Source organism: Streptomyces sp. NPDC088746, from assembly GCF_044751065.1.
In the GTDB taxonomy this organism is placed as follows: Bacteria; Actinomycetota; Actinomycetes; order Streptomycetales; family Streptomycetaceae; genus Streptomyces.
In genome coordinates this window covers 354,103-467,594 of the sequence record NZ_JBIVLA010000005.1, presented here as the reverse complement: position 1 = coordinate 467,594, position 113,492 = coordinate 354,103, and the positions used below count along the sequence as shown (strand labels likewise).

Here is a 113,492-nt window from a genome sequence, read left to right as displayed (position 1 = left end):
CGTCCGCATGGCGGCCTCGACGCGCTCGACGGCGCAGATCGCGCCGAAGGAGATCGCCGTCCACATGGTGGTCAGCCCCTTCACGGCCAAGACTCACATCAGCCGCGCCATGACGAAGCCCGGCGCCCGTGACCGGGCCCAGCCGGTCGTCTTCGCGTACGAGTCCGGGCCGGTCGAAGCGCGCGGGGCCCCCGGCACCGCGCGCCCCGCCGGACAGGAGTGACCGGTTCCGCCGGAATGGGCGCGGGCCACTGTGGAGAGGGGGCCGGTCACGAGATATCTTGATGTCAAGCAATGTTGCAGACGTGGAGCGGAGCACCCGGTGACTGACTCGACCATCATCTATACGCACACCGACGAGGCCCCTGCCCTGGCGACGTACTCGTTCCTGCCTGTCATCGAGGCGTACGCCTCGACCGCGGGTGTCACGGTGGAGCGCCGCGACATCTCCCTGGCGGGGCGGATCATCGCCGGCTTCCCGGAGCGTCTCAAGGCCGATCAGCGTATCGATGACGCGCTCGCCGAGCTCGGTGAGCTGGCCAGGACTCCCGGCGCGAACATCATCAAGCTGCCCAACATCTCGGCCTCGATCCCGCAGCTGAAGGCCGCGATCGCAGAGCTCCAGGAGCAGGGCTACGCGCTTCCCGACTACCCGGACGACCCGCGGACCGACGAGGACAAGGACGTCCGCGCGCGGTACGACAAGGTCAAGGGCAGTGCGGTGAACCCCGTCCTGCGTGAGGGCAACTCCGACCGCCGCGCCCCCGCGTCGGTCAAGAACTACGCCAAGGCGCACCCGCACCGCATGGGCGCCTGGAGCGCCGACTCGAAGACGAACGTCGCCACCATGGGCGTCGACGACTTCCGCTCGACGGAGAAGTCCGTCGTCATCTCCGAGGCCGGTTCGCTGCGCATCGAGCTCGCGGGCGACGACGGCACCACCACGGTGCTGCGCGAGTCCGTCCCGGTCCTCGCGGGCGAGGTCGTGGACGCGGCCGTCATGCGCGTCGCCGCGCTGCGTGAGTTCTTCACGGCACAGGTCGCGCGCGCCAAGGCCGAGAACGTCCTGTTCTCCGTGCACCTCAAGGCCACGATGATGAAGGTCTCCGACCCGATCATCTTCGGCCACGTGGTCCGCGCCTTCTTCCCGAACACCTTCGCCAAGTACGGCGACGTGCTCGCGGCGGCCGGCCTGACCCCGAACGACGGTCTCGGCGGCATCCTCAAGGGGCTCGACTCCGTGGAGGCCGGCGCCGAGATCAAGGCGTCCTTCGAGGCCGAGCTCGCCGAGGGCCCGGCCCTGGCGATGGTCGACTCCGACAAGGGCATCACCAACCTGCACGTGCCGAGCGACGTCATCGTCGACGCGTCCATGCCCGCCATGATCCGTACGTCCGGCCACATGTGGGGCCCGGACGGCAACGAGGCGGACACCATCGCGGTCCTGCCCGACAGCAGCTACGCGGGCGTCTACCAGGTCGTCATCGACGACTGCCGCGCCAACGGCGCCTTCGACCCGTCGACCATGGGCTCCGTACCCAACGTCGGTCTGATGGCGCAGAAGGCCGAGGAGTACGGCAGCCACGACAAGACCTTCGAGGTCCCCGCCACCGGCACGGTGCGGGTCGTCGACGGCAAGGGCGACGTCCTGCTGGAGCAGGCCGTCGGAGCCGGTGACATCTTCCGGATGTGCCAGACCAAGGACCTCCCGATCCAGGACTGGGTCAAGCTCGCCGTCACCCGCGCCCGCGCGACCGGCAACCCGGCCGTGTTCTGGCTCGACGAGGGCCGCGCGCACGACGCCAACCTCATCGCCAAGGTCAACACCTACCTGGCCGACCACGACACCGACGGCCTGGACATCTCCATCCGGACGCCGGAGGAGGCCACGGCCTTCTCCCTGGAGCGCATCCGCCGCGGCGAGGACACCATCTCGGTCACCGGCAACGTGCTGCGTGACTACCTCACCGACCTGTTCCCCATCCTCGAGCTGGGCACCAGCGCGAAGATGCTCTCCGTCGTCCCGCTCATGAACGGCGGCGGACTGTTCGAGACGGGCGCCGGCGGCTCCGCGCCCAAGCACGTCCAGCAGCTGGTCAAGGAGGACTACCTGCGCTGGGACAGCCTGGGTGAGTTCCTCGCCCTCGCGGTCAGCTTCGAGCACCTCGCCACCACCACGGACAACGCGCGCGCCAAGGTGCTCGCCGACACCCTGGACCGGGCCACGGGCACCTTCCTCAACGAGGACAAGTCCCCGAGCCGCAAGATCGGTGGCATCGACAACCGCGGCAGCCACTTCTACCTGGCGCTCTACTGGGCCCAGGAGCTGGCGAGGCAGACCGACGACGCCGCGCTCGCCGAGGCGTTCGGACCGCTCGCCAAGACGCTGTCCGAGCAGGAGCAGACCATCATCGACGAGCTGGCCGCCGTCCAGGGCAAGCCGGCCGACATCGGTGGCTACTACCAGCCCGACCCCGCGAAGGCGGAGGCCGTCATGCGCCCGTCGGCCACCTTCAACAAGGCCATCGCGACCCTGGGCTGATCCCCCACGCGTCGCGCTGAACGACGGCCGCCCCGGCAGGTGCCCCACCTGCCGGGGCGGCCGCGCGCCTTCAGGGCTCCGTCCGCCCCGCCCGGCGGCCGAGCGCGCCTACGGCACCCGCGCCGTCCACTCCGCGCTGCTGAACTTCGTGGCGGCCAGCTCCTCCGCCCGCGCCAGCTCCTCGCGGGTGACACCGCCATCGGCGAGTCCGTAGCGGTCGCGGAAGGACCGCACCATGCGGTCGATGACCGTTTCCCGGGGCAGACCGGTCTGACGGCGCAGCGGGTCGACCCGCTTCTTCGCCGACCTGGTGCCCTTGTCGGACATCTTCTCCTTGCCGATGCGGAGGACATCGAGCATCTTGTCGGCGTCGATGTCGTAGGACATGGTGACGTGGTGGAGGATCGCGCCCGGGCCGCCGTCGGGCCCGACCATGCGTTTCTGGGCGGCTCCGGCGATCTTGCCGACGTCCGTCGCGATGTCGTTGAGAGGCTGGTACCAGGCCTTGATCCCCATGTCTCCGAGCGCGTCGAGAACCCATTCGTCGAGATAGGCGTAGGAGTCGGCGAACGAGAGTCCTGAGACCAGGGAGGAGGGGACCGAAAGGGAGTACGTGATGGTGTTCCCGGCCTCCACGAACATGGCTCCGCCGCCCGAGACGCGGCGCACGACCGTCACGCCGTGGCGCGCCGCCCCCTCGGGGTCGACCTCGTTACGGAGGGACTGGAAGCTGCCGATGATGACGGCCGGGGCGCCCCACTCCCAGACGCGCAGCGTCGGGGGCCGGCGGCCGGCGGCCACCTCGGCGGTGAGCACCTCGTCGAGGGCCATGTGCAGCGCGGGGGACTGCGGTCCCTCGTGGATGAGCTGCCAGTCGTAGTCGGTCCAGTCGGTGGCCTGCGCGAGTGCGCGCCGGACCGCCACCGCGACACCTTCGGCGGTGATCCCGTACATGACGGTGCCCTCGGGCAGCATCGCCTCGACGCGGGCGGCCAGACCTGCGGCGTCGGTGTCGGCGGGGGCGCCTTCCAGCGCCTCGTCGATCGCGGTGATCGCCTCGTCGGGTTCCAGGAAGAAATCACCCGCGACCCGTACGTCGCGCAGCACGCCGTCCTGATTCGTCAGGTCGACCACCACGAGTTTGCCGCCAGGAACCTTGTATTCGCCGTGCATCGCCGGGCCTCCGATGAGTTGAACCGCTTGTGACGTCAGCGCTCGCGAGGCTCGTTGTCTTCCCCGCGAGTGACCATCCGTAATGAGGCTGGGGGACGAGGACCGGGAAACCACCGCAACGCGCGGTGGCTCCGGTCCGTGGTCATGACGACGCCTGTCGGCGCCGCCGCTCGTGCCGCCGTCGGATCCGGAGCGCAAGGTTCGGGGTTGTCCGTATACGAACCGGAGGCCGCATCCGGGCCGTCGCGGTCCGGGACCCGCAGGTGAGCGGTCGTGCCGGGGCGACCACAGGCGCTCCGTTATCCGATCGTCAGGTAAAACCCGTCCGCTATGTGAGCCGAGGCCTTGCCTTGCGGACTGTATGCGAAATACGGTCGGCGATATTCCTTGATCACCCCTGGCGGGAGGTAGGCCCCCGTGCGCCGAAAAGCGGTTGCCCTGGTGGCGGTTGCGTTGGTGTCCCTCACCTCGGGCTGCGCGTCGTTGCAGTCCTCGGCGACCGAAGTCGGTGGTGTACGCATGACCGATGACCGGTCCGTACGCGACGGCGGGACACTCACCGTCGCTCTCAACTCCGACCCGGACAAACTGGACCCCACCCTCGCGCAGACCCTCGTAGGCCGCACGGTCTTCGCGAGCATGTGCGAGAAGCTGTACGACATCGACGAGGACGGCACCGTCGTGCCGCAGTTGGCCTCGTCGCTCCCCACCACCTCGGCCGACGGCCGTACGGTCACCTTCACGGTGCGTCCGGGGGTGAAATTCAGCGACGGCACCCGGCTGGACGCCGACGCGGTCGTCACCTCGCTGCTGCGCCACCGCGATCTCCCCGGATCCGCGCGCTCCACCGAACTCGCACCGGTCAGCAAGGCCGAGGCCACCGGGCCGCTCACGGTCCGGCTGACGCTCGACCACTCCTACGTCCCGCTCACCGGCGTGCTCGCCGACCGGGCCGGGATGGTGATGTCACCCACCGCACTCGAGAAGTACGGGAAGAACTTCACCAACCACCCCTCCTGCGTCGGCCCCTTCCGCTTCGTCGAGCGCGTCGGCGGCGACCGGATCGTGCTCAAGAAGGACACGAACTACTACGATGCCGACCAGGTGCACCTCGACGGAGTGGTCTACAAGCCGATCCCCGACGGCAACGTCAGGCTCGCCAACCTGCGCTCCGGCGACCTCCAGATCGGCGACCAGATGGCCCCTGTCGACGTACAGAGCGCCCTGACCGAGCCGAAACTCCAGCTGTTCAACTCCCCCTCCCTCGGCTACCAGGGCATCGGACTCAACGTCGGCAACGTGAAGGGCCTCGGGCAGAAGCCCGGGAAGATCGACACCCCGATCGCCCGTGACGTCCGGGTCCGCGAGGCCTTCGAGCTGGCCATCGACCGCGAGCTGCTCAACAAGGTCGTCTTCCAGGGCATGTACGAACCGGCCTGCGGGCCCATCTCCCCGCAGTCCGCCATCGCCCCGGGCGTCGAGCCGGAGGACTGCCCCCGGCGTGACGTCGACCGCGCGAAGGAGCTGCTGAAGGAGGCCGGGGTGAAGACCCCGGTGAAGATCGAGCTGAAGACGTCCACCACCCCTGAGCAGGGGCGGGTCGGGCAGGTGCTCCAGGCCATGGTCAAGGAGGCGGGCTTCGAACTGTCGCTGCGCCCCACCGAGTACGCCACCATGCTCGCGGAGACCGACGCCGGCGACTACGACGTCTTCACCAGCGGCTGGTCCGGCCGGCTCGACCCGGACGGCAACGTCTCCAACTTCCTCAAGACCGCGGGAGCCATGAACGCCTACGGTCTCGGCGACCCGGAGATCGACAAGCTGATCGCGGAGGGCCGCAGCGTCGCGGACCCGGGACGGCGCACCGAGATCTACGACGAGCTCACCCGGCGCGTGCAGGACGCCCACGCCCTGATCTACCTCTACCGGCAGAAGAACTACGTCGTCGCCGGCAAGGACATCGCGGGCATCCACGTCTACGGCGACGGACTGGTCCGGGTCAAGAATGCGGGGTACACCCGATGACGAAGTACCTGCTGACGCGCCTGCGTCAGTCCCTCATCACGCTCTTCCTCGTCAGCGTCGTCGTCTTCGCCGGCATCCGGGCCCTGCCCGGCGACCCGGCGCTCGCCCTGGCCGGTGAGGAACGCAGCCCCGAGGCACTCGCCGCCGTCCGCGAGAGCTACGGCCTGAACGACAACGTCGTCATCCAGTACGGACGGTTCATCGGCCACGCCCTGACCGGCGACCTCGGCACCTCCTCCCGTACCGGCCTCCCCGTCGCCGACGCGATCGGACAGGCCCTGCCCGTCACGCTGGAACTGGCCGCGCTCTCCCTCCTGTTGGCGATCGTGGTCGGCATCGGCGCCGGAGTGGTCGCCGCCGTCCGGCGCGGGAAGCCGGAGGAGTGGATCGCCAACGCCATCGCGCTGATCGGCCTCTCCATCCCGACCTTCTGGCTCGGCATCGTGCTCGTCCTCGGATTCGCCATCGCCGTCCCGGTGTTCGCCGCCTCCGGTTACGTACCCTTCGGCACCGATCCCGTCGACAACCTGCGCCGCATGGTGCTCCCCGCGATCGTGCTCGGCTCCGGCCTCGCCGCCGTCGTGATGCGGCAGACGCGGGCCGCGATGCTCGACTCGCTCTCCGCCGACTACGTCAGGACCGCCCGCGCCAAGGGCCTGTCCAGGGGTTCCGTCGTCGGCGGGCACGCGCTGCGCAACTCGCTCGTCACCGTCGTGACCGTGCTCGGCCTCCAGCTCGGCCACCTGATCTCCGGTGCCGTGGTCACCGAGCAGATCTTCGTGCTCCCCGGCTTCGGCAAGCTCACCATCGACGCCGTCTTCACCCGCGACTACGCCACACTCCAGGCCGTGGTGCTCTGCACCTCCGCCGCGTACATCCTCATCAACCTGCTGGTCGACGTGGTCTATTCGGTCATCGACCCGCGCATCCGGCTCGGAGGTGCCCGGTGACCACCGCGACCACAGTGCTCCCCACCCCGCCCCAGGCGGACAAGCGGAAGCCCGGCGGCGGCAAGCTGCGCGCCCTGCGCAGGAACCGGCTCGCGCTCACCGGCGCGGTCATCGCCGCCGTCTTCATCCTGGCCGCCCTGTTCGCCCCGCTCATCGCCCCGTACGACCCGTCGCAGCCCGACTTCGGGAACGTCCTGGCCGAGCCCGGTGCCTCCCACTGGCTCGGTACGGACGACCTCGGCCGAGACCAGCTCTCCCGCATCGTGCACGGCGCCCGCGCGTCGATGCAGGTGGGCCTCGTCGCCGTCGTGCTGGCCTTCCTCGTCGGCGTACCACTGGGGCTGCTCGCCGGGTACTACGGCCGCTTCGCGGACACCGCCGTGTCCCGCCTCACCGACACCATGCTGGCGTTCCCCTTCCTGGTGCTCGCCGTCGGACTCGCCGCGATCCTCGGCCCGTCGCTCACCAACGCGACCATCGCCATCGGCATCTCGCAGATCCCCGCGGTCATCCGGATCACCCGGGCGGAGACCCTGCGGCTCAAGCACGTCGACTACGTCGCCGCGGCCGTCGCCAACGGGGGCGGCGACGGCACCGTCCTCTTCCGGCACATCCTCCCCAACGCCACCTCCGCACTGATCGTCCAGGCGACCGTGGGCATCCCCGCCGCGATCATCGGCGAGGCGCTGCTGAGCTTCCTCGGCCTCGGCGTCCAGCCGCCGAACCCCTCGCTGGGCGTGATGCTCTCGGGCGCCCAGTCCTTCCTGGCGCCCGCCCCCTGGCTGGCCGTCTTCCCCGGCCTCGCGATCGTCGCGGCGACGCTGGCCTTCAACCTGCTCGGCGACGGGCTGCGTGACGTCCTGGACCCGCGAGGAGCGACCCGATGACCGAGACCGTTCTCGAACCCGCGCGGAAGACGGCGGCCGAACCCGCCCTGAGCGTGCGCGACCTGTCGGTCTCCTTCCACTCCGACACCCGCACCGTGCACGCCGTCGACGGGGTCTCCTACGACCTGGCGCCCGGTGAGGTCCTCGCCGTGGTGGGGGAGTCGGGCTGCGGGAAGTCCGTCACCTCCATGGCTGCCATGGGCCTGCTCCCGCCGACCGCCCGCATCGGCGGCTCGATCAGGCTCGGCGGGCGCGAGCTGGTCGGCGCTCCGGAGAAGGAGTTGCAGAAGGTCCGCGGCAAGGACATCGCGATGATCTTCCAGGAGCCGATGACCTCGCTGAACCCGGTCCTCACCATCGGCCGGCAGATCGGCGAAACGCTCCGCCGGCACCAGGGGCTGAGCCGCAAGGAGGCCAAGGCCCGCGCCGTCGAACTCCTCGAACTCGTCGGGATCCCGGCGCCGGCACGCCGGATCGACGAGTACCCGCACCAGCTCTCCGGCGGCATGCGGCAGCGCGTCATGATCGCGATCGCGGTGGCCTGCGACCCGGCCGTCCTCATCGCCGACGAACCGACGACTGCCCTGGACGTCACCGTGCAGGCCGGCATCCTCGAAGTCCTCCAGTCGCTGCGCGAGCGCCTCGGCACCGCCATCGTCCTGGTCACCCACGACCTCGGGGTCGTCGCCGACTCCGCCGACCGGGTGCTCGTGATGTACGCCGGACGAGCCGTCGAACAGGCCCCGGTCCACGACCTGTTCGCCTCCGGCCGGCACCCGTACACCCGTGGCCTGCTCGGCGCCGTGCTCCGGCCCGGCGGCGAGGGCAAGCGGCGCCTGCCCGAGATCCCCGGCCTGGTCCCGAGCCTGGACAGCCAGCCCGACGCCTGCACCTTCGCGCCCCGCTGCTCCCGCGCCGACGACACCTGCACCGGCAGCCGCCCCGGCTTCCATGCCGTCGACCCCGGGGCCGGAGCGGACGCGCCGCACCGGGCCGCCTGCTGGCACCCGTACGCCGAGAGCGATGCCGAGGCCACCCCCGCAACGCCTACGCGCTCCGAGGACCTCGGACCGCGACCCGACCAGGAGGCCGGAAAGTGACCACCGCACAGACCGTCCCCGCACCCCGCGAGGGCGACGCGGGCATCTCGCACCCCCCGGTGCTGGAGATCAACGGCATGGAACGGCACTTCGGTGCCTCCGGCGGCGGCACGGTCCGGGCCGTCGACGGCGTCTCGATCACCATCGGCCGCGGCGAGGTCGTCGGCCTCGTGGGTGAGTCGGGCAGCGGCAAGTCGACCGTCGGCCGTTGCGCCGTACGTCTCGACGAACCCACCGCGGGCACCGTCCACATCAACGGCACCGACATCAGCCACCTCTCCCGCCGCGCCCTGCGCCCCCTGCGCAAGGACTTCCACCTCGTCTTCCAGGACCCCTCGTCCTCGCTGGACCCCCGGATGACCGTCGGCCAGATCATCGCCGAGCCCATCCGGCTGCACCGCCGCGCCCGCGGAGCCGCCGTACGGGAGCGGGTCGAGCAGCTGCTCGGCCAAGTCGGGCTGCGCCCCGAGCACGCCGACCGGCACCCCCACGAGCTGTCCGGCGGCCAGCGCCAGCGCATCTCGATCGCCCGGGCCCTGTCCTGCGACCCCGACCTGGTCGTCGCCGACGAACCCACCTCGGCGCTCGACGTCTCGGTGCAGGCGTCGGTGCTCAATCTGCTCGCCGACCTCCAGAGGGACCGCGGCTTCGGGTGCCTGTTCATCACCCACGACCTGGCCGCCGTCGAGTTCCTCGCCGACCGGATCGCCGTGATGTACCTCGGGCAGATCGTCGAACAGGCCCCGACCGCCGAGCTGTTCGCCGCCCCCAAGCACCCCTACACCCAGGCACTGCTCTCCGCCGCGCCGGTACCCGACCCCGTCGCCCAGCGCTCCCGCGAGCGCATCGTGCTGCACGGTGAGCTGCCCAGCCCGCTCGACCCACCGCCGGGCTGCCGCTTCCACACCCGCTGCCCGCTCGCCGTCGACCGGTGCCGCACCGAGGTCCCCGCCCTGCGCGAGATCCCCGGCGGACGGCAGGTCTCCTGCCACCTCGTGACCGACGACGGCACCGCCCCGGACGCGGCGGCCTGACGGGCCCCGTCCGCCCTCCGTACGATCCACGAAGCACCACAGAACTCCGCACGTCCGCAGCAAGGAGCCGCACCCGTGTTCACCACCCGCCCCACCCTCCAGGGCACCTTCGGCATGGCGTCCTCGACCCACTGGCTCGCCTCGCAGTCCGCGATGGCCGTCCTGGAGGACGGCGGCAACGCCTACGACGCCGCCGTCGCCGCCGGATTCGTCCTGCACGTCGTCGAGCCGCACCTCAACGGACCGGCAGGCGAGGTCCCGATGATCCTCGCGCCTAAGGACGGCGACGTGCGGGTGCTGTGCGGCCAGGGCCCCGCCCCCGCCGGCGCGTCGGCCGCGCACTACCGCTCGCTCGGCCTCGACCTCGTCCCCGGCACCGGCCCGCTCGCCGCCGCCGTACCCGGCGCCTTCGACGCCTGGATGCTGCTGCTGCGCGACCACGGGACGAAGACCCTCGCCGAGGTCCTGCGCTACGCCATCGGATACGCCGAGGACGGCCACGCCCCCGTCGAGCGCGTCGGCCAGACGGTGGAGACCGTCCGCGAGCTCTTCGAGACCGAGTGGCCGACCTCCGCCGAGGTCTACCTCCCCGGCGGGAAGGCGCCCGAGCCCGGCAAGCTGTTCCGCAACCCCGCCCTCGCCGCCACCTGGCGCCGCCTGATAGCCGAGGCCGAGGAGGAGGGCGGCACGGACCGCGTCGCGCAGATCGACGCCGCCCGCGCCGTCTGGCGGACCGGCTTCATCGCCGAGGCGCTGGTCCGCCAGGCATCCGTCCCCACCATGGACACCAGCGGAACCCGCCACACCGGCACGCTCACCGCCGCGGACCTGGCGGACTGGTCCGCGACGTACGAGGCGCCCGCCACGTACGACTGGAACGGCTGGACGCTGGCCAAGGCGGCGGGCTGGAGCCAGGGCCCCGCCTTCCTCCAGCAGCTCGCCCTCCTCCCGGACGAACTCCCCGCCTACGGATCCGCCGAATACGTCCATCTGCTCATCGAGGGCTGCAAGCTCGCGATGGCCGACCGCGAGGCCTGGTATGGCGACGCGGCCGACGTGCCGCTCGACGCGCTGCTCTCCGAGGCGTACAACGACGAGCGCCGGGCCCTGGTCAAGGACACCGCCTCCCTGGAGCTGCGCCCCGGCAGCCCCGAGGGCCGCGCCCCGGTCCTCAGCGCGCACGCCCACGCCGTGGCCTCCGGCGAGGCCGGCTTCGACGCCATGGGCATCCCGGTGGCCGGAGCGGGCGAGCCCACGGTCGCGAAGGAGGGCGCGGGCGAGCCGACGGCCACCGCGGACCGTGCCGGCGAGCCGGTGGTGACCAAGGACGGCGCGACCCGTGGCGACACCTGCCACCTCGACGTCGTCGACCGCTGGGGGAACATGGTCGCCGCCACGCCCAGCGGCGGCTGGCTCCAGTCCAACCCGGTCGTGCCCGAGCTCGGCTTCCCGCTCGGCACCCGGCTGCAGATGGCCTGGCTCGACGAGGGCCTGCCGAACACGCTGACCCCCGGCCGCCGCCCGCGCACCACCCTGACCCCGTCCCTCGCCCTGCGCGACGGAGTCCCCGTCATGGCGTTCGGCACCCCCGGCGGCGACCAGCAGGACCAGTGGCAGCTGCACTTCTTCCTCGCCGTGGCGCTGCGGGACCGGGTCCGTGGCGGCCTCGACCTCCAGGGCGCCATCGACGCTCCGAACTGGCACAACGACAGCTTCCCGGGCTCCTTCTTCCCGCGCGGGATGCGCCCGGGCAGCGTCACCGTCGAGGAGGGCATGGACCCGGAGGTCGTCGGCGAGCTGCGCCGGCGCGGTCACGACGTCACGGTGGGCGACGCGTGGTCCGAGGGCCGGATGTGTGCCGTCGCCAGGGACCCGGAGACCGGCGTCCTGTCCGCCGCCGCGAACCCCCGCGGGATGCAGGGCTACGCGGTCGGCCGCTGACCACCTGCCCGGGGTGCCCCCGGCGGACCGTGCTTAGCTGGAGTCATGATCGATGACTTTCTGTACGGGAACGCCGGGCACGCCGGGCCGGCGGCCGAGGTGGAGGCGGCGGTCCGGGCGGCGGCCGCCGCCGAGATCATGCCGCGCTACCGGCAGCTGGCCGCACACGAGATCGTCGAGAAGAGCGGCCCCCACGACCTGGTCACCGCCGCCGACCGGCTCGCCGAGGAGCACCTCGCCGCGTCCCTGACCCGGCTGCTGCCCGGCTCGGTCGTCGTCGGCGAGGAGGCCGTCCACGCCGACCCCACCGTCCTGGACGCCCTGGGCGGCGACGCGCCCGTGTGGATCGTCGACCCGGTCGACGGCACCCGCCAGTTCGTCCACGGCGAACCCGGCTTCTGCACCCTGGTGGCGCTCGCCCGGCACGGCGAGGTGTACGCCTCATGGACGTACGCCCCCGTCCTCGACGAGATGGCCGTCGCCGTCCGCGGCCGGGGAGCCACGCTCAACGGCACGGCTCTGCGCAGTGGTTCACCCGCTCCCGGCGCGGTGCTCAAGGTGGCCATGTCCCACCCCGACTACACCTCGGACGCCCAGAAGCGCGCCCTGCTCGGCCTGCGGACCGACGGAATCGACGCCCGCGCGTGCGGATCGGCGGGCCTGGAGTACCTCGCGGTCGCCTGCGGCGCGCAGGACGGGGTCGCGTTCAACTGGGAGTTCGCGTGGGACCACGCGGCAGGGCTGCTCCTGGTCACCGAGGCCGGCGGCGTCCAGTCGACGCTCTCCGGCGCCCCCTACCGGATCACCGGTGGAAACGACCTGCCGTTCACCGCGGCCAGGGACAGGACGACGGCGGACAGGATCCTTCAGGCTCTCCGGGCCGGCGGACAGAACACCTAGGGCCATACGGCTGTGGCCGGCGCGGGAGCCCCGCGCCGGCCACAGCCGGAGTGCCCGTACCGCTAGTTGCCCGCAGCCGCACGCCGCCGGACGGCGTAGAAGATCCCGCCGCCCGCGATCAGCGCCGCCGCTGCCGCGCCCACCATGGGGACGGTGGAGTCGGAGCCGGTCGCCGCCAGGTTGCCGCTCGTCATCGCCTTCGGGTCGGAGCCCCCGGTGGTGGAGCCACCCGCCGTGGAGCCGCCGGAGGTGCCCGTACCGCCGGAGGTGTTCGTACCGCCGGTGGTGTTCGTACCGCCGGTGGTCGAGGAGCCTCCGGTCGAGGAGCCCCCGGTCGTGGAACCATCCGTCGTGGAACCGCCGGTCGTGCTGCCGTTGCCGGCGTCGATCACGATCTCCGCGGTGTCGTTGGCCGCGTTCTTGTCGAAGGGCCTGTCCGCCCCGGTGAAGGAGACCTTCCCGGCCGCACCCTCGACGGCCTTGTCGATCCGGAGGACGAACGGGTACGTCTCGCCACCCGCCTCGTTGACCCACGACTGCGAGGTGCCGCAGGTGTAGTGGGTCCTGGTGACCGGGCTGCAGTAGTCGTGCGCCTTCACGACCGAGGTTCCCGAAGGGATACGGACGTCGACGGTCGCGGCGCCCTGGCCCAGCTCGCGGTAGACCCAGGCCGGGCCCTTGTTGAGGAACTTCACCGACGCGGTGACCTCGTCGCCGACCTTGCCCTCCAGCCGGGCGCCGGTCAGCGCGAAGTCGGCCGTGTTGACCGCGGTGACGTCGGCCGTGGAGGAGCCCTCGCTGTGGCTCGCCCGGTCGGCGTCGGTCGCCGGAGCCTTCTCGACCAGCTTCAGCGGTGCGCCCGTGCCCGGCACGGGGTCCGTCCCGCCGCCGTCGCCCGTTCCGGGATCCGTGGCCTCCACGGTCATGCGGACCTTGTCGTACAGGGCGTTGTCCAGCGCCTTGAGCCCCACCGGCTGCTCCGGCACGTAGACGACGCCCGGCTTCAGCGGCTGCTCGACGGCGCACACCGCGAGGGTCTTCTCCGGCTCCTCGTCGGCCGACGACTGCGTCGAGTAGAGGCAGTTGCCGTAGGAGTCGGCCGTGCCGAGGCCCGACGTGACGGAGTACGTCACCCAGATCTTCCCGATCTCCTCGGTGCCCTTGTTCAGTACCGAGAACGGCACGTCGACGCCGCTGCCTGGCTGTGCGTCCGTGATCGGCGCCAGCGGCGCGATGCCGAGATCGGGCTCCGCGGCGAAGGCGACGGCGGGCAGGGAGGCGAGCCCGGTCAGCGCGGCGGCGGTGAGTACACCGACCACGGTGCGCGACGGACGGCGGCCGGGAAGGGGGTGAGTCATAGAGGTTCCCTCGTCGTGGCGTGCGGTGGAAAAATGCCGTCTCCGGCACAATCACTTACCGCGACAGAAGACGCTTACGGCCGTCGAACGGTTGCATGCGCGCGCCACCGATAGTTCACCCGTCCGAAAGCCCCTGGCCACCATCGACTGCCGGGGAGTTGCCGTCCAGGACAGCACGAACATCCCGTACGACGCCGGCCGCCGCCTCCACCGCCGGGGCGTCCAGGCCGCGCAGAGCGGCGGACACCCGGTCCGCGAAGTCCGCCGGGGTGTCCGGCAGGGCGGCGGCGGACGCGAGCGCCCCCTTCTCGTTCAGACACCAGGAGCGGTGGTGGGCGTGCAGGGCCTGGGTGAGGATGCCGAACGCCTTCGACAGGCAGAGGGCCACATGGAGCGTGTCCCCGGACGGCGCCGACTTGCGGGCGGAGGCCACGGAGAACTCCGCCTCCCACGCCGCATCGGTCAGCGCGCGGCGCAGCGGCTCGGGGTAGGAGAGCGTGGCCTCCTGAAGGGACGTCAGCTCGCCGCCCGGGTCCACCAGCACCCGGCCGAGGGCGACCTCACCCACGTAACACGGGGACCAGAAGCCCAGCGGATGGCCGGGCTGAATCCCCACCTCGAAGCGACCCGACCGGCAGTCCGACCACACCGCTTCCACCCGGTCCAGATCGCGCAGGATCCAGTCGACGGCGACCCCGTCCACGGTCAGCCACGCCCCGCCGTTCACCCAGGGGCCCCACCCGCCGGGTCCCGCCACGTCGGCGGGCGCCCCCTGGACCTCGGACGCCAGTGCGGTGAGGGCGTCCAGATCCGGGACGCCCCGGTAGTAGACGCCCAGATCCCAGTCCGAGTCGGGACGATGGGTGCCACGGGCGCGGCTTCCGCCCAGGGCGACGGCCTCGATTCCGGACACCTGGGCGAGCCGGGACGCCATCGCGGCGACGGCGGGGGAGGGCGGGCATGCGTCAGTCATCGGACGGGAGGCTACCCGGAACCCTGTTGTCGGCGTACATGAATATCCTGGGTGCCCTGGCCATCGGCTGACAAAGGAGTCCGAAGGTGCCATCGATGCTGGATGCCGTCGTCGTGGGGGCGGGCCCGAACGGGCTGACAGCCGCTGTCGAGCTGGCCCGCCGCGGGTTCGCCGTGGAGGTGTTCGAGGCCGGGGAGACCGTCGGGGGCGGCGCCCGCACCGAGGAGCTGACCCTTCCAGGCTTCCGCCACGACCCCTGTTCCGCCGTGCACCCGCTGGGCATCGGTTCCCCCGCCTTCAGGGCGATGCCGCTCGCCCGGCACGGCCTCGAATGGCTCCAGGCGCCGCTCTCGCTCGCCCATCCGTTCCCGGACGGCTCCGCCGCGGTGCTCACCCGGTCCGTCGGGGAGACGGCCATGTCGCTGGGCCCGGAGGACGCGGGCGCCTACCGCAGGCTGGTCGCGCCCTTCACCGGCCACTGGGACACCCTTGCCGCGGACTTCCTGCGCACCCCGTGGGACGGCCTGCCCCGGGATCCGTACCGCTGGGCCCGCTTCGGCCTGGATGCCGTCCAGCCGGCCACGCTGCTCTCCCGGCGTTTCAAGGGGGAGAAGGCGCGCGGCCTGCTCGCGGGCCTCGCGGGGCACGCCATCGCACCCGCGAGCGGCCTCGCGACCGGCGGGATCGCACTGCTCTTCGCGCTCGCGGCGCACGAGAACGGCTGGCCGGTGCCGCGCGGCGGCTCGCAGGCCATCTCGGACGCCCTCGCCGCCTTCCTGCGCGAACAGGGTGGCACCATCCGCACGGGCATCGAGGTCAAACGCCTCGACGAGCTGCCGCCCGCCCGTGCCTACGTGTTCGACACCTCACCGACCGCCCTCGCCCGGATCGCCGGACTCGGCGGCGCCTACGACCACTACCGCTACGGGCCCTCCTGCTTCAAGATCGACTACGCGCTGTCGGGCCCGGTGCCGTGGACGGCCGAGGAGGCCCGGCGCGCGGGCACGGTCCATGTCGGCCCCTCCGCAGCCGAGATCGACGCCGCCCTGCGCGCCGCCGTGGCCGGCCGCGACCCGGACGTCCCCTTCCTGATCACCGCGCAGCCCAGCATCGTCGACCCGACCCGCGCCCCCGAGGGCCGCCATGTCTTCTGGGTGTACGGGCATGTCCCGTCCGGCTGGGAGGGCGACGCCACCGAGGTCATCGAGCGTCAGCTGGAGCGCTTCGCCCCCGGCTTCCGCGACCTGGTCCTCGCCCGCGCCGTCGCCGGACCGCCCCGCCTCGCCGTGCGCAACGCCAACTACGTCGGCGGCGACATCGCCACCGGGGCGTTCGCCGGGCTGCAGACGGTGCTCCGCCCCAAGCTCGCCCGCGTGCCGTACGCCACCGCGCACCCCGCGGTCTTCCTCTGCTCGTCGGCCACCCCGCCCGGCCCCGGTGTGCACGGCATGTCGGGGCACCACGCGGCGAAGGCGGTGTGGCGGCGGCTGCGGGCGAAGTGACAGGGCCGGCGGTGGCTCAGCCCGTGTGCGCCAGCACTGCCGTCCGCCCGCCGAGCAGCCGGGAGAAGGTGTCGGTGACCTCGGCGAGAGCTTCCGCCGCGCCGGGTGCGACGCTCAGGGTGCCGTTCTCGCCGGCGGTGAGGTCCTTGTCGAGCGTGAACCAGCCCGGGACGATGTGCGCCGCGCCCATGGAGCTGAGTACCGGGCGCAGCGCGTAGTCGATCGCCAGGACATGGGCCGTGCTGCCCCCGGTGGCCAGCGGCAGCACGGTCTTGCCGGTCAGCGCGTACTGCGGCAGCAGGTCCAGCAGTGTCTTCAGCAGGCCCGAGTAGGCGGCCTTGTAGACGGGGGTGCCTATGACCACCCCGTCCGCCTCCTCGAAGAGCGCCGTGGCCCCGACGACGGCCGGGTGCCGGAAGTCGGCGCCCAGCAGTGCCTCGGCGGGCAGCGTGCGCACGTCCAGCGGCGTCACGTCGTGGCCCTGGTCCCGGAGCCGGTTGTCCAGGTGGCGCAGGAGCCGTGCCGTGCGCGAGGTGGGTGAGGGACTGCCGGAGACGGACAGGATGGTTGCCATGGGAAGCCTTTCTCTCAGGGTCAGGAACGCCGGTGGCGTCGGTCACGGCCGAGGGCGGCGCTCACCACGCGCTCGAATCGACGGTGACGACCGGCACCAGTTCGTTGCGCAGGGTCTCCAGGAAGGTGACGATCTCCGCGGCCACCGAGCGGTGCTGCATGTCGTTGAGGACATCGTGGTGTGCGTCCCGCACCACCGAAAGACGGGCCCGCGGAAGGGACTTCGCCGTACGCACGAGTGCCTCACGGTCCGCGAGCGGATCGGCGTCGCCGGCCAGGAGCAGTGCGGGAACACCGATGTCACCGGCGTACGCCGCCGCGAGCAGGTCCTCCGGCACCGCTTCGTCGAGCGCCCCGCGCCGGAGCCCGGTGTCCTCGGTGAGCGTGCCCCTGTGTGCGGGGCAGGCGGTACGCACGTCGAGCTCGTCCTCCCACCCTCCGACGGAGGCGGCCCCGCCGGAGGGGATCCCCGCCAGGACGACGGCGTCCGGCCGGGCGGCGGACGGTACGTCCTCCCGACCGAGGAGCGCCGCGACGGCGACGGCTCCGCTGTCCGCTCCCACCAGCACGAGGGGGCGTACGACGCCGTCCTCGCCCGAGTCCCCGGCCGCGGCGGCGAGTCGGGCGCCGAAGCGGGTCAGCGAACCGGCCGGGTCGCCCTCGTCGAGCTCGGGGGCGTCGACCACGCGCACGCGGTAGGCGTCGGCGGCGAGCCGCCTGCCCAGCCGGGTGTAGGTCGCCCGGGTCTCGCCCCGGCCGGGCACCACGAGGAGGGTGCCGCGCGTGCGAAGTCCCTCGGGGGCGTGGTGGTCGGTGTACTCGGTCATCTGGTTCCTCCGTGTGCGTGCCTGTTCAGGGGGTGCGCGGATCGCGTCAGTCGTTCACGAGCTCGCGCTCGGAGGTGTGGCGGTTCGCGGGGACGGGCAGCCCGAGGTTGCCGCGCAGGGTGTCCGCCTCGTACTCGGTCCGGAACAGGCCGCGCTTCTGCAGGAGAGGCACCACGCCGTCGACGAAACGGTCGAGGTCGTCGTTGTTCCGGAACGCCAGGTTGATGCCGTCCAGCGTGCCGGCGTCGGACCACTTCTCGATGGTGTCGGCGACGGTCTCCGGAGCCCCGACGAACGGCGAGCGACGGAACGCGTTGACGGACTCGGCTACTTGACGCAGAGTCAGGTTCTCCGCCTTGGCGCGCTCGATGATGTTCCCGGCGCCCGTCCGGCCGCCCTTCTCCGCGAGATGGGCGACGTCGGGGAACGGCGCGTCCAGGTCGTGCGCGCTGAAGTCGTACGCGCCGAAGGAACGGCCCAGGAGCGCGAGGTTGCTCGCGAAGTCGTTGTCCTCCTCGAAGATCTCCCGTTCCCGGCGCCGGGCCTCCTCGTCGGTCGCGCCGACGATCGGGCCGCCGTGGATGAAGACCTTGATGTGGTCGGGGTCGCGTCCGTAGGCCGCGGTGCGCTTCTTGATGTCGGCGTAGTACTCCTGCGCCGACTCCAGCGTGCCGCCCGGTGCGTAGATGCCCTCGGCGACGCGCGCGGCGAGGTCGCGGCCCTCGGGGGAGACTCCGGCCTGGAAGATGACCGGCTGCCCCTGCGCCGAGCGGGAGATGTTGAGCGGACCGGCGACCTTGAAGTGCTCCCCGGCGTGGTTCAGCGCGTGGAGCCTGGACGGGTCCAGGAAGACGCCGCGCTCCACGTCGGCGGGGAAGGCGTCGTCCTCGTAGGAGTCCCAGAGCCCGCGGGCTACCTGGACGAACTCCAGGGCGCGGCCGTACCGGGTGGCGTAGTCGAGGTGTTCGTCGAGCCCGTAGTTCTTCGACGTACCGGTGTCGAAGCTGGTCACCACGTTCCAGCCGGCGCGTCCGCCGCTGATGTGGTCCAGGGAGGCGAACCGGCGGGCCAGGTTGAACGGGGAGTTGTACGTCGAGCTCGCCGTGCCGACCAGGCCGAGGTGCTTGGTGTGGGTGGCGACGGCGGAGAGCAGGGTGAGCGGTTCCAGCCGGTTCAGGTAGTGCGACGGGTAGGTGGAGTTGATGAACTGGCTGTCGACGACGAACAGCGCGTCGAAGAGGGCGTGTTCGGCCGCCTGGGCCTGCTGGATGTAGTAGTTGATGTCGATGCTGGCGTTCTTCGCGACCAGCGGGTCCTTCCACAGACCGTGCTGGCCGGGGCCCCCGACGCCGTACGGGTGCAGTGCGAGATGGATCCTGCGGGACATGGGTGTTCCTCTCGGTGGTGCGGGGATGTGCGGAGACGCTCTGCGGTCAGCCGCTCAGCTGTGCGCGCAGGGCCTCCCGCTCGGAGCGGTCGGCGGTCCGCGAGTGCAGCGTCGGTGCGGAGCCGACGAGCAGCCGCGTGTACACGTGCCGCGGGTGGTTGATGACGTCACGGGCGGAGCCCACCTCGACGAGCTCCCCCCTGTAGAGCACGGCGATGCGGTCCGCGGTCCCGGCGATGGAACCGAGGTCGTGGGAGATGAAGACGAGGGACGTCCCGGCGGCGCGGAGCTCCTTGAGGATCTCCAGGACCTGCACGCGGTTGGCGGAGTCCAGGGCACTGACCGGCTCGTCGAGGATGACCAGCGCGGGCTCCGTGACCAGCGCGCGGGCCACGGCGACACGCTGGCGCTGGCCGCCGGAGAGCTCGCCGGGCAGCCGCCCGAGCAGTTCCGCGGAGAGGTGGACCCGGTCGAGGAACGCGCGCGCCCGTTCCGCCGCCTCCTTACGCGGCACTCCCTGGATGAGCAGCGGTTCGGTCAGGGAGTCCTCGACGGTGAGGTCCGGGTCGAGGCTCCGCAGCGGGTCCTGGAAGACGTACTGGACGATGCCCCTGCGGCGCAGGGAGCGCCAGCGGCGGTTGCCGTAGCCGGTCACCTCCTCGCCGCCGACCCGGATCGAGCCGGCCGAGGCGCGCACGAGGCCGAGCGCGGCGCGGGCCAGCGTGGACTTCCCGGAGCCCGTCTCGCCGATGACGCCGACGGTCTCCCCGGGGGCGACGCTCAGCGAGACCCCTCGCAGGGCGCTCCGGGCGCGGCGTCCCCGGCCGTAGCGCACGTCGAGGCCCTCGACGGCCAGGACGGGGGAGGGTGCCTCCTCCTCCGGGCCGGCGGTCCTCCCTTCCGCTGACGCGATGGTCATGACGCCTCCTCGGGGTCTTCGGGGCCCTTCGGGGTCCCCGCGGCCTCCGGGTTCCCGGGCTTTTCCGGCTTCCCGGGCTTCTCCGGGTTCTCCAGGTCCTGCGGGTCCTCCAGGTCCTTCGGGGTCAGGAACTTGTCCAGGCCGTACTGCTCGTGCTCGGCCATCAGCAGCCGGGTGTACGCGTGCTGCGGATCGTGCAGCACCGAACGCGTCGGGCCCTGCTCCACCACCTCGCCCTGCCGCATGACGAGGACCTCGTCGCACAACTGGGCGACGACGGCCAGGTCGTGGGAGACGACGACGAGCGCCAGGCCGGTGCGCTCGCGCAGTTCGGCCAGCAGGTCGAGGATCTCGGCCTGGACCGTGACGTCGAGGGCCGTCGTGGCCTCGTCGGCGATGAGGGCCCGCGGCTCGACGGCCACGGCCGCCGCGATCAGGACGCGCTGGAGCATGCCCCCCGACAGCTCGTAGGTGTACTGGCCGTAGACCAGCTCCGGATCCCGCAGGCGTACCGCCCTGAGGAGACCGAGGGCCTGCCGGCGCGCCTCGCGACGCTTCACGCCCTTCTTGACGCGGATGACCTCGGCTATCTGGGCCCCCACGCGGATCGACGGGTTGAGATACGACGCCGGGTCCTGGAAGACGGCACCGATCGTGGTGCCGCGCAGGGCGGTCCACTGCCGGGGTGTCAGGGTCGCGATGTCGGTGCCGCCGATCTCGACCGAACCGCCGGAGACCTCGAAGTGCGGGGGCAGGATCCCGAGGACGGCCCGGCAGGTCAGGGTCTTGCCGCTGCCGGACTCGCCGACGATGCCGACCGCCTTGCCGGGGGTGAGCTCGAAGCCGACGCCGTGGACGATCTCCCGGCCGGTGACCCGGTCGGTGATGTGCACGTCGCGGACCGCGACCACCGGGGGAGCGGCGGGGGCGGCCGGATTCGCGGCCCCGGCGGGCGCCGACTCCTCGGTGCGGTCGGGGGCGGTGTTCCGGTACAGGGTCCTCATCGGGAGCCTCCCACGGGGACGGGCGCGGATGTGCCGGTGCGGGTCCGGGCCTTGCGCCGGTTGACCAGGGCGCGGCCCGCCTCGCCGGACACGTCGCGGATGGCGTCGGCGAGCAGGTTGCACGCCCAGACGGTGACCATGATCAGCAGGGCGGGCGCCACCGGCGCCCAGGGCTGGTGGCTGAGGTAGCCCAGGTCGGAGGCGAGCAGACCGCCCCAGGTGGGAGCCGGAGGCTGTACGCCGATGCCGAGGAAGGTCAGGCTGGAGACGATGACGAAGCCCACGCCGATGGTCTGGGCGAGCGCCACCGCGATCGGCGGGAGCACCTTGACCCATACATGGCGGCGTACGACCCAGCCGACCGAGGCGCCGGAGACGATCGCGGCCTCCACGTACGGCGAGCGGGCCACGGCCAGCGTCGCCGCGCGCGACACCCGGTAGAAGAGCGGTGAGACCAGTGCGCCCGTGACGAGCATGGCCTGCGTGATCCCGTTGCCGAGCAGCGCGATCACGGCGATGGCGAACAGCATGAACGGCAGGGCGACCAGGGTGTCGGCCAGACGGAGGGTCAGCCATTCGAAGACCCGGCCCGAGTAGACCGACAGGATGCCGGGGACCGCGCCGACGACGAGGGCCGTCAGCGCGACCTCCAGGGACCCGAGCACGCTGATCCGCGATCCGTCCAGGAGGCGGCTGAACACGTCACGGCCCAGGTAGTCCGTCCCCAGCCAATGGGCTCCCGAGGCCGACGCGAGCGTGTTGTCGCTGGTGGCCAGGGGATCCTGCGGGGCGAGCCAGGGGCCGCAGACGGCGAGCAGGGCGATCAGCACCAGGATCACCACGGCGATCCGGCCGGATGTGAGTGAGAGGACGCGGCGCACCATCGTCATACCCCCCGCTGGGATGCCGGCATCACACGCGCCAGCACCAGGTTGATGATCAGGTTGAAGGAGACGACCAGCACGATCGACACCACGAGCACGCCCTGCACCGCCGGCACGTCGCCGGCCTGGGCCGAGTCGTTGGCGAACCGGCCGAAGCCCTGGAGACCGAAGATCCACTCCGTGACCACGGAAGCACCCACCAGCGCCGGGAACTTCTGTCCGACCGTCGCGAGGGCGGGCCCGAGGCCGTTGCGCAGGACATGGGCGAAGAAGATCCGCCGTGGGCTCAGGCCCCGGACCACCGCGCCCGTCACGTAGTTCTCGCCGTAGGCCGCGATGAGGCTGGACCGCAACTGGCGGGCGACATCGGCGATGACGTCAAAGCTCAGCGCGAGCACCGGGAGTGTGATGTGGGCGAGCCAGGGACCGACACCCTGGTCGGCCGGGATGTAACCGGCCGAGGGGAAGAGACCGAGTCCCACCGCGAGGGCCGCCACCAGCACGATGCCCACCACGAAGGCCGGCATCACCGAGATCACGGTGACGAATCCGGTGATCGCCCGGTCCACGACGGTGGTGCGCCGGAGCGCCGCCACCGTGCCGAGGAGGAAGCCCACGACCACACCGATGACCAGCGCGAAGGTCGCGACCGAGAGGCTCACCCCCAGACCGAGGCCGATCAGTGTCGAGATGTCGGCCCCGTTGACCCAGCTGGTGCCGAGCTGTCCGTGCAGGACCCCGCTGAACCAGTCCCAGTACTGGGTCAGGAAGGGCTTGTCGAGCCCCCATTCGGCCTCGACGCGCTGGATCGCCTCGGGGGTCGCCTCCTCGCCCAGCTGGATGCGCGCCGGGCTGAGCCCGCTCATGGACCGCAGCGCGAACGTCACGAAGGTCGCCACCAGGAACACCGGCACGAAGATCGCGACCGACCGGCCGAGTACGGCAGCCACCCGCCCCGCCGCATGCCGCGCCCTGGTCGTGGCGACCCGGCCGCGCTCAGGAGCGCCGCGCCCGCGCTCGGGCTCCGGTGTGGTCGTCGTCATGGGGCTCCTCCTTTCTGCAGTGGTGTACGGGACGGGGTCAGGAGCCGCCGGCGATCTTCACGCCGGTCCAGTCGATGTGGGCGGGGTTCTTCGGCAGATCGGAGAGTGCCTTGTTCTTGGCGAAGAGGTTGGGCGACGAGAAGGTGAAGATCAGGGCCTTGCTCTCCAGGCCCGCACGCGTCGCCGCCTGGAGCACCCGCCGGTAGTCGGGCGCGTCCAGAGGCGTCTGACGGACCTTGGCGACGGCCTCCTTGAAGCCCTCCGGCTCGTACGGGGTGCTCAGGTTCAGCGGGCCGTTCGGACCGAAATGGGCGGTGAGGGTCTGCACCGCGGAGTCGCGGCCCGTCGTCGAGTACAGGGAGAAGGCCAGGTCCTTGGCGAAGAACGGGGTGGCCCAGTTCTTGTCGATCTTGATGGTGACCTTGATGCCCACGGCCGCCAGCTGCGACTGGACGATCTCGGCCTGCGGGTCCTCCGCCGGGACGACCAGGTTCAGCTTGATGTCACCGGGCCCGTGGCCCGCTTCGGCCAGGAGCTTCTTCGACTTCGCCGGGTCGTACGGGTAGGCGTTCTCCGACTCGGAGTCGTAGGCCTCGTACCCCTTGGGGAAGGGCTGGTCGGTGGCCTCGCCATGACCGAACGTCAGCTTGTCGACGAACTCCTTGCGGTTGACCGCGTAGCGGAGCGCGTCGACGACCCTGTCGTCGTCGAACGGCGCCTTGTTGACGTTCAGGCTGATGTTGGAGGCGTTGAAGCCGGGCTGGGAGAACACGTCCAGGCCGGCCTTCTCGGCGGCGGAGGCCTGGCTCGGGTCGAGGTCGGCGAAGTTGTAGACACCCGTCTGGAGACCCGAGACCACGGTGGAGGCATCGGGTGCGGAGACCAGCTCGACGTGGTCGATGTGGATGTTCTTCGCGTCCCAGTAGTCGGGGTTCTTCCGCAGGACCGCCTTGGTGCCCGGGATCAGCTGGTCGATGACGAACGGCCCGGCACCGACAGGGGCCCGGTCCAGCTCCGCGGGGTCGGCGGCCGCCTTCGGGCTGGCTATCTGCAGGACGCGCTCCCCGAGCAACTGCGGGATCTGGTAGTCGACCTGGGTGAGGGCGAGGGTGGCGTCGAGCCCGTCGGCCTTCACCGACCCGATGGACGTCAGGTCGCCGAAGAGCGCGGAGTTCTTCTGCTTCTGCGCCCGCTCGATCGCGGCCTTCACGGCCGCGCCGTCGACCGGCTGACCGTCGCTGAACTTCAGCCCGGGGCGCACGTGGAAGGTGATCCGGTCACCCTTCTCGTTGTACTCCCAGCTCTCGGCGAGGTCCGGGACCGCCTTGCCCTCCTCGTCGGTTCGCGTCAACGAGGCGTATACGAGGGCGAGTTCGCGGAACTGTGCGCCGCTTCCCCCCACCACCGGATCCCAGTGGCTCGGGAAGTAGGAGGAGGCCCATTTCAGGGTGGCGCCGCCGGCCGCCGAAGAGGCGCTGCCGCCGCAGGCGCTCAGAGCCGGCACGAGCAGGGCGATGAAGGCGGTTCCGAGGGCAGCGACCCTCAGGCCGCCCGCCTGTCGGGCCGACCGGGCATCCGGTCGGCGTCGGATCGTGAGGCGTGCGGACATCTCGTTCTCTCTGATGGGGTCCGGCCCGGAAAAGGGCAGGAGGAGGCGGGGAAGCGTGAAGAGGGGAGCGCGGCACTCGCGCGAACCGTCGTCGCGTATGCGGGCATGCGGCGTCGAGGCGTCGGCGCACGGCACGGCACGGCAGGGCAGGAGCGGGTCCGGCGGGGCGTCGAGGAACTCACGGCCCCGGACGGGGATGCGACGGAAGGGCGCGACGGAAGGCGGGGAGCCGACGCGGGGCACAGGCGCGGATCAGCGGGCCGAAGGGCGGCCGGTGCTGCCGACGGAGGTCAGGCGGCGCCTGTGGAGCGAGGGTGGTGAGCGGTCAGCGACAGAGTGCGCTGGAGGTGCGCCGCAGGTCCACGTAGCGGCACACCACACCGGGGTGCGTCGTGAGCATGGGCTCATCCTGGCGGCAGCCGTCCTCGCCTGTCAATGGACACCCTTTGGTGTCTCATTCAGCGGGACGGGGCTCGACCGCAGCTCAGGGCGGTGCGGCGGCGAACTCAGCCCACAGCGGGATGCGCTGACGCCTCGTCGGGATGCAGCCAGAGGGGGCCGTTCGCCGTCTCCAGGGGGACCGCCCCCGGGGGAGGCCACACGCCCTCCGCCAGCAGGAGTCGGTCCGGTCCGGTCAGGCTCCGGTACCGCTCCAGTGCCTCGGCGGGGGTGAGCGGCGCGGAGAGGCCGAGGAGCCCCGGGCAGAGCTCGTCGACGGCCGCCGCGTACGTCCCGTACGACCGCCAGCCGGGTATCGCGCGACAGCCGGACGGGGCGCGCAGCAGGAGGGTCGGCAGCGCGTAGCGGTACCCGCCGTCGGCAGTCTCCTTGGCCGTGCCCGGGTGCGGCGATCCGCTGCGTACGGACAGGACTTCGGGGACCGGGCGCCGTGCCTCCGCACGGTCCGCGCGCACCCGCTCCAGGACGCCGGGCGAGGCCGCGTCGGCCCTCAGCCGGTCCGGGTCCAGGCCCGGGACACCGCGCGTGGCGGCCACCGCGGCCTCCGGGGTGTCCGCCGGTTCGCCCAGGACGAAGACGGTCTCCCGGAGCCGTCGCAGGACCCGTTCGGCCACATCGGCGCCCTGGAGCTCGGCGGCCCCGGCCACGAGCGACGACGGCCAGGAGCTCGCCGCGACGCGGCTCAGCCGGGCCGCCCGAGGGGCCCGGGTGTGCGCGCTGATCCTCTCGACGTAGCCGGCGTAGTACGCGGTTTCGGCCGCCGGATCGGGCGCCGGGTCGTCATCGTCGTCGAAGAGGATCGCGTACGCCCGTCGCCAGCGGACCCGGCCGGCCAGCGCGGTCCGCAGCCTGCGGAAGGCGGGCTCCGACCCCCAGGCCCAGGGGCACATCGGGTCGGTGAACTCCACCACCTCCACCGGCGGTGCGTCCGGCCGGCCGGTCACGCGGCACCGATCGAGGACGGCTGTTCGCGCGCGTCGACGGGCAGCAGCGAGGCCAGGGTCAGCCCTCCGAGGACCGCCGCGGCGTCCGACTCGACCCGCCTCCACACCCCGGGCAGACCCACCGCGGGGCCCGGGTAGTCGAGCCCTCTCAGCGACTCGCCCCGGAGGGTGATCAGCTCACCGTCGACGGCGCGCACGACATCCAGCAGGGCGATCTCCCCGGCAGGTCTGCCGAGCCAGTAACCGCCCTCGCAGCCGCGTTGGCTGCGCACCAGACCGGCCCTGCGCAGCTCGCCCACCACGGACTTCAAGAACCTGAACGGAATCTCCTGCGAGGAGGCGATGGCTTCGCAGGAGAGCGGACGGCCGGGGTCACTCGCGAGCTCCAGAAGGGCGCGCGTGGCGTAGTCCGCCTTCGCGGAGATATGCATGCGCACATCATGCCCCGGCGGTGCGCCGCAGGCGAGGCGCTTCCGGCCGTTCCCCGCCCGCGTCGCGCCTGTATTGCGGGAACATTGCCGCAGGTGAAGGGGAATGGACACCTCTTGACATCCTTTTCGCGGCCGCCCTAACGTCCGTGCCATGAGCGAGCCGTTGACGACCCCCGGAGAAGGGTTCCACCCTCACCTCCACGAAGCCCCGGGCCGCGCGGCGGCACCCCTGCGCGCCCGTCTGCACCACATCCGCGCGGACGCGCTGGACGGAGACACGGCACAGACCGGAGGCATGCGGAGATTCGGTGCCGTCAGCGGCCGGACCGTGGGTTCCGAGAAACTGTGGATGGGCCAGACCCACGTCGCCCCCGCGACCGCGTCCTCCGACCACCATCACGGTGAGTCCGAGACTGCCATCCATGTGGTCAGCGGACACCCGGAGTTCGTCTTCCTGGACGACTCGGGGGACGAGCCGGAGGAGGTGCGGCTGCGCACCTCACCGGGCGACTACATCTTCGTCCCGCCGTTCGTGCCGCACCGCGAGGAGAACCCGGACCCCAGCGAGGAGGCCGTGGTCGTCATCGCCCGCAGCACCCAGGAGGCGATCGTGGTCAACCTGCCGCGTCTGTACGCCCTGGACCTCGACGCGAACGCCTGAAGGGCCGTGCGCGCGCCGGACAGCGAACGCGCCGCCTGTGGCGGGCAGTTCGAGAGCGCCTTCCGGTCGCGCCGAGATTACCTCAGCGGTAATCGACCCTCTGCCACGAGTGCGACAGGCTGCGGAGCACAAGGAAGGGCGGCACACCGACGGTGAGCCGCCGTCCGGCCAGGCTGCCCGCCGGTGAGGCGGGAAGCACGGCCATGTGCCGCAGGCGCGCCGTCCGGCGCACCCGCAGAGACGAGAGGACACCGCTGTGACCACCCACGAGGACGCCGTCGAGCGCTACTTCACCGCCTGGAACGCCGCCACCCCCGAGGATCTGGCCAAGGCGGTCGCTGCCGCCTTCACGGAGGACGGCACCTACACCGACCCGTTGGGTGAGGCGAAGGGGCACGAGGGGATCGCGGCGGCGATCGCGGGCGCCCACCAGCAGTTCCCCGGCTTCGCGTTCGAGCTCACCGGTACGCCCGACGCCCACCACAACCTGGTGCGCTTCACATGGGACCTGGTCTCCACCACCGACGGGTCCGCTCCCGCCGCCGGCTTCGACGTGATCACGCTCGCCGACGACGGCCGCATCAGCGGCGTCGCCGGCTTCCTGGACCGCCTGCCGGGTGCGTGACCTCTCCCTCAGCCCGCCGCCTGAAGGGCGGCTGCGGTCTCCGTGTCCGCGGGCAGGAAGGTCTCGACCGCCAACTCGGCGACGGTCACGTCCATCGGTGTGTTGAAGGTCGTCGCCGTCGAGATGAAGGACAGCACCCGGCCGCCCGCCTCGATCCGGAGCGGCAGTGCGTACGGGTGGGCCGCCGGGCCCCGCCCGTCCGTACGCCCGTCCGGGCCGGCAGGCGTGCCGCCTGCGGGGGCCGGATAGGCGGCCACCTCCTCGTAGAGGCCGCGCAGCGCTTCGGAGGAACGCAGCGCGGCCTGCCGCTCCATCCGTTCCAGGAGGTGGCCGCGCCATTCCCCCAGGTTGCGGATCCGCGGGGCCAGGCCCTGCGGATGCAGCGTCAGCCGCATGGCGTTCATGGGCGGCCGCAGCAGGTGACCGGCCACCCCGTCGAGCAGCAGCCGCACGCCCTCGTTCGCGGCCACCACGTCGTACATCCCGTCCATCACCAGGGCGGGGAAGGGCTCGTAGGCGGTCAGCAGCTGGTCCAGTCCGGCCCGCAGCGTCGTCATCGCAGGCGCGGTCAGCGCTGTCTCCGGGTACGAGGGGGCGTAACCCGCTGCCACGAGCAGCGCGTTGCGGTCCCGTACGGGAACGTCGAGGTGTTCGGCGAGATGCAACACCATGGACCGGCTCGGCGTGGACCGGCCGGTCTCGATGAAGCTGATGTGGCGTGCGGAACTGTCGGCTCTGAGAGCCAGTTCGAGCTGGGTGATACCCCGCAGCTTGCGCCAGCCCCGCAGCAGGCTTCCGGCGTTCAGGTCATCGACCGTCCTGGCCATGGCAGTCGTCATGGCCAGGACGGTACTAGAGGGCCTCAGGACCCCGCTCGCCCGTGCGGACCCGCACAGCGGTCTCCACGGGCACCGCCCACACCTTGCCGTCGCCGATCTTTCCGGTGCGGGCGGCGCGGACCACCGCTTCGATCACCGGCTCGGCGTCCGCGTCCTCGACGAGGACCTCTATACGGATCTTGGGCACCAGGTCCACCCGGTACTCCGCACCCCGGTAGACCTCGGTGTGGCCGTGCTGGCGCCCGTATCCGCTGGCCTCGGTGACCGTCAGCCCGTTCACGCCGAGGTCCTGCAGAGCGGTCTTCACCTCGTCGAGGCGGTGCGGCTTCACGACGGCGGTGATGAGCTTCATGGGGCGGTGCTCCTGTCCTGGGAGAGAAGTGCGGAGTGGCCCGGGGTCTGCGCGGCTGCGTGACCCAGGCCGCCGTGATCGTAGGCGCTCTCCGCGTGCACTGTCTGGTCCAGGCCCGTGAGCTCCTCCTCCTCGGACGCCCGCACACCCATCAGCCGGTCGATCACCTTCCCGATCCCGTACGTCGCCAGGAAGGTGTACGCGGCGACGGCGAGCACCGCCACGGCCTGCCGGACGAGCTGGCCCGCTCCGCCGCCGTAGAGGAGGCCCTCGGCGCCCCCGGTCATCGTCGCCGTCGCGAACAGCCCTATGAGCAGCGTGCCGACGACGCCTCCCACGAAGTGCACACCGACGACGTCCAGGGAGTCGTCGTAGTCGAACCGGAACTTCCACGCGACGGCGTACGAGCAGACGACTCCGGCCGCGAGTCCCACGACGGCCGCGCCGAGCACCCCGACGGTCCCGCAGGCGGGTGTGATCGCGACCAGGCCGGCGACCACACCGGAGGCCGCGCCGAAGGTGGTCGGGTGGCCGTCGCGCCGCTGTTCGACGAAGAGCCAGCCGAGCAGCCCGGTGCAGCCGGCGACGAGGGTGTTGAGGACCGAGGCGGCGGCGAGGCCGTTCGCGCCGAGAGCCGAGCCGCCGTTGAACCCGAGCCAGCCGAACCAGAGCAGGCCCGCGCCGAGCATCACCATCGGCAGGTTGTGCGGCCGCATCGCGTCCTTCTTGAAGCCGATGCGGGGGCCGATCACCAGGGCGAGGGCCAGGCCCGACGCTCCGCAGGTGATCTCCACGACGAGACCGCCGGCGAAGTCCAGGGCGCCGAGCGAGTCCTTGATCCACCCGCCGGGCCCCCATACCCAGTGGGCGATGGGAACGTATACGAGCAGGGTCCACACCGGCACGAAGACCAGCCACGCCGCGAACTTCATACGGTCCGCGATCGCTCCGCTGATCAGCGCGGCGGTGAGGATCGCGAAGGTCAGCTGGAAGGTGGTGAACAACAGGGTCGGGACGCTGCCGGTGAGGTCGTCGGGGCCGATGCCGACCATGCCCACCTGGCCGAGGCCTCCGATGAGCCCGGCGAACGTGTCGTCCCCGAAGGCCAGCGAGTAGCCGGCGACCAGCCACACGACGGTGACCAGCGCGATCGACACGAAGCTCATCATCAGCATGTTGAGGACGCTCTTCGTGCGCACCATGCCGCCGTAGAACAGGGCGAGGCCCGGAGTCATCAGCAGGACGAGAGCGGTGGCGGCGAGGAGCCAGGCGGTGTCGCCGGTGTCCAGGCCTGCCGAGGCCAAGGTCGTGGGGGTCAAGACGGGGTCCCTCCTCGGGGCACGGTGAGGTCCGGCCCGGAGAGCGTCGCGGGCGTGCGTTTCGCGGAGGGCGCCGTCGCGTTTCCGGAATGTTTCATTGCGGGAAGGTGACCGAAACCTCACCGGGAACCGACGCGATGGCCTCCGCCGGAACATCGACCGGCCCGGGGAGCCGCAGGCGGCCGTGGACCGTGTCGGATTCCCGCGCGACGTCCATGTCGGATTTCCGCCAGCCGACCGGCCCCTCCGTGCCCGATGCTTGGACCATGCACACCGACACCGAGCGCTGCGTGAGGGCCGTCCGGTCGAAGGACGCCCGCTTCGACGGCTGGTTCTTCACGGCGGTCCTGACCACCCGGATCTACTGCCGGCCCAGCTGCCCGGTGGTGGCGCCGAAGGCGCGGAACATGACCTTCTACCCCAGCGCCGCCGCGTGCCAGCAGGCCGGTTTCCGCGCCTGCAAGCGGTGCCGGCCCGACACCAGCCCCGGCTCCCCGGAGTGGAACGCCCGCGCCGACTCCGTCGCCCGGGCCATGCGGCTCATCCAGGACGGCGTCGTCGACCGGGAGGGCGTGCAGGGACTCGCCGCCCGGCTCGGATACTCCGCCCGGCAGGTCGAGCGTCAGCTCCTCGCCGAGCTGGGCGCGGGCCCGCTCGCGCTGGCGAGGTCCCAGCGCGCCCAGACCGCACGGGTCCTCATCGAGACGACCGGGCTCCCCATGGCCGAGGTCGCGTTCGCGGCCGGGTTCTCATCGATCCGTACGTTCAACGACACCGTGCGGGAGGTTTTCGCGCTCGCCCCGGGCGAACTGCGCGCCCGGGCGGGACGTGGGACCCGTGAGCCGGTGGCCCCGGGGGTCATAGCTCTCCGGCTCCCGTACCGCGCCCCGCTCAACCCGAGCAACCTCTTCGGGCACCTCGCCGCCACCGCCGTCCCGGGCGTCGAGGAATGGCGCGACGGCGCCTACCGCCGCACCCTCACCCTGCCCCACGGGCACGGCATCGTGGCGCTGTCCCCGCAGCCCGGCCACATCGACTGCCGGCTCTCCCTCGCCGACCCCCGCGATCTCACCCAGGCCGTCAGCCGCTGCCGCAGACTCCTCGACCTGGACGCCGACCCGGTCGCCGTGGACGGCCAGCTGCGCTCGGACCCGATGCTCGCCCCGCTGGTCGATGCGGCCCCGGGGCGCCGGGTACCGCGCACGGTCGACGCGGCGGAGTTCGCCGTACGCGCGGTGCTCGGCCAGCAGGTCTCCACGGCCGCCGCCCGCACCCACGCGGCCCGTCTGGTCCGCGCCCACGGGATCCCGGTGGAGGACCCCGAAGGCGGCCTGACCCATCTGTTCCCGACCCCCGAGGCACTGTCCGGGCTCGACCCCGAGGCACTCGCCCTGCCGCGCAGCCGCCGCGCGACGCTCACCACCCTCGTGGCCGCCCTCGCCGGCGGGTCCCTGGACCTGGGGGAGGGGACCGACTGGGAGAGGGCCCGGGCGGAACTGGCCGCGCTGCCGGGCTTCGGCCCCTGGACGGTCGAGGTCATCGCCATGAGGGCCCTCGGGGACCCGGACGCCTTCCTCCCCACCGACCTCGGGATCCGCAGGGCGGCCGGACAGCTCGGACTCCCGGCCACCCCCGCCGCACTCACCGCGTCCGCCACGCGGTGGCGCCCCTGGCGGGCGTACGCGGCGCAGTATCTGTGGACCGTCGACGACCACCCCATCAACCACCTGCCCAGCTGAGGACGACCATGACCGCCACACCCACATCGACCAGGCAGCACACGGTCGTCGACAGCCCGTACGGGGCGCTCACCCTGGTCGCGACCGACGGCGTGCTGTCCGGTCTCTACATGACCGGGCAACGGCACCGCCCGCCCGAGGAGACCTTCGGCGTACCCGACGCGCGGCCCTTCGGCGAGACCGTCCGCCAGCTGCACGCCTACTTCGCGGGCGAGCTGAAGGAGTTCGACCTCCCGCTGCGCCTGCACGGCACCGCCTTCCAGCGCGGCGTCTGGTCCGAGCTCGTACGCATCCCGTACGGCGAGACCCGCTCCTACGGGGAACTGGCCGACCGCCTCGGTAAGCCCGGGGCATCCCGCGCGGTGGGCCTCGCCAACGGCAGGAATCCGGTCGGGATCATCGTGCCCTGCCACCGCGTCGTCGGAGCCTCGGGGAGCCTGACCGGGTACGGCGGTGGGCTCGACCGCAAGCAGCGGCTGCTCGCCTTCGAGCGGGGTACGGAGTGCGAGGTGCCGGTCCTGTTCTGAGCGGGTGGCCGGAGATCCGGCCACCCGCTCAGCCCGGCACCTGGGGCGCCGCTCAGCCCGTGAAGATCTCGACGACCGACCAGATCGCCAGACCGAGCATGCACACCCCGCCGATGCGCTGCACCGTCTTCAGCGGCACCCGCTTGGCGATGAACCGCCCTGCCAGCAGCGCCAGCGCCGACACCGACATCAGGGCGACGGCCGCCCCGACGGCCGTGGACCAGGTGCCGTTGCTCGCGGCGAGGTTCGCGGTGGTGATCTGGGTCAGGTCGCCCCACTCGCTGATGAACACCGCCATGAAGGCGGTCGAGTAGACCGGCCAGAAGCCGGTGACGGTCTTGATCTCCCCGTCCTCGTCGTCGTCACCGCCGCCACTGCGCAGCAGCATGAACGCGCCGAAGGCGAAGAGGGCGGCCGAGACCACCTTGACGATCCAGTCGGGCAGCAGACCGATCAGCCCGCCCGCCCCGACCGCGATGGCGACGTGCACGATGAACGCGGACGACGTACCGAACCAGACGTAGAGCGGGCGCATGCGCGTGCCCATGGCCAGCGAGGCGAACATCGTCTTGTCGGGGAGCTCCGCGAGGAAGATCAGCCCGAAGGCGGTGAGGATCGCCAGGGGGTCGAGATGCATTCCGGGTGGCCTTCTGTGAGAGCCGGGCTCCGGGACTTCCGCGAAGCGCCGCTCGGGCTTTTCGGAGGACCACTCGGCCCGGCATGACGGCAACGCCCGCAGGGCGCGGGCGTGTCATACCTGACCGAAGGTCTCGCCCGCCCGTGGACATCCACGGACCCGGCCACCGGGAACCCGGAGGCTCCAGTGTGTCGACGACCGGTTTGCAGGGCTACTCCCCTTCGCAGCCGTCAACACTACCCCACCGGGCCGTGGGGGAGCGGCTCGGTAGAGTCCTACGATGATCAGCCACACAGCCCCTGGGAGCGCACCCGCATGAGCCGCCGACCGCACAAGGCCGCCGGGCCAGGCCCGTCCCGGCCCACGGTGAGCGTCTGCCGGGGCTGCTGCTGCGGCACCGAGAAGATCCCGGGAGTGGACCACGCCGGACAGCTCGCGCACCTACGGCAGTCCGCGGGCGCGGCCGCGACCGTGCGCGCGGTGGAATGCCTGGACGCCTGCGAGCACGGCAACGTCATCGTCGTACAGCCCTCGGCCGAGGGCCGCCGGGCGGGCGGCCGGCCGGTCTGGCTGGGTCTGGTCAACGATCCGCACGCTGTGGCCGACATCGCCGCCTGGGCGGCGGACGGCGGGCCCGGCCTCGCGGACGCCCCGGAGATCCTGGACCTGTACGCCTTCAGCCCTTCCCGCCGGATCCGGGCCGGGCTGGAGGACTGAGCGCCTGCCGGCCGGCCTCCGGCAGCGGTCCGTGCGCGGTCAGAAGGCGCCGTTCCCCGCGGAGAGCCGCTCCAGCAGCGCCGGCAGGGCCGTCCCGATCGGTTCGCGTACGGTCTCCTCGGCCAGGTCGTCGTACGGGGTCGGCTCGGCGTTCACCACGACGAGCCGGGCCCCGTGCTCCACCGCGATGCCCGCCAGCGAGGCCGCGGGCTGCACCTGGAGCGTCGTACCCACGGCGATGAACACCTGGCCGGCCTTGGTGATCGCCATGGCCTCGGCGAGCACCCGCGGATCCAGACGCTCGCCGAACATCACCGTCGCCGGCTTCAGGATCCCGCCGCAGACCGTGCACGGCGGGTCCGCCTCACCGGCCTCGACCCGGGCCAGCGCGTCCGCCATGGCCGACCGGGCATGGCACCGGGTGCAGACCACCTCGCGTGCCGTGCCGTGGAGTTCGACGACCTTGCGGGCGGACAGGCCCGCCCGCTGGTGCAGCCCGTCGATGTTCTGGGTGATCACCCGGACCGGGGTGCCCGACCGTTCGAGCGCGGCCACCGCGCGATGGGCGGCGTTCGGTTCGGCGCCCCACGCCGCGCCGGTGCGGTGCATCTGCCAGGAGCGGCACCGGATCTCCGGATCGGACATGTAGAAGTCGTAGGTGACGAGCTTCTCCGCCTCCGGGTCCTTCCGCCAGAGGCCCTGCGGCCCGCGGTAGTCGGGGATGCCGGAGTCCGTGGAGATGCCGGCGCCGCTGAGGATCGCGACGAGAGTCATGGCCGGAGCCTACGGACGGCTCCCGGCACCCGCGACGGTATTTCCGCGGGGGCGCGGCTCATGGCCCCTCCGGGTCCGGCGCCGGCGCGGATTCCGCCGCGCCGGCAGCCGGCAGCCTCTCCGTGAGTGCGTGACACCGCCCCGCGTGCCTTCAGCCGGTCCGCGAGCTCGGGCCCGGACCGGACATGGCGCTGCCGGAGCAGCAGGAGCAGGGTGAGCACCCGCTCCGTCGTGCTCCGTCCGGCACCGCCCGCGACGCCCGTACGGTCCACCCCGCCGGAAGGCGGACCGAACCTGTCCTCCAGGGGCGCCAGGCTGGTTCCATGGACGCAGGGGACATCGACCAGCCGCCGGCGCGGCACATCCACCGTGAGCTGATCCACCACCTGTTTGAGGTACGCCCGCCGCGCGACCTCTGCCTCCACACACACCACGCTACGAACGGAGCGACCCGATGAGCCGCCACTTCCAGGTCACCTTCGACGCCCACGACCCGCGGGCGCTGTCGTCCTTCTGGCGCGACGCACTGCGATACGTCCACCCCGGCCCGCCCGGGATCGACCTGCCGGAGGGCGCCGACCCCCTGGCCGCATGGGACGACTTCCTCGCGGGGATCGGCGTACCGGAGGAGCAGCGCAACTCGAGATCGGCGATCGAGGACCCCGAGGGGCACGGCCCGCGCGTGTTCTTCCAGCAGGTCCCGGAGGGCAAGACCGCCAAGAACCGTGTCCACCTCGACGTCCGCGCGGCCCCCGGACTCCAGGGAGAGGAGCGGATGGCGGCGCTGGAGGCCGAGTGCGAACGCCTCGTCGCGCTGGGGGCGACGCGGGTGCGCCGCGACGAGCCCGCTCCTCCGATGAGCGCCGGCTTCCTCGTGATGACCGACCCCGAGGGCAACGAGTTCTGCCTCGACTGACGGCGCCGCGGGGCCGGTCACGTGGTTTCGGACAGCCATGGGCAGATCAGGGGTGGTCCGGATAGGGTCGGGGCGGCGCGACTGCCTGTTCGAAAGCAAAGGGATACAAGGTGACGGACGGAGCAGTGATGGAGACCCCCCACGTGCTCGTGGCGGCGGACAAGTTCAAGGGCTCGCTGACGGCCGTGGAGGTCGCGGAGCGGGTGACGGCCGGGCTGCGGCGCGCCGTGCCCGGCGTGCGGGTCGAGACCCTGCCCGTCGCGGACGGCGGCGACGGCACGGTCGCGGCGGCGGTGGCCGCCGGATTCGAGCGCCGCGAGGCGCGGGTGACCGGACCGCTGGGGGACCAGGTCACGGGGGCGTACGCGGTGCGCGGCACCACCGCCGTGGTGGAGATGGCCGAGGCCTCGGGCCTCCAGCACCTCCCCGCAGGGGAGTTCGCCCCGCTCACGGCGACCACGTACGGCTCCGGGGAGCTGCTGGCGGCCGCGCTCGACGCGGGCGCCCGGACGATCGTGTTCGGTGTCGGCGGCAGCGCCACGACGGACGGCGGCGCGGGCATGCTCGCCGCGCTCGGAGCCCGCTTCCTGGACGGTGACGGCAAGCCCGTCGGCCCCGGGGGCGGCGCGCTCGCCGAGCTGGCCGAGGCCGACCTGTCGGGGCTCGACCCCCGGCTCGCGGACATCGACCTGATCCTGGCCAGCGACGTGGACAACCCGCTGACCGGCCCGAAGGGCGCCCCGGAGGTCTACGGGCGGCAGAAGGGCGCCACCGAGGACGACATCGCGGTCCTCGACGCGGCACTCGTCCACTACGCGTCCGTGCTGGGCCCCGAGACCGCCGAGCTTCCCGGAGCCGGCGCCGCCGGAGGCATCGGTTACGGCGCACTGGTCGCCCTGGGCGCGCGCTTCAGGCCCGGCATCGAGGTCATGCTCGACGTCCTGGGCTTCGCCCCCGCGCTGGCCCGCGCCACGCTCGTCGTCACCGGCGAGGGCTCGCTCGACGAGCAGACCCTGCACGGCAAGGCCCCGGCGGGCGTCGCCGCCGCGGCGCGTGCCGCGGGGGTGGAGGTTGTCGCCGTGTGCGGACGCCTCGCGCTGCCGCCGGAGGCCCTGGGCAAGGCGGGCATACGCCGGGCCTACGCCCTGACGGACCTGGAACCGGACCCCGCCGTCTGCATGGCACAGGCCGGACCCCTGCTGGAACGCGCGGCCGAGGCGATCGCCCGCGACTTCCTGTCCTGACGTGCCGGCACGAGGGGGGTGCCGGACGCCCGGCACCCCCCTCACGGCGGCGAAGCCGTCAGTGTGAACGCGTCCAGCGCCAGCATCATCTCGATCAGCTCACGCGGCCGTGACAACGACCGGGAGGTCAGCCGCTCCAGCCGCCGCAAGCGGTTGAGCACGGTGTTGCGGTGGCAGTACAGCCGGCCGGCCGCCCGCCCCGCCGACCCCCCGCACTCCAGCCACGCCTCGAGCGTCCGCACCAGCAGTGCCCGGTCCGCCGGGTCCAGCGCCAGCAGCGGGCCGAAGACATCCGCGACCAGCCGGGCCGCCAGCTCCGGCTGGCTCACCACCAGCGCCGCGGGCAGCCGCTCCTCCAGCCGGACGATCTCCGCCGTGTCCGGCGGACAGGTCAGCAGCGCCACCTCCGCCAGCCGGCGCGCGGCCCCCAGCCCCGCCAGGCCGTCGGCCACCGGACCGATTCCGCCGGGGCCCGGACACCCCGTCAGCAGGGCGGTGAGCGCCGCCGTATCCCGGTCACCCAGAGCGACGACGACGGCCTCGCGGTCTCCTCGTCTCCGCCGGAAGCACCGCAGCCCCTCCGCCTCCAGCGCCGCGCACACCGGCCCGCCCCCGCCCGCCCGCACCACCGCCACCGCGTAACGGCCCCGCTCCGGCAGACCGAGACCGCTCGCCGCGCCCGCCGCGAGGCCCGGCTCCGACCGGCCCTCCAGCAGCGCGTCGAGCACCGCCCGGCCCTGCTCGTCACCGCGCCGCCGCATGTCTTCGCTCCGTTCCGCAGCCAGGGCCTCTCGTCCGGATCATGCCGGGCACGCGCGCCCTGGCACCGCACCTCGCGGCGTTGGGACCCGACCCGCTCATGGCCGGTGAGCATGCCACCGGCCGCACCGGGGAGGACCGCGCATCACCTCCCTCTGTGCACCCGCACAACCGGGCCGTTCGAAGACTGGTCACCCGCAGCGATTGCGCCCGGGACCGTGGACGCGCGCCCCGCCCACTGCTGGTCTGTGGCACCACAACGACCAGTCGGAAGGAGGAGGACGCATGGCAACGCTCGAGATCCGCGAACTGTCCGTGGGCTACGGCCCGGTACGGGCACTGCGCGACGTCTCCGTCGACGTGCCGGCCGGCGCGATCACCGCTGTACTCGGTGGCAACGGCGCCGGCAAGACCACGCTGCTGCGGGCCGTATCGCGGACCCTCGGCTTCCACCGCGGCACGGGCACGGGCACCATCCGCTTCGACGGCCGCCCCCTGGACGGGCTCCGCCCCGCCCAGGTGGTGGCGGCGGGAGTGATCCAGGTACCGGAAGGGCGGCAGGTGTTCGCCCGGATGACGGTGGCGGACAATCTGCGGGCGGGCGCCCTCGGGGCACGGGGCGGGCGGAATGCGGCGGCCGCCGCCCTCCGGCGCGTGCACGAGCTGTTCCCCGTGCTCGCCGAGCGCGCGCACCAGCGGGCCGGTCTGCTCTCGGGCGGTGAGCAGCAGATGCTGGCGATGGGCCGGGCCCTGATGGCCGCCCCCCGCCTGCTGCTGCTCGACGAGCCGTCCCTCGGGCTCGCCCCGCTGATGGCGGCGAAGATCGCCGAGACGATCCAGGAGATCAACGCGAGCGGCACCTCCGTCATGCTCGTCGAGCAGAACGCGGCCATCGCGCTGCGGCTCGCCTCCACGGCGTACGTCCTGGATGTCGGCGAGGTGGCGCTCGACGGCCCCGCCGACGAACTCGCCGCCTCCGACGAGGTGCGCCGGCGTTATCTCGGTGTCGTCGACGAGACGGCGGCCGAGGACGCCGCCCAGGCGGAAGGCGTCACCCGCACCCTGAGCAGGTGGTCCGCGTGACGACCGCTCCGGCCCCTCTCGCCGTGCGCGACGTGACCGTGCGCTTCGCCGGACTCACCGCCCTCGACGCGGTGTCCTTCACCGTCGAACCGGGCAGTGTGCACGCCGTCATCGGCCCCAACGGCGCGGGAAAGTCCACCACCTTCAACGTGCTCTCCGGCGTCTACCGCGCCACCTCGGGCAGTGTGCACCTCGGCGACACCGAACTCACCGGCCTCGCCCCGCACAAGATCGCCGGCCTCGGCGTCGCCCGCACCTTCCAGAACCTGGCCCTGCCGCCGCACGCCACCGTCGCCGAGAGCCTCATGCTCGGCCGGCACCGGCTCACCCGCGCCGGGTTCGTGGCGTCCGGACTGAGGCTGCCCTCCGCCACCCGTGAGGCCCACCGGCATCTCGAACGGGTGCGTGAGATCGCCGAGTTCATCGGACTGGACAAGGAACTCGACTTCCCCGCAGCTGCCCTCCCGTACGGGAAGCAGAAGCTCGTCGAGCTCGGCCGCGCCCTGTGCATGGAGCCCGAGGTCCTGCTCCTGGACGAGCCCATCGCGGGCATGACCGCCGACGAGCGCCGCCGCACCGCTGCCGTCGTCGCCGGTGTGCGCGACAGCCTCGGCATCTCGATCGTCATGGTCGAGCACGACATGGGGGTGGTGATGCGGCTCGCGGACGCCGTGACCGTACTCGACTTCGGACGCAGGATCGCGGGTGGCACGCCCGCCGACGTGCAGAACGACCCGGCCGTCGTGCAGGCCTACCTGGGGGCACAGGAATGACCACCTTCATCGAACTCCTCCTCGGCGGCCTCTCCATAGGATCGGTCTACGCACTGATCGCCCTGGGCTTCGTCGTCATCTTCAAGGCGACCGAGGTCGTCAACTTCGCCCACGCCTCGCTGCTCCTGGCGGGCGGCTACGTCACCGCCGTGCTCCACGACGACATCGGCTTCTGGCCGGCACTCGGCGTCGGCATCGCGGGCGCGGCGGTCGTCGGCTCGGCGGTCGAGTTCTTCGTCATGCGACGCTACCGGGGGAGCGACCAGAGCGTCCTGGCCATCGTCACCATCGGCGTCGACATCATCCTCACCACCGAACTCGTCCGGCGCATGGGGACGGACGTCTTGCCGCTGGGCGACCCGTGGGGCGACGACGTCGTCACCATCGGGGGTGTCACCCTCGCCGAGACCCGCATCGCGGCGTTCCTCGTCGCGGGACTGCTCATCACGGTGTTCCTGCTCGCCTTCCGCTTCACCTCGTGGGGCGTCTCCATGCGGGCCGCCGCCGAGAACCCGCAGACCGCCGCGCTGATGGGCATCCGCCTCGGCCGGGTCTCCCTCTCCGCCTGGGCGGTCGCGGGAGCACTCGCCGCCGTCGCCGCGCTCTTCCTCACGGTGTTCCCGACCCCCGGCCTGGAACGGGCCACCTCACTCGCCGCCCTCAAGGCGTTCCCCGCCGCGATCCTCGGCGGCCTCGACTCGACGACCGGGGCGCTCGTCGGAGGTCTCGTCGTCGGAGTCACCGAGTCACTCGCCACGGGCTACCAGAGCGACCTCTCCTTCCTCGGACGCGGCATCGGTGATCTCGCGCCGTACCTGGTGATGGTGGTCGTCCTGCTCGTCCGGCCGGCGGGGCTCTTCGGTACGAAGGAGCTGTCCCGTGTCTGAAGCCGTCAAGGACGTCACGGGGGCCGCGCCCGCCGCCGGAGCGTCGTTCACCGACCGGCTGCGCCGGCCCGCCCCGTACCTCTGGCTCGCCGGCTCGGTGCTGCTCCTCCTGTTCCCGTTCTACCTGGACAGGTTCTGGCTCCAGGCCGGACTGTTCGCCATGGCCGCCGCGATCGGGGCGATCGGGCTCAACCTGCTCACCGGCTCCACCGGCCAGCTCTCCATGGGGCACGCCTTCTTCCTCGCCGTGGGCGCGTACGGCTACTGCATCCTGGGGGGCGAGAGCAGCACGGAGAACGGGCACGCCCTCACCGGCCTGGGCCTGCCCACCTGGCTCGCGGCCGTCCTGGCCGTGCTCCTGGCGGGGGCCGCCGGGGGGCTCTTCAGCCCCATCGCGGGGCGGCTGAGCGGCGCCTACCTCGGCATCGCCACACTCGCGCTGATCTTCATCGGCCAGCACGTGCTGTTCAACGCGGGCTCGCTCACCGGTGGCTTCAACGGCCGCCCGGTGCCGCCCCTCTCGCTCTTCGGGTTCACCTTCGACGACGCCGAAGTGGTCGTGGCCGCAGTGCCCTTCCAGTCGTCCGAGAAGCTCTGGTACCTGGGGCTGGCCGCCCTGCTGGCGAGCGGCCTCTTCGCCCGCGGGGTGCTGCGCGGCAGGCCCGGCCGGGCGCTCAACGCCATCCGGGACCACCGGATCGCGGCCGGCGTGATGGGGGTGCCGGTCGCCCGGTACCGGGCGGGCGTCTTCGTCCTGTCCTCGATGTACGCGGGCCTCGCGGGCGTCCTGCTCGCGCTGGTCTTCCAGCGGACCGTGCCCGAGTACTTCGGCATGATCCTGTCCCTCGAATACCTCGCCATGATCGTCATCGGCGGGCTGGGCAGCGTCGCGGGAGCCGTCATCGGCGCCGCGTTCGTGTCGCTGCTCCCGCAGGTGCTCACCCACTACAGCGACTCCCTCCCCCTGGTGTCCGCCCCTGGTACGGGCGGCATCGCACCGGGCGAGGCGTCCCGCTATCTGTACGGCGCCGCGGTCGTCGCGGTCGTCCTGTTCCTGCCCGGCGGCATTGCGCGTCTGAAGAATCCAGGGGAGAAGAAGAAATGAAGCTACGTGTTGTCGGAGCCGTTGTGGCGGCTCTCACCCTCACCCTCGCGGGATGCAGCGAGAAGGCGAAGTCGTCGGACGACGGCGCCGCGGACAAGAAGGGTGTGAAGACCGGGGAGGGCGTCACCGACTCGAAGATCACCCTCGGTGCCCTGACCGACATGACCGGCGTGTACGCCTCGCTGGGCAAGAGCGTCACCCAGGCCCAGCAGCTCTGGGTGAAGGAGACCAACAAGGCCGGCGGCATCTGCGACCGGCAGATCGAGCTGACCGTCCGTGACCACGGATACGACCCGCAGAAGGCGATCGGCGCCTACACCGAGCTGGAGCCGGACGTGCTGGGCTTCACCCAGTTCATCGGCTCCCCGTTCGTCGCCGCCGTCGAGTCCCGCATCGACGGCCAGGACAAGGGCATCGTCCTGCCGCAGGCATGGTCGGCGAACCTGCTCGGATCCAAGTACGTCCGCGTCATCGGCGCCACGTACGACGTCGAGACCATCAACCTGATCGACTTCCTGCTCGACGAGAAGCGCATCGCCAAGGGCGACAAGATCGGTCACGTCTACTTCGAGGGGGACTACGGCGAGAACGCCCTGGCCGGCTCCAAGCACGCGGCGCAGGAAGCGGGCCTCACCGTCGTCGAGCAGAAGATCAAGCCGACCGACAACGACATGACCGCCCAGGTCTCCGCGCTCAAGCAGGCCGGCGTGAAGGCCGTCGTCATCAGTGCGGGACCGCGCCAGGCGGCCTCCCTGGTCGGTGTGGCCGCGGCCACCGGCTTCAACGTGCCGGTCGTCGGCAACAACTCCGCGTACGCCCCGCAGCTCCTGGCGACCCAGGCGGGCGCGGCCCTGCAGAAGGACTACTACATCGGTTCCTCCACCCTGCCCATCGGTGACAGCGCCGAGGGCCCGGCGAAGCTCGCCAAGGCGTACGCCGCCCAGTACCCCAAGGACGGTCTCGACAACGGCGTCATCGCCGGATACAACGCCGCGTCCGTCTTCGGCGAGGCGCTGAAGAAGGCCTGCGAGTCGAAGGACCTCACCCGTGAGGGTGTCGACAAGGCGCTGCTCACCATCAAGGGCTTCGGTGATGACTTCGGCATCTCGCACGACTTCACCGACCCGTCGGCGCCCTCCACCCGGGAGACCGTCGTCATGAAGCCGGACGCCAAGACGCCCGGCGGCCTCAAGGTGGTCCGCCCGGCCGAGGTGGCCCCGGCCGCCGAGTCCTTCACGCTCAAGCCCTGACCTCCCCGCACGGAGACGGGCCCGGTCGTCAGACCGGGCCCGTCCCCTTGTGCGCGGTCAGCTGGTGTAGGCCTCCAGCTCGGACAACTGGCCCGCCGGCCAGCCGGTGTTCGCGGTGAACGTCAGCCGCAGGTAGCGCACCGGCGTCCCCGTCAGCGTCACCGTCGCCGTGTTGCCGCTCGACGGGTCGAAGGTGTACCCCGCGGGCGCCTTCAGCGAGCTGTACGCCGCGTTGTCGGTGCTGCCCGTGACGCCGATCGTCTGCGTACGTGCCGCCCAGGCGGTGGCCGGAGGAAGCTTCAGCACCAGCCGCTTCACCGCCTTCGCGGCACCGAGGTCCACGGTGACGGACTGCGGGAAGGCGTTGTTACGGCTCTCCCAGTAGGTGCCCGCGTTGCCGTCCACCGCGTTGGCCGCGCCGTAGACGTCGGCGTGGCTGGTCTCGGTGACCGTGCGTCCCCGGGCGAGGTTGCCCGTCTCCTCGGGCGGATCCGTCGGGTCCGTGGGATCCGTCGGGTCGGTGGGGCCGCCGCTCCCGGGCACCCCGCCGTTGGTCCACACCGGGTCCGGCCAGACGCCCGTGCAGGCGGGCGGATTCGCGTACCAGCCCGAGTTCCCGGTGCCCTGGGTGATCTGGAAGCCGCTTCCGACGCAGTTGTGGATCGGGTTGGACTGGGCGACGTGGGTGGCGACGACCTTGTTGAACGAGGCCGTGCCCGGAGCCTGGATCTGCAGCGCGTACGTGCCCGCGCCGTCGATCTTGATGTTGTCGAAGTGCAGCCCGTTGCTCGCGCCCTCGATCAGATGGATCGCGGCGTAGGAGCTGTCCAGGATCTCGCTGTCGGTGATGTTGACCGTGGCGCCGCTGATCGGCTCGTTGAGTCCGCTGAACCAGATCGCGCCGACCCCGAAGCGCCAGTTGAAGTCGTTGTTCCCGGTGCGGATGAGGGTGTTGCGGGCAGCGGTGTGCGTGCCCGAGACAGCCGTCCCCTGGCCGGAGTTGACGCCCGGATAGCGGTTGGCGATGTGCAGCCCGCCGCCGTTGGTGATGGTGTCCGACATGACGTTGTCGGAGATCGTGATGTCCTTGCCGCCGTACGTGACGATGTTGTTGGCGAGGATCGGCAGGATCACCGTGTTGAACGTGAACTTGTTCTTCACGTTCGGAACGTTCTCCGCCCACATGGCCAGTCCGTCGTCGCCGGTGTTGCGGACGAAGGTGTTGGTCACCGTGGAGTTCGTGACGCCGTAGTGGAAGTTCACGCCGTCGGCGGTCTGGTCCAGGATCCGGCTGTTCCTGATGGTGAAGTTGTCCATCGGACCGTCCATCCAGGCGCCGCACTTGGTGTGCTGCATCCAGACGTTGTCGACGACCGAGTTGGACATGGCCCCGCCGATGGCGTTGACCTGGTCGTTGTCCACCCGCTCACGGATGTCGCCGATGATGGCGAAGTCCTTGAGCGTCACGTTGCTGCTGCCACCCTGCGCCGAGTACTTCCCGTAGACCCCGACCGCCTTGCTCCGGTCGGTGGGATGACGTCCCGTCAGCACGCTGTACCAGGGCCCGGCGCCGCGCAGGGTGACCTTGTCGACGACGATGTGGTCCTGGACCTTGAAGGTGCCCTGCGGGATGTACACCTCCTTGCCCTGGGTGCGCCCCGCGTCGACCGCGGCCTGGATCTTCGCCGTGGAGTCGGCCGCCCCCGTCGGGTCGGCGCCGAAGTCGCTCACCACGTCCAGTGCGCCCGACGGCTTGCCGACCGGCGCGCCGACCTGTTCGAAGTCCGCCAGGTCGATGGTGAACGACGGTGAGGCCGCGGTGGACGTCACCTGGAGCCGGATCTTCGTACCGGCGGCCAGGGTGGACCCGAACATGGTCCGGGTCTCGTCGTAGAAGTGGTGCGGGTCGGTGTCGCCCGGGTTGTTGTTGAAGGGGTAACCCCCGTAGTACCAGCCGTACTTCGACGTCACCGGGACGCTCTTGAGCGAGCTGCCGTCGACCCGCAGGTCGAGCGAGGCGTCCCGGCCCGTCCCGGCCGCGTCGTCCGGCAGCGAATAGCGGAACGTCATCGCGTTCGCGGGGGCGGTGAGCGTGAACTCGACGTACTCACCCGAGGCGTCGAGGGTCACCGCCTGCCGGCCGGACGCCTCGGAGGGAAGGGAGCCGTAGAGGCGGTCCGGGCCGATCAGGGTGCCGTTGGTGGCGGCGTACTCGGCTTCCTGTTCCTTGAACGGGACGCTGGCGCCCCGGCCGGATATGCCGACCGGGGAGGGCGCGGGGACCGCGGCGGCCTGGGCGGCCGGGGCGCCGGCCATGACCACCGCCGCCGCGGTGCCGACGGCGGTGAGGGCCAGGGAGAGGGAGGCGGACACGGAGCGTCTGAACAGACGGTGTCTGGGTGGTGGGGTCACGTGTGGGTCGTCCTTGCGGCTCGTGGGGGCTCTTCGGACGCCCCACAGGCTAGGAGCACCGACGCAAGGAAGTCCACGCTGCTGCGCAAAAATATGTTCCCTGAGCTCAAATTCATGACTCCATCACGTGAAAACCGTTTGTGGGCGGTGATCTCGCGCCGGTGCCCGTGCAGGAAGAAGTGGCCCCCGGGGTACAGGCGTTGATGGAAGCCCGCTCGTCCAGCGGGGCGGGCGGAGGCGGGTGAGCTGCCCCGCCTCCCGGCCCTGCGCGAGGGGCGAAGGTGTAGGCCGTCTCGTATGGATCAGGCTGGGCTCGCGCGCCCTGGCACCGCACCTCGCGGCGTTGTCGTCGGTCTTCCCCGAGCCCTCGGCGTTCTCCCCCACTCCCGGCTTCGCTCGAGGGGGACCCCCATGGGCAGGGGAGGCCCCAATCGCTCCGCGTTGACTCCTCCTCCGCCTTGCGATGCTCCCCCACAGCCTGAACGGCGTGGGACCCCAGGTGCCTTCAAGAAGTGAAGTTTGACATGCCCATTGACACGCCGACCGCCGTGCTGGCTTCATGTGAGCAATGCATGGGAGCGCTCCCAGGCATCTCTGCCCGCCTTACCCCCCTGAAGGGCGACGACGGATGAAGTCACCGACGAGAAAGTGGCTGGGCCCGGTTCTGGCCGCCATCACCGCGACAGCCCTGCTGATGGCGCTGTCCGGACCGGTCGCCGCGCAGTCCGCGGACCGGGATCCCGTGCAGACGGCGGCCGGCACCGGCACCGGCACCGGCACGGACTGGCTCCACACCGAGGGCAACCGGATCGTCGACAAGCAGGGCAACCGGGTCTGGCTCACCGGCGCCAACTGGTTCGGCTTCAACGCGACCGAGCGGGTCTTCCACGGTCTCTGGTCCGCCAACCTGGACACGATCACCCGGCAGATGGCGGAGCGCGGCATCAACATCATCCGCGTACCGATCTCCACCCAGCTGCTGCTGGAGTGGAAGAACGGCCAGGCGGCCGTCTCCAGCGCGGTCAACACCTGGGCCAACCCCGAGCTCGAGGGCGAGACGACGCTGGGGGTCTTCGACGCCTTCCTCGGGGTGGCGGAGAAGTACGGCGTCAAGGTGATGCTCGACGTCCACAGTGCGGAGCCCGACAACTCCGGCCATGTCCACCCGGTGTGGTGGAAGGGCGCGATCACCACCGAGCAGTTCTACTCCGCCTGGGAGTGGGTGACCGCCCGCTACGAGGCGAACGACACCCTCGTGGCGATGGACGTCAAGAACGAGCCCCACGGCAAGCAGTCCGACAGTCCCCGGGCCAAGTGGGACGGCACCACCGACCAGGACAACTTCGGGGCGAAGGACCACCCGGTCGACCTCGGCGCCCAGCAGGACCAACTGGTCTACTCCCCGCACGACTACGGACCGCTGGTGTACCGACAGCCCTGGTTCGAGGGGGAGTGGGACCGCACCACGCTGGAGCGCGACGTATGGGACCCCAACTGGCTCTACCTGCACAAGGACGGCACCGCGCCGCTGTTCATCGGTGAATGGGGCGGTCACCTCGACGGCGGCCCGAACGAGAAGTGGATGAAGGCGCTGCGCGACCTGATGGTGGAGAACGGGATCCACCACACCTTCTGGTGTCTCAACCCCAACTCCGGCGACACCGGGGGACTTCTGGGCCACGACTGGGCCACCTGGGACGAGGCCAAGTACGCCCTGCTCAAGCCGGCCCTCTGGCAGTCCGGCGGGAAGTTCGTCGGCCTCGACCACGAGGTCAGGCTCGGCGGCGAGGGCAGTACCACCGGCATCGGTCTGGGCGACCTCTACGGCGGCTGAGACACCGCCCCGCGCCCTCCGCACCCCCCCGAACGCCCTGGGGTGCCGATGAAACCCCACCGCCTCGGCACCTCAGGGCTCTCCATCGCTCGACAAGCTCGACGTCCCCTGTCGCCCGGCTGCACGAGGGTGAACCGCCGGTATCCCGCGGTTGAACCTTCCCCGGGCAGGCGAAGCGGGGCGGCGCCGGCGGAACCCGTGCGGCGGCCCAACCGGTCTTCTCGGCCGAAGCGTGCCAGCCGCCCCGAGGAGCCACCCGATGCCGAGCACCACCTCCGCCGAGACCCGCACCGCCCCGGTGAGCGGCAGACCCGCAGCGCCGGAGGCCCGCCACGCATTGCGCCTCGACATCCAGGGGCTGCGCGCGGTGGCCGTCGGGCTCGTGGTGCTCTCCCACGCGGGCGTGACCCGGGTCGGCGGCGGCTACATCGGTGTCGACGTCTTCTTCGTAATCTCCGGCTTCCTCATCACCTCACTGCTGCTGCGCGAACTCGCCGCCACCGGACGGGTGTCGGTGCGTTCCTTCTACGCCCGCCGGGCACTGCGGCTGCTGCCCGCCTCGTCCCTGGTCATCGCCGTCACGCTGGGCGGGTCCTGGCTGTTCCTGTCGAAGGCGCGGCTCGCCGAGTACGCGGGCGACGCTCTCGCCAGTGCGCTGTACGCGGTCAACTTCCGGCTGGCGGCGGCCGGTACGGACTACCTCGCCCGGAACAGCCCGCCGTCGCCGTTCCAGCACTTCTGGTCCCTCGCCGTGGAGGAGCAGTTCTACCTGGTGTGGCCGCTGCTCCTGCTGCTCACCTGGCGGGTCGCCCGCGGCCGGCGCCGACCGGTCGCGGTGCTGCTCGGGGTGCTGTGCCTGGGGTCGTTCGCGGCGGGCGTCGTCGTGACGAACGCCTCGGCTCCCTGGGCGTACTTCGGCTCCTTCACCCGGGCCTGGGAACTGGGTGCCGGCGCCCTCCTGGCGCTGGTCACCGGCCGGCTGGAACGGCTGCCCGCCGCGCTCGCGGCTCCCATGACCTGGCTCGGCCTGGCCTGCGTCACCCTGGCAGCGGTCCGTTACGACGACGGGACGCCCTTCCCCGGCCACCACGCCCTCCTGCCGGTCGCCGGTGCGGTGCTCGTCCTGGCAGGCGGCTGCGCGCCCGCCCGGCACGGCGCGGAGTGGCTGCTCGGGCGGCGGCCGCTGGTGTGGCTCGGCGGGCTCTCGTACGGCTGGTATCTGTGGCACTGGCCGCTGCTGGTCATAGCCCCGGCGGCGCTGGGCCGTGCCGACGGGACGGCCGGCGTTCCCCTCGCGCTCGGCCTGTGCGCGGCGGCGCTGGGCCTGGCGTGGCTGACCCTGCGCCTGGTCGAGAACCCGGTCCGCTTCCACCGGGCCTTCCGCCGGCGCCCCCGCCGCGCCCTGGTGCTCGGAGCCGCGCTGACGGCCGGGGCCTGGGCGCTGTCCCTGACCGCGGCGGCGGTCCCGCCGACGATCGAGGTGGGCCGCCCGGCCCCCGCGCTGGCGCAGGCACTCGCCGACGCACCGGACCCGCAGGCCCGGCTCACCGGACTGCTGGCATCCGCCCCCACCGCCCTGCCGAGCAACCTCGCCCCGCCCCTGCCGGAGGTGAAGTCCTCCCGCTCCGCGGTCTACCGGGACGGCTGCCACGTCGACCACGCCGCCACCGGCACCCGGCCCTGCGTCTACGGCGACCGGACCTCCACCCGTACGGTCGTCCTCTTCGGCGACTCCCACGCGGCCCAGTGGTTCCCGGCCCTGCAACGGCTCGCGACCACACGCGGCTGGAAGCTGGTCTCGCTGACGAAGGCCTCCTGCAAGGTCGCCGACCTGACCATCGTGAACGGCCACAAGCCGTACACCGCCTGCGACACCTGGCGCTCCGACGCGATGGCGAGGATCAGGGACCTGCGCCCCGATCTGGTCGTCGCCTCCTCCTCGGACGCCGGAGACCCGGACCGCCCCGCCGCCGACCCCCTCCGCCAGTGGACCACCGGCTTCGAGCGCACCTTCCGCGGCCTGGGGGCCTCCGGGACCCGGGTCGCCGCCCTGCTCGACACCCCGTGGCCCAAGGGTGACCCCGTCGACTGCGCCGCCAGGAACTCCTTGCAGCTGCACGCCTGCGCGAACCACCTGCCGGACGCGATCCGCGACGCGACGCGCGGTGCCGCCGTCCGCGCCGCCGCGTCCGCGACGGCCACCACGGTCGTGGACCCCACGCCCTGGCTCTGCGCGCCCCGCACCGGCATCTGCCCCGTGGTCGTCGGCGACACCACCGTCCACCGCGACGACAGCCACCTCTCCGAGGCGTACGCCGAAGCGCTCGCCCCGGTCCTGGCGACGGCGCTCGGCCGGCTCGTGGACGCGCCCTGAACCGGCCGGGTGCGGTCCGCGTCAGTCGTCCTGCCGCTGGCGCCGATGAGCAGCAGGGCGATGCCGTCGGTGCCGGGCATGGCCCGCTTCGCGTACCGCACGAGCGTGCCGATGACGGACTCCATGCCCTGGTCCGGGGCTCGGCCGTCGGGTGGCGCGACGCGGGGTCGATGCCGTGCGCCCGCCGGCGGACGCCGGACGTGCGGGCCCCCCACCGCACGCAGGAGAGCCCGGATGCTGGGGAGCATCCGGGCCCTCGTCGATCTGCGTTCCGCGTGGTTACGGGAGCTGCGCCGCCCGTGCCTCGCGCCGGTTGTCACGGAAGGTGTTCACCCGCCGCGCCGTGGCGAAGAGCGGGATCACCGCCCCGAGGACGACCTGCAGCGCACAGCCGGTCTGGAGGAGCAGCTGGCCGCCGGGGGCGTCGAACGCCCACGCGGCGAGGAGCCCCATCGCGGCCACGATCCAGCTGAGCATCGCCACCGCGAGGACGCCTCGCGGCTTCGGGTACTCGACCCGGCTGACCATCAGCCACGCCACCCCGACGATCGCGAGCAGCGTCGGCACGAAGGGCAGCTCCAGCAGCACGATCGAAACGACCGTGAGCGCTCCGAAGGGGCTCGGCATGCCCTGGAACATGCCGTCCTTCAAGGTCACGCACGAGAACCGCGCAAGCCGGAGCACCACCGCCAGCAGCACCACGATCGCCGCGAGCGCCGACACCCGCTGGTGCGCGTCGTCGGCGACCATCCCGTACACCAGTACGAAATACGCCGGTGCGAGACCGAAGCTGATCAGGTCGGAGAGGTTGTCCAGCTCCGCGCCCATCGGGGAGGAGCGCAGCTTGCGCGCCACGAGCCCGTCGAACAGGTCGAACACGGCCGCCATGAGCATGAGGATCACCGCGGTCGCCGCGGAGTGCCTGGCCATGCCCGACTCGTCGCTGCCCGTGAGGTGCGGGATGAGGATCCCCGTGGTGGTGAAGTACACCGCCATGAAACCGCACGTCGCGTTACCGAGGGTGAGCGTGTCCGCTATCGACAGCCTCATCGAGAGCGGCATGTCCTCGGCATCGTCCTGCTCCTCCGCCTCGGGCACCCAGCTCGCCTGGGTGTCAGGATCAATCACGGTCAATTCGAGTCACCCCCGCGGTCGTGGCCTGGCCGACCTCGACCGCGACATCGACACCTTCCGGAAGGTAGATGTCCACGCGCGAGCCGAAGCGGATCAGACCGATGCGTTCGCCCTGCTCCACCTTCGTGCCCTGCGGGATGTAGGGGACGATGCGACGGGCGACCGCTCCCGCGATCTGCACCATCTCGATGTCGCCGAGCTCGGTGTCGAAGTGCCAGACAACGCGCTCGTTGTTCTCGCTCTCCTTGTTGAACGCCGGGACGAACCCACCCGGGATGTGCTCCACCGACGTCACGGTGCCGGCCAGGGGGGCCCGGTTGACGTGAACATTCAGCGGGCTCATGAAGATCGCGACGCGGGTGCGCCCGTCCTTCCACGGCATGATGCTCTGCACCACACCGTCGGCCGGCGAGATGACGCGGCCCTGGGTGATCTCGCGCTCGGGGTCGCGGAAGAACCACAGCATGCCCGCCGCGAGCGCGGTGGTGGGCACGGCCACGGCCGCCCAGCGCCCGGACCTGCGGGACCGGGCGAGGCTGAGGGCCGCGGTGGCGACGGTCGGGAGGAGCCACGGCGATGCTCCGCGCGCAAGGCGGACCCCGCCGCGGGATGCAGAGATTTGGCTGTCGGGCATGGATGACCTTCGTAGCGGATGATGCCGCGCTGGCAACGGGGGGACGGCGGCTTTCCGGCGATGCTATCGGGTGCGAGCGGCAACTGGGCAAGCCAGCAGCCGAGTCGGACAGCTGAAAGGCTCCCGACGGGGTTGACCGGGTGTGATGTTCTTCGCCACCAAATCACCTCGTAAGGGACATATCAGCCCTGGAACCGGTACTCCTCGAGCAACCGGCGACCGATGATCATTTTCTGGATCTCGGCGGTACCTTCACCGATCAGCAGCATCGGGGCCTCGCGGTAGAGGCGCTCGATCTCGTACTCCTTGGAGAAGCCGTAACCGCCGTGGATACGGAAGGCGTCCTCGACGACTTCCTTGCAGTACTCGGAGGCGAGGTACTTCGCCATCCCTGCCTCCAGGTCGTTCCGCTCCCCGGAGTCCTTTTTGCGTGCCGCATTCACCATCATCGCATGCGCCGCTTCGACCTTGGTGGCCATTTCGGCCAGTTTGAACTGGATCGCCTGGTGCTGGGCGATCGGCTTTCCGAAGGTTTCGCGCTGCTGGGCGTACGAAACACCCAGTTCGAACGCACGTTGTGCGACGCCACAGCCACGCGCGGCGACATTCACGCGCCCGACCTCGACACCGTCCATCATTTGGTAAAAACCTCGGCCGGTCGTGCCGCCCAGCACACGATTGGCCGGAATGCGTAGTCCGTCCATGATGAGCTCGGTCGTGTCGACGCCCTTGTAGCCCATCTTGTCGATCTTCCCCGGGATCGTGAGACCGGGGCGGACCTCGCCGAAGCCCGCCTCCTTCTCCACCAGGAAGGTGGTCATCGACTTGTGCGGGGCGGTGCCCTCGGGGTGTCCTTCGTCACTCCTGCAGAGGACGGCGACCAGCGTGGACGTGCCGCCGTTCGTCAGCCACATCTTCTGACCGTCGAGGACGTACTCGTCGCCGTCCTTGACGCCCTTGGACGAGATCGCGGAGACGTCGGAACCGAGCGCCGGCTCGGACATCGAGAACGCGCCCCGCACCTCGCCCAGCGCCATCCGCGGCAGGAAGGTGTCCTTCTGCTCCTGCGTGCCGTGCTGCTTGAGCATGTAGGCCACGATGAAATGCGTGTTGATGATGCCCGACACACTCATCCAGCCACGCGCGATCTCCTCGACGCACAGCGCGTACGTGAGGAGCGACTCGCCCAGACCGCCGTACTCCTCCGGGATCATCAGCCCGAACAGGCCGAGTTCCTTGAGTCCTTCGACGATGTCCGTCGGATATTCGTCGCGGTGCTCCAACCGGGTCGCGACAGGAATGATCTCCTTGTCGACGAAATCCCGGACCGTGGAGAGGATCTCCTGCTGGACATCCGTCAGACCGGCGGTCTGTGCGAGTCGGCTCATGGCTACTTCTCCACGTTCTTGCTCGTCGGCTGATCGGTCTCGGGGCGGCCCGGCTGCTCTCCGCCGCGTGCCTTGATGTACGTCTCGGTGGGGACCATCACCTTGCGGCGGAACACGCAGACCAGCGTCCCGTCCTGCTTGTAGCCCTTCGTCTCGACGTACACGATGCCGCGGTCGCTCTTCGACCTCGACGGCGTCTTGTCGAGCACGGTCGTCTCGCCGTAGACGGTGTCGCCGTGGAAGGTCGGTGCGACGTGCTTGAGCGACTCGACCTCCAGATTGGCGATGGCCTTTCCGGAGACGTCCGGGACGGACATGCCGAGCAGCAGTGAGTAGATGTAGTTGCCGACGACGACGTTCTTCCCGAAGTCGGTCGTCTTCTCCGCGTAGTTGCTGTCCATGTGCAGCGGGTGGTGATTCATGGTCAGCAGGCAGAAGAGGTGGTCGTCGTATTCCGTGACCGTCTTTCCGGGCCAGTGCTTGTAGACGGCACCGACCTCGAACTCCTCATAGGTGCGGCCGAACTGCATATCAGGCCTCCGGAGCTTCGAACTTGGAGGTGCGCTGCATACCGGCGGCGCGGCCCTTGCCCGCGATGACCAGGGCCATCTTGCGGCTGGCCTCGTCGATCATCTCGTCGCCGAGCATCGCCGATCCCTTCTTGCCGCCCTCCTCCGAGGTGCACCAGTCGTAGGCGTCGAGGATGAGCTCCGCGTGGTCGTAGTCCTCCTGCGAGGGCGAGAACACCTCGTTCGCCGCGTCGACCTGACCGGGGTGCAGCACCCACTTGCCGTCGAAGCCCAGCGCCGCCGCACGGCCCGCCACCTCGCGGTAGGCGTCCACGTCGCGGATCTGGAGGAACGGGCCGTCGATCGCCTGGAGGTCGTGCGTACGGGCCGCCATGAGGATGCGCATCAGGATGTAGTGGTACGCGTCCGCCGGGTAGCCGGGCGGCTGCTGGCCCACGACCAGGGTCTTCATGTTGATCGAGGCCATGAAGTCGGCCGGGCCGAAGATCAGGGTCTCCAGGCGGGGCGAGGCGGCGGCGATGTCGTCGATGTTCACCAGGCCCTTGGCGTTCTCGATCTGCGCCTCGATGCCGATCTTGCCGACCTCGAAGCCCATCGTCTTCTCGATCTGGGTCAGCAGCAGGTCCAGTGCGACGACCTGCTGGGCGTCCTGGACCTTCGGCAGCATGATGCAGTCGAGGTTCGGGCCCGCGCCCTCGACGACCGTGATGACGTCGCGGTACGTCCAGTGGGTCGTCCAGTCGTTGACCCGTACGACGCGGGTCTTGCCCGTCCAGTCACCGTTGTTGAGCGCGTCGACGATGTGGTGCCGGGCGCCCTCCTTGGCGAGCGGCGCGCAGGCGTCCTCCAGGTCCAGGAAGACCTGGTCGGCCGGCAGGCCCTGGGCCTTCTCCAGGAACCGCGGGTTCGAGCCCGGCACTGCCAGACAGGATCGGCGGGGACGCAGACGGTTCACGGGCGTGGTCATGCGGGGACCTCCAGAGGGTCGAGCTTGTTCGCTTTCCGGATCTCGTCGACGATACGGCCGATGATCTCGGTGATGCCGAAGTCCTTCGGGGTGAAGACGGCGGCGACTCCGGCTTCGATGAGGGCGTGCGCGTCGGCCGGGGGGATGATGCCGCCCGCGATGACCGGGATGTCCGGCGCACCGGCCTCGCGCAGCCGGTGCAGCACGTCCGGCACCAGCTCGGCGTGCGAGCCGGACAGGATGGACAGGCCGACGCAGTGCACGTCCTCGGCCAGCGCGGCGTCGGTGATCTGCTCGGGCGTCAGCCTGATGCCCTGGTAGACCACCTCGAAGCCGGCGTCCCGGGCGCGTACGGCAATCTGTTCCGCGCCGTTGGAGTGCCCGTCCAGGCCGGGCTTGCCGACCAGCAGCCGCAGTCGTCCCACGCCCAGGTCCCCGGCGGTGCGGGTGACCTTCTCGCGGACCAGCGCGAGCGGCGTCCCCGCCTCCGCGGCGACGGCCACCGGCGCCGACGAGACACCCGTCGGCGCCCGGAACTCGCCGAACACGTCGCGCAGGGCCCAGGACCACTCACCCGTGGTGACGCCGGCCCGTGCGCACTCGACGGTCGCCTCCATCATGTTCGCGGTGCCCGCCGCGGCCTTCTTCAGGGCCGTCAGCGCCTCGGTGGCCCTGGCCTCGTCGCGGTTGTCGCGCCACTCGTGCAGGGCCGCGACGACCCGTGCCTCGTTCTCGGGGTCCACCGTCATGATCGCGGCGTCGAGGTCCGCGGTGAGCGGGTTGGGCTCGGTCGTCTCGTAGATGTTGACGCCGACGATCTTCTCCTCGCCGCCCTCGATCCGGGCCCGCCGCGCGGCGTGCGAGGAGACGAGCTCCGACTTGAGATAGCCGGACTCCACGGCGGCCATCGCGCCGCCCATCTGCTGGATCCGGTCGATCTCGGCCAGCGACTCGGTGACCAGCTCGTCGACCTTGGCCTCGATGACATGCGAACCGGCGAAGATGTCCTCGTACTCCAGCAGGTCGCTCTCGTGCGCGAGCACCTGCTGGATCCGGAGCGACCACTGCTGGTCCCAGGGGCGCGGCAGCCCGAGCGCCTCGTTCCAGGCCGGCAGCTGCACCGCGCGGGCGCGGGCGTCCTTGGAGAGCGTGACGGCCAGCATCTCCAGCACGATGCGCTGGACGTTGTTCTCCGGCTGCGCCTCGGTGAGCCCCAGGGAGTTGACCTGCACGCCGTAGCGGAACCGGCGCTGCTTCGGGTTCGCGATGCCGTACCGCTCGCGCGTCACCCGGTCCCAGATGCGGCCGAAGGCGCGCATCTTGCACATCTCCTCGATGAAGCGGACCCCCGCGTTCACGAAGAAGGAGATGCGGGCGACGACGTCACCGAACTTCTCCTCCGGCACCTGGCCGGAGTCGCGCACGGCGTCGAGGACCGCTATGGCCGTCGACATGGCGTACGCGATCTCCTGGACCGGAGTGGCCCCCGCCTCCTGCAGGTGGTAGCTGCAGATGTTGATCGGGTTCCACTTCGGGATGCGGTTGACCGTGTACGTGATCATGTCGGTCGTCAGCCGCAGCGACGGGACCGGGGGGAAGACGTGCGTCCCCCGCGACAGGTACTCCTTCACGATGTCGTTCTGCGTCGTGCCCTGGAGCTTGTCCGGGTCCGCGCCCTGCTCCTCCGCGACCACCTGGTAGAGCGCCAGCAGCCACATCGCGGTGGCGTTGATCGTCATCGAGGTGTTCATCTGCTCCAGGGGGATGTCCTGGAACAGCCGTCGCATGTCACCGAGGTGCGAGACGGGCACGCCGACCCGGCCCACCTCGCCGCGGGCGAGGACGTGGTCGGGGTCGTATCCGGTCTGGGTGGGCAGATCGAAGGCGACCGAGAGACCCGTCTGGCCCTTGGCGAGGTTACGCCGGTAGAGCTCGTTGGACGCCTCGGCGGTCGAGTGACCGGCGTACGTCCGCATGAGCCACGGGCGGTCCTTCTGACGTTCGGTCATCGTCGACCTCAGACGTTGCGGAAGCGGTTGATGGCGTCGATGTGCTGCTCGCGCATCTCCGTGTCACGCACGCCCAGGCCCTCACGGGGCGCCAGCGCGAGCACGCCGACCTTGCCCTGGTGCAGGTTGCGGTGCACGTCGTACGCGGCCTGGCCGGTGTCCTCCAGGGAGTAGACCTTGGACAGCGTCGGGTGGATCTTGCCCTTGGCGATCAGCCGGTTCGCCTCCCACGCCTCGCGGTAGTTGGCGAAGTGCGAGCCGATGATCCGCTTCAGCGACATCCAGAGGTAGCGGTTGTCGTACTCGTGGTTGTAGCCCGACGTCGAGGCGCAGGTGACGATCGTGCCGCCCTTGCGGGTCACGTACACGCTGGCGCCGAAGGTCTCGCGGCCCGGGTGCTCGAAGACGATGTCCACGTCCTCGCCGCCGGTCAGCTCGCGGATGCGCTTGCCGAAGCGCTTCCACTCACGCGGGTCCTGGTTGTGCTCGTCCTTCCAGAACGTGTAGCCCTCGGCGTTGCGGTCGATGATCGCGGTGGCGCCCATCTTCCGGCAGATCTCCGCCTTCTGGTCGCTCGAGACGACGCAGATCGGGTTGGCACCGCCGGCCAGCGCGAACTGCGTGGCGTAGGAGCCGAGTCCGCCACTGGCGCCCCAGATCAGCACGTTGTCGCCCTGCTTCATGCCGGCGCCGTTGCGCGAGACGAGCTGGCGGTACGCCGTGGAGTTGACCAGGCCCGGGGAGGCGGCCTCCTCCCAGCTGAGGTGCTTGGGCTTCGGCATCAGCTGGTTCGACTTGACAAGTGCGATCTCTGCCAGGCCGCCGAAGTTGGTCTCGAAGCCCCAGATGCGCTGCTCGGGGTCGAGCATCGTGTCGTTGTGGCCGTCGGAGGACTCCAGCTCCACCGAGAGGCAGTGCGCGACGACTTCGTCGCCCGGGGTCCAGGCGTTGACGCCGGGCCCGGTGCGCAGGACGACGCCCGCCAGGTCGGAGCCGATGACGTGGTACGGGAGGTCGTGGCGCTTGCTGAGGTCGCTCAGCTTGCCGTACCGCTCCAGGAAGCCGAAGGTCGAGACGGGCTCGAAGATCGACGTCCACACGGAGTTGTAGTTGACCGAGCTGGCCATGACCGCCACCAGGGCCTCGCCCGGGCCGAGCTCGGGAACCGGCACGTCCTCGACGTGCAGGGACTTGCGGGGGTCCTTGTCGCGGCTGGCGACGCCGGCGAACATCTCGGCCTCGTCCTTGTGCACGGTCACCGCGCGGTACGACTCGGGGATGGACATGGCCGCGAAGTCCGCGGCCGTGCTGTCCTGCGATTGGATCGCGTCCAGGATTTCCTTCACGGTGATGCCTCCGGCAGATCGGGTCTCCGGCGTCGAGGGAAACGCTCGGAGGCCCCTGTGGTCAGGGGAGCGGTGCGGTGTGGAGGTGTGCCGTCGGTTCGGCGTGGTGGTGCTCTGTGCCTGCTCGGTGGAGCAGAAAAGGTTGCCTGTGACGCAGGCGCCCGGGCGCGCGGACACGTGGTCTGCGGGGACAGCCGGCGTACGAGAGATCTCTGCACGCCGGCCGCCCGGACACCTTCAACGTATGGCACTGCGTGACAGGTGGCAAGGCACCCAGTGCCAACAATTTCTCTCAGTTGTCATCTCGTAGGCACGCATGAGCAACATCATGGGTGGTACGTCGCATTGCTCCGCCTTTTGCGGTGGCTACGGCGCGGTGCGATACACGTACGGCGTCGTCGTGCTCAGAGCCGTGAAGCCGAGCCGCCGCAGGATCGGGGCGGAACGGTCCGTCGCGTCGACCTGGAGGAAGCGGTAACCGAGCCCGGCGGCGATACGGGCCCGATGGGCGATCAGGGCGCGGTAGATCCCCCTGCCCCGCCACTCGGCCGCCGTACCGCCGCCCCAGAGCCCGGCGAAGCCGGTGCCGGGGTGCATCTCCATCCGGGCCGAGCTCACGGGCTCGTCGCCGGCCAGGGCGACCACCGCGACGAACGTGTCCGGCGGGGCGTCGGCGAGCCGTGCCAGGGTCTGAAGGCGCAGCCGGGAGCCGTCCGTGCCGAAGGCCAGCTCATGGGCCCGGACCATCAGCTCCACCCCCGCGGCGTCGGTCACGTTCCGCAGCCGCACCCCCTCGGGGAGCTCCACCGCCCCGGCCTGGTCGGCGACCGGTGCCACCAGCAGCGTCTCCGGCGGCTCCGGCTCGAAACCGGCCGCGCCGAGGAGAGCGCCCAGCCCGGGCGGGCCGTCGTGGGCGTACAGCTTCCACTCGAACTCGCCGACACCCCGGGCGGCGTAGTGCCCCACCTGTGCCGCGATCTCCGACTCGGCGCGGGCGGGGGAGAGGTCCGGAGCCGTCCACACGACGCCGTTCCAGTCGTCCGGGCCGCCGGTCTGCCGTACGACGTCACCGACCCGCTCGACGCGCGTGCCGGGGCCGTCCGGGCGGGCGTGCTCGCGCATCTCGCGGTCGAAGAGGGCCAGCATCTCGTCAGGTTCCATGTGCGCATCCGAGCACTCCCTCCCCGGCCCGGCCACCGGGTTTCTCCCGACGGTGCGTCAACCGGCGGCCATGGGGCAGATGAAAGTGATCTTGATACGACGCAACGGACAAGGGGTGGGGTACGCGATGGGTATACAGACGCGCAGTACGGCCCGGAAGGGCCGCAGGCGCGAATTCGACGTCAGGCGGACGGCGTTCGGCTTCGCGTTCCTCGCTCTCCTGATCTGCGGCGCCGGACTCGCGGTGCGCACGGCCCTCAGGAGCGCCGAACGGCACCCGGTGGTCGCCGTCGTCTCGGCCGTCGCGCTGGTGGCCGCGGTCGTGGTGCTCCTGCGCCTGCGCCGCAGCCGCAGGACGGCCGCCAGGGCCGCGGCGGCAGCCGTCGAGACCGCCTACGAGGTCGTGGACGCGGCCCTGGAGGAGCTGCCGGAAGCCGACGCCGTGCCGCCGCGCCCCGAGCCGCTGCGGACGGTCGACCAGGAGGCCATGGCCCCGTACGACTACGAGGCCATGGACCCGTACGACTTCGAGGAGGCCGTGGCCGCGCTCTGCAGGCGGGACGGCTGCCTGGACGCCGAGGTCGTCGGAGGAGCCGGAGACCTGGGCGCCGACGTGGTGGGCACCACGCCCGACGGCCGCCGCCTGGTCGTGCAGTGCAAGCGGTACACGAGCGACAACAAGGTCGGCTCGCAGGACCTCCAGCGCTTCGGCGGCACCTGTTACGCGGTGCACGGCGCCGAGGCGGCCGTCGTCGTCACCACCGGCGAATTCACCGATCCGGCTCTCGAGTACGCCGAGCAGTGCGGCATCGTCTGTGTCGGTCTCGACGGGCTCACCGCGTGGAGCGAGGGCGCCGCGCCGCCCTGGTACGCGAGCGCCTCCGTGCAGCCCGCCGAGGGGTGAACCCCGCCGGGGCCGGGCTCAGTGCTCCTTCAGCGCCTGCTGGATCGTGCGCATGATCTCGTCGAGCGGCGCGTCGGTACGGGCCACGGTGACCAGCACCTCGCCCTCCCTGGACACCGAGGCCGCGGGGGCCTTCCCGGTCTCGCCCCCCACGGTCCGCCCCGCCCCGATCCCCGTGCCGAAGGTCTCCCGCACGATCGCGAACGCGTGGTCGAGCTGGGACTCCACGTCGCCCTGCCCGTCCGCCCGCAGCCAGCGACGCAGCACATGGTTGTGCGCGGTCACGACGGCGGACGCGGCGACCTCGGCGAGCAGCGGGTCGTCATTGCCCACCTGGTGGTCACGCTCGTCGAAGTGGCCCAGCAGATAGCGCGTGAACAGCCGTTCGTAGCGGGCCACCGAGGCGATCTCGGCCTCGCGGAGCGTGGGCACCTCACGGGTCAGCTTGTAGCGCGCCACGGAGACCGCCGGCTTCGCCGCGTACATCTTCATGACCTCCTTGATGCCGCGGCACACGGTGTCGAGCGGGTGCTCGTGTGCGGGGGCGGCGTTCAGGACGGCCTCGGCCCTGACGAGGGTGTCGTCGTGGTCCGGGAAGATGGCCTCTTCCTTGGAGCGGAAGTGGCGGAAGAACGTGCGCCGGGCGACCCCGGCCGCCCCCGCGATCTCGTCGACCGTCGTCGCCTCGTACCCCTTCGTGGCGAACAGTTCCATGGCCGCTGCGGCCAGTTCGCGGCGCATCTTGAGTCGCTGGGCGGCCGCCCGGGTGCTCGCGGCACTCTCAGGGGCGTCCGCCGAGGCGGAGGAACGAGGGGACTTGGCGGGTTGGGACATGAGGTGAACGTAACCCATCGGCGCAGGGGAGTGCGCCTGTGGGGGCGGGTCGCCGGAGGGTCCAAGCAGCCCGCCCCACCCCGCCCCGATGTCAGCGGCGGGCATATTCGCGGAAGCCGCGCCCCGTCTTGCGGCCGAGGCAGCCCGCGGCCACCAGGTGCTCGAGCAGCGGCGCCGGGGCGAGGCCCGGGTCGCGGAACTCGCTGTGCAGAACCTTCTCGATGGCGAGCGAGACGTCCAGGCCGACGACGTCCAGGAGCTCGAAGGGGCCCATGGGGTAGCCGCCGCCCAGCTTCATCGCCGCGTCGATGTCGTCGAGCGTCGCGTAGTGCTCCTCGACCATCTTGATCGCGTTGTTGAGGTAGGGGAACAGCAGCGCGTTCACGATGAAGCCCGCCCGGTCACCGCAGTCGACCGGGTGCTTGCGCACCTTCACGCAGACCTCGCGGACCGTGGCGTGCACGTCGTCGGCGGTCAGCACCGTGCGGACCACCTCGACCAGCTTCATCGCGGGCGCCGGGTTGAAGAAGTGCATCCCGATGACGTCCTCGGGACGCGAGGTCACCCGGGCGACCGCCACGACCGGCAGCGACGAGGTGGTCGTCGCGAGCACCGCACCCGGCTTGCAGACCTTGTCCAGGGTCTGGAAGAGCTCCCGCTTGATCTCCAGGTCCTCGGCGACCGCCTCGACCGCGAGATCGACATCGGCGAAGGAGTCCAGGGAGCCCGCCGGGGTGATCCGGGCGAGGGTCTCGTCCCGGGCCTCCTCCGTCAGCCTTCCCTTGGAGACGGAGCGGCCCAGGGACTTGGCGATCCGGACCTTGGCCGTGTCCGCTTTCTCCTGGCTGCGCGCGGCGAGGACCACGGTGTACCCGGCCTTCGCGAAGACCTCCGCGATGCCCGACGCCATCGTCCCCGACCCGGCCACCCCCACCGAGGAGACCTCGCGCCCGGTGACCGCGCCCGCGCTCTCCACCGGGGTCAGGGCGTCCGGCACCACGGTCTGGCCGCCCGGGGCGTCGTAGGTGTAGAAGCCCCGGCCCGCCTTGCGGCCGGTCAGACCGGCCTCGCTGAGCTGGCCGAGCACCGGCGCCGGCGCGTGCAGCCGGTCGTGGGACGCGGAGTACATGGCCTCCAGCACCGTGCGGGCCGTGTCGATGCCGATCAGGTCGAGCAGCGCCAGGGGGCCCATCGGCAGCCCGCAGCCCAGCTTCATGGCGGCGTCGATGTCCTCACGGGAGGCGTAGTTGGCCTCGTACATCGCCGCGGCCTGGTTGAGGTAGCCGAACAGCAGACCGTCCGCGACGAAGCCGGGGCGGTCGCCCACCGCGACCGGCTCCTTGCCCAGCTCACGGGCGAGCCGGGTGACGCTCTCCACTGCGGGCGGGGCGGTCAGCACGGAGGAGACCACCTCGACGAGCTTCATCGCGGGCGCCGGGTTGAAGAAGTGCAGGCCCAGGACCCGCTCGGGGTGCTGCGACTCGGCGGCCAGCCGGGTCACGGACAGGGCGTTCGTGCCCGTCGCCAGGATCGCGGTGGGGGAGACCACGGCGTCCAGCTCGCGGAAGACCTGCTGCTTGATCTCGTACGTCTCCGGCACGACCTCGATGACCAGCTCCGCCTCCGCGGCGGCCTGCAGATCGGAGAACGTACGGAACCGGGCGAGGATGTCGCGCCGCTCCTGCGCCGTGATCCGCTCACGGCGCACGGCGCGCTCGGTGGAGGCCTCCAGGGTGGCGACGGCCTGCCGGGCGGCGGCCTCGTCGATGTCGATGCCGATGACCTCGCGGCCCGCGCGGGCCAGGACCTCGGCGATGCCGGTGCCCATGGTGCCGAGGCCGACGACGGCAATGGTGGTGAGCGGGGTGTCCATCACGGGACTCCAGGGTGAGTGACGACTGTGAGGAGCACGGCGGCGCGCAGAGTCGGAATCAACCGGCGCTCGGTGTGCGGGAATTGCGTGTCGTGGTGCACGGTTCCGGGCGCTCTGGGCGCGCCGGGGGGAAGGGTGACGGGCTCTGTCCCGGAGCCACGTCTCACGAACTGCCGAACCGACAAGCACTCCGGGTGGCTGCGTCACCAGGCCACCGGAGCTGCGGGTGTGTGTCCCGCTCACCTGAGCCTAACCGGCGAGTAACGAGCGCGCCAGCCCTGGCGACCTGTGCGCTGGCACACAGTTCGCCGACCACAGCGCGTTCGCCACCGTAAACTCAGCGTCATGGATGAGGAGTTCCGCTCGCTTACGGACAGGCTCGGCGACGAGGCCGGTGAAACGGAGGACTTCCGCCGGCTGATCACCACCCAGGACGACGAGGAGCTGGCCAGGGTCCTCGTGGAACGCGAACGCCCGCTGTGGGCCCGCGAGGTCGCGGCGTTCCGGCTCGGCTGCCGGGGCGACCGCCGGGCCTTCGAGGCGCTGGTCCTCCTCCTCAACCACCGTGACCCCGAGCGCTGCGTGTCCGCCGCGCACGCCCTCCGGCTCCTCGGCGACCCGCGGACCCCGAGAGCGGCCGCCGCGCTCGCCACCAACAGCCTGCGGACGGGTTACGCGCTGCACCCGGTGCGGCTGCTGACCGCGCTGCGCGCACCCGAGTCGGTGCCCGCCCTGGTCAGCACCCTGCACCGCCTGCTGACCCCCGACGAGCCGCACTGGCGCGTCGCGCTCGCGTGCGTCGAGGGCCTGGGAAGCCTGGGGGACGGAAGGGCCCGCCCGGTCCTGGAGGCCGCACTGCCGCACCCCCGGCTCGGCACGGCGGCGGCGGAGGCGCTCAGGCGGCTGCCGGCTGGGTGAGGGTGCGGACGTACCTGACCTCGGGCACCATGGCGTCACCCGCCTCGAAGGTTTCCTCCGCGCCGTCCGGCCGGAACCTGGCCTGCTCGTAGAAGCGCCGGGCCCGTGTGTTGTCCTTCAGCACCCAGAGGGACATCCCGTCGAACCCCTCCGCACGGGCCCGCGCGATGACCTCGGTCAGCAGCGCGCGCCCTGTGCCCGTGCCGATGCGGTCCGGGTGGACGTAGAGCGCGTACAGCTCCGCGCTTCCGGGGCGGGCGCTTTCGTCGCGGCGCGGTCCGTAGCAGGCCCAGCCGGTCAGCGTGGTGTCCGGGGCCTCGGCCACCAGGTTCACCGGTCCGCCCTCCGCCATGAGGTACGCGCGCCGGCGCTCGGCGTCCTCGCCGACGTCCATCGCGTCCAGGTACGCCTGCGGGATCAGCCCTGCGTACGCCCGCCGCCAGCCGCGCACCCGGATGTCCGCCACGGCGGCGCAGTCGTCGACGGTCATGTCACGTGTACGCACGCCGGGGGCGTACGCGGGATCGGGGCGTGGGGTCACGCGGTCCATCCTGGCGTACGCCCCCGGCGTGGGGCCCGGTGTTTTCTCAGCCGCGGGTCAGCCGCGGAAGCCGAGCAGACCGTGCAGTGTCTTGCCCTTCAGGTTCGCTCCGGCCTTCGTGGCGGGGGCCGGCTTCGGCTCCGGCAACGCGTCGCAGACCGCGTCCGCGCCGCTGCCGCCGCCCGTGGGGAGGGTGCCGTCGGTGAGGTAGTCCACCAGGTGCGCGTCCAGGCAGTTGTTGCCGCTCAGGGTGATGCCGTGGTTGCCGCCGCCCTGCTCGACGACGAGGCTCGACCCCCTGAGCCGGCGGCTCATGGTGACGCCGCCCTCGTAGGGTGTGGCCGCGTCGTCGGTGGCCTGGAGGATCAGCGCGGGCGGGATCTCGTCGTTGGTGACCCGCACGGGCTCCAGCGGCTCCACCGGCCAGGTGGCGCACGGGGCGTTGTACCAGGTGTTGTTCCACGACATGAAGGGCGCCTTGCGGTGCGCCTGCCAGGTGTCGTTGCGCCAGGTGCTCCAGGTCCGGGGCCAGCCGGCGTCGCGGCACTGCACGGCGGCGTAGACGGAGTAGCCGTTGTCTCCGCTGCTGTCCACGGCCGCGAAGTCCTCGTACGCGGTGGCCAGCGCCTCCTGGTCCTTGTCGTTGACGTACGCCGCGAACGTCTCGGCGAGGCGCGGCCAGTAGCCGTTGTAGTAGCCGCCCGGCATGAAGGTGTCCTCGAGCTCACCCGGCCCGACCTTGCCGGCCGCGGGCTGCTTCTTCACCGCGTCGCGCATCCGGTACCACGCGGCCTCGACCGCCGCCGGGTCCTTGCCGAGCTCGTACGTGGCGTCGTTCTTCGCGACCCATGCGGCGAACGCTTTGTGGCGGGCGTCGAACGCGTGGTCCTGGCCGAGGTTGTCCTCGTACCAGACGCCGTCCGGGTCGACGACCGAGTCCAGTACCAGGCGGCGTACGCGCTCGGGGAACAGCTTGGCGTACACCGCGCCCAGGTAGGTGCCGTACGAGTAGCCGAAGTAGTTGATCCGCTCTGCGCCCAGGGCCCCGCGGATGACGTCGAGGTCCTTCGCGGCGCTGACGGTGTCCATGTACGGCAGCAGGTCGCCGTGCTTCTCGCCGCAGGCGGCGGCGAAGGAGGCGGCCCGGGCGCGCGCGGTCTTCTCCGCCTCGTAGGAGTCCGGCACGGAGTCGGGGCGCACGGGCTCGAAGTACTTCGGCACGCAGTCCAGGGCGGGGGTGCTCTTCCCGACCCCGCGTGGGTCGAACCCGATCACGTCGTACTGCGCGGCGAGCTTCGTGGGCAGCGAGGACGCGACGAAGCCCGCCATGGAGAGGCCGCTGCCGCCGGGGCCGCCGGGGTTCACCAGCAGGGGGCCCTGCGAGGTCTTCGCCGTGTGCGGGATCCGGGAGAGGGCGAGGGTGACCTTCCGGCCCGACGGGTTGTCATGGTCGAGCGGCGCGCGGACGGTTGCGCATTGCAGCGCCGGATACGTCTTCGTCCCGCAGCCCTTCCACGAGAGCGGTGCTGCGGCGGGTGTCGTGGTGGACGGCGCGGACGCGGTGGACGGCGCGGCGGTCACCAGACCTGCGACCGTGGCGCCGACGGCGACCAGAATTCCTGCACGTTTCGTCATAGGGCCTCCCGTGGTCGGGGAACGCGGCTGTGGGTGGCACAGCCCCCGCCGCATGCTTCCCGGATCCGGCCCGGGCAGGTCACTCGTCGTCGAGAGTTGACCCGTTCGGGCAGGGAGACCGGCGCGGTCAGAGCAGGGTCAGCTGGGTGGGGCCCGGCGTGTGACCGTCCGTGAGGACCGGCGGGGCCTCGCGGACGAGGCGGCGGGCGCCGCCCCGGTCGGCCGGGCCGATGCCGAACTCGGCCGCGAGCTCGTGGACCCGGCGGGTGATGGACCGCTGGTACCAGGTCGGCGCGTACGCCCCGTCCGCGTACATCCGTTCGTACCGTCGCACCAGGTGGGGGTGGTGCTGTGCGAGCCACCGCATGAACCACTCGCGGGCGCCGGGCCGCAGGTGCAGGACGAGCGGCGTGACGGAGGTCGCCCCGGCGGCGGCGATGGCGCGGACCGTGGCGCGCAGCTGGTCGGGGTGGTCGCCGAGGAAGGGGATGACCGGGGCCATCAGCACCCCGCAGCCGATCCCGTGGTCCGTCATGGCGCGGACGACGTCGAGGCGTCGCTCGGGCGAGGGGGTGCCCGGCTCGACCGTGCGCCACAGCTCGGGGTCGGTGAATCCGACGGAGACGGAGACGCCGACCTCGGTGACCTCGGCGGCCTGTCGCAGCAGGTCGAGGTCGCGCAGGATCAGAGTGCCCTTCGTGAGGATGGAGAAGGGGTTCGCGTGGTCGCGCAGCGCCGCGATGATGCCGGGCATCAGCCGGTAGCGGCCCTCGGCCCGCTGGTAGCAGTCGACGTTCGTTCCCATCGCGATGTGCTGGCCGTGCCGCTGGCGGGAGGCCAGATGACGGCTCAGCAGCTCGGCGGCGTTGACCTTGACGACGATCTGGGAGTCGAAGCCGAGACCGGTGTCCAGGTCCAGGTAGCTGTGGGTCTTGCGGGCGAAGCAGTACACGCACGCGTGGGTGCAGCCCCGGTAGGGGTTCACGGTCCATTCGAACGGCATGCGGGAGGCCCCGGGCACCCGGTTCACGATCGAGCGGGCCCGGATCTCATGGAAAGTGATTCCCCTGAATTCCGGCGTGTCGAAGGTGCGCGTCGTCACCGCGTCCGCGGCGAAGAGCGCACCGTTACCCGCCTTTGTGGTGTTCTCTGCCAGATTGTCCCAGCGCATGAACGCCTCCTTGGTAGCACTCCGCAGAGAATAGAACATGTGTTCCCTTGATCGTGCGCGGCGGAGCGGCGGGCCCGATTTTGAGGGGCCGTACCCGAGGTGGTTGGCTCAGCAGCACCCCGAACAACCGAGTGCTGGAGGAGCAGGCATGGCGCAGGTCGAGGCCACGACAGAGCGGATCATCGCGGCGGACGCAGAGACGGTGTTCGACGCGCTGGCCGACTACAAGGAGGTCCGGGGCAAGGTGCTGACCGGGCACTTCAGCGAGTACGAGGTGCGCGAGGGCGGGGACGGGGAAGGCACCCTCGTCCACTGGAAGCTCCAGGCCACGAGCAAGCGAGTCCGCGACTGCCTGCTCGAGGTCACCGAGCCCACCGACGGGCAGCTGATCGAGAAGGACCGGAACTCCTCGATGGTCACCACCTGGACCGTCACCCCGGCCGGTGAGGGCAAATCCAAGGCCGTCGTCTCGACGGTGTGGAACGGCGCCGGCGGCATCGGCGGGTTCTTCGAGAAGACCTTCGCGCCCAAGGGGCTTGGCCGCATCTACGACGAACTGCTGCAGAACCTCGCCACCGAGGTGGAGAAGTAACGCTGCTTTCCCCGCTGTTGGCGTAGCGGCCGGCCTCACCGGAACGAGTGGTTTTCGGGGGTGGCCGGTTGCGCGCCGCAGTGCCTCCCACCGGCGCATAAGCCCTCTGAATGCGCCCTGCGCGCGCCCGGTCGCGTTTGCCCCGCCTTGCCGCCTGATGCGACAAATGGGCGGCGCAGCTGCGACGAGGGGAGCGTTACGTGGTGGGTGGGATCACTCTGGTGAAGGACGAGCCGGGAGGCACGGAGTACGGGGCGCCCGGCTCCCGGGCGGCGCCCGGCACCGAGGCGGAGTACGAGCCGCCCCCGCCGCCGTCCGCCGCCGGACCCTCCGCGCCGCCGGACGGGATCAGCCCCCGCAGGATCCGGCTGGTCTTCCTCGGGCTGATGCTCACCCTGCTGCTCGCGGCGCTCGACCAGATGATCGTCGCCACCGCCCTGCCGAAGATCGTCGGTGAGCTGCACGGCCTGGACAAGATGTCCTGGGCGGTCACCGCCTATCTGCTCGCCTCCACGATCGGCCTCCCGCTGTACGGGAAGCTCGGCGACCTCTTCGGCCGCAAGGGCGTCTTCCAGTTCGCGATCGTCGTCTTCATCATCGGCTCCGCCCTCGCCGGCTGGTCGCGCACGATGGACGAACTCATCGCCTTCCGGGCCGTCCAGGGCATCGGCGGCGGCGGACTCATGATCGGCGTCCAGGCGATCATCGCCGACATCGTCCCGGCCAGGGAGCGGGGCCGCTACATGGGCCTCATCGGGGCCGTCTTCGGCCTCGCGTCGGTGGCCGGACCGCTCCTCGGCGGCTTCTTCACCGATCACGCCTCCTGGCGCTGGTGCTTCTACATCAACGTGCCGTTCGGCCTGGTCACCCTCGCTGTCATCGCCCTCGTGCTGAAGCTCCCCAAACCCGCCGTCCGCCCCCGCCTCGACGTGCTGGGGGCGCTGCTGCTGGCCGTCGCGTCGACCTGCCTGGTGCTGCTCACCAGCTGGGGCGGGACGGAGTACGCCTGGGGCTCCCGGACCATCCTGGGACTCGCCGCCGGGGCTGCCGGAACGACTCTGCTCTTCCTCGTCGTCGAACACCGGGCCGCCGAACCCATCATCCCGCTGCGTCTGTTCCGCGACTCCGTCTTCAACGTCACCTCGCTGGTCGGCGCGGTCGTCGGGGTCGCCCTCTTCGGGGCGGCCAGCTATCTGCCGACCTACCTCCAGATGGTCGAGGGCGTGTCCGCCACCGAGTCCGGGCTGCTGATGCTGCCCATGATGGGCGGCATCGTCGTCGCCTCCGTGGTCTCCGGGCAACTGGTCTCGCGTACGGGCCGCTACCGCGTCTATCCGCTGGTGGGCGGAGCCGTGTCGGCCGTCGGCATGTGGCTGCTCTCCCTGCTCGACACCGGCACCTCGGCGCTGGAGTACGGCATCTGGCAGGCGGTCCTGGGCATCGGGATCGGCCTCGTCATGTCCATCCTGGTGCTGGCCGTGCAGAACTCCGTACGGCCTTCCGACCTCGGCACCGCCACCAGCGCGCACAACTACTTCCGGCAGATCGGCGGCAGCGTCGGAGCCGCGATCTTCGGCACGCTGTTCGCCGGGAGGCTCGGTGACGCGCTCGGGGTACGGCTCCCCTCCGGCGCCGATCTGCCCGACCCCGAGTCGATCACCCCGCAGCTGGTCCACTCCATGGAGCCCGCCCTGCGCGACGCCTACATCCAGGCGTACGCCGACGCGATGCCGCGGATCTTCCTCTACCTGGTGCCGGTGCTCCTGCTCGGCCTGTTCCTCGCCTTCTTCCTCAAGGAGAAACCGCTGGTGTCCCACCACACGCCGCAGACGGCCCCCGACCCGACCGAGGCGCACTCCACGATCCCCGCGGCACGCACCGACCCCGGCCCGGCGGGGCCCGGCCCGCTCTCCGGGGTCCCGGTGTGCGGATGCGTCCAGCACCCCGACGGCACGACGGTGGGGCGGGCCGCCCTCACCCTCATCGACGTCCAGGGGCGGCAGGTCGGACGCGGAGCGAGCGCCGACGACGGGCGGTACGCGCTGAGCGCGCCAGGAGCGGGGGCCTACGTGCTGATCGCCGCGGCGGGCGGGCACCAGCCGCAGGCCGTCAGCGTCACCGTCAGCGACCGGCCGGTGGAGCTCGACGTGGTCCTGGGCGGGGCGGGACGGCTCGCCGGAGCGGTCCTCACACCCGACGGAGCGCCCGTCCGCGACGCGGCGGTCACACTCACCGACGTACGGGGCGAAGTCGTCGCGACGACCCGCACCGGACGCGAGGGCGCCTATGTCATCAGCGAGCTGGTGGCCGGTGAGTACACCCTCGCCGCCAGCGCGCAGGCATTCCGCCCCGCCGCCCTCCCGGTCAGCGTGCAGGCCGCCCGGGAGACCAGGCAGGACATCGAGCTGGCGGGCGGCGCCGTGCTGCGCGGGATCGTGCGCGCTCCCGGCCGCCGGGCCGTCGAGGACGCCCGGGTCACGCTCCTGGACGCGGCGGGCAACGTGGTCGACACCCTGACCACCGGCTCCGACGGGGCGTTCCGGTTCGTCGACCTGTCGACCGGCGAGTACACCGTGATCGCCGCCGGCTATCCGCCGGTCGCCACCGTGCTCCAGCTCCCCGGGGGAGGCCGCACCGAACGCGATCTCCAGCTGGGCCACGAGGACTGACCGTCCGGCCCGGGGCGGGTGTGCCGGCAGCACACCCGCCCCGCTCACGGCAGCAGCCGGGGTTTCCGCCTCGCCGCGACGTCCTCGACCCAGCCGAAGCACACCACGGCGGCGGCGATCAGCACCCAGGCGACGCCGAACTGCCACCAGGGGCTGTCCAGCGGCAGGTGCCGCTCCAGCGCCGGCACCTCCCACATGAGGTCGATCAGCGGCACCGCGGCCATCAACGCCACCTCGTGCCAGAGGTAGACCGTCACAGCCCGGGCGTTGAACACCGTGACGACCCGGTCGGCCACCCGGTGACGTACGAGTCCGTCGAAGCGGGGCCTGAAGCGCAGCAGGAGCAGCACGAACCCCGCCGACCACAGCGCCTGGGCGAGCGGGAGGTCGTCCAGGTCGAACGAACCCTCCGCCGGGTGTCCGGCCGCCCACCAGGCACCCGCGGCCATCAGGGGCACCGCGCACGCCACCGCACCCGCGCCGCGCAGCCGGTCGAGCACGCCGTCGCGGTGTGCGAAGCCCAGCAGCCAGCAGAAGAGGAACACCGAGGCGTCACTGACCGCACTCCCGATCCGGCCGTCCGGCACCCCTGACACCGTCTCCAGCACCACGACGGGCACCAGGGACAGGGCGAGCACGGGGAGCGGGGCGAGCCGGAAGAGTCGCAGCAGCAGCGGAGAGAGCAGTACGAACCAGAGATAGGCGCGCAGATACCAGAGCACCGCCCAGGCCTGCTCGCCCCAGGCGTTGCCGGGCGGATCACCGACCGGCAGCACCCAGAGCAGGACGTCCGGCCCCGGCACCCAGCCGTGCAGCAGCATCGCCACGCCGAGCACGAGCCCGAACAGCCACACCGGGATCAGCAGCCGCCGCAGCCTGCCGCGGAGCACCCCGGGGGCCGGTCGTTCCAGCGAGCGGGCCATGAGCGACCCGGCGAGCGCGAACATCACGCCCATGGACGGGAAGACGTATCCCAGCCAGGGCCACTCGAAGGTGTGGTAGGTCACCACCCGGACGAGCGCCACGGCCCGCAGCACGTCGAAGGAACGGTCGCGGCCCGTGGCCGTGGCGGCCGCGGCGGGCGGCGCGAACGCCGCCCTGCGGTGCGCCCCGGCCACTACGAGGCCCCCACGTGGGGCGTGCCCACCTCACCCGTGCGTTTCAGCTTCTGCCAGCGCAGCCGGCCCCCGGTCGCCGCCGTGACACAGGAGTGGATCAGCACGAGGTACATCAACTGCCGGTAGGCGAGCTGCTGGAGGGGCATCATCAGCAGGTACCGGTACTTCTCCCGGTCGAGGCGGAAGGCGTACGCCGCGCAGAGCAGCTGCACGGCCAGGATCGCCAGCCAGGCGAGCAGCGAGGCCCGGAAGTCCACGAAGACCATCGCGTAGACGGTGAAGACGTCGATGAGCGGCGCGAAGACCGGTGTGACGATCTGGAAGAGGACGACGAGCGGCATGCCGACGCGGCCGAAGCGCCCGGAGGGCCCCCGGTCGGTGACGGACCGGCGGTGCTTCCACAGCGCCTGCATGGTGCCGTAGCTCCAGCGGTAGCGCTGACGCCACAACTGCCCCAGGGACGCTGGTGCTTCGGTCCACGCCCGGGCGTGCTCGGCGTAGACGACGCGCCAGCCCGCGCGGTGGAGCGCGATGGTGATGTCGGTGTCCTCCGCCAGCGTGTCCTCGCTCATCCCGCCGGCCTCCAGCACGGCCTGGCGGCGGAAGGCGCCGATGGCACCGGGGATGGTGGGCATGCAGCGCAGCAGGTCGTACATCCTGCGGTCCAGGTTGAAGCCCATCACGTACTCGATGTGCTGCCAGGCCCCGATCATCGTGGACCGGTTGCCGACCTTCGCGTTGCCCGCGACGGCGCCGATGCCGGGGTCGGCGAACGGCTGGACGAGCTGGTGCACGGCGTCCGGCTCGAAGACGGTGTCCCCGTCCATCATCACGACGATGTCGTGACGCGCCTGCCGCACACCGTTGTTGAGTGCCGCCGGCTTGCCCGCGTTCTCCTGCCGGATCACCCGGACATTGGGGAGGCCGAGCGATTCGGCGATCTCCGCGGTGCCGTCCGTCGATCCGTCGTCGACGACCAGGATCTCGATCGGATGTGTGCTGGCGGCGAGGGAGTTGAGCGTCGCGGCGATGCACTCCTTCTCGTTGTAGGCCGGAACGATCACACTCACCGGCCCATTCACCTCGGGGCCCCAGGTGAACCGGCGTCTGTTGCGCTGCCGGTGATGGCGCCGGGCGAGCAGGAGCATCAGGCCGAAGCGGCCCAGGACCGCCACCCCGACGACCCCCAGCATCGTGGCCAGCCCCGGCACGGTCCACTCCGCGACCCTGACCGCGGCGAGCAGGGCGCGACCCTCCCACACGCTCGCGGTGTCCGCCTTGCGGTGGGCGGCCTGCGCCGAGTCGCCCTGAGCACCGCCCTCCTGTACGGGGCCGGGGGGAGCGGCGGCGGACGCGTCGTCACCGTCGGCGCCGGCCTGCTGCTGGGCGCCGCTGACGGTGGTGAAGGTGTAGCCCTTCGCCTTCATCTTCTTGATGTACTTCGGCAGCGCGGCCAGGGTCTCGGAGCGGTCGCCGCCCGCGTCGTGGAAGAGCACCGAGGCACCCTCGCCGTCCTCCGGCGTCGCCCACTTGACGATCTTGGAGACGCCCGGCCGCTGCCAGTCCTCGCTGTCGGTGTCGATGAACACGCTGGTGTAGCCCATCGCGCCGAGGCGCTCGTAGACGGGCCAGCTGTAGTCGTCGATCGCATCGGTCTTCGAGGAGTACGGGGCGCGGAACAGCGTCGTCGTGATGCCGGCGGCGCCCGCCAGGGCAAGCTGCGTCTGGGCGATCTCCCGCTTGACGCGGGCCTCGCTCTGATAGGAGAGATCGACATGGGTGAAGGTGTGGACCCCCACCTCGTTGCCCTCGTCGACCATCCTGCGGACGACGTCCGGATAGCGCGCGACCATCGAGCCGACGAGGAAGAAGGTGCCCGGCACGTCGTTCTCGTCCAGGATGTCCATCACCTTCCCGCTCCACTCGGGATCGGGGCCGTCGTCGAAGGTGAGCACGATGGTCTTGTCCGGCACGGACTGCGTACGGGCGGTGCCGGCGGGGAAGCTCAGGATCGGCCCGCCCTCCAGCACCTCGGCGGGCACCGAGTCCGCGGAGGCTCCGGTCCGGACCCGCTGGTCGTCACCGATCTCGGCGCGCAGATAGCCGTCCAAGAGCATCATGCAGACGAGTCCCAGCAGAAGCAGCAGGGCCATGATCACGCGGGGCCGGGGGACGGCCTGGCGCCCCACGCGGCTGATCCTGCCGGGCGTGGCGTGCCGACGGCGGGAAGCGGCCATCAGTTCGCCCCACCCGATGCCGATGCCGATGCCTGGCCGGACGGCGTCGCTCCGTCGGACGCCGGCGGCGTCGGCGCGCCGCTCGGGGGCGCGGTCCCGCCCGGTGGCATGCCGTAACCCGGCCGGGTCCCGCCTCCAGGGCCGGCTTCGGCGGCCGGGCCGCCGTCGAAGGGGAGCAACTGCGAAGGGGTCATGGAGATGCCGCCCATGAAGGCGAGCCCCAGCACGGCGGCGTAACCGACGCAGACGGCGCCCAGGAGCATGCCGGCGCGGCGCAGCAGCTTGGCACGGCGCCCGGAGCCGTCCACGAAGACGGGTCCCTCCTGCGGCTGACGGCGCTCGGCCGAACGGGCCGGGCCGGCGTGTGCCCGGCGTCGGCCGCGCGGCGCCGGGTCCTTCTCGATGACGGGGTCGGATTGCATGTGCGCATGGTGGCGAAGCTTGATGTGCGAAGTCTGGAGCTTTCCTGGCCGCTCGCTGTGAAGAGGGCGCGAACCTGTCGGACCGCTGAGAGTACGCGGATCGCGATGCGTCATCCCTGTGCCGCTCGAACCCTGCCCAGCAGGGGAGTTGGCCGCCCCGGGCGGCCGCTGCCGGCCCCTTTCCATGAGTTTCCTGTGTCTTCGATCAGGCCCCCGGTGTGAGAGGTTCAAGGCGTCCCGGCAGCACCGGCTGCCGTTGCGGACGACTTCCCGAAAGCAGGTGCACACACGTCATGCGAAGGCGCACACGGGTTTCCTCAGCCGCCGCCGGGCTGATCGCGCTCGGCCTCGCGTGCTCGGCCTGCTCGCCGGGCGGCGTCGCCGATCAGTCGAACGGCTCCGCGCAGCCCCCGCCGGCGGCCGCGCAAACCGCCTACACCCCGTACGTGAGCGCCACGACCGCCGCCGACACGGACGCCGCGGGGTCACCGGACACGTACAACCTGGCCTTCGTCACCTCCGCCACCTCCGGCTGCACCCCCCTCTGGGGTGGCACCACCGCGGCCGGCAGCGACGCGGTCGCCGCCCGCGCCGAGGCGCTCACCGGCACCGGCGCGGACCTCCGGGTCTCCTTCGGCGGCGCCGCGGGCACCGAGGCGGCGCTTGCCTGCGACAGCGCGGAGGAACTGGCCGACGCCTACGCCGAGGTGCTCGACGCGGTCGGCGCCACGAAGGCCGACTTCGACATCGAGGGCGACGCGCTCACCGACACCGCCTCCGTCGCCCGGCGCAACGAGGCACTCGCCCTGCTCCAGGAGAGGCGCGACCTCGACGTCACCTACACCCTGCCCGTCATGCCCGAAGGCCTTGAGGACACCGGGCTGGCGGTCCTGGAGGACGCGGTGGACCAGGGGGTGGACATCTCGGCGGTCAACATCATGGCGATGAACTACAGCACGTCCCACCACGGCGACATGGGCGACTACGCCGAGCAGGCGGCCGCCGCGGCCCACGCCCAGCTCGTGGACGTCCTCGGGCTCTCGCAGGACGATGCGTGGAAGGCGCTGCACATCACCGTGATGATCGGGGTCAACGACGTCGAGGGGGAGACGTTCACCCTCGACGACGCGGCGTCCCTGCGTTCGTTCGCCACCCGCCGAGGGGTGGGTGCGCTCTCCCTCTGGGCGGCCTTCCGCGACCAGCGGTGCGCCTCGGACGAGGACACGGAGACCGCCTCGGACGCCTGCAGCGGAGTGGACCAGGAAGCGGGAGCGTTCGCCGAGGCGCTGAGCGGCTGAGAGGCGGCCGGGGTCAGCGCAGCGGGGCCTCCCGGACCAGCGTCATCAGCGCCTTCGCCCCCGGGGTCATGGCCCGGGCCGGCGGGAGGACCACGACACTCTCGTAGGCCGGCCGGTGCGTCCCGTCGAGCTCCACCGCGACCAGGCCCCGGGCCTCCGGCTTACGGGAGAAGTGGTGCGGCACGACCGCGATCCCGAGGCCCTCGTGCACCAGCTCCAGCAGGCTGTGCACGTCGTTGACCTCCAGCGCCACCGTGCGGCGGACCCCCGCCGCGGCGAACGCCTCGTCCGCGGCACGCCTGGGGCCCCAGTCCGGGTGGAAGTCGATGAACGACTCCCCGCGCAGCTCGTTCCACGCCACCCGCACGTCCTCCTGGGCGAGCCGGTGGCCGGGGGCGCACAGGACGACCATGGGCTCCCGGGCCAGCGGCACGAGTTCGCCCCGCCACTCCGGCGGGCTCACGGTCGCGGCGAACGCCAGGTCGAGCCGCCCGCCGGCCACCCCTTCCAGCAGGCTGGACGTGCCCTCCTGCCGGAGCCTGATCTCCATGTGCGGATGCTCCCGGTGGAAGGCCGCGAGCAGCCGCGCCGTGCTGACCCCGGCCACGCACTGCTCCACCCCCAGCGTCAGCGTGCCGCGCAGCAGCCCCCGTACGGCGTCGACGGCGTCCCGCGCCGCCCTGGCGCCCGCCAGCGTGCGTTCCGCCTCCACCAGCAGGGCGGCCCCCGCCTCGGTGAGCCGGACCGTGCGTGTCGTACGGCTGAACAGCGGCGTCCTCAGCTCGTGCTCCAGCGCGCGGACGGAGGCGGACAGCCCCGACTGGGACACGGCCAGACGCTCGGCCGCCCGGGTGAAGTGCCGCTCCTCGGCGACCGCGACGAAGTGCTCCAGCTGACGCAGTTCCATGATTGAGCAATCTAACCGATGAATCCCAGCGGAATCTCCTGTTGGACCGCTGGATCGTTCTCCGCCAGTCTTGGGTACGCGCACCGGTCCTGGCGCGCCGGCCCGTGCCCCCCTGGAGTGCCCGTATGTACGTTCCGTCCGCCGACCGCTACGCCGCCATGCCCTACCGGCGCACCGGACGCAGCGGCCTGCTGCTCCCCGCGCTGTCGCTCGGGCTCTGGCACAACTTCGGGGGCGACCGCACCCCCGAGAGCCAGGGCGAGATCCTGCGCAGGGCCTTCGACCTCGGCATCACGCACTTCGACCTCGCCAACAACTACGGCCCGCCGCCCGGCTCCGCCGAGACCGCCATGGGCCGCGCCCTGCGGACGGACTTCGCCGGACTCCGGGACGAGATCGTCATCTCGACCAAGGCGGGCTACCACATGTGGGAGGGGCCGTACGGGGAGTGGGGCTCCCGCAAGAGCCTGCGCTCCTCGCTGGACCAGAGCCTGACCCGGCTGGGCCTCGACTACGTCGACATCTTCTACTCGCACCGCTTCGACCCCGACACCCCGCTCGAGGAGACGATGGGCGCGCTCGACACGGCGGTGCGCCAGGGCAAGGCGCTCTACGCCGGCGTCTCCAACTACTCCGCCGAGCAGACCCGCGAGGCCGCCCGCATCCTGCGCGAGCTGGGCACGCCCCTCGTCATCCACCAGCCTCGCTACTCCATGCTCGACCGCTGGGTCGAGGACGGACTGCTGGACGCCCTCGACGAGCTCGGCACCGGCTCCATCGCGTACTCCCCGCTGGAGCAGGGCATCCTCTCCGACCGCTATCTGAACGGCATCCCGGAGGGATCGCGCGCGGCGGGGAGCAGCCCCTTCCTGTCGGCCGAGGCGGTCACCCCGGACCTCGTGAGCCGACTGGGCGCACTGAACGAACTGGCCCGCGAGCGCGGACAGTCCCTCGCCCAGATGGCGCTCGCCTGGGTGCTGCGCGGCGGCCGGGTCACCTCCGCGGTCGTCGGGGCGAGCAGCGTCGCCCAGCTGGAGAACAGCGTGGCGACGGTCGGCAACCTGGAGTTCGGCGAGGACGAACTCGCCCGGATCGGGGAGCTCGTCAAGGGCACCACCCGCGCCTGACCTAGGGCCTCTCGTTTGGATAATGCTGGGCTCGCGTGCCCTGGCACCGCACCTCGCGGCGTTGTCGTCAATCTTCCCCAAGCTCTCAACTTCGTTCGAGCAGGGGAGACCCCAATCGCTCCGCGTTGCCTCAATCCTTCGCCTTGCGATGCTCCCCCACAGCCTGAACGGCGTGGGAGGTGCCCCCACCACCAGACCCCGCTCCCTGATCCAGCCTGATCCGAACGAAAGACCCCGGAGCCGTCCGCCGCCCCCGCGGCGGACGGCTTCACCGGACTGGACCAGTGGCAGATCACCGACGCCCTGGTCCGGCGCTGTCCCGGCGCGTACCGTGATGCGGCACGAAGATCCTCTGCCCGGGAACGGGCGGGGGAGCGACCGACCAGCGACAGGACCGCGCACGTGAAGATCCTCGTCAGCGCCGACATGGAGGGCGCCACCGGAGTGACGTGGCCGGCCGATGTGCTGCCCGGCACCCCGCAGTGGGAGCGGTGCCGTTCGCTCTTCACCTCCGATGTGAACGCCGCCGCACTCGGCTTCTTCGACGGGGGCGCCGACGAGGTCCTCGTCAACGAGGCCCACTGGACCATGCGCAACCTGCTCCTGGAGCGGCTCGACGACCGCGTCCAGATGCTCACAGGCAAGCACAAGTCCCTCTCCATGGTCGAGGGCATCCAGCACGGCGACGTCGACGCCGTCGCGTTCGTCGGCTACCACACGGGCGCCGGCACGGAGGGCGTGCTCGCCCACACCTACCTCGCCAACTCCATCACCGGGGTCTGGCTGAACGGGGTCCGGGCCAGCGAGGGCCTGCTCAACGCCCATGTCGCGGCGGAGTACGGCGTGCCCGTCATCCTGGTCACCGGCGACGACCTGACCTGCGAGGACGCCCAGGGGTACGCCCCCGAGGCGCGTACGGTGGCGGTGAAGGACCACGTCTCGCGGTACGCCGCCGTGTGCCGGACCCCGGCCCGTACCGCCGCCGACATCAGGGCGGCCGCCGCCGGGGCGACCGCGCTCGCCGGGCGCCGCACACCCGTGACGAGCGGCTCGTACACGGTGGAGCTGGAGTTCGACGCCGAGCATCTGGGGGCCGCCGCGACCGTGGTCCCCGGCGTGGCGCCGAGCGGCGAGCGGCGCGTCGTCTATACCAGCGGGACGATGTACGAAGGTATTCGCACATTCAAGGCGGTGACGACGATCGTGTCGGCCGCCGTGGAGGAGCAGTATGGCTGAGGCGGGCAACCCCACCGGAGCGGTCGACGAGCGGGCGCTCGAAGAGTCGGTGACGTTCACCTCCGAGCTGATCCGGATCGACACCACCAACCGGGGCGACGACACCTGCCGGGAACGGCCGGCCGCCGAGTACGTCGCCGAGCGGCTCGCGGACGCCGGACTGGAACCGGCCCTCCTGGAGCGCACACCGGGACGGACCAACGTCGTCGCCCGGATCGAGGGCACCGACCCGTCCGCCGACGCACTCCTCGTCCACGGCCACCTCGACGTGGTGCCGGCGGTGGCGGAGGACTGGACCGTGCACCCCTTCTCCGGGGAGGTGCGCGACGGCGTCGTGTGGGGGCGCGGGGCCATCGACATGAAGAACATGGACGCGATGGTCCTCTCCGTCGTCCGCGCCTGGGCACGTGCGGGCGTACGCCCGCGCCGCGACATCGTCATCGCCTACACGGCCGACGAGGAGGCCAGCGCGCACGACGGCGCCGGCTTCCTCGCCGACCGGCACCCCGAGCTCTTCGAAGGCTGCACGGAGGGCATCAGCGAGTCCGGGGCCTTCACCTTCCACGCGGGACCCGGCATGTCGCTCTACCCCGTGGCGGCGGGGGAGCGTGGCACGGGGTGGCTGAAGCTGACCGCCGAGGGCAAGGCCGGCCACGGCTCCAAGGTCAACAGGGCCAACGCCGTCAGCAGGCTCGCCGCCGCCGTCGCCAGGATCGGCGCGCACGAGTGGCCGGTGCGGCTGACCCCGACCGTACGGGCCGCGCTCACCGAGATCGCCGCGCTCCACCACATCCGTGTCGACCCCGACGCCCCCGGGTTCGACGTGGACGAGCTGCTCGGCAAGCTCGGCCCCGCCGCCGCACTGATCGAGCCGACCGTGCGCAACAGCACCAACCCGACGATGCTGGACGCCGGTTACAAGGTCAACGTGATCCCCGGCCACGCCACCGCCCAGATCGACGGACGCATGGTCCCGGGGGGCGAGGACGAGTTCCGCGAGACCCTGGACCGGCTGACCGGCCCCGGCGTCGACTGGGAGTTCCAGCACCGCGAGGTCGCGCTCGAAGCCCCGGTCGACTCGCCGACGTACGCGAAGATGCGCGCGGCCATCGAGCTGTTCGACCCGGACGCCCACGTCGTCCCGTACTGCATGTCGGGCGGCACGGACGCCAAGCAGTTCTCGCGTCTCGGCATCACCGGCTACGGATACTCCCCGCTGAAGCTGCCCGTGGGCTTCGACTACCAGGCGCTGTTCCACGGCGTCGACGAGCGGGTCCCCGTCGACGCCCTGCACTTCGGCGTCCGTGTCCTGGACCACTTCCTGCGCACCGCCTGACGACCCGCACCGCCCGACCGAAGAGGGGGAAACCGACCATGGCGTCCACAGCGGCGTACGGCACATGGCCGTCACCGATCGACGCGGCGCTGACCGCGTCGCACGACGGCAGGCCGGAGTTCGCCGGCACCGTCGGCGACGAAGTGTGGTGGACGGAGCCGCGCCCCGCCGAGGGCGGCCGCCGCGCCCTCGTACGCCGGAGGGCCGACGGCACCACCCGGTCCGTGCTCCCCGAACCGTGGAACCCCCGCAGCCGCGTCATCGAGTACGGCGGGGTGCCGTGGGCCGGTGCGCCGCGCGAGGAGGGCGGGCCCCTGGTCGTCTTCGTCCACTTCCCCGACCAGCGGCTGTACGCCTACGCGCCGGACGGGCCCGACGAACCGTGGCCGCTCACCCCCGTGTCGGACCTCGGTGGCGGACTGCGCTGGGTCGACCCGCAGCTGCACCTCGGACGCGGTGAGGTGTGGTGCGTGCTGGAGGAGTTCACCGGCGCCTCGCCCACCGATGTGCGGCGCGTGATCGCCGCCGTGCCGCTGGACGGATCGGCCGCCGGGGACCGCGACGCCGTCCGCGAACTCACCGACGACCGGAACCGGTTCGTCACCGGGCCCAGGCTGTCGCACGACGGCCGCCGGGTCGCCTGGATCGCCTGGGACCACCCGGGGATGCCGTGGGACGGCACCGTCGTGAAGATGGCCGACGTCACGGCCGACGGCGACTTCACCGGGGTCCGGCCCCTGGTCGGCGACATCGACGAATCCGTCGTCCAGGTGGAGTGGGACCGCGACGGATCGCTGCTCTTCGTCTCGGACGTAGGAGGCTGGTGGGAGCTCCAGCGCCTCAGGCCGGACGCCGTCGCCGGCGCGGTCGTGCCCACCAGCCGTCTCTGCGGCGGCCGGAGCGAGGAGTTCGGCGGGCCGCTGTGGAAGATCGGACTGCGCTGGTTCCAGCTCCTGGACAACGGCCTGATCGCCGTGATCCACGGCCGGGGCACCACCGCGCTCGGTGTGCTCGACCCGGAAACCGGTGAACTCGTCGACGCCGTAGGCCCCTGGACCGCGTGGGCGGAGACGCTCGCCGTGCAGGACACCAGGGTCATCGGCATCGCCGCGAGCCCCCACAGCTCGTACGAGGTGGTGGAGCTGGACACGGCCACGGGACATGCCCGGACCATCGGCGCCCCCCACCAGGACGCGGTCGACCCCGCCTACCACCCCGAACCGCTGATCCGCACCTTCACCGGACCGGCGGGCCGCGAGATCCACGCCCATGTGTACCCGCCGCGCCACCCCGAACGCACCGGCCCCGACGGTGAACTCCCGCCCTACGTCATCTGGGCGCACGGCGGCCCAACCGGCCGCGCCCCGCTCGTACTCGACCTGGAGATCGCCTACTTCACCTCCCGGGGCATCGGCGTGGCGGAGGTGAACTACGGCGGCTCGACCGGCTACGGCCGCGCCTACCGGGAACGGCTCCGCGGACAGTGGGGCGTCGTCGACGTGGAGGACTGCGCCGCCGTCGCCCTGGGGCTGGCCGAGGAGGGCCACGCCGACCGCGACCGGCTGGCGATCCGGGGCGGGAGCGCCGGGGGCTGGACCGCGGCCGCCTCCCTCACGCGGACCGATGTCTACGCCTGCGGAGCGATCAGCTACCCGATCCTCGACCTGGAGGGCTGGGCGACCGGTGAGACGCACGACTTCGAGTCGCGGTACCTGGAGTCGCTCGTAGGTCCCTACACCGAGGTGCCCGAGCGCTACCGGGAGCGCTCGCCCGTCAACCACCCGGACGGGATCACCGCCCCGTTCCTGCTGCTCCAAGGGCTTGACGACCCGATCTGCCCGCCCGTCCAGTGCGAGCGCTTCCTCGCCGCGACCGAGGGGCGCGGGATTCCGCACGCCTACCTCACCTTCGAGGGGGAGGGCCACGGCTTCCGGCGCGCCGACACGGTGAGGCGCGCCCTGGAGGCCGAACTCTCCCTGTACGCGCAGACGTTCGGAATCGACCGCCCCGACGTGCCACGGCTGGAGCTGAAGAAGTGACGCTGGAGCCCCTCGCCCGCCCGGCCCGGCTGCGGCCCGGTGCCAGGGTCGCGGTCGTCGCCCCCAGCGGTCCCGTGCCCCCCGAACGGCTGGAGCGCGGCCTCGACCTGCTGCGCGGCTGGGGCCTCGACCCCGTCGCCGCCCCCCATGTGCTCGACACGCATCCGGAGCTGGACCACCTCGCCGGCACGGACGAGGACCGTGCCCGGGATCTCCAGGAAGCCTGGTGCGACCCGTCCGTGGACGCCGTGCTGTGTGCCAGGGGAGGATTCGGCGCCCACCGCATGGTCGATCTCCTGGACTGGCCCGCGATGCGGGCAGCCGGGCCCAAGGTGTTCGTCGGCTACAGCGACATCACCGTGCTGCACGAGGCCTTCGCCCTGCGGGCCGGGTTCTCGACCCTGCACGGCCCGATGGTCGCCACCGAGGTCTTCCTGAAGGACGCGGACACCCAACAGGCCCTGCGGTCCACCCTGTTCGAGCCCGAGTCGATGCAGACCCTGGGGCTGGACACGGCGGTCGCGCTGGTGCCCGGTACGGCCCCGGGGGTCACCTACGGCGGCTGTGCCACCCTGCTCGCCGCCGACGCAGGCACCCCGCGCGCCCGGACCTCGGTCCGGGGCGGGCTGCTGGTGATCGAGGACACCGGGGAGGAGCCGTACCGGCTCGACGGCGTCCTCACCCGGCTGTTGCGCATCGGCGCCCTCGACGGGATATCCGGTGTGGTGTGCGGCTCCTGGGAGGGCTGCGGCCCCTACGAAGGGGTGCGGGCCGTGCTCGCCGACCGGCTCGGGGGGCTCGGGGTCCCGGTGGTCGAGGAGCTGGGCTTCGGCCACGGCCCCACGGCGCTGACCGTCCCCCTCGGTGTGCCCGCGGTGCTGGACGCGCCGGCCGACGGCGGCCGTTGCACCTTGACCTCCCAGGTCCCGGCGCTGGTCTGACGGTCCGGCGGGCCGGGCGCGGTCGCGGGCCCGTCCCGGAAAACTCCGCCCACGTGCGTTGACAGCGGTATGAGGTGTGTCACACCATGGGCCTGGCCCGGTACTTACCGGTCGGTAATGTGTCCTCGGTGTGGAGGTCCATGTGTCGCGAGCTGTGCCCAGATTCCGCCGTCCCCGTCCACTCGCCCTGCTCGCCGGGGCGGCGCTTCTCGCCCCGCTCGCTCTGACCGGCGCCCCACCCGCGTCCGCGGCCGACCAGTACACCGTCACCCCACTGGAGTTCACCGTGCGGGCCGGCGACCGGTCATGCACGGTCGACGCCGACCTCTACCGGCCGGCCGGAGTCGACGCGCAGCACCCGGCCCCGGCCGTCCTCGCCACCAACGGCTTCGGCGGCAGCAAGTCCGACGGCTCCACCGACGTCATCGGCAAGGCCTTCGCCGAACGCGGCTACGTCGGACTCGTCTACTCGGGGCTGGGCTTCGGCAAGTCCGGCTGCCTCATCACGCTCGACGACCCCGCGATCGACGGCAAGGCGGCCTCCGGGCTCCTCGACTTCCTCGCCGGTACCCGCGCCGCCGACGACGGCACCAAGGCCGACTACGTCACCACGGACGCACCCGGCGACCCGGTGGTCGGCATGATCGGCGGCTCGTACGGCGGGGCCATCCAGATGGCGACCGCCTCCGCCGACCACCGCGTGGACGCGCTCGTCCCGCTGATCACCTGGAACGACCTGGCGTACTCGCTCGCCCCGAACGCCGCCGGAGCGACCCGGGGTGTCTCCTCCGACACGCCCGGCGTCTTCAAGTGGCAGTGGACCAACGGTTTCTACCTGATGGGCGAGGGCCAGCCGCTGCTCGTCCCCAGCCTCGACCCGTCACGCTTCGGCAGCCTCGGGTGTCTGCACTTCGCCGCGCAGGCGTGCGACATAATCCGTCTCCTGAACTCCGGCCGCTATCCGGCCGACGCGACCGAGGAGATGCTGACGTACGCGCGGAGCGTCTCGCCGGCGTCCTACCTGTCCGGTGTCACCGCGCCCACGCTGCTGGTCCAGGGCCAGGCCGACAGTCTGTTCAACCTCAACGAGGCCACGGCCACCTACCGGGCACTCGAGGCCCAGGGCACCACGACGAAGATGATCTGGCAGGCCTGGGGTCACAGCGGCGGCTCCGTGCCCGGCGAACTCGACCTGGCCACGGGCAATCTGGAGACCAGCTACGTCGGACAGCGCATCCTCGCCTGGTTCGACCGCTACCTCCACCACTACGAGTCCACCGCCACCGGACCCGAGTTCGCCTACTACCGCGACTGGGAGAGCGGCTACGGCACCGCGGCCGCCGTCCCCGCCCTGTCCCGGACCATGTACCTCTCCGGTGACGGCGCCCTGGTGGACAGCCGCTCCGAGGTCACGCGCGGCAGCCGGCAATACACCAACTGGCTCCTGCCGACCAGTCACTCCGAGAGCTCCCTCGCCGGACTCATCGGGCTGTCCGACCCGGCGCCGTACGACACCAAGGGCACCTACCTCGGCTGGACCAGTGCGCCGCTGACCACGCCGGTGGATGTCGTCGGCGCGCCCAAGGCCACCCTGAAGGTCGTCTCCCCGAAGACGGAGCGGGTCCAGAACAGCGGCGACGCCGCGGACAAGCTGACCCTGTTCGCGAAGGTCTACGACGTGGCGCCCGACGGGACCCAGAAGCTGGTGAACCGCCTGGTCGCCCCCGTCCGCGTCCCCGACGTCACCCGCGCCTTCACCGTCGAGCTGCCCGGCATCGTGCACCGGTACGAGACCGGGCACCGGCTGCGGTTCGTGATCGCCGCGAGCGACACGGCGTACTTCGGCAACCGGGGCATCAAGCCGGTCACCGTGGTCAGCGCCCCGCAGGACACCGGCGTACTGGAGCTGCCCGTCATCGGCTGACCGTCACCCGTACGGCCCTGCTCCACAGCTCCCCGGACCCGGGACGGCGCCATCCTGGGTCCGGGGACCGCCGTTCCCGGCCCGGCACCAGGACGAGCGAAAGGGCAGCGCATGAGCCCCAAGGACGTATCGAGCGGCACCACGAGCGCCTTCGCGCCGGCCCGGATCGCCGTCATCGTGCTGGCGATCTTGGCGATCGTCTTCATCTGCGTGAACACCGCCGAGGTCACCATCCGCGTCATCATCCCCAAGGTCACGATGCCGCTCTGGGCGGCACTGCTGGGCGTCTTCCTGGCGGGCGGGCTCTGCGGGGCCTATCTGTTCCGCAGGCGGGCGGCGCGGTAGGGGAGGGCCCGGACCACGGCCACCCGCTCCGTCCTCGCGCCACCGGGACTGGGTGCGGCAGCCTGAAAGGTGTCGCCGGGGGTACGCGCGTCTCATCACCCGCTACGTGTACCGGACGGCAGCGGGCGGCTGAGGAGGATGCGAACGTGCGGACTGTCGGTGTCGAGGAAGAACTGCTGCTTGTCGACGCGGAAAGCGGTGATGCCCGCGCGCTGTCGTCGGCGGTGCTGGCCCTGGCGGAACGCCGGGCCGAGGGGGACTCCGTCTTCGAGTCCGAACTGCACGACCAACAGCTGGAGTTCGCCACCGAGCCACGCGCCGTGATGGACGACCTCGCGCAGGAGATCCGCCGCTGGCGGGCGGAGGCCTCGCACAGCGCGGCCGAGGCCGGCGCCGCCGTGGCGGCCCTGGCGACCTCACCGCTGCCGGTCAGCCCCTCCATCGGGGAGGACGAGCGGTACCGGTGGCTGGCGGAGCGGTTCGGCCTGACCGCACAGGAGCAGCTGACCTGCGGGTGCCACGTGCATGTATCGGTCGAGTCGGACGAGGAGGGTGTCGCCGTACTGGACCGGATGCGGCCCTGGCTTCCGGTCCTGCTGGCACTGAGCGCGAACTCCCCCTTCTGGCAGGGACAGGACACCTCGTACGACAGCTACCGGAGCAGGGTGTGGGGCCGCTGGCCGTCGGCCGGCCCGGTGGAGGTGTTCGGCTCGGCGGACCGCTACCACGAGCAGGTCCGGCAGCTGGTCGGCACCGGTGTCCTGCGCGACGAGGGAATGATCTACTTCGACGCGCGGCTCTCGCACCGCTACCCCACGGTGGAGGTCAGGGTCGCGGACGTGTGCCTGGACCCGGCGGACACCGTGCTGCTCGCCACGCTCGTGCGCGGCCTGGTCGAGACGGCGGCGCGTGCCTGGCGGGCCGGTGACCCGCCGGACCCGGCCCCGGTCAGCGCGCTCCGCATGGCCGCCTGGCAGTCCGCCCGCTCGGGCATGGAGGGGCGGCTGCTCCATCCCCTCACCATGCGCCCCGAGCCGGCCGCCGACGTCGCGGGCGCCCTGCTCACCCATGTGGGTGACGCGCTGGAGGACAGCGGTGACTTCGCGGCGGCGGACAAGGCGCTGCGGACCCTGCTGGCGCGGGGGACCGGGTCCCGGGCCCAGCGTGAGCTGCTGGGGGGCTCGGACAGCCTCCGGACCGTCGTGACCGAGTGCGCGGCCAGGACCCGGGGCTGACCGCCCGCGCGTGCACGGGGCGGCCCGGGCGGTCACCCGGCGGGCCGCCCGCCCTCCGCATCGGCGTCGACCGCCTCGGCCAGCCGTTTCAGCATGGTGCGGTGCCTGATCTGGAGGACCGCGTCGAGGGCGACGTTGTGCAGGGTGCCGCCGAGCCCTTGCAGTGGGTGCTCGTCGAGCAGCACCAGGGTCTCGTCCCCCCAGGGGCGGATGTCGAACGCGATGCGCGCCGTGCCCAGGAACCCGCTGTACACCTCCAGCTCCAGCACTTCGGGCCGTACCAGACGGCGCACGGTGGTACGGCCCTGGAAGTCCTTGGGACCGAGCCGCAGGGTGTACTCGATGGAGGAGCCCACCTCGGGCCACCGGCCTTCCAGGAGGCGGGAGTCATGTGTTCCCACCACCCATCGGCCGTACTGCTCCGGTTGTTCCAGTACCGACCACAGAGCCTGGGGCGGGTGGTGAATCAGCTGGTGGCGAATGGCCATGGACGCCTCCACACACGGACATCGGACGGGCGGGAACGGCGGTGGTTTCACCGGAAATGCTACGTGCCCCACCCGCAGCCGACATGTCGGAGCCGCCTCCGCCGGAGCCGTCCCGGCACTCACCCGAACGGCCTAACGGGGCTCCGGCCGCCCCATCGGCGGGCCGCCGCGCCCGTGCGGCCGCGGGCACCGGTGATCCGCCCGAAGTCCTGTTCACCGTCCGAGCGGGCGGGCAGTAGAACGGAAATGCACCATGCCGGCGAACCCACCCCGAAGAACTGAGGAGGGCGCATGCGCGCACTCACCTGGCAAGGACGGCGGGACGTCCGTGTCGAGACGGTCCCCGACCCCGTGATCCAGGATCCGACGGACATCATCGTCCGGATCACGTCGAGCGGTATCTGCGGATCGGACCTCCATCTGTACGAGGTACTCGGCCCCTATCTCGCGCCCGGCGACATCCTCGGGCACGAACCGATGGGCGTGGTGGAGGAGACGGGCCGCGAGGTCACCGCCGTCAAGCGCGGGGACCGCGTCGTGGTCCCGTTCAACGTCTCCTGCGGCGACTGCTTCATGTGCGACCAGGGGCTCCAGTCGCAGTGCGAGACCACCCAGGTCCGTGAGTACGGGAGCGGCGCCGCCCTCTTCGGATACACCAAGCTCTACGGGCAGGTGCCCGGCGGACAGGCCGAGCTGCTGCGCGTCCCGTTCGGCAACACCCTGCCGGTCAAGGTCCCGGACGGCCCGCCCGACGACCGGTTCGTCTATCTGTCGGACGTCCTCCCGACCGCCTGGCAGGCCGTGGAGTACGCGGCCGTGCCCCCCGGCGGCAGTGTGACGGTCCTGGGGCTCGGCCCGATCGGCGACATGGCGGCACGGATTGCCCTGCACCGGGGCGCCGGCCTGGTCATCGGCGTGGACCTGGTCTCCGACCGCCTTCAGCGGAGCGCCGCGCGGGGCGTCCGGACCCTGGACCTGCGGGAGTACGGCAAGAACCTCCCGGACGCCGTGCGCGATCTCACCGACGGACGCGGCACGGACGCCGTCATCGACGCCGTCGGCATGGAGGCGCACGGAGCGCCCGTGGCCAAGGCGGGGCAGTGGGCCGTGGGCATGCTGCCCGACAAGGCGGCGCGCCCGCTCATGGAGCGCGCGGGCATCGACCGCCTCAGCGCCCTGCTGACCGCGATCGACGTGGTGCGCAGGGGCGGCACCGTGTCCGTCTCCGGCGTCTACGGAGGCGCCGTGGACCCGCTGCCACTGCTCAAGATGTTCGACAAGCAGATCCAGCTGCGGATGGGGCAGGCCAACGTCAGGAACTGGGTGCCCGACCTCCTGCCGCTGCTCGTCGACGACGATCCGCTCGGGGTGGACGGCTTCGCCACCCACCACCTCCCGCTGGCCGACGGGCCGAAGGCGTACGAGACTTTCCAGCAGAAGGCGGACGGCATGGTGAAGACCCTGCTCAGGCCGTGACCGACCTCGACCCGTGGCAGGAGGAGCGATGACGAACGCACCCCGGGGCCTGCGCGTCGTGGTCACCGGCGCCACCGGAAACGTGGGGACCAGTGTCGTGCGGGCCCTGGCGGACGACCCCTCCGTGGCCTCGGTCCTCGGCCTGGCGCGACGGCGGCCGGAGCTCGCCGTGCCCGGCGTGGAGTGGGGCACGGTGGATCTCGAACACGGCGACAGTCCACGAAGGCTGGCGGAACACCTGGCCGGCGCCGACGCCGTCGTCCATCTGGCCTGGCGCTTCCAGCCCACGCACGACCCCGTCGTCACCTGGCGGAGCAATGTCGAGGGCTCACTGCGGGTCTTCGGCGCGGTCCGGGACGCGGGCGTGCCGGTGCTGGTCCACGCCTCGTCGGTGGGCGCCTACTCGCCCGGGCCGAAGCAGGAGCCGGGGGTGGACGAGCAGTGGCCCACGCACGGGTGGCCCGATGCGGCGTACTGCCGGGAGAAGGCCTACTTGGAACGCGTACTGGACACCTACGAGCTGCGGAACCCCGGGATCAGGGTGGTGCGTATGCGCCCGGGGTTCCTGTTCAAGAGGACGGCGGCGAGCGAACAGCGCCGGATCTTCGGCGGCCGCCATCTGCCGGGAGCCCTGCTCCGCCCCGACCTGCTGCCGTTCGTCCCCGATCTGAAGGGGCTGCGCTTCCAGGTGCTGCACACGGATGACGCTGCCGAGGCGTACCGGCTCGCCGTCACGAACGACGTCCGGGGCGCCTTCAATCTTGCCGCGGACTCCGTGACCGACGCCCGGCAGCTCGGCGAACTGCTCGGTGCCCGTGTCGTGCACGCCCCGACGGCACTGGTGCGGAGCGCCCTGGCCGCCGCGTGGCGGGCCCATGCCGTACCCGCTTCCCCGCATCTGTTCGACGCCGTGCTGCGGCTCCCGGTCATGAACAGTGCCCGGGCCCGGGAGGAACTGGGCTGGCGGCCCGCGTACTCGGCGACCGAGGCGCTGACCGCCTTTCTGCGCGGAGTCTCCCGTGGCGAGGGGGAGGACACCGCCCCGCTGGCAGGCAGCCGGTGGCGGTGAACGCACCGGTCTCTGCCGGGCAGCCCTCCGAGGTGACGGGGCGTCAGGGTCTGGTTCCGGCCTCCCGGTTCCCCGGCTGAGCCGGCCCTTCACGGATCGGGGAGACACGCATGGGCCGGAGCGGTGAGGATGGGCCGCATGCGCACACTCGTGGTCCTCGACGCCCCTTCGAACCTCGGGCTGCGGCCCCCCGCCCCCGGGACCGTCCCGGGCTGCTACAAACTGGCCGGCGCGCTCCGTGAGCAGCGGATCGTGCAGCGGCTCGGAGCGTTCGAGGGCGGTGTCGTCGTACCGCCGCGCTACGACCGCGGCGACTGGCAGGAGGGCGACGGCGTCTTCAACGCCGCCGCGATCGCCCGCTACACCCGGACCCTCGCCGACCGCATCGAGGGGCACGTCAGGGCCGGTGAGTTCCCGGTCGTCCTCGGCGGCGACTGCTCCATCCAGCTCGGCGCCACCCTCGCCCTGCGCCGCATCGGACGGTACGGGCTCGCCGCGATCGACGGTTCGGCGGACTTCCGGCACCCGGGCAACAGCGACCGGATCGGCGCGGCGGGCGGCGAGGAACTGGCCCTGTCCACCGGACGCGGGCAGGCCGATCTCACCGACCTCGAAGGGCTGGGGCCGTACCTCAAGGACGAGGACATCCGGCTCTTCGGCATGCGTGACCAGGACGAGGACCGCGCCGAGATGTCCGCGCTGAAGATCTCCAACGCGACGGTGGGGGAGATCAGGGAATGGGGGCCCGCCGACATCGCCCGCGCCGTGGTGCAGACCCTGGAGGTCCCCGTCCTCGACGGCTTCTGGGTGCACCTCGACGCCGATGTGCTCGACCCGGCCGTCATGCCCGCCGTCGACAGCCCCGACGACGGAGGCCTGTTCCCCGACGAACTCGCCACGATCCTGCGGACCCTGGTCCGGTCACCGCGCTGCGTCGGTCTCAACGTGACGATCTACGACCCCGATCTGGACCCGGACGGCACAGCCGGCGCGCTGCTCACCGACCTGGTCGTCGGCGCGTTCGCCGAGGAGCCGACGGGCTGAACACGTCAGGCGGGCACGTTCCGGTCGACGTACTCGAAAACCGAGCCGTCCGGGTGCAGGGCGATCAGATTGCGGCCCGCCGGGGTGGGGACCGGGCCCGCGACGACCTTCGCGCCCACCCGCGTCAGCGCCGCGTGCGCCTCGTCGACGTCCTTGACCGCGATGGTCGCCGACACCTTGCGCAACACCTCCAGCTGCGACTCGGGGCCGCTCATCAGCAGGAAGCAGCCGATCGCGGCAACCGAGACCCCGCCGCGCTCGAAGCGCTGTGCCGGAGTGCTGGTCAGGCCCTCGTAGAAGGCCACCGCGGCCTCCAGGTCGTTTACACAGATACGCAGCGTGGTTCCCAGGATCTCCATGCACACGAGGGTAGTTGCCGACCCCGCCGGATGTGATCGGTTCCCGGCGCCGCTGCGCGGATCACGCCCGGCAGAGCACCTCGCCGTGGGGCACCATGAACCACCCGTCGGGCTCCTCGCCCCATGCGCGCCAGGCCTCCGAGATGGCCGTCAGCTCTCCGGCGCTCGCGTGCCCGCCCTCCACCGCCAGCTTCGCGTACACGGACGCGGTCGTGCGGTCCGCCCACAGGCCGCTCCACCAGGCGCGGTTCTCCGGGGTGGCGAAGCACCAGGCCGCCGCTGTCGGGGTGATGTCGGTGAAACCCGCCTGCCGCGCCCAGGAGAGCAGCCGGCGCCCGGCGTCCGGCTCGCCGCCGTTCGCGCGGGCCACCCGGCCGTACAGCTCCAGCCACTCCCGCATCCCGGGCACCTCCGGGAACCAGGTCATGGCCGCGTAGTCGCTGTCGCGGGCCGCGACGACGCCGCCCGGCCGGCAGACCCGCCGCATCTCGCTCAGCGCCAGCACCGGATCGCTGACGTGCTGGAGCACCTGATGGGCGTGGACCACGTCGAAGGAGTCGTCGGGGAAGTCCAGGGCGTGGACGTCCGCCGTGGTGAACTCCACGTTGCCGACGCCGCGTTCGGCGGCGTTCCGCGCCGCACGCTCCAGCACCTCGCTGCTGGTGTCGACCGCCGTCACCCGGCCGGGCGCCACCAGGGCAGCGATGTCCGCCGTGATGGTGCCCGGCCCGCAGCCCACGTCCAGAACCGCCTGGCCCGGGCGGAGTTCGCCGATCAGGTAGGCCGCCGAATTGGCGGCGGTGCGCCATTGGTGCGAGCGCAGCACCGACTCGTGGTGGCCGTGTGTGTAGACCGCTGGTTCTTTCGGCATGGCCGTACGTCCTCTCTCGGACCTCAGTCGCAGGCGATGAGTCGACGGTACGCCGCGATGTCGCATCCTGAGATAGGCGTCTCATGATGTGGTCGTCGGTGGTCTCCCGCTACACCGGCATCGGGCAGTACACTGTCAGCGCCTCGGGCAGCTTGTCGATCAGCAACTCCGTCCCGGAATGGGCCACTTCGCCGTCGTACGCGTAGGGCGTCCCCGGCGCGAGACCGGCGAGCCGCACCCTGCGGCGCCGTACCGCGGCGTGGACGGGCGACCGGCTGAGCGGTCCGGCGATCGCTGCGGCGAGCAGTCGGAGTCCGGGGGTGCGGCCGCCGTGCACCACGCGTACGTCCAGCAGGCCGTCCGCCAGATTGTGGCGGCGGCCCGGGGCCGGGCCCACCCGCTGGAACAGCCCGTTGCCGATGAAGAGCAGCCACAACGGCCGTCGCTTCCCCTGGAGTTCAGCCGTCAGCGGGCGCGAACCGCGCAGCGCCTCGAAGGCCGCGAGCACCCCGGCGGGCCAGCCGCCGATCCGGGGGGCCCAGTGCTCCCGGGTCCGCACGAGTTCCGGATACACGCCCAGGCTGAAGGCGTTGAGGAAGTAGCCGTGCGCCCCGCCCGGTCCGTGCGGCCCGGGCCGGAAGCGGCCCAGGTCGACCCGGACCGCGTCGCCCGTGGTCAACGCCGTGACCGTGTCCTGCACGGTCTCGATGCCGAGGTCGTACGCGAAGTGGTTGAGAGTCCCGCCGGGGAACACGGCGAGCGGCAGGCTGTGGGTCGCCGCGACGGCCGCCGCCATGTTGACCGTACCGTCGCCTCCGCAGACACCCAGGGCCTTGCCCTGCCCCGCCGCCTTCTCCAGGCATCCCGGCAGATCGGCGGGAGCGCACTCCACCGTCTCCGCGAGCGGCAGCGCGTCGCGGATCATCGTCGCCGCCGCGGTCGCGGAGCCGGACTCCCGGTTGACGACCACCACGAGACCTTGGCCCGCCGCCAGCGCGGGGGCCTCGGCCGGCGGGCGGCCCGGGGCAGGGAGCTGCCCACGGGTCGGTACGACGCCCCGCAGTGCGAACGCGGCTCCGACGCCGAGCGCCGCACCGGCCAGCACATCGCTCGGATAGTGGACCCCGGTGTAGACGCGGGAGGCCACCACTGCCGCCGCCACCGGGGCGACGACCGCGCCCCAGCCCTTCGACTCCATGGCGACGCCGGTCGCGAAGGCCGCCGCGGACGCGGCGTGCCCCGACGGGAAGGACGTGGTGAACGGCTGCCGCTTCAGCTGCCTTATGACCGGAACCAGATCCACTATCGGGCGCTCCCTGCGCACCGCTCCCTTGCCCACGGTGTTGATGGCCGCCGAGGCGACGGCCAGCGAGGCGACCCCGCGCAGTGCCGCCCTGCGGGACCGCGCGCTGGAGCCCAGCGCCGCCATGCCCGCGGCGGCTCCGAACCACAGCAGCCCGTGGTTGGCGCTGCGGCTCAGCCGTGGCAGGACCGGTTCGGCGCCGGGCCAGTGTCTTTCGGCCACGCGCTGGAACGCGGCGAGATCTCGCTGGTGGAACCACGCCCGCCAGCGGCCGGGGGAGGAGAAGCTGCTCGTTGTCGACATGGGACAGCGAATACCCTGCGGCCGGGCGGTGAACCAGGAGGCGCGCACAGCGAGCCCCGTCGAATCCCGCGGAATCGGGAGAGATGCGGGGAATCGTCCCCGCCCCGCCCACTCCGGGGCGCCGAGGACATTGCCCGGACAAGATTCCTGCCGCTAGCCTGCGTTCGTGATTCCGGTCATTGACCGGAGTGTCGAACGAGATTGGCGGGCGATCATGGGACGACTCGTCCCTGCGGTGACCAGGGCGCTGGATGTTCTCGAGCTCTTCCTCCAGGGCGAAGGAACGCTCTCGGCCCCCGAGGTCACCCGCAAGCTCCAACTGCCGCGTACCACCGTGCACGAACTGCTCACCACGCTCGCCGCGCGGTCCTATCTGGTCACGGTCCCGGAGCAGCCGGGCCGCTACCGGCTGGGCGTGCGCACCTACCAGCTGGGCAGCCGCTACGCCGAACAGCTCGACCTGGCGGCCGAGGGGCAGCAGGTGGCCCGTGAGGTCGCCGAGACCTGTGGCGAGACGGTACACGTGGCGATCCTGGAGGACACCGAGGTCATCTACATCGCCAAGGTGGACTCCACCCACGCCGTCCGCATGGTCTCGGCCGCCGGCCGGAAGCTGCCCGCGCACTGCACCTCCGTCGGCAAGCTGCTCCTCGCGGCACTTCCGGAGGCGGAGCTCGACGCCCGCCTCGACGGACGCGAGCTCATCGCCATGACCGACAACAGCCTCACCGACGCCACGGAGCTGCGGGAGGCCCTCGCCGTCGTCCGCAAGCGGGGCATCGCGGTGGAGCACCGGGAGTCGAACCCGGACGTGAGCTGTGTGGCCGCGCCCGTCCGGGACCGCTCCGGCCGTGTCGTCGCCGCGCTCTCCATCTCGGTGCCGATGATCCGCTGGAGCGAGGAGCGCGAGGCGGAACTCGCCCAGCTCGCGGCGGGCGGTGCCGACGCGCTGTCCGGCCGGCTCGGACACCACCGGCCGCAGATATGAGGCCGGCCCTGGAAGTGGCCGTGCGTGAGCGGGCCGAGCTGGGTGAAGGCCCCACCTGGGACCCCGCCACCGGGCGGCTGATCTGGGTCGACATCCTCTCGGCCCGCGTCCACACCTATGACCCGTCGACCGGCCGCCGCACGGTCATGGCCACAGGCCAGCACGTCGGGGCGGCGAAACCCCGGGCCGGCGGCGGCCTCGTGGTCGTCCTGCGGGACGGAGCGGGCCTGTACGACGCGGCGGGTGCCTTCTCCTGGCTGGTCCACGACCCCGTCCCCGGCCGGCGGGGCAACGACGCGGCCGTGGCACCGGACGGCGCCCTCTGGGCGGGCACCATGCGCTACGACGAGGCGGAGGGGGGCGGCACCCTGTCCCGCATCGCCCCGGACGGCACGGTCAGCCGGGCCCTGGATTCGGTGACCGTCAGCAACGGCACCGGATGGAGCCCCGACGGCCGCCTCATGTACTACGTCGACACCACCACGCGGCGCATCGACGTCTTCGACGTGGACGGGGAGCGCGTCCTGAACCGGCGCCCCCTCGCCGAGATCGAGCAGGGCGCCGGGTGGCCCGACGGGCTGACGGTGGACGCCGACGGCTGCGTGTGGGCCGCCTTCTGGGACGGCGCGGCGATCCGGCGCTACACCCCCGACGGCCGGGTGGACCGGGTCGTGGCCCTCCCGGTCCGCCGGCCCACGGCGTGCGCGTTCGGCGGGCCCGGCCTCCGCGACCTGTACGTGTCCACCGCCCGGACGGGCCTGGACTCCCCGCACCCGCTGTCGGGCTCCCTGCTCGTGCTGCCGGACATGGGGCAGGGGCTGCCGGGGACGCCGTTCGCCGGATGAGCGGGGCGGGTGGACGGCGTGCGTATTTCTGCCGCCTCCGGGGCCGGTGCGCGGGCGGACCCCGGGGAACCTCCGTATAAAGGGGCCAGTGGGACGCAGGCGGAGGGAGGCCCCGGGATGCACTGGAGCGAGCGGCGGCAGCCCCGCCCGCCCGGGGAGGACCACGGCCCCGTCCGGTACGGGCCGCCCGCCCCAGACCCCGGCCTCCCCGTCCTGCCCGAGCTCGCCGGCGTACTGGCCGCGTCGGCCGCGCGGACCCGCCCCGAGCCGCCCGGTGGCGGAACGATCCTGCGCGAGGCGGCCCGGGGCTACTGGGAGCGTCGGGGCCTCCACGGCGGCCCCGAGGGCATCGCGGCGGCCCCGGGTGCCCAGCCGCTCCTCCTCGCACTCATCGCGGCGCACGGCGGCGACGTGCTGATGCCCCGGCCCTGCCCCGCCACCTGGATGCCCCAGGCACGGCTGCTGGGACGGCCCGCCTACCACGTGCCCACGCCCGCCGAGTGCGGCGGCATCCCCGACCCGTACGCCCTGCTGGAGACCGTGCGCAGGGTGCGCGCCGAGGGCGGCAGGCCCCGGCTGCTCCTGATCTCCGTGGCCGACGACCCGACCGCGACCCTCGCCCCGCCGGAACTGGTCCGCGAGGCGTGCGAGGCCGCCGTCTCGGAAGGGCTGCACATCGTCAGCGACGAGACCTGGCGCGACACCCTCCACCGGCCCCACGACACCGTCCTCCTCAGCCCCGCCGAGATGTGCCCCGACGACGTCACCGTGCTCTCCGACCTGGCCGGGGCGCTCACCCCCTCCGCCTGGCCGGTGGCCGTCGCGCGCTTCCCGCCCACCGCGCGCGCCGCCGCGCGCCGCGCCCGGGTCCTCGACATCCTCACCGCGCTCGGCGCCCTCGTCGCGGAGCCGGTCGCCCGGGCCGCCGCCCACGCGCTGGGCGAACCCGAGGCCGTCACGGCCAGGATCCGGCAGGCGGCGCACCTCCAGTCCCACGTGGCCTCCGCCGCACACCGCGCCGTGCTCACCGCCGGCGCCCTCGCCAGGCCGCCGCAGGCCGGCCGCCACCTCTACGCCGATCTCGGACCGCTGCGCACCCGGCTGGCCGCCCGGGGCGTCACGGACTCCATGGAGCTGGAGGAATACCTGACGGAACGGCTCGGCGCCCCGGCTCCCGGCGGGCACCGGTTCGGGGACGAACTGGGAGCGCTGCGGGTGCGGCTGAGCACCGGACCGCTCCTCGGCTCAACCCCGGAGCAGCAGACGGAGTCCCTCACTGCGGTGGAGCCCTTGAAATTGCCCCATGTCGCCCGAGCACTGAGCATTTTCGCAGCAGCCCTCGATGAACTCCGATGACAGGAGCCTCTCGATGACGGAACAGACCGAGCGTCCGTTCGCCGGAGCCGGCCGCGCCCCCAGCCGTCCCGTCGACGCTCCGCGCCGCATCGGTGAGCTGCGGACCTGGCCCCGCAGCTTCGCCGACCGACTCACCGCGCCGCTCCCGGGTGTCAGGGGCATGACCCGTCTGGCCAGGGAGCGTGCCCTGCGGCCCAACGCCGAGGGACTCCGGGGCGTACACCGGCTGCCGTACGCCCCCCAGCCGCTCCCGGTCACGGACACCGGCACGACAGCGGTGACCTGGGCCGGACACGCCAGCTGGATCGTCCGCATCGGGGGGCTCACCGTCCTCACCGACCCCGTCTGGTCGCGGCGCATCCTGGGCACCCCCGCCAGGATCACCCCCGTCGGAGTCCCCTGGGAGGCACTGCCGCCCGTCGACGCGGTCCTCATCAGCCACAACCACTACGACCACCTGGACGCCCCCACGCTCCGCAGACTCCCGAGGGACACCCCGCTCCTCGTCCCCGCGGGTCTCGGCCGCTGGTGCCGGCGCCGCCGCTTCACCTGCGTCACCGAGCTCGACTGGTGGGAGTCGGTGGAACTGGGCGGAGTCCGGTTCGACTTCGTGCCCTCCCACCACTGGTCCAAGCGCACCCTCCTGGACACCTGCCGGTCCCTGTGGGGAGGCTGGGTGCTCGGCGACGCACAGGGACGGCGGCTCTACTTCGCGGGGGACACCGGCTACGGCCACTGGTTCAAGGAGATCGGCCTCCGCTATCCCGGCCTGGACCTCGCGATGCTGCCGATCGGGGCGTACGAACCGCGCTGGTGGCTCTCGGACGTCCACACCGACCCTGAGGAGGCCGTGCAGGCGTACGAGGACCTCGGGGCCCGCGCCATGGCCCCCATGCACTGGGCGACGTTCCTGCTCTCCGCCGAGCCGGTCCTCGAACCGCTCACCAGGCTCCGTACCGCCTGGCAGCGGGCCGGACACCCGCGCGCCGACCTCTGGGACCTGCCGGTCGGCGCCTCACGCGTCCTGGAAGCCTGACCGGTGCCCCGCCCGCCCACCGGAGACTCAGTCGGCCATCCGTGCCCGCAGCCGCTTCCAGAGCGCCGGCGTCCCGCTGATCAGCAGCGTCAGCACGACCGCCGCGAGCACGCCCTCCCAGGGCTCGGCGAACAGCGAACCGCCGAGGATCCCGATCAGCTGGTACGTCGCCGCCCAGGCCAGACACGCGGGTACGTCGCCACGGGCGAACTGGCGCAGCGGCATCTCACCGAGCAGACAGGCCAGCATCACCGGTATGCGGCCGGCCGGCACCAGCCGGGACAGGACCAGCACCATCGTGTCGTGCTCGTCCAGCTTCCGCTGCGCCTGCGCGAGCCGTTCCGGAGCGGCCCTGCTGGTGATCGCCTCCAGCCACTTCGAGCCGTTCTTGGACCGCACCCCGCGCTTCCCCAGCCAGTACAGGCATATGTCCCCGAGGAACGCCGCGGCCGACGCCACGGCGAACACCACGAGCAGCGCGAACGGTGACGTCTGGTGGAGCGTCACCACGGCCGCCGTACTCACCAGCGCCCCCGTGGGCACCACCGGCACCAGCGACCCCAGCGCCACGAGCAGGAACAGCGACGGATAGCCGACGGCCTGCTGCGTCGACTCCGTCGGCAGCTGCCCCAGCACTTCCTCTATCACCTACGGGCCTCCGGCCTCACATGCTCGCCGTGCCCCAGCCGGTGCACCGCCACTTCCGGTGCCACCCGCGCCGCCTGCCGCACGAACTCGTCGCCCGGCGCATGGAACTCGTGCGGCTTGACCCCGTCCATCCCGATCGGCCAGTACGTGCCGTAGTGCACCGGCACCGCGGACCGCGGCTCCAGCATGGTGAGCACCTGAGCGGCGCGGGCCGCGTCCAGATGGTGGTGGCCCAGATTGGGTCCCCAGCCGCCCACCGGAAGCAGCGCCACGTCCACCGGCCCCACCGCGTCGGCCATGCCCTCGAAGAGCCCGGTGTCCCCCGCGAAATAGGTGCGGGCCTCGCCCTCGACGACGTACCCGAGAGCGGGCACCCGGCGCGGGCCGACCGGCAGCCGGCGCCCGTCGTGCAGGGCCGGGACCGCCCGGACCAGGACCTCGCCGACCCGCACCACGTCCCCCGGCGCGACCTCGGAGATCCGCAGCCCGCGCGCCCGGCGCAGCAGCCGGAGGCCCGGGACGGCCCCCACGGCGCCACGGGGCACGATCAGCAGGCTGCCGGGGGCCAGGCGGGCCAGGGAGGGGAGATGCAGATGGTCGGAGTGCAGGTGGGAGATCAGGACGGCGTCGGCGACCGCGGCCTCCGGCGGCGGGACCTCGCCCCGGCGCCGGCGCAGATGCGCGAAGCGCCGTGCGAACAGAGGGTCGGTCAGCACCCGGACTCCGGTGTCCTCGATCGTGCAGGTGGCATGACCCCACCAGGTGACCTCCACCGCCCTGCCTCCTCGTTCCCGCCCCCGCCGGCTCCGTACTCGTACCCGTACGAGAGTAGGCGCTCCGCGCTCCTCCCACGCCGGAGTGCTCCTTCGCGCCCGGCCCGGCGTACCTGCGGGCGATTACGGAGGGCTACCGCAGGGGTAGGGTCATGGCCGGCATCGGAGCCCCGGAGAGGGCCCGGGGCCTGGGAAGATCCCGGAACGGCTATGACAGGCTTGATGCGGGCCCATGCCGAACAGGGGGCCCGGACGTGAGGTGGAACGGCGTGAGTGACGGGCGATGGCGCAGGGCGGGGGGAACCCTCATACGCGTGATCTCGGTGTGGGCCGTCTCCACCCTCACCATGCTGGCGCTGGCGGGGATCCTCCCGGACTTCCAGCTCCAGGCCGACGACGGGGACACCGTCACGAGGACCGCCTTCACCGCGGCCTGGGGCGCGGGCGCCTTCGGGCTGCTGTCCGCCCTGGTGTGGCCGGTGCTCGTCAGATCACTGCTCATCGTGCCCGCCCTGGTGCTGGGCGCCCTGGTCTTCTTCCTCAACGGCTCGCTGCTGCTGATCGCCCTGCGGCTCATCCCGGACGGACGCGGGGACGCCAACCCCGAGACCGCCGTCGTCGTGGCCGCCGTCATGTCGGCCGTCGCCTCCGCGACCTCCACGGCCCTCGCGGTCCGTGACGACGACGCCTACCGCCGCAGACTCTCCCGCCTCGCGGACCGGCGCCGCAGACGCAGCGGCGTGCCGCAGACCGCGGACGGCGGCCGTGGCGGCCCGCCCGGGATCGTGTTCGTCCAGCTCGACGGTGTGGGCCACGACGTACTCGAGCGGGCCGCGGCCGACGGACTCATGCCGACGGTGGCCGGTCTGCTCTCCGACGAGGCGGGCCACCGGCTCACCCCGTGGACCACGGACTGGTCGAGCCAGACCGGCGCCAGCCAGCTCGGCATCCTGCACGGCAGCAACTTCGACGTGCCGGCCTTCCGCTGGTTCGAGAAGGAGACCGGCACCGTCATGGTCTCCAGCAGACCGGCGAGCGCACTCGAACTGCAGCGCAGGGCCATCGCCCGCACCCACGACGGCGGCCTGCTGACCGTCGACGGCGCCAGCCGCGGCAACCTCTTCAGCGGCGGCGCGGACCAGCTCGCCCTGGTCCTGTCGATGGCAGCCAGGCTCGGCAAGGGGCGCCGCTCGCGCGCCGGCTACTTCGCCTACTTCTCCGATCCGGCCAACGCGGTCCGTACGGCCCTGTCCTTCGTCGCCGAGGTGGGCCGCGAGATCGGCCAGTCCGTCCGGGCACGGGTGCGGAAGGAGACCCCCAGGGTCAAGCGCGGCGGGCTCTACCCCTTCATCAGGGCCTTCGCGACCGTCGTGGAACGCGACGTGGTGGTCGCCGCGGTGATCGGCGACATGTTCGCGGGGCGCACCGCGGTCTACGCCGACCTGGTCGCCTACGACGAGGTGGCCCACCACTCCGGGCCGTTCAGCAGGGACGCGGAGAAGGTCCTGACGCGGCTCGACCGGTCGCTGGGGCTCATCCTCAAGATCGCCGACCACACCCCGCGCGACTACCGGATCGTGCTGCTGTCCGACCACGGCCAGAGCCCGGGGGAGACCTTCGCGGGACGCTACGGCCTCACACTCAAGGACCTCGTACGGGCCGGCTGCGGGCTGCCCGTGCCCCGCAGCGCTCAGCGCACCCGCAGTGCCTCCGAGGCCCGCGACGCCGTGCGCATCGCGCTGCACAGGCCGGTCGCCGGGGAGCAGGAGGCGGAGCACCCGGCCAAGACCTCCGACCCGGTGGTGCTCGCCTCCGGAAATCTCGGGCTGCTGTCGTTCCCGGACATCGAGGGGCGGGCCACGCGCGAGCAGCTCGACCGGCGCTACCCCGCACTGCTCGGCACGCTCGCCGCCCACCCGGGGATCGGCTTCCTGCTCGTGCGGAGCCAGAGGCACGGGTCGGTGGTGCTCGGGCCCGGCGGGGCGGAGGTCCCGGTGGCGGAGCTGACGGACGGGGAAGGTCCGCTGGCCGTCTTCGGGGCCGGTGCGGCGGACGCGGTGCGGCGGACCGACGGCTTCCCGCACGTCGCCGACGTCATGGTCAATTCGATGTACGACCCGGAGACCGGCCGCGTACACGCCTTCGAGGAGCAGATCGGCTCGCACGGCGGACTGGGCGGGGAACAGTCGCGGCCGTTCCTGCTGTGGCCGCGGACACTGACGGACCCCCTCGACGCCGTGGCGGCGGATGCTCTCCGGGGGGCGTCCCCGGCCGGTCCGGCGGGCGTTCCTCAGGCCGGTCCGGTGGGCGTTCCTCAGGCCGGTCCGGTGGGCGCGGAGGCGGTGCACCGGGTGCTGGCACGCTGGCTGAGGGAGCTGTCCGGGCCCCAGGTGCCGCTGCGGCAGGAGGGCTTCACCGGGGCGGTGCGGGTGGACGAACCGTTCCCGGACGGACAACCGCTGCCGGACGGACAACCGTTCCCGGTCGGACCGCGGTCGGAGGGACCGGCCGGCACGGGCGTCCCTGTCCGTGCCGATGCCCCGGACCCCGGCGACGCCGTCCCGGGCCCACGCGGGTGAGAGGCCCCGGGCCTCAGGCGGACTCGCGCCGCACCAGGGTCGGGTGGAAGACCACGGAGGGTGCGGGGCCGGCGCCCGGTTTGCCGATCTGCTTCAGGAGGAGCCGGGCCATCTCGGAGGCCATCTCCTCCACCGGCTGACGCACGGTCGTCAGCGGCGGATCGCACGCCACCGCCGCGTTGCTGTCGTCGAAACCCACCACCGCCACGTCCCCCGGCACATCCTTGCCCGCCCGGAGCAGCACGGGCAGGGCGCCCAGCGCCATCAGGTCCGAGGCGATGAACACAGCGTCCAGATCCGGCCGTTCACTCAGCAGCCGGCGCATCGCCGAAGCCCCGCCCGACTGGGTGAAGTCTCCCTCGGCGGTCACCACGTCCCCGATGCCGTGCTGCTCCAGCGCGTCCAGGAAGCCGGTCAGACGCACCTGCCCCGCCGGCATGTCCTGCGGGCCCGCCACCGTCCCGATACGCCGCCGGCCCAGGGCCGCCAGGTGGTCGGCCGCCATCTGGGCCCCCGCCCGCTGATCCGCCTCGACGTAGGTGAGCGGCGAGGGCCGCCGGGGCCGGCCGGCCAGCACGGCGGGCAGCCGGGTGTCGTGGAGCAGCCCGGGCAGCGGGTCGTCGGCGTGCGAGGAGATCAGCACCACCCCGTCGACGTGTCCCTGGCGGAGATACGACAGGAGCTGATTCCGGGACACCTCGTCGTCGGAGAGCATCAGCACCATCTGGATACCGGCGGGACGCAGCACGTCCATCAGCCCGCCGACCACGCGTCCGAAGTGCGGGTCGGAGAACATCCGGCCGATGAACGGCTCGGAGACCGGGCGCCGTTCACGCTCGGACACCACCAGGGCGATCGAATCGGTGCGCCGGGTCACCAGCGAACGTGCCGCACGGTTGGGGACGTAGCCCGTGGCGGACACCGCCTCCTCCACGACCCGCCGCAACGCCGGGTCCACCGTGGTCGCGCCGTTGATCACACGGGACACGGTCGCCCGGGAGACGCCCGCCACCGCGGCCACGTCCTCCAAGGTGGCGGGGCGTACGGGCGGCGATACGTCGGCAGTCATGCAGTCTTTATACAAGGTGATCCGACGGGCACGCGAAGGCTTCCGGCACGTCAGGGGGCGTGCTTGCCCGCGTCCAGCGCCGTCAGGGCGGTCAGTTGCGCCGCACGCGCGGTGATGAGCTCCCTGGCCCGCGCTTTGGCCTCCTCCCGGCCGCCCGCCGAAACCTCCGAGCGCGAGACCTGTTCCGACTGGCGCAGATGGTCGCGGATCTGCTCCACCAGCAGGCGGTCGAAGGCCGCCCCCTCGGCCGTACGGGCGTCCTCGAGGTCCTCGGCCGTCACCATGCCCGGCATGTCGTGGCCCTTGTGCAGGTCGGTGTCCGGCAGCCCCATCCGGTCCCGCAGCCCCCGCAGCGCCGCCAGTTCGGTGTTCTGGGCGGCCCGCAGGCGGGAGGCCCAGTCCCGCAGCCGGGGAACGGTGGCCTTCTCCGCCGCGAGGTCCAGCAGAATCAGGGCCTGCTGGTCCATCGGGATCATCAACTGGACCCAGGCGGAGTCGGTCGGGTCCGCGGAGGAGGCGGCACCGTCCGTCGTACGCGAGGGCACGGGCCGGGATTCCGGAGGCCGTACTCCGTCCCGGCCGCACGAGGTTAGGACGGCGAGCAGGAGAAGCAGCGCCGCGGTGCGACGAACCGGCATCGACAGGTGTTCCTTGCGCGAGGGGCGCCTGCCCGGGCCGCGTGGACCCGGACAGGCACCGGTGGACAGAGGACCCACGGCTGATCAGGGGGTGCCGTCGGCGCCGCACTTGATGATGGCGTTGATGCAGTCGCGCACCCGCTGCGCCATCTCGGCCTCGGGCCACACGTTGAAGAAGTCGCCGTGCATCGTGTAACCGCGCCCCGAGGCCAGCCGGAGCCGCGCCGGGTCACCGTTGACCGGATAGCGCAGGACCTGGCGCAGCTTGGGCACCGGGACCGGGTGGGTCGACGGGCAGGCACCGCCCACCGGATAGGCCATGTGGCTCTTGTGGTCGGGGGAGTCGAGGTCGGTGCCGTTCCAGCACTGGGGGAAGTCGAGGTAACTCTCCAGCATCGAGCCCGCCGGGCAGTTGACGAAGTCGTGGGAAGGGTTGACCTCACCGTGGTGCAGACACGACCAGCGCGAGATGGTGTTGTCGTCGGGGCCGGTCGCCTTCGCGTTGCCCGCGACGATCCGCAGGCCCCGGGGGAACGGCTTGATCGTACGGATGATGTCGTCCCGCACCCCCTCGCCCAGGTAGTAGAAGGTGGTGCCGGTGGGCTCCACCTCCTTGTCGCCGTCGTAGAGCGTGGGGACCCAGTACGAGGACAGGTCGGTCGTGGGTGAGCAGCTGGTGCGGCCCTTCTCCAGCGAGGCCAGGTCGGAATGGGCGTTGGTGGTGTCGTTGCCGAAGAAGCTGTGCATGTGCGAGGCGCCGGGGAGGTTGGGCAGCACGATCGGATCGTCGGGAGCGCGGTGGGTGTAGGGGCATTCCGCGAGGAACTCGGCGACCCGGACGACGTCGGCCGCGGCCTTCGGCCCGGGCTGTGCGGTCCGGTCACCGGCCGCGTTTCCCGCGGTGGCCTGGACGAGGGACAGGGCCAGGGCGGCGGCGGCCAGCCCCGCGATCCGGTAGCGCCACGGCGGGAGGGTTCCGCGTCCGCGGCGTCCGGGCTTACGTCTGCTGAGGAAGAGCACGGCACTCCAGTTCCGAGAAGTGGGGGGCCTCCGACCGGTTGTCCGGCCGAGGAGAGAGCGCTCTCTCATGGAACGTAGAAGTGTGATGCAAGCATGTCAAGACTTCGCGTGGAGGCCTCAAATTCCTGCCGCTTAAACGGAGTTGCTGGAATCGATCATGGGAGAGCGCTCTCTCGGCGATGGCTCCAGGTGGTGGCCGGAGGGCGTTGTCAGTGGTGGGCGGCAGGATGGTGGTCATGACGACGAACTCAGTCGGTGTGCTCGCCGACACCGCCGCCTACGCGGCCGCTGTGGAAGAAGCCGAGCGTGCCGCCGCCGCGTATTACGCCACAGGTGAGAGCACGCTCGACGACGACGCGTACGACCGCCTGGTGCGCGGGATCGCGGCCTACGAGGAGGAGCACCCGCAGGAGGTGCTGGACGCCTCGCCGACCGGGAAGGTCGCGGGCGGGGCGGCCTCGGGGGACGTGCCGCACACCGTTCCGATGCTCTCGCTGGACAATGTCTTCTCCGCCGAGCAGTTCGTCACGTGGACCGCCTCCGTGGAGCGGCGTATAGGCAGGTGTGTCGCCGCCTGGAGCGTGGAGCCGAAGCTCGACGGTCTCGCGGTCGCCGCACGCTACCGACGGGGCCGCCTCGACCGGTTGATCACCCGAGGCGACGGGACGGCCGGGGAGGACGTCTCGCACGCGATCGGTACGGTGCTCGGCCTGCCCGAGCGGCTCGGGGCTCCCGTCACCCTGGAGGTGCGCGGCGAGATCCTCATGACCGACGAGCAGTTCGAGCAGGCCAACACCGTGCGCACGGAGCACGGAGCCGCTCCCTTCGCCAACCCTCGCAACGGGGCGGCGGGCACCCTGCGGGCGAAGGACCGTCCGTACCGCGTGGAGATGACCTTCTTCGCGTACGGCGCGCTCGCGCTGGCCGAGTCCGGCGAGCTGACCGCCACCCTGGCCGAACTCCCGCACAGCGAGGTCCTGGAGTACGTCGCGGGGCTCGGCGTGCACACGGCCGCGGACACCGCGGTCGCCCCGCGCACCGTCACCACGGTCGAGGAGGTGCAGGCCGGGGTCGAGGACATCGCGGCCCTGCGCGCGTCCCTGCCGTTCGGGATCGACGGCATCGTGATCAAGGCGGACCTGGCGGCCGACCAGCGCGACGCGGGATCGGGCACGCGGGCGCCGCGCTGGGCCATCGCCTACAAGCTCCCGGCGGTGGAGAAGGTCACCCGGCTGCTGGGCGTCGAATGGAACGTCGGCAGGACCGGCATCATCGCGCCCCGTGCGGTGCTGGAGCCCGTCGAGATCGACGGATCCACCGTCAGCTACGCCACACTGCACAACCCGGCCGACATCACGCGCCGTGATCTGCGCCTGGGCGACCACGTGATGGTCTACAAGGCGGGCGACATCATCCCCCGTATCGAGGCCCCGGTCGCACATCTGCGGTCGGGTGAGGAGAAGCCGGTCGAGTTCCCCGAGGTGTGCCCCCGGTGCGGGTCGGAGATCGACATGAGCGAGCAGCGCTGGCGCTGCGTCCGGGGCCGCGACTGCCGCCTGGTCGCCTCCATCTCCTACGCGGCGGGCCGTGACCAGCTCGACATCGAGGGGCTCGGCGCGACACGGGTCGTCCAGCTCGTCGACGCCGGCCTCGTCCAGGACTTCGCCGATCTCTTCACGCTGGAGCGGGACCAGCTGCTCTCGCTGGAGCGGATGGGGGAGACCTCCACCGACAATCTGCTGGCGGCCATCGAGACGGCCAGGACCCGTCCGCTGTCCCGCGTCTTCTGCGCCCTCGGTGTGCGGGGCACGGGCCGCTCCATGTCCCGCCGGATCGCCCGCTACTTCGCCTCGATGGACCGGATCGTCGCTGCGGACGCCGAGGCGTTGCAGCAGGTCGACGGAATCGGCAAGGAGAAGGCCGCGGCTGTCGTCACGGAGCTCGCCGAGCTGGCCCCGCTGATCGGCAAGCTGGTGGCCGCGGACGTCAACATGACCGAACCCGGTGCGACTCCTCCGCCGGAGCCCGGTGCCGAGCCGGAGGACGGAGCCGAGGACCGGGCGGCGGCCGGCCTGCCGCTCACCGGGATGACGGTCGTGGTCACCGGAGCCATGACCGGAGCGCTTGAGAAGCTCTCGCGCAATCAGATGAACGAGCTGATCGAGCGGGCCGGCGGGAAGTCCTCCTCCAGTGTCTCCAAGCGGACCAGCCTGCTGGTCGCCGGCGAGAAGGCGGGGTCCAAGCGGACCAAGGCCGAGGATCTGGGAGTCCGGATAGCCGCGCCCGAGGAGTTCGCCGAGCTGGTCGAGAGCTACCTCGCCCCGGAGGCGTGAAAGGTACACGCGGATCCCTGCCTTGGAATGCTCAAGAGAGTGGCGTTTCCATGCCTTGTATTGCATAGTGAGGGCTCGATCATGCCTCGCTATCGGCGGTCGGCGAGTCAGGCGGGGCGGCAGACCTGAGGGTGAGGGCCCGATGCGTTCTTCGCGTGACGGACGGCGGCGCGGCCGGCCGGTCCTCCGGCAGCGGGTCGCAGGCGCGGCGCACCGTCCCGGTCCCGTCAGGGGATTGGCCATCGACCTGGGAAGCTCCGGGGCCCGTGCCTGGGTCCCGGGGCGGGGCCTTGTCGCCGGTGGACCGGCCGGGTGGGAGGACCATGCCGGCCGGCCGGTCCGGCGGGGGCGCATCGTCGACGCGGCGTCCTGCGCCGAACTGCTGGGCCGCCTCACCGACACCGCGCTCGGCGACCACCGGCAGGACAGCGTGATCGTGCTGAGCCACCCGGTCCTGGCCGGACGGGAACACCGCACGGCTGGCGGGGGAACTCCTCGCCGCTCTGGGCGCGTCCGGGACGCTGGTCCTGAACAGCGCCAGCGCCGTGGCCGCGTCCGCCGGCCTGTCGGGCAGCGGTCCCGTGCTGGTCGTCGACATGGGTGCCGAGCTGACCGAAGTCGCCCTGCTCGTGGACGGAAGGGTCGTCGACGCCCGCCAGGCCGATGTGGGACTCAGCGATCTCGAACCGCGGACGCCGGCGGAGGAACTCGTCCGCGGCGTCCTCGATATGATCACGTCCATGTGGCGTGAGGACCAGCACGGCGCGGTGCGCGGAGCGTTGCGCCGTGGGCCCGTGCTCACCGGTGGCGGAGCGCTCCGCCACGACGTCACCGATCTGATCGCGGGCTGCCTCGGTGCGCCGGTGCGCATCGCCCCCGACCCGTCTACCGCCGTCGTGCGGGGCGCCGCACTGATCCTGGACTCCGTGCCGGCCCGCTCCGCTGCGGGCGCGGTGTCCCTCCGTCCGGTCCGGCTGAGGTGAGCCCCCTCCCGGGGGCACCCCGGGGGAACGCGCCCCCGAGGGCGCCGCACGGCACGCGACCGCATGACGCGCGGACACCGGACCCCCGGCCGCATGACGCGCGGACACCGGACCCCCGGCCGCATGGCGCGCGGACACCGGGCCCAGGGCCGCACGCCACGCGGACACCGGGCCCACGCCCGCACAGCACGCGAGGTATCAACCCGCGGCCGCGCGGTCCAGCACCCCACGAGGCGCGGCACCTTCTCGCCGCGCTGCTCCTCACCGTCCTGACCCTTCTCGGTGGCGCGCCGGCCGCCGCCGGAACCACACTTCCCGCGCCCTCCGACCCCGCCGCGCATGCCGTCCCCGGCGCCGCGTACGCCGCCACCCCGGCCGCGCACATCGCCGATCGCGCCGTCGGTCCGGTGCCGCGTGCGGGCGCCGACCGCCCCCACGCCCCGCACCACGTCCCCCCGCCCGGCCACGGCGCCCTGCCACCGCGCCCGCAGGGCCTCCCCCTGCCTCGGGGCATCGCGCCGGGAGCACTGGGCGCGGGTCCCTTCATCGTCGTAAGAGCGGGGGCGGCGCTTCCCGGTGTGCGGGGTCCTCCAGGGGTGACGGCCGGTCAGCCGGCCCTCCGCCGGTCCTGTTCCACAGACCCGTCGCCGCGCCCTCCCCTCTGAGGCCAGGGCGGACGACGCCCACTCAAGGGGACTCCCATGACTCGCGCCACCACGGTGCGAGCGGTTCTGGCTGCCGCCGTTCTGCTCGTCTCCGTGTTCATCACGCTGACCATGTCACCCAGACTCGGCCTCGACCTCCAGGGCGGCACCCGCATGGTGCTGCAGGCCAAGGACTCCGGCACCGCGAAGGCGGACCGGGAGAGCACCGATCGCACCCTGGAGGTACTGCGGCAGCGCATCGACTCACTCGGCGTCGCCGAACCGGTTCTGACCCGCTCGGGCGAGGACAGGATCATCGTCGAACTGCCCGACGTCCAGGACCCGCGCCAGGCCTCCGAGGTCATCGGCAGAACCGCCCAGCTCAGCTTCCACGCCGTCCAGGGCCCCGGGACCCAGGAGCAGAAGGACGCGGAGGCCGACGCGGCCGGGGACGGGCCGACACTCCCCGACGAACAGGGCGGACTCCTCGATCTCGGCCCCGCGCAGCTCTCCGGCGCCGGAGTCGAGGACGCCACCGCGGACTTCGACGCCCAGCAGGGCACGGGCTGGAGCGTCTCGCTCGACTTCCACAAGGACGCGGGCAGGAAATGGACCGGTCTCACCGGGGAAGCCGCGTGCAACCCGGCCCAGGACGAACGGCGCCGCGTCGCGATCGTCCTCGACGGGAAGGTCATCTCCTCGCCGCAGGTCGACCCGTCGGTCGGCTGCAAGGTGGGACTGCCCTCCGGGTCCACCCAGATCACCGGCTCCTTCAGCGCCGGCGAGGCACGCGACCTCGCCCTGCTCATCAAGGGCGGCGCACTCCCCGTTCCCGTGGAGATCGTCGAGCAGCGGACCGTCGGCCCGACCCTCGGGGCCGCGGCCGTCGACGCCAGCGCGCAGGCCGCCCTCATCGGCGCCGCGGCGACGGCGCTCTTCATCACCTTCGTGTACCGGCTGTTCGGTGCGCTCGCCGCGCTCGCCCTCGCCGCCTACGGAGTGATCTCGTACGCGGCGCTCGTGGTCCTCGGCGTCACCCTGACCCTGCCGGGACTCGCCGGCTTCGTCCTCGCCATCGGAATGGCGGTCGATGCCAACGTCCTCGTCTTCGAACGGGCACGGGAGGAGTACGCGGAGCGGCGGAACGGTTCGCTGCGCTCCGCGCTGAGCTCCGGATTCCGTAACGCCTGGAGCGCCGTCGCCGACTCCAACGTCACCACGTTGATCGCCGCCGGCCTCCTCTTCCTCCTCGGCTCGGGACCGGTCAAGGGCTTCGGAGTCACCCTCGCCATCGGTGTCCTGGTCTCCATGTTCTCCGCGCTCGTCATCGCCCGGGCGCTCACCGAGATCGCGGCCGGATCCCGGTTCGTCGGTGACTACGCGGGCGTCAACGGCATCGCACGGCCCGGCCGTGTACGCGCCTGGCTGAACGCCCGCGACCCCCAGCTGTTCAGGGCTCCACGCCGCTGGCTGATGATGTCCGCCGCGCTCGTCCTCGTCGCCGTGACCGGCATCCTCGTGCGCGGAGTCGATCTGGGGGTCGAATTCACCGGCGGACGGCTGGTGGAGTACTCCACCAGCCGGCCCGTCGACGTCGAGACCGCCCGCGACACGATCGCCGCCGCGGGATTCGCCGACGCCGAGGTCACCACGGCGGGGGAGCACGACCTCTCCGTGCGCACCGGGAAACTGGACAACGACGGGGAGCACGCCCTGCGGACCGCGCTCGCCGGGGAGGGCGGCGAGACCACGAAGGTGCGCGACGAGCTGATCGGCCCCAGCCTGGGGGACGAACTGCGGCGCAACGCCCTGATCGCCCTGGGCGTGGCCGTGCTCGTACAACTCGCCTACCTCGCGGCCCGTTTCCGCTGGACGTTCGCCGTGGCGTCGGTCGGGGCCCTGGTCCACGACGTCGTCGTCCTGGTCGGAGCCTTCGCCTGGCTCGGCCGTCCCGTCGACGGGATCTTCCTGGCCGCCCTGCTCACCGTCATCGGTTACTCCGTCAACGACTCCGTGGTGGTGTTCGACCGGGTACGGGAGCTCTGGGCCAGGAACCGGCGCACCCCCGTTGCCGACGTGGCCAACCGTGCCGTCCTGCAGACCGTCCCACGCACCGTCAACACGGGGACGGGCGCCCTGTTCATCCTGGCCGCCCTCGCGGTGCTGGGCGGTGACTCGCTGGCGGACTTCGCGCTCGCCCTTCTCATCGGCATCTGCGTGGGGACGTACTCCTCGGTGATGACCGCCGTCCCCGGAGCGCTCCTCCTGGAGAGGAGCAGCAAGGCCCCACCGCCCGCCCGCAAACGAACACCTGGGCGCGGGAAGACGGCCGGGAAGACGACGGGCAAGCCACGCCGGGACCCCGCCGACAACGGGGCACGCGTCTAGGACCTCCCGTCATGGCGGGCCGGGCGGGGCGCATGCCGTCCCGCCCGGCGCGTACGCAGGGGGGTGAGCGCCGGGCCGGGGCACAATCCTGACCACGTCGAGTGATCGGAGTGTGCCCCTCATGCCCCTCGTGCTGCGTGAGGCCCGGGACACGCTCGTACCCGACATGCGAGGCCCGCACGGTCCGCTGCCGCCGGTGTTGCTCGTCCTGACCGTGCTCACCGGGCTGGTCGACGCGTTCAGCTATCTGCTCCTCGGGCATGTCTTCGTCGCCAACATGACGGGCAACGTCGTCTTCATGGGCTTCGCCCTCGCAGGCGCGGCGGGCTTCTCGACGCTCGCCTCGATCGTGGCTCTCGTGTCGTTCGGGGCCGGGGCACTGGCCGGCGGCGTCACCGTCCACCGGGCGAGGGCGCACCGGGGCCGGCAGTTGCGGCACGCGCTCCTCGTCGAGACCGTCTTCGTCACCGCCGCGATGACGGTCACGCTGGTGTCGGGCCGGCCGTACACCGGGGGAGTCCGTTTCACCCTCATCGTCCTGCTCGCCCTCGGCCTCGGCGTGCAGAACGCCGCGGTCCGGGCGCTCGCCGTACCCGACCTCACCACCACCGTGCTGACCCGCACCCTCACCGGCGCCGTGGCCGACAGCCGGTTTGCCAAGGGGCCCGGCAGCCGGGCGGGGCGCCGGCTCCTGTCCGCCGCCGCCCTGCTGGCCGGCGCGTTCCTCGGTGCTCTGCTCCTGCTGAACGGGCACCCGTCGCTGCCGCTGGTCCTCGCCGTGGCCCTCTTGGCCGCCCTGAGCACGGCGGCGACTCTGCTGGCCCGGAGCGACGCGCCCTGGACACGCCCGCGCGACGGAGGGTGAAGGGGACCACGGCCGGCAGCGGAGCCCCGCCCCGTGTCAGGCGCGACAGCCGGCGCGCCCGGACCGTAACGTCACAGGTACCGTCGACCGCACCCGTACGCCCAGGAGCCGCCGAATGCCCGCTGAACCACTGTCCGCAGACGACATCGAGGCCGGCCTGCGCGAGTTGCCCGGCTGGCAGCTGGAGGGGGACCGGATCACCCGTACCTACCGGCTTCCCTCCCACTTCGCCGCCGCCGGGCTGACCGTCCACGTCGCCCAGATCCAGGACGAGCTGAACCACCACTCGGACCTGACGCTCGGATACAACACGGTGGCGCTCGCCGTGCACACCCATGACGCGGGGGGCGCCGTCACACGCAAGGACCTCGCGCTGGCCGCCCGGGTGGAGGCGGTCGCCGCCGGGCACGGCGCGGAGTAGGCAGGTCTCGTCACGGAGCGGGGCCGAAGCGGGGGTGGGCGGCCAGCCAGTTCGCGTAACTGTCGCTGCGCCGCACGGCCTGCGCGTACGCCGCACGCGTGTGCCCGCCCACCGCGGCGGCCGCGGCGCTCGCGGCGGGCGACCGCGGGTGCCGGCCCAGCAGATGACGCCAGCTCAGCGGCGAACCCGCGAGGGGCCGGGTCACCAGGCCCGGGGTCGGCGGGAACGTGGCGCGGCACAGCCCGATGGCCCGGCCCACCTGGACCAGATGGACCACGGACGCGGTGTCCGTCTCGTACACCGACGCCGGGGTGAAGCCGGCCCGCGCGCACGCGGCGGTGAAGCAGTCGGCGAAGCATCCGTCGCCGGGCACGTCGGCCCAGCATTCGTCCGCCAGCGCCGAGAGTTCGAGCTCCTGCCGGTCCGCCAGCGGGTGGCTCTCCGGAAGCATGACGAACACCGGATCGACGCCGATGACCTGCCAGACCAGTCGGTCCGCCATCGGCGGAGGGCTCTCCCCGCAGGCGCCGATCAGGGCGAAGTCCAGCCTGCCGTCGATCAGCAGCGAGGCGATCTCCGCCACCGACCACGAGGTGTACGTGGACACGGGCGCCGCCGGGTGCGCGGCGGCGAGCCGGTCGACCAGGCCGCCGAGCAGCGGGCCGTGCGTGCCGCCGAGCCGGAAGCGCTCCACGGTGGCCGAGGCGTTGGCGAACCGCACCGCCTCCTCCTGGAGTCCGCTCACCGCGGGCAGCACCACCCGCGCGCGTTCCAGCACCAGTTCGCCGAGCAGGGTGGGCCGCGCGCCCGTGTGGTCGCGGTCGAAGAGCGGTCCGCCGAGCGCCTTCTCGATCCGCCGCAACTGCGCGCTGAGCGCGGGCTGCGCGAGCCCGAGAGCCGCCGCGGCCTTGGTGAGGCTGCCGGTGTCGGCTATCGCCCGTACGGTGCGCAGATGACGTAACTCCAGCTCCATGGACGCACGTTATGGCCGCGGGCATCCACCGGCAATACGTGGAGCGTGCTCCAGGTCCGTAGTCACGAGGCGATGGCCCGGCTCCGTAAGCCGTTCCGGCCCTCGGAGTGCCGGAGCGCGTCGACGACCAGGTCGAGGCTCTCCGCGACGGCCGCCGTGATCCGTTCCCGCGCCGCGGGCGTGGCGATGCTGCCCGACGCCCGGCCCGTGCGCAGTGCGGCCGACATGCCCCGCTTGACCTGGAGGAACGCCGCGTACCGGTCCATCCACGCGCGGAGCGTGGCTTCGGGAGGCAGTTCGGTGAGCAGGGCGGGCGCGCTGGAGACCACCTCGCCAAGCTCCGCCGAGTAGAGGGCCCCCTTAGGGTGGCGTCGTGCTGGATTACGACACGGAAGCCGCCCGATACGACAGGACCCGTGGTGGGGAGCCCCGGGCCGGGGCCGCCGCGGGGGCCGTCCTCGGACTGCTGCCACCGTCCGTCCGTACGCTGCTGGACATCGGCTGCGGGACGGGGCTGGTCACCCGGTGGATCTCCCAGAGTCGCCCGGCGCTCCGGGTGTTCGGCGTGGACGCCTCGTACGGGATGGCGCTGCTGGCCCGGCAGCGGATCGGGGCGGTCGCACTCGCCGACGTACGGCAACTGCCCCTGCGCACCGCCTCGGTCGACGCGGTCAGCGCCGTGTGGCTGCTGCACCTGCTGCGCGGTGACGGTCCCGTCCGCGAGGTGGTGGCCGAGGCGGCCCGGGTGCTGCGGCCCGGCGGGGTGTTCGTCGCCACGGTCGACAAGGACGCCGGGCACGACGTGGGCAGCGACATCGACGCGGTGCTCGCCCCCTACCGCAGCTCGCAACCGGCCGACGCGGCGGACCTGGTCACCGGTCACGCGCGGTCCTGCGGCCTGGAGCCGGCGGGCGAGGCCGGCTTCACGGGACACGGGCAGGGGCGCTCGCCCACGAGCACCGCGCGAGCGGTGCTGCGGGGCGACTACGCTTCGCGACGTGCGCTGCCCGGAACGGCGGCCACCCGGCTCGCGGCCGAACTCACCGCGCTGCCCGACCCGGACCGTCCGCGGGCCGACCCCGACTACCGGCTGCTGGCGTTCCGGGCGCGCGGCTGACGAGTAGCCGGCCCGGACCGCCGTCGCCGGTGCCTGGACGGCGGCTTCACAGGCAGCCGCAGCCTTCGGCGTGGAGCAGCAGGAACGCCGCCGTCGCCGCGACCGGAGTGAAACCGGCTGCGGCCACGGCGGTCCAGCCT

The 113,492-nt window shown here is 71.9% G+C and carries 98 protein-coding genes and 2 pseudogenes (1 of these 100 running past the window's edge); 51 read left to right on the top strand and 49 right to left on the bottom strand.

The features are described from left to right. Positions 1 to 46: 46 nt before the first annotated feature. Both ACIP63_RS24425 and ACIP63_RS24420 read left to right on the top strand, forming a co-directional pair. Positions 47 to 223, top strand: a pseudogene (locus ACIP63_RS24425) (response regulator transcription factor); the annotation flags it as partial. 99 nt (positions 224 to 322) lie between these two features. Next, positions 323 to 2,542 (top strand): NADP-dependent isocitrate dehydrogenase, encoded by a 2,220-nt coding sequence (locus ACIP63_RS24420; RefSeq protein ID WP_401519192.1) that lies wholly within the window; start codon positions 323 to 325, stop codon positions 2,540 to 2,542. Between the two features lie 108 nt (positions 2,543 to 2,650). On the opposite strand, the gene ACIP63_RS24415 is transcribed toward ACIP63_RS24420, so the two are convergent. Next, positions 2,651 to 3,715 carry a biotin/lipoate A/B protein ligase family protein gene (locus ACIP63_RS24415; RefSeq protein ID WP_401519189.1) on the bottom strand — a complete coding sequence of 355 codons (1,065 nt, stop codon included), beginning with the start codon at positions 3,713 to 3,715 and terminating at the stop codon, positions 2,651 to 2,653. Between the two features lie 519 nt (positions 3,716 to 4,234). On the opposite strand from ACIP63_RS24415, the gene ACIP63_RS24410 reads away from it, so the two are divergent. The 7 genes from ACIP63_RS24410 to ACIP63_RS24380 all read left to right on the top strand — a co-directional run bounded on the left by ACIP63_RS24410 (position 4,235) and on the right by ACIP63_RS24380 (position 12,552). After that, positions 4,235 to 5,740, top strand: coding sequence for an ABC transporter substrate-binding protein (locus ACIP63_RS24410; RefSeq protein WP_401519187.1), 1,506 nt, complete (start codon positions 4,235 to 4,237; stop codon positions 5,738 to 5,740). Continuing rightward, on the top strand, positions 5,737 to 6,690 hold the full coding sequence (locus ACIP63_RS24405; RefSeq protein WP_401519184.1) for an ABC transporter permease: 954 nt from the start codon (positions 5,737 to 5,739) through the stop codon (positions 6,688 to 6,690). The genes ACIP63_RS24410 and ACIP63_RS24405 overlap by 4 nt, the downstream gene beginning before the upstream one ends. Continuing rightward, the gene (locus ACIP63_RS24400) at positions 6,687 to 7,577 is read left to right on the top strand and encodes an ABC transporter permease (protein WP_401519181.1); all 891 of its coding nucleotides are present in this window, start codon (positions 6,687 to 6,689) and stop codon (positions 7,575 to 7,577) included. The genes ACIP63_RS24405 and ACIP63_RS24400 overlap by 4 nt, the downstream gene beginning before the upstream one ends. Further along, positions 7,574 to 8,677: an ABC transporter ATP-binding protein gene (locus ACIP63_RS24395; protein ID WP_401519180.1), complete on the top strand. Its 1,104-nt coding sequence runs from the start codon at positions 7,574 to 7,576 to the stop codon at positions 8,675 to 8,677. The genes ACIP63_RS24400 and ACIP63_RS24395 overlap by 4 nt, the downstream gene beginning before the upstream one ends. A 77-nt stretch (positions 8,678 to 8,754) precedes the next feature. Next, positions 8,755 to 9,711 (top strand): ABC transporter ATP-binding protein, encoded by a 957-nt coding sequence (locus tag ACIP63_RS24390; RefSeq protein WP_401519568.1) that lies wholly within the window; start codon positions 8,755 to 8,757, stop codon positions 9,709 to 9,711. A gap of 75 nt (positions 9,712 to 9,786) precedes the next feature. Continuing rightward, the gene (locus ACIP63_RS24385; protein ID WP_401519178.1) at positions 9,787 to 11,652 is read left to right on the top strand and encodes a gamma-glutamyltransferase family protein; all 1,866 of its coding nucleotides are present in this window, start codon (positions 9,787 to 9,789) and stop codon (positions 11,650 to 11,652) included. A 45-nt stretch (positions 11,653 to 11,697) separates the two neighbouring features. Further along, entirely contained in the window at positions 11,698 to 12,552 is an 855-nt protein-coding gene (locus ACIP63_RS24380; protein WP_401519175.1) for an inositol monophosphatase family protein, read from the top strand. Between the two features lie 62 nt (positions 12,553 to 12,614). Here ACIP63_RS24380 and ACIP63_RS24375 read toward each other — a convergent pair whose 3' ends face one another. Beyond that, positions 12,615 to 13,910, bottom strand: a complete 1,296-nt coding sequence (locus ACIP63_RS24375; RefSeq protein WP_401519172.1) for an LAETG motif-containing sortase-dependent surface protein — start codon at positions 13,908 to 13,910, stop codon at positions 12,615 to 12,617. A gap of 115 nt (positions 13,911 to 14,025) precedes the next feature. Next, positions 14,026 to 14,883 (bottom strand): nucleotidyltransferase domain-containing protein, encoded by an 858-nt coding sequence (locus ACIP63_RS24370; RefSeq protein ID WP_401519169.1) that lies wholly within the window; start codon positions 14,881 to 14,883, stop codon positions 14,026 to 14,028. Between the two features lie 86 nt (positions 14,884 to 14,969). On the opposite strand from ACIP63_RS24370, the gene ACIP63_RS24365 reads away from it, so the two are divergent. Then, positions 14,970 to 16,385 (top strand): phytoene desaturase family protein, encoded by a 1,416-nt coding sequence (locus tag ACIP63_RS24365; protein WP_401519167.1) that lies wholly within the window; start codon positions 14,970 to 14,972, stop codon positions 16,383 to 16,385. Between the two features lie 16 nt (positions 16,386 to 16,401). Here the strand turns inward: ACIP63_RS24365 and ssuE are convergent, their stop codons facing one another. The 10 genes from ssuE to ACIP63_RS24315 form a co-directional block, all read right to left on the bottom strand. Then, positions 16,402 to 16,959, bottom strand: a complete 558-nt coding sequence (ssuE, locus tag ACIP63_RS24360; protein ID WP_401519164.1) for an NADPH-dependent FMN reductase — start codon at positions 16,957 to 16,959, stop codon at positions 16,402 to 16,404. 61 nt (positions 16,960 to 17,020) lie between these two features. Further along, entirely contained in the window at positions 17,021 to 17,785 is a 765-nt protein-coding gene (locus tag ACIP63_RS24355) for an alpha/beta hydrolase (RefSeq protein WP_401519161.1), read from the bottom strand. Positions 17,786 to 17,831: 46 nt separating this feature from the next. Beyond that, entirely contained in the window at positions 17,832 to 19,172 is a 1,341-nt protein-coding gene (locus tag ACIP63_RS24350; protein ID WP_401519158.1) for an NtaA/DmoA family FMN-dependent monooxygenase, read from the bottom strand. Between the two features lie 46 nt (positions 19,173 to 19,218). Beyond that, positions 19,219 to 20,091, bottom strand: coding sequence for an ABC transporter ATP-binding protein (locus ACIP63_RS24345; protein WP_401519156.1), 873 nt, complete (start codon positions 20,089 to 20,091; stop codon positions 19,219 to 19,221). Further along, positions 20,088 to 21,095 (bottom strand): ABC transporter ATP-binding protein, encoded by a 1,008-nt coding sequence (locus tag ACIP63_RS24340; protein ID WP_401519154.1) that lies wholly within the window; start codon positions 21,093 to 21,095, stop codon positions 20,088 to 20,090. Before ACIP63_RS24340 ends, ACIP63_RS24345 begins: the two co-directional genes overlap by 4 nt. Beyond that, complete coding sequence (locus tag ACIP63_RS24335) at positions 21,092 to 21,979, bottom strand: ABC transporter permease (RefSeq protein ID WP_401519152.1); 888 nt, start codon at positions 21,977 to 21,979, stop codon at positions 21,092 to 21,094. Before ACIP63_RS24335 ends, ACIP63_RS24340 begins: the two co-directional genes overlap by 4 nt. Positions 21,980 to 21,981: 2 nt before the next feature. Beyond that, positions 21,982 to 23,022 (bottom strand): ABC transporter permease, encoded by a 1,041-nt coding sequence (locus tag ACIP63_RS24330; protein WP_401519150.1) that lies wholly within the window; start codon positions 23,020 to 23,022, stop codon positions 21,982 to 21,984. 37 nt (positions 23,023 to 23,059) lie between these two features. Beyond that, complete coding sequence (locus ACIP63_RS24325; protein ID WP_401519147.1) at positions 23,060 to 24,631, bottom strand: ABC transporter substrate-binding protein; 1,572 nt, start codon at positions 24,629 to 24,631, stop codon at positions 23,060 to 23,062. 506 nt (positions 24,632 to 25,137) lie between these two features. Then, positions 25,138 to 25,980 (bottom strand): DsbA family protein, encoded by an 843-nt coding sequence (locus tag ACIP63_RS24320; RefSeq protein WP_401519565.1) that lies wholly within the window; start codon positions 25,978 to 25,980, stop codon positions 25,138 to 25,140. Positions 25,981 to 26,030: 50 nt separating this feature from the next. After that, positions 26,031 to 26,465 carry an RrF2 family transcriptional regulator gene (locus ACIP63_RS24315; protein ID WP_401519144.1) on the bottom strand — a complete coding sequence of 145 codons (435 nt, stop codon included), beginning with the start codon at positions 26,463 to 26,465 and terminating at the stop codon, positions 26,031 to 26,033. 151 nt (positions 26,466 to 26,616) lie between these two features. On the opposite strand from ACIP63_RS24315, the gene ACIP63_RS24310 reads away from it, so the two are divergent. Together ACIP63_RS24310 and ACIP63_RS24305 are read left to right on the top strand one after the other, a co-directional pair. Next, complete coding sequence (locus ACIP63_RS24310) at positions 26,617 to 27,126, top strand: cupin domain-containing protein (RefSeq protein WP_401519142.1); 510 nt, start codon at positions 26,617 to 26,619, stop codon at positions 27,124 to 27,126. Positions 27,127 to 27,382: 256 nt separating this feature from the next. Next, positions 27,383 to 27,751 (top strand): nuclear transport factor 2 family protein, encoded by a 369-nt coding sequence (locus tag ACIP63_RS24305; protein WP_401519140.1) that lies wholly within the window; start codon positions 27,383 to 27,385, stop codon positions 27,749 to 27,751. An 8-nt stretch (positions 27,752 to 27,759) separates the two neighbouring features. Here the strand turns inward: ACIP63_RS24305 and ACIP63_RS24300 are convergent, their stop codons facing one another. Genes ACIP63_RS24300 through ACIP63_RS24290 form a run of 3 tightly spaced genes read right to left on the bottom strand, consistent with a single transcriptional unit; the run spans position 27,760 to position 30,261 of the window. Beyond that, complete coding sequence (locus ACIP63_RS24300; RefSeq protein WP_401519562.1) at positions 27,760 to 28,578, bottom strand: helix-turn-helix domain-containing protein; 819 nt, start codon at positions 28,576 to 28,578, stop codon at positions 27,760 to 27,762. Between the two features lie 25 nt (positions 28,579 to 28,603). Next, positions 28,604 to 28,942 carry a P-II family nitrogen regulator gene (locus ACIP63_RS24295; RefSeq protein WP_401519137.1) on the bottom strand — a complete coding sequence of 113 codons (339 nt, stop codon included), beginning with the start codon at positions 28,940 to 28,942 and terminating at the stop codon, positions 28,604 to 28,606. After that, complete coding sequence (locus ACIP63_RS24290; protein ID WP_401519134.1) at positions 28,939 to 30,261, bottom strand: ammonium transporter; 1,323 nt, start codon at positions 30,259 to 30,261, stop codon at positions 28,939 to 28,941. The genes ACIP63_RS24295 and ACIP63_RS24290 overlap by 4 nt, the downstream gene beginning before the upstream one ends. A 266-nt stretch (positions 30,262 to 30,527) precedes the next feature. Between ACIP63_RS24290 and ACIP63_RS24285 the strand changes: the two genes are divergently transcribed. Continuing rightward, positions 30,528 to 32,000 carry an AlkA N-terminal domain-containing protein gene (locus ACIP63_RS24285; protein ID WP_401519132.1) on the top strand — a complete coding sequence of 491 codons (1,473 nt, stop codon included), beginning with the start codon at positions 30,528 to 30,530 and terminating at the stop codon, positions 31,998 to 32,000. A gap of 8 nt (positions 32,001 to 32,008) precedes the next feature. Next, positions 32,009 to 32,527 (top strand): methylated-DNA--[protein]-cysteine S-methyltransferase, encoded by a 519-nt coding sequence (locus ACIP63_RS24280; RefSeq protein ID WP_401519129.1) that lies wholly within the window; start codon positions 32,009 to 32,011, stop codon positions 32,525 to 32,527. A gap of 52 nt (positions 32,528 to 32,579) precedes the next feature. Here the strand turns inward: ACIP63_RS24280 and ACIP63_RS24275 are convergent, their stop codons facing one another. After that, complete coding sequence (locus ACIP63_RS24275; protein WP_401519128.1) at positions 32,580 to 33,164, bottom strand: TMEM165/GDT1 family protein; 585 nt, start codon at positions 33,162 to 33,164, stop codon at positions 32,580 to 32,582. 315 nt (positions 33,165 to 33,479) lie between these two features. On the opposite strand from ACIP63_RS24275, the gene ACIP63_RS24270 reads away from it, so the two are divergent. Further along, positions 33,480 to 33,881 (top strand): (2Fe-2S) ferredoxin domain-containing protein, encoded by a 402-nt coding sequence (locus ACIP63_RS24270; RefSeq protein ID WP_401519127.1) that lies wholly within the window; start codon positions 33,480 to 33,482, stop codon positions 33,879 to 33,881. 39 nt (positions 33,882 to 33,920) lie between these two features. Here ACIP63_RS24270 and ACIP63_RS24265 read toward each other — a convergent pair whose 3' ends face one another. Continuing rightward, entirely contained in the window at positions 33,921 to 34,655 is a 735-nt protein-coding gene (locus ACIP63_RS24265) for an SIR2 family NAD-dependent protein deacylase (RefSeq protein WP_401519124.1), read from the bottom strand. A 454-nt stretch (positions 34,656 to 35,109) separates the two neighbouring features. On the opposite strand from ACIP63_RS24265, the gene ACIP63_RS24260 reads away from it, so the two are divergent. Then, positions 35,110 to 35,571, top strand: a complete 462-nt coding sequence (locus ACIP63_RS24260; RefSeq protein ID WP_401519121.1) for a VOC family protein — start codon at positions 35,110 to 35,112, stop codon at positions 35,569 to 35,571. 128 nt (positions 35,572 to 35,699) lie between these two features. Further along, positions 35,700 to 36,815, top strand: coding sequence for a glycerate kinase (locus ACIP63_RS24255; RefSeq protein WP_401519118.1), 1,116 nt, complete (start codon positions 35,700 to 35,702; stop codon positions 36,813 to 36,815). A 41-nt stretch (positions 36,816 to 36,856) separates the two neighbouring features. Here ACIP63_RS24255 and ACIP63_RS24250 read toward each other — a convergent pair whose 3' ends face one another. Beyond that, on the bottom strand, positions 36,857 to 37,576 hold the full coding sequence (locus ACIP63_RS24250; protein ID WP_401519115.1) for a helix-turn-helix domain-containing protein: 720 nt from the start codon (positions 37,574 to 37,576) through the stop codon (positions 36,857 to 36,859). Between the two features lie 283 nt (positions 37,577 to 37,859). Here ACIP63_RS24250 and ACIP63_RS24245 point away from each other — a divergent pair, with 283 nt between their 5' ends. The 5 genes from ACIP63_RS24245 to ACIP63_RS24225 are packed head-to-tail and all read left to right on the top strand — an operon-like array spanning position 37,860 to position 42,672. Next, a complete protein-coding gene (locus tag ACIP63_RS24245; protein ID WP_401519113.1) occupies positions 37,860 to 38,657 on the top strand; it encodes an ABC transporter ATP-binding protein in 798 nt (265 codons plus the stop codon). Continuing rightward, a complete protein-coding gene (locus ACIP63_RS24240; RefSeq protein ID WP_401519110.1) occupies positions 38,645 to 39,430 on the top strand; it encodes an ABC transporter ATP-binding protein in 786 nt (261 codons plus the stop codon). Before ACIP63_RS24245 ends, ACIP63_RS24240 begins: the two co-directional genes overlap by 13 nt. Then, a complete protein-coding gene (locus ACIP63_RS24235) occupies positions 39,427 to 40,317 on the top strand; it encodes a branched-chain amino acid ABC transporter permease (protein ID WP_401519108.1) in 891 nt (296 codons plus the stop codon). Before ACIP63_RS24240 ends, ACIP63_RS24235 begins: the two co-directional genes overlap by 4 nt. Next, positions 40,310 to 41,422 (top strand): branched-chain amino acid ABC transporter permease, encoded by a 1,113-nt coding sequence (locus ACIP63_RS24230; RefSeq protein WP_401519105.1) that lies wholly within the window; start codon positions 40,310 to 40,312, stop codon positions 41,420 to 41,422. The genes ACIP63_RS24235 and ACIP63_RS24230 overlap by 8 nt, the downstream gene beginning before the upstream one ends. Next, on the top strand, positions 41,419 to 42,672 hold the full coding sequence (locus tag ACIP63_RS24225; protein WP_401519102.1) for an ABC transporter substrate-binding protein: 1,254 nt from the start codon (positions 41,419 to 41,421) through the stop codon (positions 42,670 to 42,672). The genes ACIP63_RS24230 and ACIP63_RS24225 overlap by 4 nt, the downstream gene beginning before the upstream one ends. Before the next feature lie 57 nt (positions 42,673 to 42,729). On the opposite strand, the gene ACIP63_RS24220 is transcribed toward ACIP63_RS24225, so the two are convergent. Further along, on the bottom strand, positions 42,730 to 45,084 hold the full coding sequence (locus ACIP63_RS24220) for a discoidin domain-containing protein (RefSeq protein WP_401519100.1): 2,355 nt from the start codon (positions 45,082 to 45,084) through the stop codon (positions 42,730 to 42,732). A gap of 628 nt (positions 45,085 to 45,712) precedes the next feature. Here ACIP63_RS24220 and ACIP63_RS24215 point away from each other — a divergent pair. Together ACIP63_RS24215 and ACIP63_RS24210 are read left to right on the top strand one after the other, a co-directional pair. Further along, positions 45,713 to 46,918 carry a glycoside hydrolase family 5 protein gene (locus ACIP63_RS24215; RefSeq protein ID WP_401519097.1) on the top strand — a complete coding sequence of 402 codons (1,206 nt, stop codon included), beginning with the start codon at positions 45,713 to 45,715 and terminating at the stop codon, positions 46,916 to 46,918. A gap of 259 nt (positions 46,919 to 47,177) precedes the next feature. Further along, on the top strand, positions 47,178 to 49,292 hold the full coding sequence (locus tag ACIP63_RS24210) for an acyltransferase family protein (RefSeq protein WP_401519095.1): 2,115 nt from the start codon (positions 47,178 to 47,180) through the stop codon (positions 49,290 to 49,292). 279 nt (positions 49,293 to 49,571) lie between these two features. Here ACIP63_RS24210 and pssA read toward each other — a convergent pair whose 3' ends face one another. From pssA to ACIP63_RS24170, 8 genes are all read right to left on the bottom strand, one after another. Then, positions 49,572 to 50,390, bottom strand: coding sequence for a CDP-diacylglycerol--serine O-phosphatidyltransferase (pssA, locus tag ACIP63_RS24205; RefSeq protein WP_325749121.1), 819 nt, complete (start codon positions 50,388 to 50,390; stop codon positions 49,572 to 49,574). 22 nt (positions 50,391 to 50,412) lie between these two features. Beyond that, positions 50,413 to 51,060, bottom strand: a complete 648-nt coding sequence (locus ACIP63_RS24200) for a phosphatidylserine decarboxylase (protein ID WP_104783882.1) — start codon at positions 51,058 to 51,060, stop codon at positions 50,413 to 50,415. Positions 51,061 to 51,242: 182 nt separating this feature from the next. Further along, on the bottom strand, positions 51,243 to 52,448 hold the full coding sequence (locus ACIP63_RS24195) for an acyl-CoA dehydrogenase family protein (RefSeq protein WP_401519091.1): 1,206 nt from the start codon (positions 52,446 to 52,448) through the stop codon (positions 51,243 to 51,245). 2 nt (positions 52,449 to 52,450) lie between these two features. Beyond that, the gene (locus ACIP63_RS24190) at positions 52,451 to 52,978 is read right to left on the bottom strand and encodes a MaoC family dehydratase (RefSeq protein WP_401519088.1); all 528 of its coding nucleotides are present in this window, start codon (positions 52,976 to 52,978) and stop codon (positions 52,451 to 52,453) included. 1 nt (position 52,979) lies between these two features. Continuing rightward, entirely contained in the window at positions 52,980 to 53,945 is a 966-nt protein-coding gene (locus ACIP63_RS24185; RefSeq protein WP_351171463.1) for a CoA ester lyase, read from the bottom strand. Further along, complete coding sequence (locus tag ACIP63_RS24180) at positions 53,942 to 55,954, bottom strand: protein meaA (RefSeq protein WP_393760830.1); 2,013 nt, start codon at positions 55,952 to 55,954, stop codon at positions 53,942 to 53,944. The genes ACIP63_RS24185 and ACIP63_RS24180 overlap by 4 nt, the downstream gene beginning before the upstream one ends. Before the next feature lie 8 nt (positions 55,955 to 55,962). After that, a complete protein-coding gene (gene ccrA / locus ACIP63_RS24175) occupies positions 55,963 to 57,300 on the bottom strand; it encodes a crotonyl-CoA carboxylase/reductase (RefSeq protein ID WP_401519086.1) in 1,338 nt (445 codons plus the stop codon). Positions 57,301 to 57,666: 366 nt separating this feature from the next. Beyond that, positions 57,667 to 58,461 (bottom strand): GNAT family N-acetyltransferase, encoded by a 795-nt coding sequence (locus tag ACIP63_RS24170; protein ID WP_401519084.1) that lies wholly within the window; start codon positions 58,459 to 58,461, stop codon positions 57,667 to 57,669. A gap of 127 nt (positions 58,462 to 58,588) precedes the next feature. Here ACIP63_RS24170 and ACIP63_RS24165 point away from each other — a divergent pair, with 127 nt between their 5' ends. Then, complete coding sequence (locus tag ACIP63_RS24165; RefSeq protein WP_401519083.1) at positions 58,589 to 59,365, top strand: restriction endonuclease; 777 nt, start codon at positions 58,589 to 58,591, stop codon at positions 59,363 to 59,365. Between the two features lie 18 nt (positions 59,366 to 59,383). On the opposite strand, the gene ACIP63_RS24160 is transcribed toward ACIP63_RS24165, so the two are convergent. Then, entirely contained in the window at positions 59,384 to 60,199 is an 816-nt protein-coding gene (locus tag ACIP63_RS24160) for a TetR family transcriptional regulator (RefSeq protein WP_401519082.1), read from the bottom strand. 91 nt (positions 60,200 to 60,290) lie between these two features. Further along, positions 60,291 to 62,072: a 3-hydroxyacyl-CoA dehydrogenase family protein gene (locus tag ACIP63_RS24155; RefSeq protein WP_401519081.1), complete on the bottom strand. Its 1,782-nt coding sequence runs from the start codon at positions 62,070 to 62,072 to the stop codon at positions 60,291 to 60,293. A gap of 345 nt (positions 62,073 to 62,417) precedes the next feature. Here ACIP63_RS24155 and ACIP63_RS24150 point away from each other — a divergent pair, with 345 nt between their 5' ends. After that, on the top strand, positions 62,418 to 62,990 hold the full coding sequence (locus ACIP63_RS24150; protein ID WP_401519079.1) for an adenylosuccinate lyase: 573 nt from the start codon (positions 62,418 to 62,420) through the stop codon (positions 62,988 to 62,990). Here ACIP63_RS24150 and ACIP63_RS24145 read toward each other — a convergent pair. The 3 genes from ACIP63_RS24145 to ACIP63_RS24135 form a co-directional block, all read right to left on the bottom strand. After that, positions 62,968 to 63,540, bottom strand: a complete 573-nt coding sequence (locus ACIP63_RS24145; protein ID WP_401519076.1) for a GNAT family N-acetyltransferase — start codon at positions 63,538 to 63,540, stop codon at positions 62,968 to 62,970. The two genes, ACIP63_RS24150 and ACIP63_RS24145, sit on opposite strands and share 23 nt — an antisense overlap. Before the next feature lie 48 nt (positions 63,541 to 63,588). Then, a complete protein-coding gene (locus tag ACIP63_RS24140; protein WP_401519073.1) occupies positions 63,589 to 65,166 on the bottom strand; it encodes an alpha/beta hydrolase in 1,578 nt (525 codons plus the stop codon). A gap of 127 nt (positions 65,167 to 65,293) precedes the next feature. Then, a complete protein-coding gene (locus ACIP63_RS24135; RefSeq protein ID WP_401519072.1) occupies positions 65,294 to 66,337 on the bottom strand; it encodes an Rv2578c family radical SAM protein in 1,044 nt (347 codons plus the stop codon). A 148-nt stretch (positions 66,338 to 66,485) separates the two neighbouring features. Between ACIP63_RS24135 and ACIP63_RS24130 the strand changes: the two genes are divergently transcribed. Beyond that, a complete protein-coding gene (locus ACIP63_RS24130; protein ID WP_104783865.1) occupies positions 66,486 to 66,929 on the top strand; it encodes an SRPBCC family protein in 444 nt (147 codons plus the stop codon). A 200-nt stretch (positions 66,930 to 67,129) separates the two neighbouring features. Beyond that, positions 67,130 to 69,598 (top strand): MFS transporter, encoded by a 2,469-nt coding sequence (locus tag ACIP63_RS24125; protein ID WP_401519070.1) that lies wholly within the window; start codon positions 67,130 to 67,132, stop codon positions 69,596 to 69,598. A 44-nt stretch (positions 69,599 to 69,642) separates the two neighbouring features. Here ACIP63_RS24125 and ACIP63_RS24120 read toward each other — a convergent pair whose 3' ends face one another. The 3 genes from ACIP63_RS24120 to ACIP63_RS24110 are packed head-to-tail and all read right to left on the bottom strand — an operon-like array spanning position 69,643 to position 73,375. Then, complete coding sequence (locus ACIP63_RS24120) at positions 69,643 to 70,716, bottom strand: acyltransferase family protein (RefSeq protein ID WP_401519067.1); 1,074 nt, start codon at positions 70,714 to 70,716, stop codon at positions 69,643 to 69,645. Next, positions 70,716 to 72,953, bottom strand: a complete 2,238-nt coding sequence (locus tag ACIP63_RS24115) for a bifunctional polysaccharide deacetylase/glycosyltransferase family 2 protein (protein WP_401519064.1) — start codon at positions 72,951 to 72,953, stop codon at positions 70,716 to 70,718. The genes ACIP63_RS24120 and ACIP63_RS24115 overlap by 1 nt, the downstream gene beginning before the upstream one ends. Then, positions 72,953 to 73,375, bottom strand: coding sequence for a hypothetical protein (locus ACIP63_RS24110; RefSeq protein WP_401519062.1), 423 nt, complete (start codon positions 73,373 to 73,375; stop codon positions 72,953 to 72,955). Before ACIP63_RS24110 ends, ACIP63_RS24115 begins: the two co-directional genes overlap by 1 nt. A 293-nt stretch (positions 73,376 to 73,668) precedes the next feature. Here ACIP63_RS24110 and ACIP63_RS24105 point away from each other — a divergent pair, with 293 nt between their 5' ends. Further along, positions 73,669 to 74,673: a hydrolase gene (locus tag ACIP63_RS24105; RefSeq protein WP_401519060.1), complete on the top strand. Its 1,005-nt coding sequence runs from the start codon at positions 73,669 to 73,671 to the stop codon at positions 74,671 to 74,673. A gap of 13 nt (positions 74,674 to 74,686) precedes the next feature. On the opposite strand, the gene ACIP63_RS24100 is transcribed toward ACIP63_RS24105, so the two are convergent. Further along, positions 74,687 to 75,580 (bottom strand): LysR family transcriptional regulator, encoded by an 894-nt coding sequence (locus ACIP63_RS24100; RefSeq protein ID WP_401519056.1) that lies wholly within the window; start codon positions 75,578 to 75,580, stop codon positions 74,687 to 74,689. A 125-nt stretch (positions 75,581 to 75,705) separates the two neighbouring features. Here ACIP63_RS24100 and ACIP63_RS24095 point away from each other — a divergent pair, with 125 nt between their 5' ends. From ACIP63_RS24095 to ACIP63_RS24060, 8 genes are all read left to right on the top strand, one after another. After that, positions 75,706 to 76,707, top strand: coding sequence for an aldo/keto reductase (locus ACIP63_RS24095; protein ID WP_401519054.1), 1,002 nt, complete (start codon positions 75,706 to 75,708; stop codon positions 76,705 to 76,707). 402 nt (positions 76,708 to 77,109) lie between these two features. Next, positions 77,110 to 77,943, top strand: coding sequence for a M55 family metallopeptidase (locus ACIP63_RS24090; RefSeq protein ID WP_362928286.1), 834 nt, complete (start codon positions 77,110 to 77,112; stop codon positions 77,941 to 77,943). After that, on the top strand, positions 77,936 to 79,279 hold the full coding sequence (locus ACIP63_RS24085; protein ID WP_401519052.1) for a M20/M25/M40 family metallo-hydrolase: 1,344 nt from the start codon (positions 77,936 to 77,938) through the stop codon (positions 79,277 to 79,279). The genes ACIP63_RS24090 and ACIP63_RS24085 overlap by 8 nt, the downstream gene beginning before the upstream one ends. Before the next feature lie 38 nt (positions 79,280 to 79,317). Next, complete coding sequence (locus ACIP63_RS24080) at positions 79,318 to 81,318, top strand: S9 family peptidase (RefSeq protein ID WP_401519049.1); 2,001 nt, start codon at positions 79,318 to 79,320, stop codon at positions 81,316 to 81,318. After that, complete coding sequence (locus ACIP63_RS24075; protein WP_401519046.1) at positions 81,315 to 82,259, top strand: LD-carboxypeptidase; 945 nt, start codon at positions 81,315 to 81,317, stop codon at positions 82,257 to 82,259. The genes ACIP63_RS24080 and ACIP63_RS24075 overlap by 4 nt, the downstream gene beginning before the upstream one ends. Before the next feature lie 130 nt (positions 82,260 to 82,389). Then, complete coding sequence (locus tag ACIP63_RS24070; RefSeq protein WP_401519044.1) at positions 82,390 to 84,183, top strand: CocE/NonD family hydrolase; 1,794 nt, start codon at positions 82,390 to 82,392, stop codon at positions 84,181 to 84,183. Positions 84,184 to 84,294: 111 nt separating this feature from the next. Next, a complete protein-coding gene (locus ACIP63_RS24065; RefSeq protein WP_401519042.1) occupies positions 84,295 to 84,528 on the top strand; it encodes a DUF1049 domain-containing protein in 234 nt (77 codons plus the stop codon). Positions 84,529 to 84,674: 146 nt separating this feature from the next. Further along, complete coding sequence (locus ACIP63_RS24060; protein WP_401519039.1) at positions 84,675 to 85,763, top strand: glutamate--cysteine ligase; 1,089 nt, start codon at positions 84,675 to 84,677, stop codon at positions 85,761 to 85,763. A 32-nt stretch (positions 85,764 to 85,795) separates the two neighbouring features. Here ACIP63_RS24060 and ACIP63_RS24055 read toward each other — a convergent pair whose 3' ends face one another. Beyond that, the gene (locus ACIP63_RS24055; protein WP_401519036.1) at positions 85,796 to 86,251 is read right to left on the bottom strand and encodes an SRPBCC family protein; all 456 of its coding nucleotides are present in this window, start codon (positions 86,249 to 86,251) and stop codon (positions 85,796 to 85,798) included. A 291-nt stretch (positions 86,252 to 86,542) separates the two neighbouring features. On the opposite strand from ACIP63_RS24055, the gene ACIP63_RS24050 reads away from it, so the two are divergent. The 3 genes from ACIP63_RS24050 (at position 86,543) to ACIP63_RS24040 (ending at position 89,840) form a co-directional block, all read left to right on the top strand. Then, positions 86,543 to 87,727: an alcohol dehydrogenase catalytic domain-containing protein gene (locus tag ACIP63_RS24050; protein ID WP_401519033.1), complete on the top strand. Its 1,185-nt coding sequence runs from the start codon at positions 86,543 to 86,545 to the stop codon at positions 87,725 to 87,727. A 28-nt stretch (positions 87,728 to 87,755) separates the two neighbouring features. Continuing rightward, entirely contained in the window at positions 87,756 to 88,796 is a 1,041-nt protein-coding gene (locus ACIP63_RS24045; RefSeq protein ID WP_401519032.1) for an NAD-dependent epimerase/dehydratase family protein, read from the top strand. Between the two features lie 138 nt (positions 88,797 to 88,934). Further along, on the top strand, positions 88,935 to 89,840 hold the full coding sequence (locus tag ACIP63_RS24040) for an arginase family protein (protein ID WP_401519029.1): 906 nt from the start codon (positions 88,935 to 88,937) through the stop codon (positions 89,838 to 89,840). 5 nt (positions 89,841 to 89,845) lie between these two features. On the opposite strand, the gene ACIP63_RS24035 is transcribed toward ACIP63_RS24040, so the two are convergent. The 3 genes from ACIP63_RS24035 to ACIP63_RS24025 form a co-directional block, all read right to left on the bottom strand. After that, on the bottom strand, positions 89,846 to 90,199 hold the full coding sequence (locus ACIP63_RS24035; RefSeq protein ID WP_401519027.1) for a VOC family protein: 354 nt from the start codon (positions 90,197 to 90,199) through the stop codon (positions 89,846 to 89,848). 61 nt (positions 90,200 to 90,260) lie between these two features. After that, on the bottom strand, positions 90,261 to 91,070 hold the full coding sequence (locus tag ACIP63_RS24030; protein ID WP_401519026.1) for a class I SAM-dependent methyltransferase: 810 nt from the start codon (positions 91,068 to 91,070) through the stop codon (positions 90,261 to 90,263). Between the two features lie 109 nt (positions 91,071 to 91,179). Beyond that, positions 91,180 to 92,676 carry a bifunctional phosphatase PAP2/diacylglycerol kinase family protein gene (locus tag ACIP63_RS24025; protein ID WP_401519023.1) on the bottom strand — a complete coding sequence of 499 codons (1,497 nt, stop codon included), beginning with the start codon at positions 92,674 to 92,676 and terminating at the stop codon, positions 91,180 to 91,182. Positions 92,677 to 92,890: 214 nt separating this feature from the next. Between ACIP63_RS24025 and ACIP63_RS24020 the strand changes: the two genes are divergently transcribed. The 4 genes from ACIP63_RS24020 (at position 92,891) to ACIP63_RS24005 (ending at position 96,901) form a co-directional block, all read left to right on the top strand. Beyond that, positions 92,891 to 93,664: an IclR family transcriptional regulator gene (locus ACIP63_RS24020; RefSeq protein WP_104783834.1), complete on the top strand. Its 774-nt coding sequence runs from the start codon at positions 92,891 to 92,893 to the stop codon at positions 93,662 to 93,664. Next, a complete protein-coding gene (locus ACIP63_RS24015; protein WP_401519022.1) occupies positions 93,661 to 94,509 on the top strand; it encodes an SMP-30/gluconolactonase/LRE family protein in 849 nt (282 codons plus the stop codon). Before ACIP63_RS24020 ends, ACIP63_RS24015 begins: the two co-directional genes overlap by 4 nt. A gap of 117 nt (positions 94,510 to 94,626) precedes the next feature. Further along, positions 94,627 to 95,865 carry an aminotransferase class I/II-fold pyridoxal phosphate-dependent enzyme gene (locus ACIP63_RS24010; protein WP_401519020.1) on the top strand — a complete coding sequence of 413 codons (1,239 nt, stop codon included), beginning with the start codon at positions 94,627 to 94,629 and terminating at the stop codon, positions 95,863 to 95,865. A 13-nt stretch (positions 95,866 to 95,878) separates the two neighbouring features. Continuing rightward, positions 95,879 to 96,901: an MBL fold metallo-hydrolase gene (locus tag ACIP63_RS24005; RefSeq protein ID WP_401519018.1), complete on the top strand. Its 1,023-nt coding sequence runs from the start codon at positions 95,879 to 95,881 to the stop codon at positions 96,899 to 96,901. Between the two features lie 27 nt (positions 96,902 to 96,928). Here the strand turns inward: ACIP63_RS24005 and ACIP63_RS24000 are convergent, their stop codons facing one another. Continuing rightward, complete coding sequence (locus tag ACIP63_RS24000) at positions 96,929 to 97,549, bottom strand: DedA family protein (protein WP_401519015.1); 621 nt, start codon at positions 97,547 to 97,549, stop codon at positions 96,929 to 96,931. After that, positions 97,546 to 98,322, bottom strand: coding sequence for an MBL fold metallo-hydrolase (locus ACIP63_RS23995; protein ID WP_401519014.1), 777 nt, complete (start codon positions 98,320 to 98,322; stop codon positions 97,546 to 97,548). The genes ACIP63_RS24000 and ACIP63_RS23995 overlap by 4 nt, the downstream gene beginning before the upstream one ends. Positions 98,323 to 98,591: 269 nt before the next feature. Between ACIP63_RS23995 and ACIP63_RS23990 the strand changes: the two genes are divergently transcribed. Continuing rightward, on the top strand, positions 98,592 to 100,901 hold the full coding sequence (locus ACIP63_RS23990; RefSeq protein WP_401519013.1) for a phage holin family protein: 2,310 nt from the start codon (positions 98,592 to 98,594) through the stop codon (positions 100,899 to 100,901). A 13-nt stretch (positions 100,902 to 100,914) separates the two neighbouring features. Here ACIP63_RS23990 and ACIP63_RS23985 read toward each other — a convergent pair whose 3' ends face one another. The 3 genes from ACIP63_RS23985 to ACIP63_RS23975 form a co-directional block, all read right to left on the bottom strand. Further along, positions 100,915 to 101,970, bottom strand: coding sequence for a LacI family DNA-binding transcriptional regulator (locus tag ACIP63_RS23985; RefSeq protein ID WP_401519010.1), 1,056 nt, complete (start codon positions 101,968 to 101,970; stop codon positions 100,915 to 100,917). Between the two features lie 50 nt (positions 101,971 to 102,020). Further along, positions 102,021 to 102,608, bottom strand: a complete 588-nt coding sequence (locus ACIP63_RS23980; RefSeq protein WP_401519009.1) for a DUF305 domain-containing protein — start codon at positions 102,606 to 102,608, stop codon at positions 102,021 to 102,023. An 84-nt stretch (positions 102,609 to 102,692) separates the two neighbouring features. Further along, positions 102,693 to 103,628 (bottom strand): DUF1996 domain-containing protein, encoded by a 936-nt coding sequence (locus ACIP63_RS23975; protein ID WP_401519006.1) that lies wholly within the window; start codon positions 103,626 to 103,628, stop codon positions 102,693 to 102,695. A 236-nt stretch (positions 103,629 to 103,864) separates the two neighbouring features. On the opposite strand from ACIP63_RS23975, the gene ligA reads away from it, so the two are divergent. The 5 genes and pseudogenes from ligA (at position 103,865) to ACIP63_RS23950 (ending at position 111,262) form a co-directional block, all read left to right on the top strand. Then, a complete protein-coding gene (ligA, locus tag ACIP63_RS23970) occupies positions 103,865 to 105,961 on the top strand; it encodes an NAD-dependent DNA ligase LigA (protein ID WP_401519003.1) in 2,097 nt (698 codons plus the stop codon). A 142-nt stretch (positions 105,962 to 106,103) separates the two neighbouring features. After that, positions 106,104 to 106,944 (top strand): annotated as a pseudogene (locus ACIP63_RS23965) (rod shape-determining protein). 701 nt (positions 106,945 to 107,645) lie between these two features. Further along, on the top strand, positions 107,646 to 109,976 hold the full coding sequence (gene secD / locus ACIP63_RS23960; protein ID WP_401519000.1) for a protein translocase subunit SecD: 2,331 nt from the start codon (positions 107,646 to 107,648) through the stop codon (positions 109,974 to 109,976). Positions 109,977 to 110,097: 121 nt separating this feature from the next. Then, on the top strand, positions 110,098 to 110,841 hold the full coding sequence (locus tag ACIP63_RS23955) for a YoaK family protein (RefSeq protein ID WP_401518998.1): 744 nt from the start codon (positions 110,098 to 110,100) through the stop codon (positions 110,839 to 110,841). A gap of 115 nt (positions 110,842 to 110,956) precedes the next feature. Beyond that, the gene (locus ACIP63_RS23950) at positions 110,957 to 111,262 is read left to right on the top strand and encodes a 4a-hydroxytetrahydrobiopterin dehydratase (RefSeq protein WP_401518996.1); all 306 of its coding nucleotides are present in this window, start codon (positions 110,957 to 110,959) and stop codon (positions 111,260 to 111,262) included. A gap of 10 nt (positions 111,263 to 111,272) precedes the next feature. Here ACIP63_RS23950 and ACIP63_RS23945 read toward each other — a convergent pair whose 3' ends face one another. Then, positions 111,273 to 112,235: a LysR substrate-binding domain-containing protein gene (locus tag ACIP63_RS23945; protein ID WP_401518993.1), complete on the bottom strand. Its 963-nt coding sequence runs from the start codon at positions 112,233 to 112,235 to the stop codon at positions 111,273 to 111,275. A gap of 62 nt (positions 112,236 to 112,297) precedes the next feature. After that, positions 112,298 to 112,564: a hypothetical protein gene (locus tag ACIP63_RS23940; protein ID WP_401518992.1), complete on the bottom strand. Its 267-nt coding sequence runs from the start codon at positions 112,562 to 112,564 to the stop codon at positions 112,298 to 112,300. 44 nt (positions 112,565 to 112,608) lie between these two features. On the opposite strand from ACIP63_RS23940, the gene ACIP63_RS23935 reads away from it, so the two are divergent. Beyond that, entirely contained in the window at positions 112,609 to 113,352 is a 744-nt protein-coding gene (locus tag ACIP63_RS23935; protein WP_401518989.1) for a class I SAM-dependent methyltransferase, read from the top strand. A gap of 46 nt (positions 113,353 to 113,398) precedes the next feature. On the opposite strand, the gene ACIP63_RS23930 is transcribed toward ACIP63_RS23935, so the two are convergent. Then, a protein-coding gene (locus tag ACIP63_RS23930) for a lysine transporter LysE (RefSeq protein ID WP_401518987.1) crosses the window boundary here: on the bottom strand, positions 113,399 to 113,492 show its 3' portion. Its footprint extends 245 nt past the window's final position; 94 of the gene's 339 nt are visible here — the last part of the coding sequence; the start codon falls outside the window, past its right edge — the gene reads right to left on this strand; it ends in the stop codon at positions 113,399 to 113,401.

What these genes read in the sequence shown, in the direction of transcription:
- ACIP63_RS24415 (WP_401519189.1), bottom strand. Translation starts at nt 3,715, where the DNA reads ATGCACGGCGAATACAAGGTTCCTGGCGGCAAACTCGTGGTGGTCGAC.
- ACIP63_RS24410 (WP_401519187.1), top strand. Translation starts at nt 4,235, where the DNA reads ATGACCGATGACCGGTCCGTACGCGACGGCGGGACACTCACCGTCGCT.
- ACIP63_RS24405 (WP_401519184.1), top strand. Translation starts at nt 5,737, where the DNA reads ATGACGAAGTACCTGCTGACGCGCCTGCGTCAGTCCCTCATCACGCTC.
- ACIP63_RS24395 (WP_401519180.1), top strand. Translation starts at nt 7,574, where the DNA reads ATGACCGAGACCGTTCTCGAACCCGCGCGGAAGACGGCGGCCGAACCC.
- ACIP63_RS24390 (WP_401519568.1), top strand. Translation starts at nt 8,755, where the DNA reads ATGGAACGGCACTTCGGTGCCTCCGGCGGCGGCACGGTCCGGGCCGTC.
- ACIP63_RS24380 (WP_401519175.1), top strand. Translation starts at nt 11,698, where the DNA reads ATGATCGATGACTTTCTGTACGGGAACGCCGGGCACGCCGGGCCGGCG.
- ACIP63_RS24375 (WP_401519172.1), bottom strand. Translation starts at nt 13,910, where the DNA reads ATGACTCACCCCCTTCCCGGCCGCCGTCCGTCGCGCACCGTGGTCGGT.
- ACIP63_RS24370 (WP_401519169.1), bottom strand. Translation starts at nt 14,883, where the DNA reads ATGACTGACGCATGCCCGCCCTCCCCCGCCGTCGCCGCGATGGCGTCC.
- ssuE (WP_401519164.1), bottom strand. Translation starts at nt 16,959, where the DNA reads ATGGCAACCATCCTGTCCGTCTCCGGCAGTCCCTCACCCACCTCGCGC.
- ACIP63_RS24355 (WP_401519161.1), bottom strand. Translation starts at nt 17,785, where the DNA reads ATGACCGAGTACACCGACCACCACGCCCCCGAGGGACTTCGCACGCGC.
- ACIP63_RS24350 (WP_401519158.1), bottom strand. Translation starts at nt 19,172, where the DNA reads ATGTCCCGCAGGATCCATCTCGCACTGCACCCGTACGGCGTCGGGGGC.
- ACIP63_RS24345 (WP_401519156.1), bottom strand. Translation starts at nt 20,091, where the DNA reads ATGACCATCGCGTCAGCGGAAGGGAGGACCGCCGGCCCGGAGGAGGAG.
- ACIP63_RS24340 (WP_401519154.1), bottom strand. Translation starts at nt 21,095, where the DNA reads ATGAGGACCCTGTACCGGAACACCGCCCCCGACCGCACCGAGGAGTCG.
- ACIP63_RS24335 (WP_401519152.1), bottom strand. Translation starts at nt 21,979, where the DNA reads ATGGTGCGCCGCGTCCTCTCACTCACATCCGGCCGGATCGCCGTGGTG.
- ACIP63_RS24330 (WP_401519150.1), bottom strand. Translation starts at nt 23,022, where the DNA reads ATGACGACGACCACACCGGAGCCCGAGCGCGGGCGCGGCGCTCCTGAG.
- ACIP63_RS24325 (WP_401519147.1), bottom strand. Translation starts at nt 24,631, where the DNA reads ATGTCCGCACGCCTCACGATCCGACGCCGACCGGATGCCCGGTCGGCC.
- ACIP63_RS24320 (WP_401519565.1), bottom strand. Translation starts at nt 25,980, where the DNA reads ATGTGCCCCTGGGCCTGGGGGTCGGAGCCCGCCTTCCGCAGGCTGCGG.
- ACIP63_RS24315 (WP_401519144.1), bottom strand. Translation starts at nt 26,465, where the DNA reads ATGCATATCTCCGCGAAGGCGGACTACGCCACGCGCGCCCTTCTGGAG.
- ACIP63_RS24310 (WP_401519142.1), top strand. Translation starts at nt 26,617, where the DNA reads ATGAGCGAGCCGTTGACGACCCCCGGAGAAGGGTTCCACCCTCACCTC.
- ACIP63_RS24300 (WP_401519562.1), bottom strand. Translation starts at nt 28,578, where the DNA reads ATGGCCAGGACGGTCGATGACCTGAACGCCGGAAGCCTGCTGCGGGGC.
- ACIP63_RS24295 (WP_401519137.1), bottom strand. Translation starts at nt 28,942, where the DNA reads ATGAAGCTCATCACCGCCGTCGTGAAGCCGCACCGCCTCGACGAGGTG.
- ACIP63_RS24285 (WP_401519132.1), top strand. Translation starts at nt 30,528, where the DNA reads ATGCACACCGACACCGAGCGCTGCGTGAGGGCCGTCCGGTCGAAGGAC.
- ACIP63_RS24280 (WP_401519129.1), top strand. Translation starts at nt 32,009, where the DNA reads ATGACCGCCACACCCACATCGACCAGGCAGCACACGGTCGTCGACAGC.
- ACIP63_RS24275 (WP_401519128.1), bottom strand. Translation starts at nt 33,164, where the DNA reads ATGCATCTCGACCCCCTGGCGATCCTCACCGCCTTCGGGCTGATCTTC.
- ACIP63_RS24270 (WP_401519127.1), top strand. Translation starts at nt 33,480, where the DNA reads ATGAGCCGCCGACCGCACAAGGCCGCCGGGCCAGGCCCGTCCCGGCCC.
- ACIP63_RS24265 (WP_401519124.1), bottom strand. Translation starts at nt 34,655, where the DNA reads ATGACTCTCGTCGCGATCCTCAGCGGCGCCGGCATCTCCACGGACTCC.
- ACIP63_RS24260 (WP_401519121.1), top strand. Translation starts at nt 35,110, where the DNA reads ATGAGCCGCCACTTCCAGGTCACCTTCGACGCCCACGACCCGCGGGCG.
- ACIP63_RS24255 (WP_401519118.1), top strand. Translation starts at nt 35,700, where the DNA reads ATGGAGACCCCCCACGTGCTCGTGGCGGCGGACAAGTTCAAGGGCTCG.
- ACIP63_RS24250 (WP_401519115.1), bottom strand. Translation starts at nt 37,576, where the DNA reads ATGCGGCGGCGCGGTGACGAGCAGGGCCGGGCGGTGCTCGACGCGCTG.
- ACIP63_RS24245 (WP_401519113.1), top strand. Translation starts at nt 37,860, where the DNA reads ATGGCAACGCTCGAGATCCGCGAACTGTCCGTGGGCTACGGCCCGGTA.
- ACIP63_RS24235 (WP_401519108.1), top strand. Translation starts at nt 39,427, where the DNA reads ATGACCACCTTCATCGAACTCCTCCTCGGCGGCCTCTCCATAGGATCG.
- ACIP63_RS24225 (WP_401519102.1), top strand. Translation starts at nt 41,419, where the DNA reads ATGAAGCTACGTGTTGTCGGAGCCGTTGTGGCGGCTCTCACCCTCACC.
- ACIP63_RS24215 (WP_401519097.1), top strand. Translation starts at nt 45,713, where the DNA reads ATGAAGTCACCGACGAGAAAGTGGCTGGGCCCGGTTCTGGCCGCCATC.
- ACIP63_RS24210 (WP_401519095.1), top strand. Translation starts at nt 47,178, where the DNA reads ATGCCGAGCACCACCTCCGCCGAGACCCGCACCGCCCCGGTGAGCGGC.
- ACIP63_RS24200 (WP_104783882.1), bottom strand. Translation starts at nt 51,060, where the DNA reads ATGCCCGACAGCCAAATCTCTGCATCCCGCGGCGGGGTCCGCCTTGCG.
- ACIP63_RS24195 (WP_401519091.1), bottom strand. Translation starts at nt 52,448, where the DNA reads ATGAGCCGACTCGCACAGACCGCCGGTCTGACGGATGTCCAGCAGGAG.
- ACIP63_RS24190 (WP_401519088.1), bottom strand. Translation starts at nt 52,978, where the DNA reads ATGCAGTTCGGCCGCACCTATGAGGAGTTCGAGGTCGGTGCCGTCTAC.
- ACIP63_RS24185 (WP_351171463.1), bottom strand. Translation starts at nt 53,945, where the DNA reads ATGACCACGCCCGTGAACCGTCTGCGTCCCCGCCGATCCTGTCTGGCA.
- ACIP63_RS24180 (WP_393760830.1), bottom strand. Translation starts at nt 55,954, where the DNA reads ATGACCGAACGTCAGAAGGACCGCCCGTGGCTCATGCGGACGTACGCC.
- ACIP63_RS24170 (WP_401519084.1), bottom strand. Translation starts at nt 58,461, where the DNA reads ATGGAACCTGACGAGATGCTGGCCCTCTTCGACCGCGAGATGCGCGAG.
- ACIP63_RS24165 (WP_401519083.1), top strand. Translation starts at nt 58,589, where the DNA reads ATGGGTATACAGACGCGCAGTACGGCCCGGAAGGGCCGCAGGCGCGAA.
- ACIP63_RS24160 (WP_401519082.1), bottom strand. Translation starts at nt 60,199, where the DNA reads ATGTCCCAACCCGCCAAGTCCCCTCGTTCCTCCGCCTCGGCGGACGCC.
- ACIP63_RS24155 (WP_401519081.1), bottom strand. Translation starts at nt 62,072, where the DNA reads ATGGACACCCCGCTCACCACCATTGCCGTCGTCGGCCTCGGCACCATG.
- ACIP63_RS24150 (WP_401519079.1), top strand. Translation starts at nt 62,418, where the DNA reads ATGGATGAGGAGTTCCGCTCGCTTACGGACAGGCTCGGCGACGAGGCC.
- ACIP63_RS24145 (WP_401519076.1), bottom strand. Translation starts at nt 63,540, where the DNA reads ATGGACCGCGTGACCCCACGCCCCGATCCCGCGTACGCCCCCGGCGTG.
- ACIP63_RS24140 (WP_401519073.1), bottom strand. Translation starts at nt 65,166, where the DNA reads ATGACGAAACGTGCAGGAATTCTGGTCGCCGTCGGCGCCACGGTCGCA.
- ACIP63_RS24135 (WP_401519072.1), bottom strand. Translation starts at nt 66,337, where the DNA reads ATGCGCTGGGACAATCTGGCAGAGAACACCACAAAGGCGGGTAACGGT.
- ACIP63_RS24130 (WP_104783865.1), top strand. Translation starts at nt 66,486, where the DNA reads ATGGCGCAGGTCGAGGCCACGACAGAGCGGATCATCGCGGCGGACGCA.
- ACIP63_RS24115 (WP_401519064.1), bottom strand. Translation starts at nt 72,953, where the DNA reads ATGGCCGCTTCCCGCCGTCGGCACGCCACGCCCGGCAGGATCAGCCGC.
- ACIP63_RS24110 (WP_401519062.1), bottom strand. Translation starts at nt 73,375, where the DNA reads ATGCAATCCGACCCCGTCATCGAGAAGGACCCGGCGCCGCGCGGCCGA.
- ACIP63_RS24105 (WP_401519060.1), top strand. Translation starts at nt 73,669, where the DNA reads ATGCGAAGGCGCACACGGGTTTCCTCAGCCGCCGCCGGGCTGATCGCG.
- ACIP63_RS24100 (WP_401519056.1), bottom strand. Translation starts at nt 75,580, where the DNA reads ATGGAACTGCGTCAGCTGGAGCACTTCGTCGCGGTCGCCGAGGAGCGG.
- ACIP63_RS24095 (WP_401519054.1), top strand. Translation starts at nt 75,706, where the DNA reads ATGTACGTTCCGTCCGCCGACCGCTACGCCGCCATGCCCTACCGGCGC.
- ACIP63_RS24085 (WP_401519052.1), top strand. Translation starts at nt 77,936, where the DNA reads ATGGCTGAGGCGGGCAACCCCACCGGAGCGGTCGACGAGCGGGCGCTC.
- ACIP63_RS24080 (WP_401519049.1), top strand. Translation starts at nt 79,318, where the DNA reads ATGGCGTCCACAGCGGCGTACGGCACATGGCCGTCACCGATCGACGCG.
- ACIP63_RS24065 (WP_401519042.1), top strand. Translation starts at nt 84,295, where the DNA reads ATGAGCCCCAAGGACGTATCGAGCGGCACCACGAGCGCCTTCGCGCCG.
- ACIP63_RS24055 (WP_401519036.1), bottom strand. Translation starts at nt 86,251, where the DNA reads ATGGCCATTCGCCACCAGCTGATTCACCACCCGCCCCAGGCTCTGTGG.
- ACIP63_RS24050 (WP_401519033.1), top strand. Translation starts at nt 86,543, where the DNA reads ATGCGCGCACTCACCTGGCAAGGACGGCGGGACGTCCGTGTCGAGACG.
- ACIP63_RS24045 (WP_401519032.1), top strand. Translation starts at nt 87,756, where the DNA reads ATGACGAACGCACCCCGGGGCCTGCGCGTCGTGGTCACCGGCGCCACC.
- ACIP63_RS24040 (WP_401519029.1), top strand. Translation starts at nt 88,935, where the DNA reads ATGCGCACACTCGTGGTCCTCGACGCCCCTTCGAACCTCGGGCTGCGG.
- ACIP63_RS24035 (WP_401519027.1), bottom strand. Translation starts at nt 90,199, where the DNA reads ATGGAGATCCTGGGAACCACGCTGCGTATCTGTGTAAACGACCTGGAG.
- ACIP63_RS24030 (WP_401519026.1), bottom strand. Translation starts at nt 91,070, where the DNA reads ATGCCGAAAGAACCAGCGGTCTACACACACGGCCACCACGAGTCGGTG.
- ACIP63_RS24025 (WP_401519023.1), bottom strand. Translation starts at nt 92,676, where the DNA reads ATGTCGACAACGAGCAGCTTCTCCTCCCCCGGCCGCTGGCGGGCGTGG.
- ACIP63_RS24020 (WP_104783834.1), top strand. Translation starts at nt 92,891, where the DNA reads ATGGGACGACTCGTCCCTGCGGTGACCAGGGCGCTGGATGTTCTCGAG.
- ACIP63_RS24015 (WP_401519022.1), top strand. Translation starts at nt 93,661, where the DNA reads ATGAGGCCGGCCCTGGAAGTGGCCGTGCGTGAGCGGGCCGAGCTGGGT.
- ACIP63_RS24010 (WP_401519020.1), top strand. Translation starts at nt 94,627, where the DNA reads ATGCACTGGAGCGAGCGGCGGCAGCCCCGCCCGCCCGGGGAGGACCAC.
- ACIP63_RS24005 (WP_401519018.1), top strand. Translation starts at nt 95,879, where the DNA reads ATGACGGAACAGACCGAGCGTCCGTTCGCCGGAGCCGGCCGCGCCCCC.
- ACIP63_RS23985 (WP_401519010.1), bottom strand. Translation starts at nt 101,970, where the DNA reads ATGACTGCCGACGTATCGCCGCCCGTACGCCCCGCCACCTTGGAGGAC.
- ACIP63_RS23980 (WP_401519009.1), bottom strand. Translation starts at nt 102,608, where the DNA reads ATGCCGGTTCGTCGCACCGCGGCGCTGCTTCTCCTGCTCGCCGTCCTA.
- ligA (WP_401519003.1), top strand. Translation starts at nt 103,865, where the DNA reads ATGACGACGAACTCAGTCGGTGTGCTCGCCGACACCGCCGCCTACGCG.
- secD (WP_401519000.1), top strand. Translation starts at nt 107,646, where the DNA reads ATGACTCGCGCCACCACGGTGCGAGCGGTTCTGGCTGCCGCCGTTCTG.
- ACIP63_RS23955 (WP_401518998.1), top strand. Translation starts at nt 110,098, where the DNA reads ATGCCCCTCGTGCTGCGTGAGGCCCGGGACACGCTCGTACCCGACATG.
- ACIP63_RS23950 (WP_401518996.1), top strand. Translation starts at nt 110,957, where the DNA reads ATGCCCGCTGAACCACTGTCCGCAGACGACATCGAGGCCGGCCTGCGC.
- ACIP63_RS23945 (WP_401518993.1), bottom strand. Translation starts at nt 112,235, where the DNA reads ATGGAGCTGGAGTTACGTCATCTGCGCACCGTACGGGCGATAGCCGAC.